Annotated in this window: 100 protein-coding genes, 5 pseudogenes and 1 riboswitch (2 of these 106 only partly in view); of the genes and pseudogenes, 60 read left to right on the plus strand and 45 right to left on the minus strand. The window is 71.5% G+C overall.

Features of this window, described 5'->3' with window-relative positions:
- The 5 genes from SA2016_RS16645 to SA2016_RS16665 all read right to left on the minus strand — a co-directional run.
- Positions 1-418, minus strand: the 5' portion of a protein-coding gene (locus tag SA2016_RS16645; protein WP_066500233.1) for a YceI family protein. 176 nt of this gene lie to the left of the window's left edge; only the first 418 of its 594 coding nucleotides appear in the window; it begins with the start codon at positions 416-418; its stop codon lies off the left edge, out of view.
- 80 nt (positions 419-498) lie between these two features.
- Positions 499-897 (minus strand): YccF domain-containing protein, encoded by a 399-nt coding sequence (locus tag SA2016_RS16650; RefSeq protein WP_066500235.1) that lies wholly within the window; start codon positions 895-897, stop codon positions 499-501.
- Between the two features lie 123 nt (positions 898-1,020).
- Positions 1,021-1,500: a pyridoxamine 5'-phosphate oxidase family protein gene (locus SA2016_RS16655; protein ID WP_066500239.1), complete on the minus strand. Its 480-nt coding sequence runs from the start codon at positions 1,498-1,500 to the stop codon at positions 1,021-1,023.
- A gap of 89 nt (positions 1,501-1,589) precedes the next feature.
- Entirely contained in the window at positions 1,590-3,278 is a 1,689-nt protein-coding gene (locus SA2016_RS16660) for a DEAD/DEAH box helicase (RefSeq protein WP_066500241.1), read from the minus strand.
- Between the two features lie 210 nt (positions 3,279-3,488).
- Entirely contained in the window at positions 3,489-4,553 is a 1,065-nt protein-coding gene (locus SA2016_RS16665) for an Lrp/AsnC family transcriptional regulator (RefSeq protein ID WP_066500244.1), read from the minus strand.
- Between the two features lie 90 nt (positions 4,554-4,643).
- Between SA2016_RS16665 and SA2016_RS16670 the strand changes: the two genes are divergently transcribed.
- The 3 genes from SA2016_RS16670 (at position 4,644) to trmB (ending at position 8,143) form a co-directional block, all read left to right on the plus strand.
- Complete coding sequence (locus SA2016_RS16670) at positions 4,644-5,867, plus strand: M20 metallopeptidase family protein (protein WP_066500246.1); 1,224 nt, start codon at positions 4,644-4,646, stop codon at positions 5,865-5,867.
- A 31-nt stretch (positions 5,868-5,898) separates the two neighbouring features.
- Positions 5,899-7,200, plus strand: coding sequence for an MFS transporter (locus tag SA2016_RS16675; RefSeq protein WP_066500247.1), 1,302 nt, complete (start codon positions 5,899-5,901; stop codon positions 7,198-7,200).
- A 79-nt stretch (positions 7,201-7,279) separates the two neighbouring features.
- Positions 7,280-8,143, plus strand: coding sequence for a tRNA (guanosine(46)-N7)-methyltransferase TrmB (gene trmB, locus SA2016_RS16680; protein ID WP_066500248.1), 864 nt, complete (start codon positions 7,280-7,282; stop codon positions 8,141-8,143).
- A 28-nt stretch (positions 8,144-8,171) separates the two neighbouring features.
- Here the strand turns inward: trmB and SA2016_RS16685 are convergent, their stop codons facing one another.
- Positions 8,172-8,888 (minus strand): anti-sigma factor family protein, encoded by a 717-nt coding sequence (locus SA2016_RS16685; RefSeq protein ID WP_084249603.1) that lies wholly within the window; start codon positions 8,886-8,888, stop codon positions 8,172-8,174.
- Entirely contained in the window at positions 8,885-9,394 is a 510-nt protein-coding gene (locus SA2016_RS16690; RefSeq protein WP_066500249.1) for a sigma-70 family RNA polymerase sigma factor, read from the minus strand. Before SA2016_RS16690 ends, SA2016_RS16685 begins: the two co-directional genes overlap by 4 nt.
- 156 nt (positions 9,395-9,550) lie before the next feature.
- On the opposite strand from SA2016_RS16690, the gene SA2016_RS21835 reads away from it, so the two are divergent.
- Positions 9,551-9,718, plus strand: coding sequence for a hypothetical protein (locus SA2016_RS21835; RefSeq protein ID WP_169803083.1), 168 nt, complete (start codon positions 9,551-9,553; stop codon positions 9,716-9,718).
- Between the two features lie 56 nt (positions 9,719-9,774).
- Here the strand turns inward: SA2016_RS21835 and SA2016_RS16695 are convergent, their stop codons facing one another.
- The 6 genes from SA2016_RS16695 to dnaK all read right to left on the minus strand — a co-directional run bounded on the left by SA2016_RS16695 (position 9,775) and on the right by dnaK (position 16,288).
- Positions 9,775-11,073 (minus strand): alpha/beta hydrolase, encoded by a 1,299-nt coding sequence (locus SA2016_RS16695; RefSeq protein ID WP_066500251.1) that lies wholly within the window; start codon positions 11,071-11,073, stop codon positions 9,775-9,777.
- 49 nt (positions 11,074-11,122) lie between these two features.
- On the minus strand, positions 11,123-12,046 hold the full coding sequence (locus SA2016_RS16700; RefSeq protein ID WP_229710995.1) for a DMP19 family protein: 924 nt from the start codon (positions 12,044-12,046) through the stop codon (positions 11,123-11,125).
- A gap of 125 nt (positions 12,047-12,171) precedes the next feature.
- On the minus strand, positions 12,172-12,591 hold the full coding sequence (locus SA2016_RS16705) for a heat shock protein transcriptional repressor HspR (protein ID WP_066500258.1): 420 nt from the start codon (positions 12,589-12,591) through the stop codon (positions 12,172-12,174).
- Positions 12,592-12,594: 3 nt separating this feature from the next.
- Entirely contained in the window at positions 12,595-13,575 is a 981-nt protein-coding gene (locus SA2016_RS16710) for a DnaJ C-terminal domain-containing protein (protein ID WP_066500261.1), read from the minus strand.
- 155 nt (positions 13,576-13,730) lie between these two features.
- Positions 13,731-14,402, minus strand: a complete 672-nt coding sequence (locus tag SA2016_RS16715; RefSeq protein ID WP_066500263.1) for a nucleotide exchange factor GrpE — start codon at positions 14,400-14,402, stop codon at positions 13,731-13,733.
- 2 nt (positions 14,403-14,404) lie between these two features.
- Positions 14,405-16,288: a molecular chaperone DnaK gene (gene dnaK, locus SA2016_RS16720; RefSeq protein WP_066500265.1), complete on the minus strand. Its 1,884-nt coding sequence runs from the start codon at positions 16,286-16,288 to the stop codon at positions 14,405-14,407.
- A 184-nt stretch (positions 16,289-16,472) separates the two neighbouring features.
- Between dnaK and SA2016_RS16725 the strand changes: the two genes are divergently transcribed.
- The gene (locus tag SA2016_RS16725) at positions 16,473-17,366 is read left to right on the plus strand and encodes a fumarylacetoacetate hydrolase family protein (protein ID WP_066500267.1); all 894 of its coding nucleotides are present in this window, start codon (positions 16,473-16,475) and stop codon (positions 17,364-17,366) included.
- Here the strand turns inward: SA2016_RS16725 and SA2016_RS16730 are convergent.
- Positions 17,347-18,753 (minus strand): MFS transporter, encoded by a 1,407-nt coding sequence (locus SA2016_RS16730; RefSeq protein ID WP_066500269.1) that lies wholly within the window; start codon positions 18,751-18,753, stop codon positions 17,347-17,349. The two genes, SA2016_RS16725 and SA2016_RS16730, sit on opposite strands and share 20 nt — an antisense overlap.
- An 89-nt stretch (positions 18,754-18,842) precedes the next feature.
- Positions 18,843-19,250: a hypothetical protein gene (locus SA2016_RS21545; RefSeq protein ID WP_066500271.1), complete on the minus strand. Its 408-nt coding sequence runs from the start codon at positions 19,248-19,250 to the stop codon at positions 18,843-18,845.
- A gap of 155 nt (positions 19,251-19,405) precedes the next feature.
- Between SA2016_RS21545 and SA2016_RS16740 the strand changes: the two genes are divergently transcribed.
- The 5 genes from SA2016_RS16740 to SA2016_RS22340 all read left to right on the plus strand — a co-directional run bounded on the left by SA2016_RS16740 (position 19,406) and on the right by SA2016_RS22340 (position 23,658).
- Entirely contained in the window at positions 19,406-20,236 is an 831-nt protein-coding gene (locus SA2016_RS16740; RefSeq protein WP_066500274.1) for a methyltransferase domain-containing protein, read from the plus strand.
- Between the two features lie 41 nt (positions 20,237-20,277).
- Positions 20,278-20,898, plus strand: a complete 621-nt coding sequence (locus SA2016_RS16745) for a LysE family transporter (protein WP_066500275.1) — start codon at positions 20,278-20,280, stop codon at positions 20,896-20,898.
- Between the two features lie 87 nt (positions 20,899-20,985).
- Positions 20,986-21,516: a low molecular weight protein-tyrosine-phosphatase gene (locus tag SA2016_RS16750; RefSeq protein ID WP_066500276.1), complete on the plus strand. Its 531-nt coding sequence runs from the start codon at positions 20,986-20,988 to the stop codon at positions 21,514-21,516.
- 4 nt (positions 21,517-21,520) lie between these two features.
- A complete protein-coding gene (locus tag SA2016_RS22335; RefSeq protein ID WP_257125789.1) occupies positions 21,521-22,546 on the plus strand; it encodes a nucleoside/nucleotide kinase family protein in 1,026 nt (341 codons plus the stop codon).
- Positions 22,486-23,658 carry an anthranilate synthase component I family protein gene (locus SA2016_RS22340; RefSeq protein ID WP_257125870.1) on the plus strand — a complete coding sequence of 391 codons (1,173 nt, stop codon included), beginning with the start codon at positions 22,486-22,488 and terminating at the stop codon, positions 23,656-23,658. The genes SA2016_RS22335 and SA2016_RS22340 overlap by 61 nt, the downstream gene beginning before the upstream one ends.
- A gap of 31 nt (positions 23,659-23,689) precedes the next feature.
- Here the strand turns inward: SA2016_RS22340 and cls are convergent, their stop codons facing one another.
- Positions 23,690-25,147, minus strand: a complete 1,458-nt coding sequence (gene cls / locus SA2016_RS16760) for a cardiolipin synthase (protein WP_066500278.1) — start codon at positions 25,145-25,147, stop codon at positions 23,690-23,692.
- Positions 25,148-25,169: 22 nt separating this feature from the next.
- On the opposite strand from cls, the gene SA2016_RS16765 reads away from it, so the two are divergent.
- The 5 genes from SA2016_RS16765 to SA2016_RS16785 all read left to right on the plus strand — a co-directional run bounded on the left by SA2016_RS16765 (position 25,170) and on the right by SA2016_RS16785 (position 30,376).
- Positions 25,170-26,084, plus strand: a complete 915-nt coding sequence (locus SA2016_RS16765; protein ID WP_066500280.1) for an aminodeoxychorismate lyase — start codon at positions 25,170-25,172, stop codon at positions 26,082-26,084.
- Positions 26,085-26,244: 160 nt separating this feature from the next.
- Entirely contained in the window at positions 26,245-27,747 is a 1,503-nt protein-coding gene (locus SA2016_RS16770) for a CoA-acylating methylmalonate-semialdehyde dehydrogenase (protein WP_066500282.1), read from the plus strand.
- Complete coding sequence (locus SA2016_RS16775) at positions 27,748-28,839, plus strand: enoyl-CoA hydratase/isomerase family protein (RefSeq protein ID WP_066500284.1); 1,092 nt, start codon at positions 27,748-27,750, stop codon at positions 28,837-28,839.
- Positions 28,840-28,870: 31 nt separating this feature from the next.
- Complete coding sequence (gene mmsB, locus SA2016_RS16780) at positions 28,871-29,794, plus strand: 3-hydroxyisobutyrate dehydrogenase (RefSeq protein ID WP_066500286.1); 924 nt, start codon at positions 28,871-28,873, stop codon at positions 29,792-29,794.
- Between the two features lie 123 nt (positions 29,795-29,917).
- Positions 29,918-30,376 carry a hypothetical protein gene (locus SA2016_RS16785; RefSeq protein ID WP_066500288.1) on the plus strand — a complete coding sequence of 153 codons (459 nt, stop codon included), beginning with the start codon at positions 29,918-29,920 and terminating at the stop codon, positions 30,374-30,376.
- Between the two features lie 76 nt (positions 30,377-30,452).
- Here the strand turns inward: SA2016_RS16785 and SA2016_RS16790 are convergent, their stop codons facing one another.
- Both SA2016_RS16790 and SA2016_RS16795 read right to left on the minus strand, forming a co-directional pair.
- On the minus strand, positions 30,453-30,959 hold the full coding sequence (locus SA2016_RS16790) for a MarR family winged helix-turn-helix transcriptional regulator (RefSeq protein ID WP_066500290.1): 507 nt from the start codon (positions 30,957-30,959) through the stop codon (positions 30,453-30,455).
- A gap of 30 nt (positions 30,960-30,989) precedes the next feature.
- Positions 30,990-32,726 carry an AMP-binding protein gene (locus tag SA2016_RS16795; protein ID WP_066500292.1) on the minus strand — a complete coding sequence of 579 codons (1,737 nt, stop codon included), beginning with the start codon at positions 32,724-32,726 and terminating at the stop codon, positions 30,990-30,992.
- Between the two features lie 91 nt (positions 32,727-32,817).
- Here SA2016_RS16795 and SA2016_RS16800 point away from each other — a divergent pair, with 91 nt between their 5' ends.
- The 9 genes from SA2016_RS16800 to SA2016_RS16840 all read left to right on the plus strand — a co-directional run bounded on the left by SA2016_RS16800 (position 32,818) and on the right by SA2016_RS16840 (position 41,914).
- Positions 32,818-34,020 (plus strand): acyl-CoA dehydrogenase family protein, encoded by a 1,203-nt coding sequence (locus SA2016_RS16800; protein WP_066500294.1) that lies wholly within the window; start codon positions 32,818-32,820, stop codon positions 34,018-34,020.
- Positions 34,021-34,086: 66 nt separating this feature from the next.
- Positions 34,087-36,546: a molybdopterin oxidoreductase family protein gene (locus SA2016_RS16805; RefSeq protein ID WP_066500297.1), complete on the plus strand. Its 2,460-nt coding sequence runs from the start codon at positions 34,087-34,089 to the stop codon at positions 36,544-36,546.
- Positions 36,543-37,025, plus strand: a complete 483-nt coding sequence (locus tag SA2016_RS16810) for a hypothetical protein (protein ID WP_066500301.1) — start codon at positions 36,543-36,545, stop codon at positions 37,023-37,025. Before SA2016_RS16805 ends, SA2016_RS16810 begins: the two co-directional genes overlap by 4 nt.
- A gap of 78 nt (positions 37,026-37,103) precedes the next feature.
- Positions 37,104-37,412 carry a hypothetical protein gene (locus SA2016_RS16815; RefSeq protein WP_141305636.1) on the plus strand — a complete coding sequence of 103 codons (309 nt, stop codon included), beginning with the start codon at positions 37,104-37,106 and terminating at the stop codon, positions 37,410-37,412.
- A gap of 76 nt (positions 37,413-37,488) precedes the next feature.
- Entirely contained in the window at positions 37,489-38,700 is a 1,212-nt protein-coding gene (locus tag SA2016_RS16820) for a cobalamin-independent methionine synthase II family protein (protein ID WP_066500306.1), read from the plus strand.
- Positions 38,701-38,778: 78 nt separating this feature from the next.
- The gene (locus tag SA2016_RS16825) at positions 38,779-39,720 is read left to right on the plus strand and encodes an acyl-CoA thioesterase (RefSeq protein WP_066502750.1); all 942 of its coding nucleotides are present in this window, start codon (positions 38,779-38,781) and stop codon (positions 39,718-39,720) included.
- Between the two features lie 106 nt (positions 39,721-39,826).
- Entirely contained in the window at positions 39,827-40,192 is a 366-nt protein-coding gene (locus tag SA2016_RS16830) for an ArsR/SmtB family transcription factor (RefSeq protein WP_066500312.1), read from the plus strand.
- A gap of 32 nt (positions 40,193-40,224) precedes the next feature.
- Positions 40,225-40,743, plus strand: a complete 519-nt coding sequence (locus SA2016_RS16835; RefSeq protein ID WP_066500313.1) for an SRPBCC family protein — start codon at positions 40,225-40,227, stop codon at positions 40,741-40,743.
- A gap of 112 nt (positions 40,744-40,855) precedes the next feature.
- On the plus strand, positions 40,856-41,914 hold the full coding sequence (locus tag SA2016_RS16840; protein ID WP_066500317.1) for an LGFP repeat-containing protein: 1,059 nt from the start codon (positions 40,856-40,858) through the stop codon (positions 41,912-41,914).
- A 109-nt stretch (positions 41,915-42,023) separates the two neighbouring features.
- Here the strand turns inward: SA2016_RS16840 and SA2016_RS16845 are convergent, their stop codons facing one another.
- Entirely contained in the window at positions 42,024-43,286 is a 1,263-nt protein-coding gene (locus SA2016_RS16845; RefSeq protein ID WP_066502753.1) for an NAD(P)/FAD-dependent oxidoreductase, read from the minus strand.
- 197 nt (positions 43,287-43,483) lie between these two features.
- Here SA2016_RS16845 and SA2016_RS16850 point away from each other — a divergent pair, with 197 nt between their 5' ends.
- From SA2016_RS16850 to SA2016_RS16905, 13 genes and pseudogenes are all read left to right on the plus strand, one after another.
- Positions 43,484-45,088, plus strand: coding sequence for a PucR family transcriptional regulator (locus SA2016_RS16850; protein ID WP_066500318.1), 1,605 nt, complete (start codon positions 43,484-43,486; stop codon positions 45,086-45,088).
- On the plus strand, positions 45,088-46,044 hold the full coding sequence (locus SA2016_RS16855; RefSeq protein ID WP_066500322.1) for a glutaminase: 957 nt from the start codon (positions 45,088-45,090) through the stop codon (positions 46,042-46,044). The genes SA2016_RS16850 and SA2016_RS16855 overlap by 1 nt, the downstream gene beginning before the upstream one ends.
- A gap of 62 nt (positions 46,045-46,106) precedes the next feature.
- Complete coding sequence (locus SA2016_RS16860) at positions 46,107-47,621, plus strand: amino acid permease (protein ID WP_066500325.1); 1,515 nt, start codon at positions 46,107-46,109, stop codon at positions 47,619-47,621.
- A gap of 117 nt (positions 47,622-47,738) precedes the next feature.
- Positions 47,739-47,848: riboswitch (SAM riboswitch) on the plus strand.
- A 9-nt stretch (positions 47,849-47,857) separates the two neighbouring features.
- Complete coding sequence (locus SA2016_RS16865; RefSeq protein WP_066500327.1) at positions 47,858-48,178, plus strand: DUF1737 domain-containing protein; 321 nt, start codon at positions 47,858-47,860, stop codon at positions 48,176-48,178.
- Positions 48,175-48,588, plus strand: a complete 414-nt coding sequence (locus SA2016_RS16870; protein WP_066500328.1) for a rhodanese-like domain-containing protein — start codon at positions 48,175-48,177, stop codon at positions 48,586-48,588. The genes SA2016_RS16865 and SA2016_RS16870 overlap by 4 nt, the downstream gene beginning before the upstream one ends.
- An 8-nt stretch (positions 48,589-48,596) precedes the next feature.
- A pseudogene (locus tag SA2016_RS16875) lies at positions 48,597-49,804 on the plus strand (O-succinylhomoserine sulfhydrylase).
- Between the two features lie 329 nt (positions 49,805-50,133).
- The gene (locus tag SA2016_RS21550; protein ID WP_157089142.1) at positions 50,134-50,307 is read left to right on the plus strand and encodes a hypothetical protein; all 174 of its coding nucleotides are present in this window, start codon (positions 50,134-50,136) and stop codon (positions 50,305-50,307) included.
- 58 nt (positions 50,308-50,365) lie between these two features.
- Complete coding sequence (gene arfB / locus SA2016_RS16880; protein WP_066500331.1) at positions 50,366-50,821, plus strand: alternative ribosome rescue aminoacyl-tRNA hydrolase ArfB; 456 nt, start codon at positions 50,366-50,368, stop codon at positions 50,819-50,821.
- Positions 50,822-50,900: 79 nt separating this feature from the next.
- Complete coding sequence (locus tag SA2016_RS16885) at positions 50,901-52,319, plus strand: MFS transporter (protein ID WP_084249607.1); 1,419 nt, start codon at positions 50,901-50,903, stop codon at positions 52,317-52,319.
- Between the two features lie 86 nt (positions 52,320-52,405).
- Positions 52,406-54,136 carry a dihydroxyacetone kinase family protein gene (locus SA2016_RS16890; RefSeq protein ID WP_066500333.1) on the plus strand — a complete coding sequence of 577 codons (1,731 nt, stop codon included), beginning with the start codon at positions 52,406-52,408 and terminating at the stop codon, positions 54,134-54,136.
- 57 nt (positions 54,137-54,193) lie between these two features.
- Complete coding sequence (locus SA2016_RS16895; RefSeq protein WP_066500335.1) at positions 54,194-54,652, plus strand: ribose-5-phosphate isomerase; 459 nt, start codon at positions 54,194-54,196, stop codon at positions 54,650-54,652.
- Positions 54,653-54,654: 2 nt separating this feature from the next.
- The gene (locus tag SA2016_RS16900) at positions 54,655-55,473 is read left to right on the plus strand and encodes a triose-phosphate isomerase family protein (RefSeq protein ID WP_066500338.1); all 819 of its coding nucleotides are present in this window, start codon (positions 54,655-54,657) and stop codon (positions 55,471-55,473) included.
- Entirely contained in the window at positions 55,466-56,188 is a 723-nt protein-coding gene (locus SA2016_RS16905; RefSeq protein ID WP_066500341.1) for a GntR family transcriptional regulator, read from the plus strand. The genes SA2016_RS16900 and SA2016_RS16905 overlap by 8 nt, the downstream gene beginning before the upstream one ends.
- A 147-nt stretch (positions 56,189-56,335) precedes the next feature.
- Here the strand turns inward: SA2016_RS16905 and SA2016_RS16910 are convergent, their stop codons facing one another.
- The 5 genes from SA2016_RS16910 to SA2016_RS16930 all read right to left on the minus strand — a co-directional run bounded on the left by SA2016_RS16910 (position 56,336) and on the right by SA2016_RS16930 (position 62,026).
- Positions 56,336-57,706, minus strand: coding sequence for an MFS transporter (locus SA2016_RS16910; RefSeq protein WP_066502756.1), 1,371 nt, complete (start codon positions 57,704-57,706; stop codon positions 56,336-56,338).
- Between the two features lie 187 nt (positions 57,707-57,893).
- The gene (locus tag SA2016_RS16915) at positions 57,894-58,661 is read right to left on the minus strand and encodes an SDR family NAD(P)-dependent oxidoreductase (protein WP_066500344.1); all 768 of its coding nucleotides are present in this window, start codon (positions 58,659-58,661) and stop codon (positions 57,894-57,896) included.
- 17 nt (positions 58,662-58,678) lie between these two features.
- Complete coding sequence (locus tag SA2016_RS16920) at positions 58,679-59,656, minus strand: 3-hydroxyacyl-CoA dehydrogenase family protein (RefSeq protein ID WP_066500347.1); 978 nt, start codon at positions 59,654-59,656, stop codon at positions 58,679-58,681.
- Between the two features lie 8 nt (positions 59,657-59,664).
- Positions 59,665-60,603 (minus strand): sugar phosphate isomerase/epimerase family protein, encoded by a 939-nt coding sequence (locus SA2016_RS16925; RefSeq protein ID WP_066500349.1) that lies wholly within the window; start codon positions 60,601-60,603, stop codon positions 59,665-59,667.
- A gap of 322 nt (positions 60,604-60,925) precedes the next feature.
- Positions 60,926-62,026, minus strand: a complete 1,101-nt coding sequence (locus SA2016_RS16930) for a carboxylate-amine ligase (RefSeq protein WP_066500356.1) — start codon at positions 62,024-62,026, stop codon at positions 60,926-60,928.
- A 91-nt stretch (positions 62,027-62,117) separates the two neighbouring features.
- Here SA2016_RS16930 and SA2016_RS16935 point away from each other — a divergent pair, with 91 nt between their 5' ends.
- Positions 62,118-62,771 (plus strand): trimeric intracellular cation channel family protein, encoded by a 654-nt coding sequence (locus SA2016_RS16935; protein WP_066500358.1) that lies wholly within the window; start codon positions 62,118-62,120, stop codon positions 62,769-62,771.
- An 87-nt stretch (positions 62,772-62,858) separates the two neighbouring features.
- A complete protein-coding gene (locus tag SA2016_RS16940; protein WP_066500362.1) occupies positions 62,859-63,857 on the plus strand; it encodes an aldo/keto reductase in 999 nt (332 codons plus the stop codon).
- Between the two features lie 181 nt (positions 63,858-64,038).
- On the opposite strand, the gene SA2016_RS16945 is transcribed toward SA2016_RS16940, so the two are convergent.
- From SA2016_RS16945 to SA2016_RS16955, 3 genes are all read right to left on the minus strand, one after another.
- On the minus strand, positions 64,039-65,151 hold the full coding sequence (locus SA2016_RS16945; protein ID WP_218918321.1) for an ABC transporter substrate-binding protein: 1,113 nt from the start codon (positions 65,149-65,151) through the stop codon (positions 64,039-64,041).
- Positions 65,152-65,212: 61 nt separating this feature from the next.
- A complete protein-coding gene (locus SA2016_RS16950; protein WP_141305602.1) occupies positions 65,213-66,097 on the minus strand; it encodes an ABC transporter permease in 885 nt (294 codons plus the stop codon).
- Positions 66,094-66,942, minus strand: coding sequence for an ABC transporter ATP-binding protein (locus tag SA2016_RS16955; RefSeq protein ID WP_066500368.1), 849 nt, complete (start codon positions 66,940-66,942; stop codon positions 66,094-66,096). The genes SA2016_RS16950 and SA2016_RS16955 overlap by 4 nt, the downstream gene beginning before the upstream one ends.
- 217 nt (positions 66,943-67,159) lie before the next feature.
- Between SA2016_RS16955 and SA2016_RS16960 the strand changes: the two genes are divergently transcribed.
- Together SA2016_RS16960 and SA2016_RS16965 are read left to right on the plus strand one after the other, a co-directional pair.
- Complete coding sequence (locus SA2016_RS16960) at positions 67,160-68,773, plus strand: ATP-binding protein (RefSeq protein ID WP_066500369.1); 1,614 nt, start codon at positions 67,160-67,162, stop codon at positions 68,771-68,773.
- Complete coding sequence (locus tag SA2016_RS16965) at positions 68,770-69,462, plus strand: response regulator (RefSeq protein ID WP_066502762.1); 693 nt, start codon at positions 68,770-68,772, stop codon at positions 69,460-69,462. Before SA2016_RS16960 ends, SA2016_RS16965 begins: the two co-directional genes overlap by 4 nt.
- Positions 69,463-69,567: 105 nt before the next feature.
- Here SA2016_RS16965 and SA2016_RS16970 read toward each other — a convergent pair whose 3' ends face one another.
- Positions 69,568-70,812: an MFS transporter gene (locus SA2016_RS16970; protein WP_141305603.1), complete on the minus strand. Its 1,245-nt coding sequence runs from the start codon at positions 70,810-70,812 to the stop codon at positions 69,568-69,570.
- A gap of 93 nt (positions 70,813-70,905) precedes the next feature.
- Here SA2016_RS16970 and SA2016_RS16975 point away from each other — a divergent pair, with 93 nt between their 5' ends.
- From SA2016_RS16975 to SA2016_RS16995, 5 genes are all read left to right on the plus strand, one after another.
- Positions 70,906-71,694: an SDR family oxidoreductase gene (locus SA2016_RS16975; RefSeq protein ID WP_066500370.1), complete on the plus strand. Its 789-nt coding sequence runs from the start codon at positions 70,906-70,908 to the stop codon at positions 71,692-71,694.
- Between the two features lie 82 nt (positions 71,695-71,776).
- Complete coding sequence (locus tag SA2016_RS16980; RefSeq protein WP_066500371.1) at positions 71,777-72,271, plus strand: PaaI family thioesterase; 495 nt, start codon at positions 71,777-71,779, stop codon at positions 72,269-72,271.
- Positions 72,272-72,374: 103 nt separating this feature from the next.
- Entirely contained in the window at positions 72,375-75,563 is a 3,189-nt protein-coding gene (locus tag SA2016_RS16985) for a beta-phosphoglucomutase family hydrolase (protein WP_066500373.1), read from the plus strand.
- 9 nt (positions 75,564-75,572) lie between these two features.
- On the plus strand, positions 75,573-76,349 hold the full coding sequence (locus SA2016_RS16990; protein ID WP_066500376.1) for an IclR family transcriptional regulator: 777 nt from the start codon (positions 75,573-75,575) through the stop codon (positions 76,347-76,349).
- Between the two features lie 142 nt (positions 76,350-76,491).
- Positions 76,492-78,420, plus strand: coding sequence for an FAD-binding monooxygenase (locus SA2016_RS16995; RefSeq protein WP_066500379.1), 1,929 nt, complete (start codon positions 76,492-76,494; stop codon positions 78,418-78,420).
- A gap of 254 nt (positions 78,421-78,674) precedes the next feature.
- On the opposite strand, the gene SA2016_RS17000 is transcribed toward SA2016_RS16995, so the two are convergent.
- Positions 78,675-79,547 carry a phosphotransferase gene (locus SA2016_RS17000; RefSeq protein WP_084249608.1) on the minus strand — a complete coding sequence of 291 codons (873 nt, stop codon included), beginning with the start codon at positions 79,545-79,547 and terminating at the stop codon, positions 78,675-78,677.
- Positions 79,474-79,770, minus strand: a complete 297-nt coding sequence (locus tag SA2016_RS21045) for a hypothetical protein (protein WP_084249609.1) — start codon at positions 79,768-79,770, stop codon at positions 79,474-79,476. Before SA2016_RS21045 ends, SA2016_RS17000 begins: the two co-directional genes overlap by 74 nt.
- A 530-nt stretch (positions 79,771-80,300) precedes the next feature.
- On the opposite strand from SA2016_RS21045, the gene SA2016_RS17010 reads away from it, so the two are divergent.
- The gene (locus SA2016_RS17010; protein ID WP_066500385.1) at positions 80,301-81,656 is read left to right on the plus strand and encodes an MFS transporter; all 1,356 of its coding nucleotides are present in this window, start codon (positions 80,301-80,303) and stop codon (positions 81,654-81,656) included.
- On the opposite strand, the gene SA2016_RS21555 is transcribed toward SA2016_RS17010, so the two are convergent.
- Positions 81,539-82,609: a hypothetical protein gene (locus SA2016_RS21555; RefSeq protein WP_157089144.1), complete on the minus strand. Its 1,071-nt coding sequence runs from the start codon at positions 82,607-82,609 to the stop codon at positions 81,539-81,541. The genes SA2016_RS17010 and SA2016_RS21555 overlap by 118 nt on opposite strands.
- Before the next feature lie 281 nt (positions 82,610-82,890).
- Between SA2016_RS21555 and SA2016_RS17015 the strand changes: the two genes are divergently transcribed.
- The 3 genes from SA2016_RS17015 to SA2016_RS17025 all read left to right on the plus strand — a co-directional run bounded on the left by SA2016_RS17015 (position 82,891) and on the right by SA2016_RS17025 (position 85,871).
- The gene (locus SA2016_RS17015) at positions 82,891-84,042 is read left to right on the plus strand and encodes a globin domain-containing protein (RefSeq protein ID WP_218030608.1); all 1,152 of its coding nucleotides are present in this window, start codon (positions 82,891-82,893) and stop codon (positions 84,040-84,042) included.
- Positions 84,039-84,572 carry a DivIVA domain-containing protein gene (locus SA2016_RS17020; RefSeq protein ID WP_066500388.1) on the plus strand — a complete coding sequence of 178 codons (534 nt, stop codon included), beginning with the start codon at positions 84,039-84,041 and terminating at the stop codon, positions 84,570-84,572. Before SA2016_RS17015 ends, SA2016_RS17020 begins: the two co-directional genes overlap by 4 nt.
- A gap of 96 nt (positions 84,573-84,668) precedes the next feature.
- Positions 84,669-85,871: a globin domain-containing protein gene (locus tag SA2016_RS17025; RefSeq protein WP_066500389.1), complete on the plus strand. Its 1,203-nt coding sequence runs from the start codon at positions 84,669-84,671 to the stop codon at positions 85,869-85,871.
- 96 nt (positions 85,872-85,967) lie between these two features.
- Here SA2016_RS17025 and SA2016_RS17030 read toward each other — a convergent pair whose 3' ends face one another.
- Both SA2016_RS17030 and SA2016_RS17035 read right to left on the minus strand, forming a co-directional pair.
- Positions 85,968-89,126, minus strand: coding sequence for a DEAD/DEAH box helicase (locus tag SA2016_RS17030; protein ID WP_174835402.1), 3,159 nt, complete (start codon positions 89,124-89,126; stop codon positions 85,968-85,970).
- 62 nt (positions 89,127-89,188) lie between these two features.
- Positions 89,189-89,392, minus strand: a complete 204-nt coding sequence (locus tag SA2016_RS17035; protein ID WP_141305605.1) for a hypothetical protein — start codon at positions 89,390-89,392, stop codon at positions 89,189-89,191.
- Positions 89,393-89,480: 88 nt separating this feature from the next.
- Between SA2016_RS17035 and SA2016_RS17040 the strand changes: the two genes are divergently transcribed.
- From SA2016_RS17040 to SA2016_RS17065, 6 genes are all read left to right on the plus strand, one after another.
- On the plus strand, positions 89,481-90,326 hold the full coding sequence (locus tag SA2016_RS17040; protein ID WP_066500392.1) for an SDR family oxidoreductase: 846 nt from the start codon (positions 89,481-89,483) through the stop codon (positions 90,324-90,326).
- A 69-nt stretch (positions 90,327-90,395) separates the two neighbouring features.
- Positions 90,396-90,698: a YciI family protein gene (locus tag SA2016_RS17045; RefSeq protein WP_066500394.1), complete on the plus strand. Its 303-nt coding sequence runs from the start codon at positions 90,396-90,398 to the stop codon at positions 90,696-90,698.
- A 48-nt stretch (positions 90,699-90,746) separates the two neighbouring features.
- Positions 90,747-91,049 (plus strand): hypothetical protein, encoded by a 303-nt coding sequence (locus tag SA2016_RS17050; RefSeq protein WP_066500398.1) that lies wholly within the window; start codon positions 90,747-90,749, stop codon positions 91,047-91,049.
- Between the two features lie 78 nt (positions 91,050-91,127).
- On the plus strand, positions 91,128-91,457 hold the full coding sequence (locus SA2016_RS17055) for a hypothetical protein (RefSeq protein WP_066500411.1): 330 nt from the start codon (positions 91,128-91,130) through the stop codon (positions 91,455-91,457).
- 80 nt (positions 91,458-91,537) lie between these two features.
- Positions 91,538-93,118, plus strand: coding sequence for a succinic semialdehyde dehydrogenase (locus SA2016_RS17060; protein ID WP_084249610.1), 1,581 nt, complete (start codon positions 91,538-91,540; stop codon positions 93,116-93,118).
- A gap of 36 nt (positions 93,119-93,154) precedes the next feature.
- Complete coding sequence (locus SA2016_RS17065; RefSeq protein ID WP_066500414.1) at positions 93,155-93,799, plus strand: GntR family transcriptional regulator; 645 nt, start codon at positions 93,155-93,157, stop codon at positions 93,797-93,799.
- Between the two features lie 88 nt (positions 93,800-93,887).
- On the opposite strand, the gene SA2016_RS17070 is transcribed toward SA2016_RS17065, so the two are convergent.
- From SA2016_RS17070 to hxlB, 5 genes are all read right to left on the minus strand, one after another.
- Complete coding sequence (locus tag SA2016_RS17070) at positions 93,888-96,407, minus strand: GcvT family protein (RefSeq protein WP_066500417.1); 2,520 nt, start codon at positions 96,405-96,407, stop codon at positions 93,888-93,890.
- Between the two features lie 35 nt (positions 96,408-96,442).
- On the minus strand, positions 96,443-97,354 hold the full coding sequence (gene purU / locus SA2016_RS17075) for a formyltetrahydrofolate deformylase (RefSeq protein WP_084249611.1): 912 nt from the start codon (positions 97,352-97,354) through the stop codon (positions 96,443-96,445).
- A gap of 148 nt (positions 97,355-97,502) precedes the next feature.
- Positions 97,503-99,800 (minus strand): FdhF/YdeP family oxidoreductase, encoded by a 2,298-nt coding sequence (locus SA2016_RS17080; RefSeq protein WP_066500419.1) that lies wholly within the window; start codon positions 99,798-99,800, stop codon positions 97,503-97,505.
- A gap of 65 nt (positions 99,801-99,865) precedes the next feature.
- On the minus strand, positions 99,866-100,489 hold the full coding sequence (gene hxlA, locus SA2016_RS17085; protein WP_066500421.1) for a 3-hexulose-6-phosphate synthase: 624 nt from the start codon (positions 100,487-100,489) through the stop codon (positions 99,866-99,868).
- A gap of 44 nt (positions 100,490-100,533) precedes the next feature.
- The gene (gene hxlB / locus SA2016_RS17090; protein ID WP_371326634.1) at positions 100,534-101,130 is read right to left on the minus strand and encodes a 6-phospho-3-hexuloisomerase; all 597 of its coding nucleotides are present in this window, start codon (positions 101,128-101,130) and stop codon (positions 100,534-100,536) included.
- A gap of 138 nt (positions 101,131-101,268) precedes the next feature.
- Here hxlB and SA2016_RS17095 point away from each other — a divergent pair, with 138 nt between their 5' ends.
- The 4 genes and pseudogenes from SA2016_RS17095 (at position 101,269) to SA2016_RS17110 (ending at position 105,341) form a co-directional block, all read left to right on the plus strand.
- Positions 101,269-102,597: a LuxR C-terminal-related transcriptional regulator gene (locus SA2016_RS17095; protein WP_066500422.1), complete on the plus strand. Its 1,329-nt coding sequence runs from the start codon at positions 101,269-101,271 to the stop codon at positions 102,595-102,597.
- A gap of 89 nt (positions 102,598-102,686) precedes the next feature.
- Positions 102,687-103,796 (plus strand): annotated as a pseudogene (locus tag SA2016_RS17100) (S-(hydroxymethyl)mycothiol dehydrogenase).
- Positions 103,796-104,436 (plus strand): annotated as a pseudogene (locus tag SA2016_RS17105) (MBL fold metallo-hydrolase). Before SA2016_RS17100 ends, SA2016_RS17105 begins: the two co-directional pseudogenes overlap by 1 nt.
- A gap of 77 nt (positions 104,437-104,513) precedes the next feature.
- Positions 104,514-105,341, plus strand: coding sequence for an IclR family transcriptional regulator (locus SA2016_RS17110; RefSeq protein ID WP_066500424.1), 828 nt, complete (start codon positions 104,514-104,516; stop codon positions 105,339-105,341).
- 7 nt (positions 105,342-105,348) lie between these two features.
- Here the strand turns inward: SA2016_RS17110 and SA2016_RS17115 are convergent, their stop codons facing one another.
- The 7 genes and pseudogenes from SA2016_RS17115 to SA2016_RS17140 form a co-directional block, all read right to left on the minus strand.
- Entirely contained in the window at positions 105,349-106,923 is a 1,575-nt protein-coding gene (locus SA2016_RS17115) for an aldehyde dehydrogenase family protein (RefSeq protein ID WP_218030610.1), read from the minus strand.
- A complete protein-coding gene (locus SA2016_RS17120) occupies positions 106,911-107,888 on the minus strand; it encodes an ABC transporter substrate-binding protein (RefSeq protein ID WP_066500427.1) in 978 nt (325 codons plus the stop codon). Before SA2016_RS17120 ends, SA2016_RS17115 begins: the two co-directional genes overlap by 13 nt.
- 13 nt (positions 107,889-107,901) lie before the next feature.
- Positions 107,902-109,971: an ABC transporter permease gene (locus SA2016_RS17125; RefSeq protein WP_066500428.1), complete on the minus strand. Its 2,070-nt coding sequence runs from the start codon at positions 109,969-109,971 to the stop codon at positions 107,902-107,904.
- Positions 109,968-111,080 carry a quaternary amine ABC transporter ATP-binding protein gene (locus tag SA2016_RS17130; protein ID WP_066500430.1) on the minus strand — a complete coding sequence of 371 codons (1,113 nt, stop codon included), beginning with the start codon at positions 111,078-111,080 and terminating at the stop codon, positions 109,968-109,970. The genes SA2016_RS17125 and SA2016_RS17130 overlap by 4 nt, the downstream gene beginning before the upstream one ends.
- A complete protein-coding gene (gene betA / locus SA2016_RS17135) occupies positions 111,077-112,756 on the minus strand; it encodes a choline dehydrogenase (RefSeq protein ID WP_066502778.1) in 1,680 nt (559 codons plus the stop codon). Before betA ends, SA2016_RS17130 begins: the two co-directional genes overlap by 4 nt.
- A 396-nt stretch (positions 112,757-113,152) precedes the next feature.
- Positions 113,153-113,323, minus strand: a pseudogene (locus SA2016_RS22345) (MFS transporter); the annotation flags it as partial.
- 106 nt (positions 113,324-113,429) lie between these two features.
- A pseudogene (locus SA2016_RS17140) lies at positions 113,430-113,578 on the minus strand (bifunctional 3-phenylpropionate/cinnamic acid dioxygenase ferredoxin subunit); its annotated part runs 109 nt beyond the window's last position; the annotation flags it as partial.

Consider the following 113,578-nt stretch of genomic DNA (forward strand, 5'->3'; position numbering starts at 1 on the left):
CAGCCCGCATGTTCCCGAAGGGGTCGGTCTCGATGCCGATGAACTCGATGGGGACGGCGATCTCCTTGGTGACCCCGCGGATCGTGAGATCGCCGTTGACGATGAAGCTGTTCTCCTCGACCTGGTCGATGCGCTTGGAGACGAAGGTGATCTCCGGGTAGTGCGGGGCATCGAAGAAGTCGTTGGTCCGCAGGTGCTCGTCCCGCTGGGCGTTGCGCGTGTCGATGCTCGCCACCTTGATGGTGACGCTCACGGAGGAGTTGGTCGGCTCATCGACATCGACGTTGATGACGCCGTCGACGTCGTTGAACGCGCCGCGCACCTTGGTGACCATCGCATGGCGGGTCGAGAACCCCAGGCGGGTGTGGGCGGGGTCGATACGCCACTCGCCGGCGAGGGAACTGTCGAGTTCGGGCATGGGTGCCTCCTTGTCGGATACAACTTATAGTGCGCTCCCCCCAGGATCCAGACGAGAATACCCCGCCCGGACGCCCCCGCTCAGCGCGTGTAGCTCGCGAGGAGCCGCCTGCTCGGGACGATCTCCTTGCCCAGCGGCATGAGCGAGACCGGGATGAGCTTGAGGTTCGCGATCGCCAGCGGGATCCCGACGATGGTGGCGGCCATCGCCAGGGCGGTGGCCACGTGCCCGATCGCGATCCAGATCCCCGCGACGAGGAGCCAGATGATGTTGCCGAGCGCCGACGCGGCGCCTCCGCGCCCGGTGTCCACGACCGTGCACCCGAACGGCCACAGCGCGTAGGAGGCGATGCGGAAGGAGGCGATCCCCCAGGGGATCGTGACGATCAGCGCACAGCAGACCACGCCCGCGAGGAAGTAGCCCAGGGCGAGGGCGAAGCCGCCGAAGATGAACCAGATGAGATTCAGGATGGTCTTCATGGACACCAGTCTGCCCCGCGGGGCCGCGGGCCTGTAGCTGCCACGCATCCGCGGTTCCGCCTCGCGTGGCGCGGTGCCGAGCGGGGCCACGATTCGTGTGGTCCTCCCGCTTGGCGGCCGGGGCTACTCGGACTGGGCCCGGCGCACGCCGGTGAACTGGGAGACCCAGTGCGAGGGGTCCGCGACCGGGAACTGGCGGCCGGTGATCTGGGACGGCACGATCCGGACGAAGAAGGCCTTCTCGCCCGACTGCCAGGGGAAGAGGGGCAGGGAGACGGCCTCGACGATCTCCGCGGTGTCGAGCACGGGCTCGAGGGCCCCGTGGACCACCACGGACCACGCCTCGTTGAGCTCCGGTTCATAGCCGTCCACCTCGAAGACGACCTGGAGGCGGCCCAGCGATGCCGCGAGCTTGGTGCCCGGCGCGGTCCGGAACAGCACGGTCCCGCGGTCCACGAGGTAGTTGATCGGGAACAGCTCGAGGCGCTCGTCGGAGCTGAACGCGATCCGCCCGACCACCATGGTGCGTGCCCGCTCCCACGCGTCCTCCGGGGAGAGGCTGCGGACGCCCTCGGACGGGGCAGAGGTCTCGTGGCTGCTCATGCAGACAGTGTACGCACGCGGCCGCCGCGGGGATCAGTGCCCAACGGCCCCGTGCCGCGGGGCGCCCGGTGCGCCCCGCGGCGTGCGGTTCAGCGGCTGTTGGAGGCGGGGGCGCTGGCGCGGCGCGGGCCGCGCCGTCCCCGGCCCTGGCCGCCCTGGGCTCCGCCGCGCTGGCCGGAGGCGCCGGCGCCGCCGCCGTAGCTTCCGCCGGACGTGCCGCCCGTGGTCGAGCTCCACACGGGGGCGCTGCCCCCGTTCGGCTGCTCGGCGCGCTTCTGTCCGCGGGGCTGCTGGCTGCGGCCCCGCCCCGTGCCCTCGGCCGGGCCGCGCGAGCGCTGGCCGCGCCCGGACTGGCTCCCGCCGGACTGGCCCCCACCGCTCTGGCCCTGGGCGGCCGGAACGTCATTGCGGTGACCGGCGCCGCCGGTTCCGCGGCCGCCGCGGCGGGCGACGTCGTCGTGCGCGGCGGACGGCGCGGCCGAGCCCTGGCCCGAGCCGCGGCGCGAGCGCTTGCGCTGCGCGTTCGAGCCGGTGGACCGGCCGCCGCCCTGCTGCGGCATCTTCGCGGCCACGGCGGCGGCGCGCTCGGCCGGGTCGACGTACTCGGCGCGCTCGCCGACGAGCGCGAGCACCTCCGGGGAGGAGGACGTCACCGGGGTCACCTCGACCTTGACGCCCGCGTCCTTGAGGAGCTTGCGGACGTCCTGCTTCTGCTCGGGCAGGACGATGGTCACCACGGTGCCCTCGGAGCCTGCGCGGGCCGTGCGGCCCGAGCGGTGCAGGTAGGCCTTGTGCTCGGCGGGCGGGTCCACGTGGACCACGAGCTCGACGTCATCCACGTGGACGCCGCGCGCGGCGACGTCCGTCGCGACCAGCACGCTGACCTCGCCCGAGGAGAAGTCCGCGAGGTTGCGGTCGCGGGCGTTCTGGGACAGGTTGCCGTGGAGGTCCACGGCAGGGATCCCGGACTTCGTCAGCTGCTGCGCGAGCCGCTTGGCGTGGTGCTTGGTGCGCATGAACAGCACGCGGCGGCCCTTGCCCGAGGCGAGGACCTCGATGAGGTTCTTCTTGCTCGCGGCGTCGGCCGTGAGCAGGACGTGGTGCTCCATCGTGCTCACCGCGGCCTGGGGCGCGTCCACGGAGTGCGTGAGCGGGTTCTGGAGGTAGCGCTTGACGAGCTTGTCCACGCCGTTGTCCAGGGTCGCCGAGAAGAGGAGGCGCTGGCCGCCCTGGGGGGTCTGGTCGAGCAGGCGCTTGACCACCGGCAGGAAGCCGAGGTCCGCCATGTGGTCCGCCTCGTCGAGGACGGTCACGTCCACGTCCGCGAGGGAGACGAGGCCCTGGCGGCCGAGGTCCTCGAGACGGCCGGGGCAGGCGATGACGATGTCGACGCCGGCCTTGAGCGCGCGCTCCTGGCGCGCCTGGGAGACGCCGCCGTAGATCACGGTCGTGTTCAGCCCGGCGGCCTGGGCCAGGGGCTCGACGGTCGCGTTGATCTGGGTCGCGAGCTCCCTCGTCGGTGCGAGGACGAGCCCGCGCGGGCGGCCCGGGGTGCGGCGGGCGCCGCCCACGGTGTCCGCGAGGCGCGCCACGAGCGGCAGCGCGAAGGCGATGGTCTTGCCCGAGCCGGTGCGGCCGCGGCCGAGGACGTCCCGGCCCGCGAGCGTGTCGGGGAGGGTCTTGGTCTGGATGGGGAACGGCGTCTCGATGCCCTGCTCCGCGAGGACGCGGGTCAGGGCGGTGGGCACGCCGAGGGAAACGAAGGTGGTGTCAGCCATAGCTGTGAAGAACACTCCAGCGTCGGATCGGCCCCACGCGCCAAGCCGGCACGAGGGGGTCGCCGAGGAAAGGGAGCCTGGCCTCACCGCGGGTCCGGGCGGCGCCCTATCCGGGGCGCTCGCGTCCGGGCGCGGGGCCTGTCAACGCGTTCATCGACGCAGGTGCGACGGGCGCACCGATCTTCCAGTCTACACTGTCGCCGGCTCCGCTCAGTCGAGCCCCGCGGGCATGGCCTCCCGCGGCATGGCCACGCGCCCCTCGGCGCGCCCGTCGGCACCGAGCAGGACGCCCATCCTCTTGGTCACGCGGAGGAGCACGAGGCTCTCGAGGAGTTCGATCCCGGGAACCTTCTCCTGCAGGGCGAGTTCCGCCGTCATGACGTCGGCGACGGAGCGGAGCCACATCGTCACGAGGAAGTTGGCCTGGCCGGTGATCGAGGCCGCGAGGCGCACCGAGCGCAGCGACCGGACGGCCGCCGCGGCGGCGGCGTGCTGCCCGGGCGGAACCCGCGCGTACCACGTGCACGTCACCGGGAAGCCGACGGCGTTCTGCGCGACGTCGCACCGGAACGCGATGAGGCCCGAGCCGAGGACGCGCGCGAGCTGGCGCTGCACGGTGGACGGGGTGCGCCCGAGCGCCTTGGCCATCTGGGCCGCCGTCGCCCGGCCGTCCCGCGCGAGGAGGGGCAGGAGGTCGCGGGCTGCCGGGGAGAGCGGCCCCTCGGCCGCCCCGCGCGCGGCGAGCTCTGCGAACGCCGCCGACTTCTTCGGGCCGAGCGCGGCGATCCGCCACGAGTGGCCGGCCTGGTGCAGCCTGCTCCCGAGCGAGGTCTGCACCCGCTCCACGCCGGGAATGGCGAGGATCGCCGGGGCGACGCGCTGGGCGTAGTCGGCCAGCGTCGCGGTGAAGACGGTGAGGACGCAGTCGTGGTGGCCGGCCGGCAGCTCCACCGTCTGGACCTCCGGGATCGCGTTGAGGGCTTCGGCGACGGCGGGGGTGCTGCCCGGAGCACAGTCGACGTCGACGAAGGCGAGGGTCATCTCCGTGGGGTCGCCGACTCCGTAGCAGGTGATCCACGCCAGGCCCTGGGACTCGATGCGCTCCCACCGCGCCGCCAGCGTGGCCGGGCGCACCCCCAGGATCCGGCCGGCGTCCTGCCACGTGACCCGGGGCGCGATCTGCAGGGCGTTGATGAGCTCGAGGTCGGCCTCCGAGAGCTGGTCCGTTGCCCGGAGCCCTGCATATTTCTGACTGTCTCGGGGAGAGTTCTGCATGATGCTGCCGAATCTAGCCCCCTGTGGCGCCCAGAGCGACACACTGGTCAGCATCGACCGCCACGTGGCGCACGTCACAGGAAAGGAACCATGGACCTCATCGCTGATGCCCGCAGCCTCCAGGACACGCTGACCGAGTGGCGGCATGCCCTCCACGAGGAGCCCGAGATCGGGCTCGACCTCCCGCGCACGCAGGAGAAGGTCCTCTCCGTGCTCGACGGCCTCGGCCTGGAGGTCTCGACCGGCACGGACACGACGTCGGTCACCGCCGTCCTGCGCGGCGGGCCGCACGAGTCCGCCCAGGCGGCTCCCACCGTGCTGCTGCGGGCGGACATGGACGCCCTTCCGGTCCAGGAGCGCACGGGCGCTGCCTTCACCTCGAGGATCGACGGCGCGATGCACGCGTGCGGCCACGACCTGCACACCTCGATGCTGCTCGGCGCGGCGACGCTGCTCGCCGATGCCCGCCACCGGCTCGCCGGGGACGTCGTCTTCATGTTCCAGCCCGGCGAGGAGGGCTTCGACGGGGCCGGGGTGATGCTCCGCGAGGGGGTGCTCGACGCCGCCGGCCGCCGCCCCGACGCCGCGTTCGGGATGCACGTCTTCTCCTCGATGGCCCCGCACGGGACGTTCGTCACCCGTCCGGGCGTCATGATGAGCGCCTCGGACGGCCTGTTCGTCCGGGTCCTGGGTGCGGGCGGCCACGGATCGGCCCCGCACTCGGCCAAGGACCCCGTGACGGTGGCCGCGGAGATGGTCCTCGCGCTCCAGACGATGGTCACCCGCCAGTTCGACATGTTCGATCCGACGGTCGTCACGGTCGGGCGGCTCGCGGCCGGGACCAAGCGCAACATCATCCCGGACACCGCCGAGTTCGACGCCACGATCCGCACCTTCTCAGACGCCCACCGCGAGCGCATGCAGACGGCCATCCCCCGCCTGCTGACCGGGATCGCCCACGCCCACGGCCTCGACGTCGAGGTCCGCTACGAGGCCGAGTACCCGCTCACCATCACGGACACCGCGGAAACCGAGTTCGCGGAGGCCGCCGTGGCCGAGCTCTTCGGCGGCGCGGCCGGCCGGCACGCCCGCCTCGCGCAGCCGCTGAGCGGGTCCGAGGACTTCTCGCGGGTCCTGGCCGAGATCCCCGGCACCTTCATCGGGCTCAGCGCCGTCCCCGCCGGCGTGGACCCGGGCACCGCCGCGTTCAACCACTCCCCGTACGCGACCTTCGACGACGCCGTCCTCGCCGACGGCGCCGCCCTCTACGCGCACCTCGCCTTCTCCAAGACCGCCCAGCTCGCTGGCCGCTGACCACCCCCCCCCCCCACCCGGAGGCCCATCCATGTCCACCAACGCCGCCGTCGCCGGACGCGTCCGCAAGGCACCCTCGACCCGGCAGACCCTCGTGAGCACGGGGGTCGGCAACGCCGTCGAATGGTTCGACTGGAACGTCTACGCGACCTTCGCGCCGTTCTTCTCGAAGCAGCTGTTCAACGGCGCAGATCCCACCTCCGCGATCCTGGCGACCCTCGCGGTCTTCGCTGTCGGCTTCCTCGCCCGGCCCTTCGGCGGGCTGGTGTTCGGCTGGATCGGGGACCGGATCGGCCGCCGGACCTCGATGACGCTCGCCGTGGCCCTCGCGGCCTTCGGCAGCCTGCTCATCGCCCTGGCCCCCACGTTCAGCTCGGTGGGCGTCCTCGCGTCCCTCGTGCTCCTCGTGGCCCGGCTCATCCAGGGCCTCGCCCACGGCGGCGAGCTGCCCTCGTCCCAGACCTACCTCTCTGAGGTGGCGCCGCGGGAGAAGCGCGGGCTCTGGTCCTCGCTCATCTACGTCTCCGGCACCATGGGCGTCCTGTTCGGCACCTTCCTCGGGGTGGTCCTCACGAGCGTGCTCAGCAAGGCCCAGATGGACTCCTTCGGCTGGCGCATCCCGTTCTTCCTCGGCGCCGTGCTCGGCCTGTACGGGCTCATCATGCGGGCCCGGATGCCCGAGACGGAGGCGTTCGAGGGCCTCACGGACGGGGCGAAGAAGCCGAAGCACCCGCTGTGGCGCTCCATCGTCGAGCACCGGAAGCAGGCCCTGCAGGTCATCGGCATGACCGTCGGGCTGACCATCATCTACTACGTGTGGGGCGTGGTGGCCCCGGCCTTCGCCATCTCGAGCCTGCACATCAACCCCACCCAGGCGCTCTGGGCGGGCGTGGGCGCCAACGTCGTCTTCCTCATCGCCCTGCCGCTGTGGGGCAGGGTCAGCGACCGGATCGGCCGCAAGAAGGTCCTGATCATCGGCGGCGCCGGGGTCGCGGTCCTGCACTTCCCGATGACCTGGCTCCTGCACGACGCCGCGTGGCAGCTGTTCGTCTCGATGTCCGTCATGCTCGTCTTCATCGCGTGCTCCGCGGCGATCGTCCCGGCGGCGTACGCGGAGATGTTCCCCGCGCACATCCGCACGGTCGGCGTCGGCGTGCCGTACTCGATCTGCGTCGCGCTGTTCGGCGGGACGGCGCCCTACCTCCAGCAGCTGTTCTCCGACGTGTTCCACCAGTCGTGGATGTTCAACGTCTACGCCGTGCTCATGGTCCTCGTCTCGATCCTGACCGTCCTCGGCCTGCCCGAGACGAAGGGCAAGGACCTGCGCCACTGACCCGGCTGCCACGGACGGCGCCCCGCCAGCGCAAGCCGGCGGGGCGCCGTCGTGCGTGCCCCGGTACCCTTGGAGGGCAATGAGCGAGCACCCCGAATCCCCCGCGACCACCCCCGGCAACCCCGTCACCCCGGGCAGCCGGGCCTCCTTCGGCACGTACCGCCGCCAGCCCCTCAGCTTCGTGCGGCGCGGCACGCGGCTCCAGGGGCGCCGGCAGGCCGCGTGGGACGAGCACGCGGACGCCTACGTGGTGGACGTCCCGCGGCACGTTGCGGACACCTCCGTGCACCCCGACTATGTCTTCGACGCCGCCGCGGAGTTCGGGCGGGTGGCGCCCCTCGTCGTGGAGATCGGCTCGGGCCTCGGAGAGGCGGTCGTCGCCGCGGCGGAGGCCTCGCCGGAGCGGAACTTCCTCGCCGTGGAGGTCTACCGGCCGGGCCTGGCGAACACGCTCCTGCGGATCGGCCAGCGCGGCCTCACGAACGTGCGCGTGGTCCAGGCCAACGCCCCCGAAGTGCTCGGCTCGATGCTGCCTGCCGGCTCGGTGGACGAGCTCTGGGTCTTCTTCCCGGACCCCTGGCACAAGACGCGCCACCACAAGCGGCGCATGGTGAAGGACACCTTCGCCGCGCTCGCCGCCCGCGTCCTCGCCCCCGGCGGCCTCTGGCGGCTCGCCACGGACTGGTCCGGGTACGCGCAGCAGATGCGGGACGTCGTGGCCGCCTCGCCGGACTTCCGCAACGCGCACGACGGCGAGCTGGCCGGCCCTGCGAGCCCGCTCACCGCGGCCTGGGCCTCCGGGGTGGACTGCGAGCCCACCGGGGAGGCGGACACCGTGGGCGGGTGGGCCCCGAGGTTCGAGGGGCGGACCCTGACGAGCTTCGAGAACAAGGCCCTCAAGGCCGGCCGCGTCATCTTCGACCTCACCGCCGTGAGGGTCTGAGCCCCCTCACGTCGGGCCGCCCAGCTGGTCAGCCCAGCGACGTCCTCGCCACGGTCTGCTGGGCGGCGTCCCGGATCTCCACCGCGCGGATGGCCGGGAGCTCGAAGGAGGTGGCGCCGGTCAGGACGGCCCGGCCCGAGTACCCGGTCGAGCTCCACGCGCCGGCCTGCTGCGCCGTGCCCCCGGCCGAGACGACCCAGACCGTGTAGGCCCCGCCGTTCGGCATGCCCCGGCAGGTGAGGTCGAGCTCGGTCCCCCAGGCCCTGGCCACGAGCGCGAGGTCGATGCGCGCGCCGTCGCCCGAAGCGAGCGTCACGGTGGTCGCCCCAGCCGTGGCCGAAGCGCTCGGCGGCGGCGGCGCCGCCTGCCCCGGGCGGGCGCCCAGCGTGGGGCCGAGTGCGATCCCGGCGGCGAAGAACCCCGCCGCCGCGGCCGCGAGGGAAGCGGTCCACGCCGCCGCACGCGCACGACGGCGCCGGGTCACCCGGGCGAGCAGCTCGCGCGATGCGGTGCCCGGCTCGGGTGCGCGGCCGGCGTCGTCCGCGATCTGCGCGGCGCGCTCCGACGGCACCGCGTCCAGGAGCGCCGGCAGCGTCTCGAGCCCGGCGAGCTCGGCGCGGCACTGGGCGCACTGGGCGAGGTGGTCCTCGACGGCCTGCCGCTCCTGCCCGCTGAGGGCGCCGAGCACGTAGGCGCCGAGGTCCATCCGCTGCTCGTGGCCCTGCCGGAACTCTCCTGTGGTCATCGGTCCACCCCCATCTCGTCGAGCGCGGCGCGGAGGGCCCGGAGCGCGTAGAAGCAGCGGGACTTCACCGTGCCCGCCGGCACGCCGAGCTCCACGGCCGCCTCGGCGACCGTGAGCCGCCGGTAGTGGACCGCGACGAGCGCCTGGCGGTGCTCCGGGGTGAGCCGGGCGAGCGCCTCCTCCATGACCACGCGGTCCAGGAGCTCGTCGATGCGCTCGGCGTCCACGGCCACGGCGAAGCGGTCGCCGGCCTCGTCCACCGACGCCACCGTGCGCGGACGGCGCGAGGCGAGGCGGTGCTGGTCGACGATGAGGTTCCGCACGGTGCGGTAGAGGTAGGGGCGCAGGCCCTGGGTCCCGGGCGGGGCGTGCCGCCAGACCCTGATGATCGCCTCCTGCACGATGTCCTCCGCCTTCTCGCGGTCCACGGCGCCACGGGCGAAGCGGCGCAGGGCGGCGCCGTGCTCGCGGTACAGCGCCGCGACCGCTTCCTCGTCCATGGGCATGGGGACCTCCTTGCCCCTACACACGTCCTCCACGCCGCCGCGGTTCACGTACGGCGCGCCCCCGATCATTCTGCGGCGCTGCGCCCGGACAGCGGCACCTCTGGAAGAGCCTCCCGGCCGCGGGTAGTGTGGGGAGCCCGAGGTGGAGGAGGAACCATGTCAGACTTCCGCACCTACACGGAAGAGGAGAAGCACAGTTTCGTCGCGCCGTCGTGCGAGCTCTGCGGGCAGCACCGGCACATCGTGTGGCAGCAGGACGGGGACAAGTGGGTCCCCCGGGACAAGGGCTGCTCCAACGAGGCCTGTCCGCAGTACAACGGCTGACGGCCTGCGCGGCCACCCGCACGCGCGCCCCTGACGGGCGGCGCTGGGCGGGTGGCCTACTTCTGTCCGCCCAGGCCGAGGACCGGGAAGAGGACCTCGAAGGCTTCGCGGAACCCGCCTCCGATCGCTCCGTGGACGTGGCCCGCGCCGGGGACGGTGCGGAAGGACGCGGCCATGCCGGCCGCCTTGGCCGCCTGCTCGGCCCGCCGGACCCCGGGCGTGAACGTGGGATCGCCCGAGCCGACCGTGAAGACCGCCGTGATGTGCGAGTACGCGCCGCGGTGCCGGGCGAGGATGGCGGCGGGCTTGGCGGCGTCGAAGGCCTTCACGTCGCCGTGGAAGACGTCGGTGATGACGGCCTGCGGCGACTCGGCGCCGGGGTACTCCTCCCCCGACGCAGAGAACATGGCCCCGAACAGCGCGGGCCGTTCGGCAGCGAGCTTGAAGGCGCACGCCCCGCCGTTCGAGTACCCGCCGATCGCGGTGTGGGCCGCGTCCCCGAGGACGTTGAAGGTGCGCCTGGCCCAGGGGATGACGTCGTCCAGGATGTAGCTCTCCGCCGGGCCGTAGGTTGTCGAGTCGGCGCAGGCCGGATCGCCCTTGGTGCCGATCTGGTCCGCGACGACCACGATCGGCGCCAGGCCCCGGTGGGTGGCGGCGAAGGCGTCGAGCACGTTGGCGACGGCGCCGGGGTCCGGGGTGCCCGGGTCGCCCATCATCAGGATGACGAGCGGCAGCCGGACCGGGTGGGCGGTCAGGGCCGCGGGCGGGAGGTAGACGCCGGCGCGGCGCGCGGGGAAGCCGTTCGAGGGGATCTGCACGGTACCCCGGCGTCCCACGGCGGGCATTCCGGCGGGCGGGGTCCATCCTGACAGGAGCTTTCCCGCCGAGGCGCCCCTGGCGGGCCCGACGTCCTTGGCCAGCGCGCCGAGGTCGATCGGCGCGCCGGTCGACACCCCGACGAGGGCTCCCAGCGTCCGGTCGTAGCCGAAGTAGGCGTTGATGGCAGTCCCGCCGGAGACGGCGACGACGAGGACGCCCGCCGCAGCCAGTGCCCTGCGCCAGGCCGGCCGGTCCCACAGGCAGGCCAGGGCGACTCCGCCCGCCGCGCAGGTCGCCATGAGAAGGCGGCCGACGTCCTCCGGGAGGTAGAGGCCGAGGAAGTCCGCGGCATCCCACACGATATAAAACGTGAGCCCCACGAGGGTCCCGGCCGCCGCGGCGAGGAGGAGCCGCTGGGCCCGCCAGCGGTCCGACCGGGCCGCGATGAGCACCACGAGGACCGCGACGCCGGCGGCGACCACGCCGCCCACGAAGGCCCCGTCGAGGATGTCGAGGCTGTAGAGCCAGTCCATGCCGCCTCCCGGCCCACGTCAGGGCGTACGGCCGGCGCCGGCCGGCGGCTCAGGGGGCCGTCTGCGCTGCGCGTCCGTCCTCGGGGCCGCCCCGCCGGGAGGCCTCGACCGCACCATACCCATCGGCATCATCATCGGCCGTCCAGTCGTCCTCGTCCAGCTCCACGAACTCGACGGTGGCGAGGACCGTCCCGTCCTCGGCGTCGACCATCGCGGCCTCGTCGCCCTCCTCCACCATCACGTACTCCCCCAGGTCGGTGGTGAAGCGCCACGCGAGGGCCTCGGCACCGCGGTGCACGTAGGCCGCGTCGGCGGCCGTGACGGCCACGAGCTCGTGGCCGGCGGCGTCGCACAGCTCGCGGATCACGAGCTCGTGGTCGGGCATGTCGCCCAGCCCGCTCCGGTCCTCTGCAGCCCGGCGCTCCTCGAGGTCGTCGATGAGCCCCACGCGGCGCGCGATCTCGTCCTCGATGCCGTCCTCGTCGAGGGCGAGCAGGCCCTCCTGGCCCCTGAGCCAGGCAGCGTTGAGCGCCAGGAGGTCTTCCTGCTCGAGGAGTGCCTCGAACCTGTCGTCGAGGGCCTCGGCCCGGGCCACGGCGACGGAGCCGTCCGCGTCCCCCTCGAGGTACGCCTCGGTGTCCTCCACGGTCAGGGCCGCGACCGCGGCAGCGAGCTCATCGAAGAGGGCCAGGTGCCCGGCCGCGCCCATCTCGCGCAGGCCCTCGCGGACGAGGCGGTCGACCTGCGCCCGCTCGTGCGCCGCGAGGGCGTACTGTGCGAAGCCGCCGTCGAGCATCTGCGCGAGGTAGAAGTCCACGTAGTAGCTGCGCAGCGCGTTCGGGGCGATCTCGCGCTCGTCGAGCAGTTCCTCGTACATGGCGTTGACGATGTCGATGTTGGCGTCCACGACGGCTTCGTCGCCGGCCGTGAGGGCCTCGGCCGGGAGGACGACGGGATGCTGGGCGGTGCTCATGCGGGGCTCCTCGCTCGTGCGGTCACTCACGCATCGAACGTACGACGCCGCCGGCACCGCGCGCGGGGCACCCCGGCCGCCGCCCGGTGAACGTTGGGCGAACCTTGGGGGTCCCGTGCCGGCCGTCAGCGCTGCGGGCGCCAGACCACGAGGGCCTGGGACCGCGGTTCGGGCCGCTGCCCGCGCGCGAGGCTCACGACGTCCCCGGCGATTCCGGCGGCGAACACGCGCCGGGCCTCGCTGGCGCGCTGCGTGTTGGCGAGCTCGGCCTGGAGCTCGGTCACGCGCGCACGCAGGGCCGCGACCTGGTTCTCGAGCTCGAGGATGCGGCGGATCCCCTCGAGGGACACGCCGTCCTTCGAGAGCCGCTGCACCTCCCGCAGCATCTCGACGTCGCGCTGGGAGTAGCGGCGCTGGCGGCCGCCCTGGCGGGACGGCGAGACGATCCCCAGACGGTCGTACTGGCGCAGCGTCTGGGGGTGCATCTCGGCCAGCTCTGCCGCCACGGAGATCACGAAGATCGGAGCGTACGGGTCGATGGCCATGGCCTAGAGCCTCGCTTTCTCCGCAAGGTGTGCGCGCGGGTCCGACTGGCCGTTCTTGGAGACGGCCTCCGCGAAGGTGCGGATGGCCTGCTCGGCCTCCTTCGAGAGGTTCTTGGGGACGACGACGTCGACGGTGACGAGGAGGTCGCCCGAGCCCTTGGAGGTCTTCACGCCGCGGCCCTTCACCCGCAGCGTCCGGCCGGAGCTCGTCCCGGCCGGGACCTTCATCTTCACGCTCGGGCCGTCCGCGGTGGGGACCTCGATCTGGGCGCCGAGGGCGGCCTCGTCGAACGTCACGGGCACGTGGATGCGGAGGTTGTCGCCCTCGCGCGTGAAGAAGTCGTGCGGTCGGACGTGGACGGTGACCATGAGGTCGCCCGGCCCGGCCGATCCGGGGCCGCCCTTGCCGCGGACGCGGACCTTCTGCCCGTCCCGGATGCCCGCGGGGATGCGGACCTCGATGACCTCGCCGTCGCGCTCGCGCAGGCCCACCGTGGTGCCGCGGATGGACCCGGCGAAGGAGATCGTGGTGCTGGCCTGGCGGTCCGCACCGCGCTGGGGCGGGGGCTGGAAGCCCGCGCCGCCGAATCCGCCGCCGCCGAAGAGGTCGGCGAACTCGGGCGGGAGGTTGCCGGTGTTGAACCCGCGCGAGTGGCGGCCGGGGCCGCCGCCGAACAGCCCGCCGAAGAGGTCCTCGAAGCCGGCCGCGCCGGCCCCGCCGCCGGGGCCGCCCGCGGAGAAGCGCGCGCCCCCCATGGCGCGGATCGCGTCGTACTGCTGGCGCTGCTCGGGGTCGGACAGGACGGAGTTGGCCTCCGTGATGTCCTTGAACTTCTTCTCGGCCTCGGCGTCACCCGGGTTCTGGTCCGGGTGGTACTTGCGGGCGAGCTTGCGGTAGGCCTTCTTGATGTCGGCCTCGGAGGCGTCCTTGGACACGCCCAGAATGGCGTAGAAGTCCTTCTCCACCCAGTCCTGACTGGCCACGAACGCTCCTTAGATCAACTGCTGCTTCAAGTGTGCACGGTTTCGGGTACAGATCTCGTCACGGATATGCCGTTTCGGGTACGCGGGCGAGGGCGCCCGCGTACCCGAAACGCCCAGAGGGCGACGAGATGCGTACCCGAAACGGGAGGGGTGGGTCAGCCCTGCGGCGTCGCCACGATCACCTGGGCCGCGCGCAGCACGCGCGCCGAGGTCCGGTAGCCCGTGCGGAGCACCTGCTGGACCGTGTCCACCTCGATGCCCTCCCCCGGCTGCTGGATGAGGGCCTCGTGGATGTTCGGGTCGAACTCGACGCCCGCCTGGTCGATCCGCTCCAGCCCCTGGCCGGCGACGATCGACTCGAGCTTGCCGGCGATCGAGGCGAACGGGCCGCCCTCCAGGTCGCCGTGGGCCCGGGCCGCGTCGATGTCGTCCAGTACCGGCAGCAGCGAGCTCAGCACACCCAACGTGGCGACCTCCCCCGCGACCGCGCGGTCGCGGTCGACCCGGCGGCGGTAGTTCACGTACTCCGCCTGGAGGCGCAGCAGGTCGTTGCGCAGCTCGGCCACCACGGCCGCCTGCCCCTCCTGCTCGCCGGCCTCGGCCTCATTGAGGATCTGCTCGGCCTGGGCCAGCGCGTCCCCCGAGTCGTGGGCCTCGTCCACGGGCTGCATCTCCTCGTGGCCGTCGTGCGGGGCGGCCTCGGAGGCCTCCGCGCCCTCCGGGTGCCGGGCCTGGCCGGTGACCGGGTCCACCTTGCGGTTGTCCCGGATCACCGGCTCGGGGCGCTCGGACCCGTGCTCGTTCTCGTTTCCGTGGTGAGGGGCCATGGTTACTTCTTCTCGTCCTCGTCAACGATCTCGGCGTCGACGATGTCCTCGTCGGCGTTCGCCGACGCGCCGGCGTGGGCACCCGCGTCGTGCGTCCCGGCCTGCGCGCCGTCGCCCGCGGCGGCACCCGCCTGCGACTGGGCGTAGATCGCCTCGCCGAGCTTGGTCTGGGACTGCTGGAGCTTCTCGAACGCGGCCTTCACCTCGTCGTCGTTGTCCGTGCCCTCGAGCGCCTTCTTGAGGGCGTCGACGTCGGCCTGCACCTCGGCGCGGACCTCCTCGGGCAGCTTGTCCTTGTTGTCGGCGATGAGCTTGTCCACAGAGTAGGCGAGCTGCTCGGCGGAGTTGCGGCGGTCTGCGGCCTCGCGGCGCTGCTTGTCCTCGGCGGCGTGGGCCTCGGCCTCGGCGACCATGCGGTCGATGTCGTCCTTGGACAGCGCGGTGCCGCCCGTGATCGTCATCGACTGCTCCTTGCCGGTGCCCTTGTCCTTCGCGGAGACGTGCACGATGCCGTTGGCGTCGATGTCGAAGGTGACCTCGATCTGCGGGATGCCGCGCGGGGCCGGCGCGATGCCGGTCAGCTCGAAGGTGCCGAGCGGCTTGTTGTCGCGGGTGAACTCGCGCTCGCCCTGGAACACCTGGATCGACACCGAGGGCTGGTTGTCGTCAGCGGTCGTGAAGGTCTCGGAGCGCTTGGTCGGGATGGCCGTGTTGCGCTCGATGAGCTTGGTCATCACGCCGCCCTTGGTCTCGATGCCGAGGGAGAGCGGGGTGACGTCGATGAGGAGGACGTCCTTGCGCTCGCCCTTGAGGACACCGGCCTGGAGCGCGGCGCCGACGGCCACGACCTCGTCCGGGTTCACGCCCTTGTTCGGCTCCTTGCCGCCGGTGAGCTCCTTGACGAGCTCGGACACGGCCGGCATGCGGGTCGAGCCGCCGACGAGGACCACGTGGTCGATGTCCGCGACCTTGATGCCGGCCTCGGAGATGACGTCGTGGAACGGCTTCTTGGTGCGCTCGAGCAGGTCCTTGGTGAGGTCCTGGAACTTGGCGCGCGAGAGGGACTCGTCGAGGTGCACCGGGCCGTCGGGGGTGACGGAGAGGTACTGGAGGGAGATGTTGGTGCTCGTCGAGGACGAGAGCTCCTTCTTGGCCTGCTCGGCGGCCTCGCGGAGGCGCTGGAGGGCGATCTTGTCCTTGGACAGGTCGATGCCCTTGACCTTGAGCTGGCCGAGGAGGTACTCGACGACGCGCTGGTCCCAGTCGTCGCCGCCGAGGCGGTTGTCGCCGGCGGTCGCGCGGACCTGGATGGTCGAGAAGCCGTCCTCGTCCTTGCCGACCTCGAGGAGGGAGACGTCGAAGGTGCCGCCGCCGAGGTCGAAGACGAGGATGAGCTCGTCCTCCTTGCCCTTGTCGAGGCCGTAGGCGAGCGCGGCCGCGGTGGGCTCGTTGATGATGCGCAGGACGTTCATGCCCGCGATCTCGCCGGCCTCCTTGGTGGCCTGGCGCTCGGCGTCGTTGAAGTACGCCGGGACCGTGATCACGGCATCGGTGACCTTCTCGCCCAGGTACGACTCGGCGTCGTTCTTGAGCTTCATGAGGATGCGCGCGGAGATCTCCTGCGGCGTGTACTTCTTGTCATCGATGTTGACCGTCCAGTCGGTGCCCATGTGGCGCTTGACGGACGCGATGGTGCGCTCGATGTTGTTCACCGCCTGGCGCTTCGCGATCTCGCCGACCAGCACCTCGCCGGTCTTGGAGAAGGCGACGACCGACGGCGTGGTGCGGCCGCCCTCGGCATTCGCGATGACGGTCGGCTCGCCGCCCTCCAGGACGGAGACGACGGAGTTGGTGGTGCCCAGGTCGATGCCGACTGCACGGGACATAGGTTCCTCCTGCTGGTTTCTGGTCTGGACCAAGTTGAGCGGTCTGCACTCAACTCTACGCAGCCCGAGCTGGATGTCAAATGAAGTTGAGTGAGGTCGACTCAAGTTCATCACCTGACCGGTCCGGGCGGAGGGCGCTAGGCTTCCTTTCATCGGAATGAAGTTTCCACATGATGGAGGAAGAATGAAGTTCCTGAGACTCGGCGACGCCGGCACGGAGCAGCCCGCCGTCCTCGCGGCCGGCACCGACGGCACCGACGGCACCGAGCGGGCCTACAGCCTGCTCCCGCTCACCCGGGACATCGACGGAGCCTTCCTCGCGCACGACGGCGCAGCCCGGGTCCGCGCGGCCCTCGCCGCCGGGGAACTCCCGGCCCTCGACCCGGCCGGCCTGAGGATCGGTCCGCCGGTGGCGCGCCCGCGGTCCGTGATCGCGATCGGCCTGAACTATGCCGACCACGCGGCCGAGGCCGGCGCCGACGTCCCGACCGTCCCGGTCGTCTTCCTCAAGCCCACGAGCACCATCGCGGGCCCCTTCGACCCGGCCCCCTACCCGGCCGCGGCCGGGAAGTACGACTGGGAGGCGGAGCTTGCCATCGTGGTGGGCCGCGACGCCCACCTGCTGCCCACCGTGGCGGCCGCCGCGGAGTGCATCGCCGGCTACGCCTGCGCCAACGACCTCTCCGAGCGGGACTGGCAGATGGGCGCGGCCGGGCAGTGGACCAAGGGCAAGTCCTCCCCCGGCTCCACCCCGCTCGGCCCCTGGCTCGTCCCGGCCGACGAGACCGATCCGGCGGACCTGCGCGTGCGCAGCTGGGTCAACGGCGAGCCGCGCCAGGACTCCCGGACCGCGGACCTCGTCTTCTCCCCGGCCGAGCTCGTCCACCACGTGAGCCAGTACATGCTGCTCGAGGCCGGCGACGTGATCCTCACCGGGACCCCGGCCGGCGTGGCCCTCTCCGGCCGCTTCCCCTACCTCGCCCCCGGCGACACGGTCGAGGTCGAGGTCGAGGGCCTCGGGCGCCAGCGCTGCGTGCTCACCGCCGAGCACGTCGGGGTCACCTCCGGCGCCCGCTGACCTCGGTCCCCGCGTGCCGCGGCAGCAGCGCGCTGTCCGCGACCGAGGCGAGCATGAGCACCGCGATCGCGGCGAAGGCGAACCGGTAGGGCAGGGCCGCGGCGTGCCCGGCCGCCTCAGGCAGCCACGCCGCCCCTGCCCGGATGAGGAGGGCGCCGACGGCGACCCCGAGGGCCGCGGCCAGCTGGACGAGGGTGTTGGCGATCGCGTTCGCGCTCGGCAGCTGCTCGGCCGAGACGTCGGCGTACTGGACGTTCATGTAGGCGGAGAAGCCGATGGAGCGGAACGCCCCCGAGGCCACGAGCAGGAGCGCGATCAGTGCCTCGGAGGTCTCGGGGGCGAGCAGCGCGCACGCGGCGAACGTCGCCGCGGACGCCGCCGCGGCGGTCACGAGCACCGGTTTGAACCCGAAGCGGCGGATGAGCGGCGTCGTCGCCGGCTTGACGCCGATGTTGCCCACGAACACGGCCGCCACCAGCAGCCCCGAATGCACCGGGTCCCAGCCGAAGCCGTCCTGGAAGAGCAGCGGCAGCAGGAACGGCACGGCCTGGATGGTGAGGCGGTAGACGAAGCCTCCCGTCTGGGTCGCACGGAACGTTCGCACGCGCAGCACCGAGAAGTCGAAGAGCGGCCGGGGCGCGCGGCGCATCCAGGCCACGGCGGCGGCCAGGCCGGCGAGTCCCAGCGCGAGGGTGGCCGCCGCCCAGCCGGCCGGGCGGCCCTCGCTGAGGAGCTCGAGGCCCACCACTACGGCCGCGACCCCGAGGGTCGTGAGCCCGAGCCCCGGCCAGTCGAGCCGGCGGCCGGCATCAGCGCCGCCCGCGGGCACGAGCCGCAGCGCGGCCACGAGCGCGGCGGCGCCCAGAGGGAGGTTGACCAGGAAGATCCAGTGCCAGGAGAGGTACTGGGTGAGCGCCCCGCCCACGAGCGGGGCGAGGACTGGGGCGAGCAGGCCGGGCCAGACGAGGAACGCCGTGGCCTTCAGGAGCTCGCCCTTGGGCGTGCCGCGCAGCACCACGAGCGAGCCGACCGGGACCATCATCGCCCCGCCGAAGCCCTGCACGGCCCGGAAGGCCGTGAGCGCCGCGAGGCCGGGACTCAGCGCGCACGCGAGCGAGGCGAGGGTGAAGACCAGGATCGCCGAGGTGAAGACGGGACGCGGCCCGAAGCGCTCGGCGAGCCAGGAGCTGAACGGGATGCCCATCGCGACGGCGACGAGGTAGGCGGTCATGGCCACATTGACGTCGGCCGGTGGCACCCCGAAGTCGGCGCCGATAGCCGGCAGGGCCGTCGCCAGGGCCGTGCCGTCGAGGAACTCCATGAAGTACGTCGCGGCGACGAGCAGCGCGAGACGGGGGTTCCAGGCAGCCGGGGCGGGTGAGGTCACCGGCTCAGGGTAGCGAGGGCGCGGCGCGCGCGGGAGGAGGGTCTCGCCAGGCGGGCCGGCACGCGGAGGCGGCCGGCCGGCGTCGCGCGTCAGTAGGCGGGGTACGTGAGGGCGCTGTTGACCATCTCGGCGTTGCCCGAGGCCGTCACCGCCCAGATCACGCCCACCGCGAGGACCGCGCTGATGAGCAGCCACACGAGGCTGAACCTGATGAGGGTGCGGGCGTCGGAGCGGCTGACCGAGGCGGTGTCGGTGCGGACCGCGTGGAGCTGCGCGCCAAGGCGGGCCATCGGCGAGGGGGCCGAGGCGAGGACCGAGTTCGAGGCGCAGTCGATGCTGCCGTCGCGCAGGGTCGCGACCATGCGGTTGGCGCGGCGGTCCAGGCGCAGGCTCGCGATGTTGTCGCCGTGGCGGGCGAGGAGGATGTCCTCGCCGAGGCGCATGCGGCCGTGCCGGCGGATTCCGTGGGCGCTGTTCGAGCTGTGGGTCAGGGACATCTGTGCTCCTCTCGGGATGAGGGGCACCATTGCCCGTCAGGTCGTATATGATTCGCCCTCAACTTTACGGGCCGAGGCGGGGCGACCGGCCCGAAACCGTGCTATAAGTAGCCAACTTCACACGCTGGTGTGACCCGATCCCCTAACGTGGTGTCATGGAAGCGCCGGACAGCACCGCGAAGACCCCCGACGACGTCTACACCCATGGCCACCACGAGAGCGTGGTGCGGGCCCACGCGGCACGGACCGCCGAGAATTCCGCCGCGTTCCTCCTCCCCCACCTCGCCCCCGGGCTGACGGTGCTCGACGTCGGGTGCGGGCCTGGGAGCATCACGTGCGACTTCGCCAGACTCGTCGACCCGGGCCGCGTGACCGGCCTGGACCGTTCCGAGGACGTCGTGGCCCAGGCGCGGGCGCTCGCCGAGGAGCGCGGGGTGGCCAACGCGTCCTTCATGGCGGGCAACGTGTACGACCTCGAGCTCGACGACGAGACGTTCGACGTGGTCCACGCCCATCAGGTCCTGCAGCACCTCACCGACCCCGTCGCGGCGCTGCGGGAGATGCGGCGCGTGGCGAAGCCGGGCGGGCTGGTGGCAGTGCGGGACGCGGACTTCCACGGGATGAGCTGGTACCCGGAGCTGGACGAGCTCGATGAATGGATGGACCTCTACCAGCGCATCGCGCGGCACAACGGCGCCGAGCCGGACGCCGGGCGTCGGCTCGTGGGCTGGATGCAGGAGGCGGGATTCACCGATGTCTCCCCCAGCAGCAGCAACTGGCTGTACGCGACGCCGCAGCAGCGGGCCTGGCAGGCACGCGTGTGGAGCGAACGCGTGCTGCACTCCGCGTTCGCCGAGCAGGCCCTCGAGTACGGCTTCGCCGAACAGGCGGGCCTCGAGCGGATCGCGGCGGGCTGGCACCGCTGGGGATCCTCCGCCGACGGCTGGTTCCTCATCCCCAACGGCGAGGTGATCGGCCGAGCCTAGGGGTGGCGGGCCCGCGCGCGCCGCGGCCCTACGCTGGTGGGGTGCCACTTTCCCTCTGGGGCGCCCTCGTGGGCGCCTGCCTGCTCATCAGCTTCACCCCGGGCGCCGGTGCCATCAACACCATGAGCAACTCGCTCACCTCGGGGTTCCGCCGCGCCATCTGGGGCGTGCTCGGGCAGCAGGCGGCCCTCGTGGTGCACCTTGCCGTGGTCGCCGCCGGGCTCGGGGTGCTCGTGGCCGGCTCGCCACTGGCCTTCAACGTGATCCGCTACCTGGGCGCCCTCTACCTGGCCTACCTCGGCGTGCGGCAGTTCTTCAGCAGGCCGGACACCTCCGCCGAGACGGCGGCGGCCCTCGCCAATGAGCCCTCCTGGTCCATGTTCCAGCGCGGGCTCTGGGTCAACCTCCTCAACCCCAAGGCCATCGTCTTCTTCCTGGCCTTCATCCCCGGATTCGTGCGCCCGGAGTCCCCGCTGTGGAGCCAGTACCTCATCATCGGCGCGACGATCGTGACGGTGGACATCCTGGTGATGTGGTTCTTCTTCGCGCTCGCGGCCAAGAGCTTCCAGCGGTTCACGCGCAGCGAGCGGGGGCAGCGCAGGCTCAACCGCATCTTCGGGGTGCTGTTCGTCGGCGTGGGCGTGCTCCTCGCCGTTGTCTGAGGAGCCCGTCGAAGGGCCCCGTCATGGACCGGCGGCAGGGTGCCCCCGATGCGGGACGCCGCAGCCGCGGACTTTATGCTTGGTCGCATGAACTCGACGGCGAGCCCCTACCGGATCATCACGGTCTGCACCGGGAACATCTGCCGTTCCCCCATGGCCGAGTTCATGCTCGCCGACTCCCTGCGCGCGGCCGGCCTCGCCGAGCACGTCCTCGTCGATTCGGCGGGCACCACCAGCTACGAGGTCGGGCGGCCGATCGACCCTCGCGCCGCCCGCGTCCTCGCGGCCCACGGGCTGCGCGCCCGCACCCACGTCGCACGCCAGTTCGAGGCCGCCTGGTACGGCGAGCGCGAGCTGATCCTCGCCCTCGACGTGGACCACTACGGGCACCTGCGCGAGCAGGCACCGCTGGGGGCCGCCGAGAAGGTGCGGCTGCTGCGCGAGTTCGACCCCGCCGTCGCGCACCTGGACCACCTCGATCAGGGGATCGAGGATCCGTGGTTCGGCGACCAGAGCGACTTCGAGACGACGTGGCGCCTCATCGCCGCGTCGGTGCCCGGCATCATCGCCCACGTGCGCCGCGAGCTCGCCACGCTCGGCCTGGCCGTCGACGCCTGAGCACGTGGCGCCCACCTTCCCGGCGCGCGCGCCGTCCGTGATCCTGCTCGACGGGAGGTCGGGGGCGGGGAAGACGTCCCTCGCCATCGAGCTCGCGGCCGCCCTGCGCGAGCACCGCACCGTCACCCTGATCCACCTCGAGGACGTCTACCCGGGGTGGGACGGCCTCGCCGAGGGCATCGCCCGGTGCGCGGACCACGTGCTCGGCCCCCTGCGCCGGGGCGAGGTGGCCCGCTGGCGCCCGTGGGACTGGGAGCGCGGCGCCGGCGGCCCCGAGCGCGTGAGCGAGCCCGCCGACGTGGTGCTCCTCGAGGGCGTCGGCGCGGGCGCCGCACCCCTGCGGGCCCTCGCGGACGCGGTGGTGTGGGTGGACGCGGCCGCCGACGAGCGCCGTCGCCGCGCCCTCGCCCGCGACGGAGACCTCTACGCGCCGCACTGGGGGCGCTGGGCCGCGCAGGAGGAGGCGTGGCTCGCGCACGACGACGTGCCCGCGGCCGCCGCCGTCACCGTCGCCTCCCCCGCGGGCACCGACCGGCCCGAGGGACTCGCGGACCGGGTGCTGGCCGCCCTCGCCGGGCTCCCCTCGCTGCGTGGGCTCCTCGCCCCCGAGCGCTCGGCACGCGAGTCCGCGGCCGTCGTCGTGCGTCGCCTCGGCGCGGCGCCGGACCCGGAGCGGCTCTTCCGCGGGCTCTTCGGTGCGTCCACGGCGGCGGTCTGGCTCGACTCCTCCGACGCCGAGGCCACCCCCCGAACGCCGAGGCCACGCCCCGGGACGGCGAGGTCACCCCGCGGAACCGTTTCAGCGTCATGGCGGACGACGGCGGCCTGCTCGGGCGGCGCATGGCCCACCGGCGGGGGCGCACCGACGTGGTGCACGGTCCGGCAACCGATGTGCCGGTTTCAGCCCACTCCGACACCCCGTTCTTCCGCTGGCTCGACGCCGAATGGGGCCACGGGCAGGCACCCGCGGTGCCGGGGCTCGAGTGCGGGTTCGCCCTCGGGTGGCTGGGGTACCTCGGCTACGAGCTGAAGCGCGAGTGCGGCGGATCCGACGTCGACCCCGGGCTCCCCGATGCCCAGCTCGTCTTCGCGGCCCGGGCCGTGGTCCTCGACCACGTGACCGGCCAGGCGTGGCTGCTGGCCCTCGACGCCGCGGACGCCGTGCCGTGGCTCGACCGCGCTGCCGCCGCCATCCGGGAGTGCGATGCTTCAGGCGGGCCGGCCGCGGCGACACCCGAAGCGGTGACCTCGGCGCCGGCCTTCACCGCACGCGACACCGCCGCCGCGTACCAGGACAAGGTGCGCGCAGCCCAGGCGGAGATCGCCGAGGGGAACACGTACGAGGCCTGCCTCACCACCACGCTCGAGGCGACCGTCCCCGCACGGGGCGACCGGCCCGGCGTCGTGCCTCTCGAGGCCTACGGAGCGCTCCGCCGCCGCAGCCCCGCGCCGTTCGCGGCGTTCGCCCGCTTCGGCAGCCTCGCGGTCGCGAGCACCTCGCCCGAGCGCTTCCTGTCGCTCGCGGCCGACGGCGGGCTGCGAGCCGAGCCGATCAAGGGCACCCGCCGCCGCTCCCCCGGCCCGTCGCCGGAGGACCCCGGGGCGGACGAGCGGGTGCGCGCCGAGCTCGCCGCGAACCCGAAGGACCGGGCCGAGAACCTCATGATCGTGGACCTCCTGCGCAACGACCTGAGCCACCACGCGGTCCCCGGGTCCGTGCGGGTGTCGCGGCTGTTCGCCGTCGAGACCTACGCGACCGTCCACCAGCTCGTGAGCACCGTCGACGCGCGCCTGCGCCCCGGCGCCTCCCGCGCGGAGGCCGTCGCGGCAGCGTTCCCGCCCGGGTCCATGACGGGGGCGCCGAAGATCAGCACCATGGCGATCCTGGACCGGCTCGAAGCCGGCCCGCGCGCTGTCTACTCCGGCGTGATCGGCTACTTCTCCCGCACCGGGGCCGCCGACCTCTCGGTGGTGATCCGCACCCTCGTCATGGAGACGGCGGACGACGGCGCCACGCGCCTCACGCTCGGAGTGGGCGGCGCCGTCGTGGCCGACTCGGACCCCGCGGACGAGCACGACGAGATCCGGGCCAAGGCGTTCGCCGTGCTCAGCACGCTCGGCTCGGAGTTCCCCCGGGACTGAGGCGGGCCCTTCAGGCTCCCCCCGCCGCCGGCTACTGGAGCGTGGCGGTGAGCCGGGCGACGTTGTCCACGTAGCGGCGCAGCATCGGCCGGCTGCGCCATTCCTGCAGGTCGAGGCGCTTGCTGACCTCGCGGTACATGTCCTCGACCCGACGCATCTGGTCCACGATCTCGCCGCCCGGGAGCATGAGCGAGACCTCCATGTTGAGCGAGAAGGACCGCATGTCCATGTTGGACGAGCCGAGGACGGCCACTTCGTGGTCCACGGTGAAGTGCTTGGCGTGCAGGACGTATGGCTTGGGGTAGCGGTAGATCTTCACGCCCGCGGTGAGCAGCTGCTCGTAGTAGGACTGCTGGGCATGGTGGACGAGGAACTGGTCGCCCTGCTCGGAGACGAACAGCTCGACGTCAACGCCGCGCTGGGCCGCCGTGGTGACGGCGTAGAGGAGCGAGTCATCCGGGACGAAGTACGGGCTGCAGATCGAGAGCCGGTGCTGGGCGGAGTAGATGAGGGTGTTGAAGAGCCGCAGGTTGTTCTCGTTGGCGAAGGCGGGGCCGCTGGGGACCACCTGGGCGGCCACGTCGCCGACGTGCCCCGCGGCCTCGAGCTGGTCCTCGAGCAGCACGTCCGTCTCCGAGAGCCAGTCAGTGGCGAAGACGATGTTGAGGGTCGTGACCACCGGGCCCTCGAGCCGGGCCATGAGCTCCACCCACTTGCGCTGGGCCCGCCGGTGGTAGGCGCGTTCGATCAGGTTCAGCGAGCCGGTGAAGGCGACCTCGCCGTCCACGACGAGGATCTTGCGATGGTTGCGCAGGTCCACGCGGCGCCACTGGCCGTGGACGGGCATGACGGGAAGCATCCGCCGCCACTGGACCTTGGTCGCCTTGAGCCGCTTGAGGAACGTGCGGTAGCCCTTGATGCGCAGGGTGCCGATGTGGTCGAACAGGAAGCGGACCTCGACGCCGCGCTCGGCGGCCTCGGTGAGGGCCGTGAAGAAGTCCTCGGTGACCTCGTCCCAGCTGACGATGTAGAACTCGGCATTGACGAACCGCTTCGCCCTGCGCACGGCCTCCGTCATCTCGGCGATCGCGTCCTCGTAGCCGGGGATCAGCCGGACCTTGTTGCCGTTGACCATCGGCAGGGAGCCGAGCCCGCGGTTGAGCGCGGCGGCGGAGTGCAGCCACTCGGGGCCCGGGAAGGTGGTGTCGACGTCGTGCGACTCCGCGAGCGCCGCCCGGACGCGCGCGTTGACCTCCTGCTGCTGGTCGCGCCGGCGGCCGGAGAAGCGGAAGTTGCCGAACAGGAGGAACACCAGCAGCCCGAGGGTGGGGATGAAGAAGATGGCCAGGAGCCACGCCATCGCCGTGGTGGGCCTGCGGTTGCCGGGGATGATGCCGAGCACGGCGACCCTGATGACCAGGTCGACGACGCCGAGCGCGAAGGTGAGCCAATCGGGCAGGAGGCCGATCAGCGGCAACTGCAGGAGCATGGGCACAGCCTAAGCTGTCCCCATGACTCACACCGTCCTGACGTTCCTCGACCGCGCGTTCCCCGACGGCCGGATCGAGGACGCCACCAAGCCGCAGCTGTTCGCCACCGATCTCGGGGCCACGCGCGGCGACGGGGTGTTCGAGACGCTCCTCGTCCTGGACGGGCACGTGCGCAAGCTCCCGGCCCACCTGGCCCGGATGAGCAAGAGCGCGGCGCTGCTGGAGCTCGAGGTGCCCGACCACGAGGCGTGGGAGCGGGCCATCGTGACCGCGCTGGACGAGTACCAGCGCGTGGTGGGCCCCCTCACCGAGGTGGTCGTGAAGCTCGTGGCGACCCGCGGGGTCGAGGGCGCGCACGAGGCGACCTGCTGGGTCGCCGCGTCCGCGCCGGCGCCCGCGGCGAAGCGGCAGCGCGAGGAGGGCATCGACGTCCTGCTCCTGGACCGCGGCTACGACTCGGACCTCGCCGAGCGCGCCCCGTGGCTCCTCCTCGGCGCGAAGACGCTCTCCTACGCGGTGAACATGGCCGCGCTGCGCTACGCGCACGCTCACGGGGCGGACGACGTCATCTTCACCTCCGCCGACGGCAAGGTCCTCGAGGGCCCCACCTCCACCGTGCTCATCGCGCACGCCGAGAAGGACGACGCCGGCCGCCTCACCCTCAAGAGGCTCGTCACCCCCCAGCTCGACTCCGGCATCCTCCCCGGCACGTCGCAGGGCGCGCTGTTCGCGGCGGCCAAGGACGCCGGCTGGGAGCTGGGGTACGGCCCACTCGAGCCGGAGGACCTGTTCGACGCGGACGCGGTGTGGCTCATCTCCTCGGTGCGCCTGCTCACCCCGGTGAACCACGTGGACGGCACGGCGATCGGGACGGACCCCGAGCTCGCCCGCGCCCTGACGGCCGAGCTCGCCGGGCTGTTCGACAAGATCGCCTGAGCCCCCTTCTTCCCTTCCCCCGCTCCCTCCCTTCCCCCTCCTTCCGCCGGCGTCACCCCGCCGCGCCCCAGCGGGACCGAAAGCCTCTGGCAATTACTTGGAAGTCCGAGTATCTTCTGTCCCAGATGACCTGGATCACACACGAGCGAAGGAGCTTTCCATGGTCCACGACCTGTACCACTACATCGGCGGCGCGCGCGTCGACGGGACCTCCGGCCGCTTCGGCGATGTCTACAACCCCTGCACCGGCGAGGTCCAGGCCCGGCTCCCGCTCGCCAGCCGCGACGAGGTCCGCGAGGCCATCGCCAACGCCGAGAAGGGCCAGGCCGAGTGGGCCGCGATGAACCCGCAGCGCCGCGGACGGATCCTGCTCAAGTTCGTGGACCTCGCCAACGAGCACATGGACGAGCTCGCCGAGCTCCTCTCCTCCGAGCACGGCAAGACGTTCGCCGACTCGAAGGGCGACGTCCAGCGCGGCCTCGAGGTCGTCGAGTTCTCCGCCGGCGCGGCCCCGCACCTGCTCAAGGGCGAGTTCTCCGACAGCGTGGGCACGGGCATCGACGTTCACTCGCTGCGCAAGCCCCTCGGCGTAGTCGCCGGCATCAGCCCGTTCAACTTCCCGGCCATGATCCCGCTGTGGCAGGCGGGCCCGGCCCTTGCCGCGGGCAACGCGTTCATCTGCAAGCCGAGCGAGCGCGACCCCTCGGTCCCGCTCCGCCTCGCCGAGCTCCTCACCGAGGCGGGCCTGCCGGACGGCGTGTTCAATGTGGTCAACGGCGACAAGGAGGCCGTGGACGCCCTCATCGAGGACCCGCGGGTCAAGGCCATCGGGTTCGTCGGGAGCACGCCGATCGCCCAGGCGATCTACGCCGGCGCCGCAGCCCACGGCAAGCGCGCCCAGTGCTTCGGCGGCGCCAAGAACCACATGGTCATCCTCGCCGACGCTGACCTGGACATGGCGGCTGACGCCCTCATCGGGGCCGGCTACGGCTCCGCCGGCGAGCGCTGCATGGCCATCTCCGTGGCCGTCCCGGTGGGCGAGGAGACGGCAGACGCGCTCGTGGCCAAGCTCCAGGAGCGCATCAAGGGCCTGCGCGTCGGCGCGAGCATGGACAAGGACGTGGACTTCGGGCCGGTGGTCGCGGCGTCGGCCAAGGAGCGGATCGAGGGCTACATCGCCAAGGGCGCCGAGGAGGGCGCCGAGCTGCTCGTGGACGGCCGCGGCCACACGGTGGACGGCTACGAGGGCGGCTTCTGGGTCGGGCCCACCCTCTTCGACCGGGTCACCCAGGAGATGTCGATCTACCGCGAGGAGATCTTCGGCCCCGTGCTCAGCGTGGTCCGGGCCGCGGACTACGACGAGGCCCTGCGCCTGTGCAGCGAGCACGAGTTCGGCAACGGCGTCGCGATCTTCACCCGCGACGGCGACGCCGCCCGCGACTTCGCCAGCCGCGTCGAGGTGGGCATGGTCGGCGTCAACGTGCCGATCCCCGTGCCGATCGCCTACTACACGTTCGGCGGCTGGAAGGCCTCGGGCTTCGGGGACCTCAACCAGCACGGCCCGGACGCGTTCCGCTTCTTCACCAAGACCAAGACCGTCACCTCCCGCTGGCCCTCCGGGGTGCGCCAGGGCGCGAGCTTCGTCATGCCGGCGGGCAGCTGAATGACCGCACCCAGCGAGGCGGCCTCCGCCGCCGACGAGGTCCTCTTCGAGCGGCGGGGGCGGCTCGCCGTCGTCGTGCTCAACCGGCCCCGCACGGTCAACGCGCTCACCGCGGGGATGGCGGAGGCCATGCTCGCCCGGCTCACCGAGTGGGCGGCGGACGACGCCGTCGAGACCGTCCTCGTGCGCGGCGCCGGCGAGCGAGGCCTGTGCGCGGGCGGGGACATCGTGGCGATCTACCGGGACATGCAGGGCGGCGGCCGCGCCACCGAGGACTTCTGGGCCACCGAGTACCGGCTCAACTCCCTCATCAGCCGCTACCCGAAGCCCTACGTGGCGTTCATGGACGGGCTCGTGCTCGGCGGCGGGGTGGGGGTCTCGGTGCACGGCTCGCACCGGGTCGTGACGGAACGGACGCGGATGGGCATGCCGGAGACCACGATCGGGTTCGTCCCGGACGTGGGCGGCACGCTCCTGCTCGCCAACGCCCCCGGCGAGTCCGGCACGCACGCTGCGCTGACCGGCGCGCACCTCGACGGCGCGGACGCGCTGCACCTCGGCCTCGCGGACTTCTTCGTCCCGTCCGCCCGGCTGTGCGAGCTCGCCAAGGCGCTCGAGACGGAGCCGGCGGACGACGCCGTGGCGCGCCTCGCCGTCGAGCCTCCCCTCTCGGAACTCGCGGAACAGCGGGGCTGGATCGACGAGGCGTACGCGTCGGAGGACGCCGAGGAGATCGTGCGCCGGCTGAAGGCGAGCCCCGTCGCGGCGGCGTGGGAGACGGCGGCGACGATCGAGGCGAAGTCACCGCTGGCGGTGAAGGTCACGCTCGCCGCGCTGCGCCGCGCCCGGGCGCGCGGCCCCGTCCCCGGAGCGCTCGAGGCGGCGCTCGACACGGAGTACCGCATCGGCCTCCGCCTGCTCGCCGGGCACGACTTCCGCGAGGGGATTCGGGCCCAGGTCATCGACAAGGACCGCAGCCCCCGCTGGAGCCCGCCGACCCTCGCCGAGGTGGGGCAGGAGGACGTCGAGGCGTGCTTCGCCCCGCTCGAGGAGGACGAGCTGGGCCTCGCCGCACGGGTGGCGGCCCTGTGACCCGCCAGCACGAGACCGAAGGAGACAGACCATGAGTGAGCCGTCCGCATCCGGAACCATCGCCTTCCTCGGCCTCGGCCATATGGGCGCCCCCATGGCGGTGAACCTCCTCAAGGCCGGCTACACGGTGGTGGGCTACGACCCCGTCCCCGCGGCCGCGGACGCCGCACGGTCCCATGGCATCCCCCTCGCGGAGACGGCCGCCGAGGCCGTGGCCGGGGCGGCGATCGTCCTGACCATGCTCCCGAGCGGGCGCCACGTGCTCGATGCCTACCGCGGCAGCGAGGGCCAGCCCGGCCTCCTGGCCGTGGCCGCGCCGAACACGCTCTTCCTCGACTGCTCCACGATCAACGTCACCGAGGCGCAGGAGGCCGCCGAGGCGGCGGTCGCCGCCGGACACCGCTCGGTGGACGCCCCGGTCTCCGGCGGGGTGGTCGGCGCCGAGGCGGCCACGCTGACGTTCATGGTCGGGGGCGAGGACGACGACGTCGCGGTGGTCCGGCCGATCCTCGAGACGATGGGCAAGCGGGTGGTCCACTGCGGAGCGCACGGCCTGGGCCAGGCGGCGAAGGTGTGCAACAACATGATCCTGGGCGTGTCCATGATCGCGGTGAGCGAGGCGTTCGTGCTCGGCGAGAAGCTCGGGCTCACGCACGAGGCCCTCTTCGACGTCGCCGCTCACGCCTCCGGGCAGTGCTGGGCGCTGACCACCAACTGCCCCGTCCCGGGGCCCGTGCCGACGAGCCCCGCCAACCGCGGCTACCAGCCCGGATTCGCCGGGGCACTCATGGCCAAGGACCTCCGTCTGGCCGTCAACGCGCTCGAGCACACCGGCGTGGCGGCGGAGATGGGCCAGCTCGCGTCCCGGATCTACGACTCCTTCGTGGAGCACGGCGGCGCAGGCACCGACTTCTCGGGCATCATCACCACGATCCGCGAGCAGTCCGAGGCCTGACCCCTCCCCGCTGGCCGCGGTGACCAAATGCCCTGTCCGCCCCGCCGCCCCGGGAGGACCGTGGACGCAAGGGCTGCGGGCGGACTGGGGCGGGCCGCCTGTACTGCGCAGGAGGAGCCGGACGTGACCAAGGGAATCATCACCAGGACGTGGATCTGGGGCATCATCGGCATGGGGATCGGCCTCGTGGTCGGCGGGGTGGCCACGGCCATCATGCTCGCCTACGGCGGGACGTACGTGAATGCGCGCAGCGGCAGCGGCTACGACTTCGTGCCGACGCCCGGCGGGACCTTCTGGTCCACGGTGGTGTTCATCTGCGTGGGCGGGCTCATTGCGCTCGGCGGCATCATCGCCCAGTTCGTGGCCTGGGTCGGAGCCCTGGTGAACTCCTACCAGCTGCCGGACAAGATGTGGTTCCTGCTGACCCTGCTCCTGGGACTGACCGGCTTCGGGCTCGTCGTCATGATCGTGTACCTCATCGCAGCGCCCGAGGGCTACCCGGGGAAGGCCCGGACCGAGGCTGGCGGTGCAGGCGCAGCGTACCCCGCCCCGCCCGAGGATCCGTACCCCCGCACCGCCTGAAGCTGACCTCCAGAAGCTGACCTCCAGAAGCTGACCTCCAGGAGCTGACCTCCAGAAGGGACGGCGGCCGCCGGGGTCACTCGGTGAAGTCGCCGGCCTCGCGGCGGAAGTCGCCGAGGATGCGCAGGAGCGCCTCCACGTCCTCGCCCGTGAACCCGGACCGGCCGAACACCTCGGCGTTGAGCGCCACCGTGGCCTTCTCCGCGAGCGCCCGGCCGCTGTCGGTGAGCTCGATGAGTGTGGTGCGCCCGTCGGTGGGGTGCGGGGTGCGCGTGACGTACCCCGCGCCCTCGAGCCGGTCCACCGCGTTGGTCACGGAGGTGGGGTGCACCTGCAGGAGCGCACTGGCCTTGCTCATGGGCAGCGCACCGGTGCGGGCGAAGCTGAGCAGCGCGAGCATCTCGTACCGCGCGAACGTGAGTCCGAGGGGTTTGAGCACGTCCTCGATGCGGCCGATGAGGATCTGCTGGGTCCGCATGATCGCGGTGATGGCGGCCATGGGCGCCGCGACGTCCGCCCATCCGTTCCGTTCCCAGTTGCGCCGGGCGTCGGCGATCGGGTCGCGGGGAAGCGGGGCGCCCATGGTCCTCCTGTCACAGCCTGGATCTGCTGGCTAGTCTCTCAGAGACGGGAAGTCGGCCTCGGCGTACTCGATGCCGTACCCGCCGGCCCCCGTCGCCTCGGCCCCGGAGTGCCGCACCTGCTCGGTGTGGCGCAGCTCGACCCGACGGATCTTGCCCGAGATGGTCTTGGGCAGCTCACTGAACTCGATTCGGCGGATCCGCTTGAACGGGGCCAGCTGCGTGCGGCAGTAGCGCAGGATCTCCTCGGCGATTTCGGGCCCGGGCTCATAGCCGCCGGCGAGCACCACGAACGCCTTCGGCACCGAGAGCCGCACCTCGTCGGGGGACGGCACCACGGCGGCCTCGGCGACGGCCGGATGCTCGATGAGCACGCTCTCGAGCTCGAACGGGGAGAGCCGGTAGTCGGAGGACTTGAACACGTCGTCGCCCCGGCCCACGTAGGTGATCACGCCGTCCGCGTCCCGCGCGGCCATGTCGCCCGTGTGGTAGTAGCCGCCGCGGAAGGCGTCGGCGGTCTTCTCGGGATCGCCGTAGTAGCCCTTCATGAGCCCCACGGGGCGGGGATCGAGGCGGAGGCAGAGCTCGCCGTCGTCGATCTCCTCGCCGGTGGCGGGGTCCACGAGGACGACGTCGTAGCCCGGCAGCGGGCGTCCCATCGCGCCGACGGTGACGGGCTGGCCGGGGGTGTTGGCGACCTGAACGGTGGTCTCGGTCTGGCCGAAGCCGTCGCGGATGGTCACGCCCCAGGCCTTGCGCACCTGGCCGATGACCTCGGCGTTGAGCGGCTCGCCGGCCGAAACCACCTTCCGCGGAGGGGTCTGCAGCTGGGCCAGGTCGGACTGGATGAGCATGCGCCACACGGTGGGCGGGGCGCAGAAGCTCGTGACGCCCTCGCGGCCCATCTGCTCCATGAGGGCGGAGGCGTCGAAGCGGTCGTAGTTGTAGATGAACACGGTCGCCTCGGCGATCCACGGCGCGAAGACGTTGGACCATGCGTGCTTGGCCCAGCCGGGCGAGGCGACGTTGAGGTGGACGTCGCCTGGCTCGAGGCCGATCCAGTACATCGTCGAGAGGTGCCCCACGGGATAGGAGACGTGGGTGTGCTCCACGAGCTTGGCCCGGGAGGTGGTGCCGGAGGTGAAGTACAGCAGGAGCGTCTCGTCGGCCGCGGTCGGCACGTCCGGGGTGAAGTCGGCGCCGGCCCCGGCCGAGTCCGCATAGTCGAGGGCGTCGCGCTCGGGGGCCGCAGCCGCGCCAGTGTCCCCGATGACGATCAGGCGGTAGGCGCCGGGGACGTCGTCGAACTTGCGCGCGTTGGCCCCGCCGACGGCAACCCAGTGGGCCCCGCCCCGCTCCACGCGGTCCTCGAGGTCCCGGCGGCCCATGAGCGTGGTGGTGGGGATCATCACGACGCCGAGCTTGATCCCGGCGAGCATCAGCTCCCAGAGCTCCACCTGGTTGCCGAGCATGATGATCATGCGGTCGCCGCGGCACACCCCCTGGCCGCGGAGCCAGGCGGCCACCTGGGACGACCGGGCCGAGAGCTCGGCGAACGTGCGCCGGGTCGAGCTGCCGTCCTGTTCGACGATCACGAGGGCGGGCTGGCTCCCGCGCACCGGATCGGAGCCCAGGGCGTCGAACCAGTCGAGGGCGAAATTGAACTCCGTGAAGCGGGGCCAGGCGAAGTCCGCGTGGGCCCGGGCGTAGTCCTCGCGGAGCTCGAGCAGCCTGTCGCGCGCAGCCCTGAAGTCGTCGGTGACAGTCATCGCCTCGCCTTTCCGTCCTAGTGATCTCCGTCACGGTGAAATATAGTTGGACTTCCTAGGGTTTGAACAGCGCCGCGATGAAGAGGTCCCCATGCTCCACGCACCAGCAACGCTCCGCCCGGCCCCCGCGCCCGAGGTCCCCTTCCCGGACGCGGACCTCATGCATGTGACGGACCTGCTCTCCCCAGCGGAGCGGGAGCGGTTCGCCGAGCTGCGGGAGGTCCTCCAGCGTGAGGTCCGGCCCCTGACGGCCCCCTTCTGGAACCGCGAGGAGTTCCCGTTCGAACTCCTCCCGAAGCTCGCGTCCCTGGGCCTCGGCCAGCTGCAGACGGACGGCTCCTCGCGCCTGTTCCAAGGGCTCGCGTACATGGAGGCCGCGCGCGCCGACGTCTCCCTGTCCGCGCTCGTGGGGATCCACAACGAGCTCGTGGTGGGCATGGTCCACGACCTCGGCTCCGAGGAGCAGAAGCGGCGCTGGCTGCCGGGCCTCGAGTCGTTCACCTCCCTCGGCGCCTTCGCGCTCACCGAGCCGGAGCACGGCTCGGACATCGCCGGCGGCCTCGCCACGACCGCGACGCGCGACGGCGACGGCTGGCTCCTGCACGGGGCGAAGCGGTGGATCGGGGCCGGCACCATCGCCGACTTCGTCCTCGTCTGGGCGCGCGACACGGCCGACGGCGCGGTCAAGGCGTTCCTCGTCGAGACCGACCGGCCCGGCTTCACCGCCACGAAGATCGCGAACAAGATCGGGCTGCGCATCATGCAGAACGCGGACCTGGTGCTGGACGGGGTCCGGGTGCCTGAGGCGAACCTGCTGCCGGGCGCCACGGCGTTCGACCGCGCCAACGACCTCCTGCGGGACTCCCGCGCCTGGGTGGGCTGGCAGGCCGCGGGGATCCAGCTCGCCGCGTTCGACATCGCCCGGGCGTACGCGCTCGAGCGGATGCAGTTCGGCAGGCCGCTCGCCGGCTTCCAGCTCGTCCAGCAGCAGCTCTCCGAGATCCTCGGCAACGCCCAGGCCTCCCTGTCCCTCATGGTCGAGCTCGCCCGCATCCAGGAGGCCGGGCGCCTCGAGATGGCGCAGTCCGCGATGGCGAAGGCGACCACCACCCGGCTCGCCCGCTCCTCGGTGGCCATGGGACGCTCGCTCCTGGGCGGCAACGGCATCACGACGGACTACGAGATGGCGAAGCTGTTCGGCGACGCCGAGGTCCTCTACACGTACGAGGGCACCTACGAGATCAACTCGCTCATCGTGGGCCGGGCCGTGACGGGGGCCTCCGCGTTCGTCTGACGATTGCTCCGGGCCGGAGCGGGTATGCCGAAGGCATCCGAACCGCCACCGATCCCGGAGGAAGCCATGACGCGTGTGGACCGTATCGCCGAGCCCTGGGGAACCCGGACGCCCTACGGACCGGGCGAGCCGTGGCCCGCACGGGTCGACACGCACCTCGACGGAGGCCTCAGCTCCGACGACGTGGACCGATGGGTCCAGACCGCATCCCTCCTGCATTCCAACGGCGACGCGATGGACATCGCGGTGAAGGACGAGCGGATCGTGGGCGTGCGCGGCCGGCAGGGCGACCGGGTGAACCACGGCCGCCTCGGGGTCAAGGACCTCTACGGCTGGCAGGCCAACTCCTCCCCCGACCGCCTGACCAGGCCCCTGGTCCGCGAGGGCGGCCGCCTCGTCGAGACTGACTGGGACACCGCGATGGGCAGGATCGTAGAGCGGACCCAGCAGCTCCTCGCCGAGCAGGGCCCGAGCGCGGTGGGCTTCTACACGACCGGGCAGCTCTTCGCCGAGGAGTACTACACGCTCGGCGTCCTCGCCCACGGCGGGATCGGGACGAACCACGTAGACGGCAACACCCGCCTCTGCACCGCCACCGCCGCAGCGGCGCTCAAGGAGTCCTTCGCGAGCGACGGCCAGCCCGGCTCGTACACCGACGTCGACCACGCGGACGTGATCGCGCTCTACGGGCACAACGTCGCCGAGACGCAGAGCGTGCTGTGGATGCGGATGCTGGACCGGCTCGCCGGCCCGAACCCGCCCCAGGTCATCTGCGTCGACCCGCGCCCCACGGAGGTGGCCCGCCACGCGACGGTTCACCTCGCGCCGCTGCCCGGCACCAACGTGGCCCTCATGAACGGGCTGCTGCACGAGATCATCGCCAACGACTGGGTGGACCACGACTACATCGAGGCCCACACGGTCGGCTTCGACGAGCTCGTGAAGCAGGTCCAGGACTGCACGCCGGAGGCCGCCGCGCAGATCTGCGACGTGCCCGCCGAGCAGATCCGGGAGGCCGCCGCGATCCTGGGCCGCGCGGAGCGGCTCCTCTCCACCGTCCTGCAGGGCTTCTACCAGTCGAACCAGGCCACCGCCGCCTCGGTCCAGGTGAACAACATCAACATCATCCGTGGGATGCTCGGGCGGCCTGGCTGCGGGATCCTGCAGATGAACGGCCAGCCGACGGCCCAGAACACCCGCGAATGCGGGGGCGACGGCGATCTGCCCGCCTTCCGCAACTGGTCCAACGACGAGCACGTGAAGGACCTCGCGAAGGTCTGGAACGTGGACCCGATGGAGATCCCGCACTACTCGCCGCCCACCCACGTGATGCAGATGATGCGATACGCCGAGGACGGCTCGATCCGGATGCTGTGGGTCAGCGGGACGAACCCTGCGGTCTCCCTGCCCGAGCTGCCCCGGGTCCGCTCGATCCTGTCGCAGGAGCGGCTGTTCCTCGTGGTCCAGGACATCTTCCTGTCCGAGACGGCCCAGCTCGCCGACGTCGTCCTCCCCGCCGCAACGTGGGGCGAGAAGACGGGGACATTCACCAACGTGGACCGCACGGTCCACCTGTCCGAGAAGGCCGTGGACCCGCCGGGTGAGGCCAGGCCCGATCTGGACATCTTCATTGACTACGCGCACCGGCTCGGCCTGAAGGACAAGGACGGCGCCCCGCTGGTGAAGTGGCACGACGCCGAGTCGGCGTTCGAGGCCTGGAAGGAGTGCAGCCGGGGCCGTCCCTGCGACTACAGCGGGATGACGTACGAGCTGCTCCGCGGCCGCTCGGGCATCCAGTGGCCGTGCACGGAGGAGCACCCCGACGGGACGGAGCGCCTGTACGAGGACGGGAAGTTCTTCAGCACCCCGGACTACTGCGAGAGCTACGGACGCGACCTCGTCACGGGTGCCCCGGTGGAGGCGACCGAGTACAGGGCGCTCAACCCGACGGGGAAGGCCATCCTCAGGGCCGCCGAGTACGTCCCCCCGCACGAGATTCCGAGCGAGGACTTCCCGTTCATCCTCATCACCGGCCGCACGCTCTACCACTTCCACACCAGGACCAAGACCGGCAGGGCACCCGAGCTCCAGGCCGCCGCCCCGGACGTCTGGGTCGAGCTGTCCGAGGCGGACGCCTCCGCCTTCGGCATCGGCGAGGGCGACCTCGTGACCGTCAGCAGCCCGAGGGGCTCGGTTCGGGCCGCGGCCCGCATCACGGGCATCCGCCGCGGCGTGGTCTTCCTACCGTTCCACTATGGCTACTGGGACACCGAGGGCGGCCACGCGCCGGACGGTGCGGGCCGGGCCGCGAACGAGCTGACCATCACCGACTGGGACGCCTGCTCCAAGCAGCCCATCTTCAAGACGGCCGCCGCGCGGATCGAGCGCACGGCGGCCGGGCAGGAACCGGCCCCCGCGCCGACGACGACCGCCTCGGCCCCTGTCCGTCCCGCCGGTGCCCCGACGCGGGGACCGAGCGATGTGGACGAGGAACTCTCGGACCGGGCACCGGAGGTGGCGCTGTGAAGATCGGACTGGCGCTGAAGGAGCTCCACCGCTCGGAGGCGGAGCTCGCCCGCGAGCTGCTCAAGGTCTCGGACCGGCACAAGGTGGACCACGAGGTCTTCCACCTGGGCCGGGACCTCGCCCGGTGGTCCCAGGAGCACGTGGCCCTGATCGCCGAGATCGCCCACGGCTACGGCCAGGACCTCGACCCCGACGCCGGGGGCCCGCTCGGACCCCTCGAGCGGGCGGTGGAGAAGGGCAGCGAGCTCGCCGGGCGGACGAGCTCGCCCAGCCTCCTCATGCTGCGCGACCTCCGCGAGGTCTACATCAAGTCCGCCGGGGTGTCGGTGGACTGGGAGCTCCTCGCCCAGGCCGCGCAGGGGATCAAGCACCGCGAGCTGCTCGCCCTCGCCCAGCGCTGCCACCCGGAGACCCTTCGGCAGATGCGGTGGGCGAACGGCAAGCTCAAGGAGAGCGCCACCCAGATCCTCGTCAGCTGAGGGGCTGCGGCCGGCCACGGCGCGACGCATGGCGGACGGCTCTGGCGCGCAGCGGCGTCGTATGCCTACGGTTCGGGGATGGAACAGGACGATCGCGTGCCGCCGCCCCCCGGCCTTGCGGCATACGACCACGACGCACCGCTCGACGACGGCTACAGCCAGAGCGAGAACTACGGCCACAACCAGGAGTCCCTCCAGCTGCACGACCTCCGCCGGTACGCCGACACCCCGCCCGGGGAGCCGCGCGTCGAGCGCCCCGCCCCGACGGAGCCCGCGAAGCCGAAGCGCCGTCCCCACACTGCCGGTCTGGGCACCTCCGGCGCGGCCGGCATCCCCGACGCCGCCGGCGCCGTGCACACCGGGTTCGGCGACACCGACCGCGACTGAGGCGCGGAACCTACCGGCGGGTTCACACACGCGCACACACTCGCGGACGGCCGCCCGGATCGGCAAGACTGGCCCCATGCACAACACCGACTTCATCCAGGTCTCGCACGCCGGATCGCTCCCCCGCACGCCCGAGCTGCTCGCGGCGAACGCCGCGCAGGCCGAGAACCCGGGCGATACGGCGGCGTTCGAGGACCTCCTCGCCGGCTCGGTCAAGGACATCGTCGCGAAGCAGCGCGAGGCCGGCGTCACCCTCCCCAACGACGGCGAGTACGGCCACACCATGTCCAACTCGGTGGACTACGGCGCATGGTGGAACTACTCCTTCGCCCGCCTCGGCGGCCTCTCCCAAGGCGGCGTGGACCGCTGGCAGATGACCGAGGAGATCCGCTCCGAGCCGGGCCACATCCGCCTCACCACCATGCGGGACCGGCGCGACCGAGTCCGGTTCAACGAGGCCTACAACGACCCCAACTCGTTCATCCTCACCGGCCGCAAGCCCGTGGCCCAGCCCACCGTCACCGGGCCCATCACGTACATCGGGCAGGAGGCCGTGCAGCGCGACGTCGTGAACCTCAAGGCCGCCCTCGCCGCCAACGGCTACGAGACCGGCTTCCTCCCCGCCCTCTCTCCCGGCTCGGCGAGCCGCCTGCTCAACGAGTACTACCAGGACGAGGAGGAGCTGGTCTTCGCGTGCGCCGACGCCATGCGCGAGGAGTACAAGGCGATCATCGACGCCGGCCTCACGGTCCAGATCGACGATCCGTCCATCGCCGAGAACTGGGACATGATCAACCCGGAGCCCAGCCTCGAGGACTACCTGAAGTTCACGCAGGTCCGCGTCGAGGCCCTCAACCACGCCATCCGCGGGCTGCCGCAGGAGCAGATCCGCTTCCACCTGTGCTGGGGCTCCTGGCACGGCCCGCACACCACGGACATCCCGTTCAAGGACATCGCCCAGACGATGCTCTCGATCAACGCCGGCTCCTACTCCTTCGAGGCCGGCAACGTCCGCCACGAGCACGAGTGGAAGGTCTGGCGCGAGCTGGACCTGCCCGAGGAGAAGACCATCGCCCCGGGCGTCGTCTCGCACGCGACCAACGTGGTGGAGCACCCGGAGCTCGTCGCGGACCGCATCGAGAACTTCGCGTCGATCGTGGGCCGGGAGCGCGTCATCGCCTCGACCGACTGCGGGCTCGGCGGCCGCGTCCACCCGCAGATCGCCTGGGCGAAGCTCGAGGCGCTCTCCGAGGGTGCCCGGCTCGCGACCCAGCGGCTCTGGGCCTAGGGCGTGGCGCACGACGCCGGCGGCCCGCCTTTCGCGGCCGGGTCGCCGGCCGTTGCGGGCGCCCAGCAGTCCAATGAGGTGACCCTCCGCTTCCTCGCGGCCCCGACGGACAAGGGCCATTCGGGCTCGGTCGACGCCGGGACGGTCCTCGAGTGGGTCGACAAGGCCGCGTACGCGGCGGCCGTGGGCTGGGCGAAGACGTACTGCGTGACGGCGTACGTGGGCAACATCCACTTCGCCGACCCGGTCAACGTCGGGGACATGGTCGAGGTCACGGCCACGATCGTGTACACCGGGCGCAGCTCGATGCACATCCGCACCGTGGTGTCCTCGGGCGACCCCAAGGGCGGCACGCCCACGATGCGCAGCGACTGCCTCGTCATCTTCGTGGCCGTCGGCGAGGACGGGCGCCCGGTCGAGGTGCCGGCCTGGGTCCCCCGGACCGAGGGCGAGCGCGAGGCGGAGGCGCACGCGAAGGCCCGCATCGCGGTGCGGGACGAGATCGTCGCGTCGATGAAGCGCCAGGAGTACACGGACGCCGGCACGGCCGAGCGCGTGGTCCTGCGGTTCCTCGCCGCCCCGACGGATGTGAACTGGGGCGGGAAGGTCCACGGCGGCACCGTCATGAAGTGGATCGACGAGGCCGCGTACGTGTGTGCCTCCCGCTACTGCGGGCGGGACGCCGTGGCGGTGTTCTCCGGCGGGGTGCGGTTCTACCGGCCGCTGCTCATCGGGGACGTGGTCGAGGTCGAGGCCCGGCTCGTCTACACGGGGACCAAGGGCATGCACATCGCGGTCCACGTCCGCTCGGGCTCGCCCCGCGGCCACGAGCTGAACCTCACCACGTACTGCCTCACCGTCATGGTGGCCCGGGACGAGACCGGGACCGCGGTGCCCGTGCCCCGCTGGGAGCCGGTCTCGGACGAGGACCGGCGCCTGTGGGAGCACGCCCGCGAGCTGCTGGAGATCCGCGGCAAGGCCCCCGGCGGCCGCCTGCCGAACCACCTGCTCGGGGCCTGAGGCGCGGCGGCGGCGCACGACGGCGTGACGTCGCCGCCCGCCGCAGGCAGCCCGCTCGTCTGCGACCCCTTGCCCTCAGGCCGCCCGGGGGCTAACGTACAACCAAATGGTTGTAGATCAGCAGGCACGGGAACTCACTGACGACGAGATCGATCGGATCTTCGGCGCCCTCGCCGACGCGACGCGCAGGGACATCCTGCGCCTGGCGATGGTGGGCGAGCAGTCGGTCTCCGCGCTCGCCGGGAACTACACCATGAGCTTCGCGGCCGTGCAGAAGCACGTCGCGGTGCTCGAGCGGGCCTTGCTCGTCACGAAGGAACGCCGCGGGAGGGAGCAGATCGTGCACTCGAATCCCGCGGCGATCCGCAGGGCGGCGCGCCTCCTCGATGCCTACGAGGAGCTGTGGCGCGACCGCATCGCCCGGATCGGAGACATCCTGTCCGAGCCCACTGCGCCCGACCAGGGCGACTGACCACAGCGGAACGCACGAAGGAGCGCGCACCCATGACGTTCGTCTCCAGCACCAAGGACACCGACAGCCTCACCCTCACGCTCGTGACCGAGTTCGCCGCCGCCCCGGCACGCGTGTGGCAGGTTTGGGAGGACCCGCGCCAGCTCGAGCGCTGGTGGGGGCCGCCCACGTGGCCGGCCACGTTCGCCACGCACGACTTCACGCCGGGGGGACTCTGCCACTACTTCATGACGGGTCCGGGGGGCGAGAGGGCCCACGGCTGGTGGCGGTTCGTCGCCATCGACGAGCCACGCCGGCTCGAGATCGAGGACGGCTTCGCCAACGAGGACGGCTCCCCGATGGACCCGGAGGACACGACGCGCTTCGTCGTCACGCTCGACGCCGTGGACGGCGGGACGCGCATGACCACGGTCTCCCGCTTCCGCAGCCTCGAACAGCTCGAGCGGATGGCCGAGATGGGCATGGAAGAGGGCATGAAGCAGGCCTCGGGGCAGATCGACGCGATCCTTGCCGAGTCCACCGAGGGCTCGGCGCCGGGCTCGCCGCGCTAGCGCCTCCCCTCGCGCCGCCACCTCGGCTCCGCCGCGACTTCCGCGTAGGGAACAGGCCGGATACGCTTCGGCTGTGCCACTTCGGGGGTGGCCTTCTCGGGGAGGAACTGACGTGCGCGTCACCACGGTCAGGGGGCACCGCAGCGCCCTCAGAATCCTGTCTGCCTGCGCCCTGGGCGCACTCCTGTGGGGCGGGGTGAGCGGCCCGGCGAGTGCGACGACGACGCCCAGCCCCACGCCGTCGGCCCTCGCCACCGCGACCGATACGGCCACTGCGAGCCCCACCGCGACTGCAACGGCCACCGACACCGCGACCGCCGCGCCGACGGACACGACACCGCCGGCGCCCGAGTACGTGGTGCGCGGCGCGATCGGGGCCAAGTACGTCGCGGACGGCGGGGCCTCCGCGCTCGGGACGCCCCTCGGCAACGAGGTGTGCACCGGCCCCCGGGGCGGCTGCTACCAGTGGTTCACCGAGGGGCTCATCTGGTGGTCCTCCACCACCGGCGCCCACACGGTGCGCAACGATGGCTTCCGCTTCCGGTACGAGCTGGAGGACTGGGCGTGGGGGCCGCTGGGCTACCCGCTCTGGGACATCGAGTGCTCGGCCCCGGGCGGCGGCTGCTACCAGCGCTTCGAGGGCGGCATCCTCTGGAAGGATCCCGCCGGCGACCCGGCCACGTGGCCGCACGGCGGCATCGGCGCGAGGTACGCGGCCTTGAACTGGGCGTGGGGGCCGCTGGGCTACCCCGCGGGCGACGAGCAGTGCTACCCCGGCAGCACCACCTGCTGGGAGCCCTTCGCCGGCGGCAGCATCTGGTGGAGCCCATCCACCGGCGCCCACATGGTCCGCGGCGCCATCGGCTCGGCGTGGACCGCCGACGGCTGGGACCTCGGGCTGCCCCTGCAGGACGAGCAGTGCACCGCGCCGCGCGGCGGCTGCTACCAGTGGTTCCAGAACGCCGTCTACTGGTGGTCCTCCGGGTCCGGGACGCACTATGTCAAGGGCGGCATCAAGGCCGCCTACGAGAGGGTCAACTGGGCGTGGGGCGGCCTCGGCTACCCGCTCACCAACGAGTACACCGTCAGCACGGGCAAGCGGCAGGACTTCCAGGGCGGCAGCATCCTGTGGGACTGGCACAGCGGCGCGACGACGGTGCTCTGGGGCTGATCCGCGGCACCGGCCCGACCGTGCGCGGCACCGGCCCGACGGACGACGTCGGCGGGCCGCCTCGCCCGAGGCGGCCCGCCGACGTCGTGCTCCGGCGACGCGCGGCGACTCAGCTGTGCGCCCTGTCCGGCCGGCTGAGGACCACGAACGAGCGGCGGTGGCTGATGTAGTCGCTGGGCCAGGTGGCCAGCGCGCGGATCTTCTGCATGCTCCCGGACAGCAGCACCACGTGCACGCCGAGCCACGCGAGGAAGGCCAGCGGCCCCGAGAGCAGCTTGCGGTTCGGGCCCGGCCCCACCTCGGCCACGGCCGATCCGCGCCCCACCATCGCCATGTAGCCCTTGTCGGAGTAGTGGAAGGGCTCGCGGGGGCGGCCCTCGATGTCGGCAAGGATGTTCTTCGCCGCCCACCCGCCGGCCTGCAGCGCGCAGGAGCCGAGCTGGGGGAGCTTGTTGCCCTTGTCATCGGTCATGTTCGCCGCATCGCCGAGGACGTAGACGCCCTCCGCACCGGGGGCCGTCAGATCCGGGTTGACGTCGATCCGGCCTCCGCGGCCCTGGGCCAGCCCCGAGCCCGCGACCACGGGACCGGCCTTGAGCCCACCGGCCCACACCACGAGGGTGGCCGGGATCTCGCTGCCGTCCTTGAAGACCACCTTGTCCGGCGCGATCTCGCTGACCGGGACCCCGAGGTGGAGCTCGACGCCCATGCCCTCCAGGCGGCGGGCCGCGTACTGCTTGGACTGGTCCGAGAAGGCGTTGAGCACATTGGGGATCATGTCCACCAGGTGCACCCGGCATCGGCTGGCGAGCCGCGGGGAGAAGTAGTCGCCGAGGACGTACTTGACCGTCTCGGCCATCGCCCCCGCTGTCTCGACCCCGGTGGGTCCGCCGCCGATCACCACGAAGTTCAGCTCCGTGCCGTCATCCGCCCGGTCTGCCGCCTCCAGGGCGTTCGAGAGGGCCCCGCCGAGGCTCACGGCGTCGTCCACCGAGTAGAGCGGGAAGGTGCGCTCCTCGGCCCCAGGGGTGTCGAAGAAGTTCGCCTCGGCGCCGGAGGCGAGCACGAGGAACCGGCCCTCGTACACCTTGCCGTCCGAGGTGGTGACCCGCTTGGCGGCCGGATCCACGGAGGTGACCTCCGCGACCAGCACGCGCACGTTGGGCTGGCCGCGGAAGATGTCGCGCAGGGAGCGCGCCACCTCCGAGACGCCCAGCTGCACCGTGGCCACCTGGTACAGGAGCGGCTGGAACTGGTGGTAGGGATTCTTGTCGATCAGGAGGACCCGGACGCCCTTGCGCCCGAGCGTCCGGGCGGCTGCGACGCCCGCGAACCCTCCGCCGACCACGATGACTTCGTAGTTCTCGTCCACAGGCGCGACACTACCGAGTCGGCGGCTGGCTGTGAACCGCCCGCGCAGCCGGACGCGGACACGGGCCTTGGTGCCGCGCACAAGATGCGGCACGCAATCCTGTGCCCCCATCCACAAAGGGGCCCCGGCGGGGCGCCTAGCATGGTGCGGGTCATCAAGCCCCTGCCGGGGGCCGGGCACGCTTCAAGGAAGAGGCAGTGGGCGCAACGATCAACGACATCCTCGCGGAACTCCCAGCGGGATGGGCACGACTCAGGCTCGAAGCAGCGGGGACCGATCCCGCCGTCGGGCGCATCCTCATGCTGGACGCGGAGGACACCGATGCGCAGCCCGAGGTGGGCGGGGCCCTGGTGTGCCTCGTCGGGGCCCGGGGCCGGGCCGCCCTGCCCGCCGTGGGGCGCCTCGTCGACGCGGGGCCCACGGCGCTCGCGGTCAAGGCTTCGGGGGCGCAGGCCCCGGAGATCGAGGAGCTGTGCAGGGCCGGCGGCGTCGGCCTGCTGCTCATCGCCCCGGACGCGCCGTGGGACCAGCTCCTCTCGGTCGCCACGTCCCGCCTCGACGACGCCGAGCCGCAGCCTGCGGCGATGGCGCTGCTCGAGGAGGACCTCTTCGCTCTCGCCCAGACCACGGCGAAGGTCACGTCGAGCCACGTCGTGATCGAGGATGCCGCCAACCGGGTCCTCGCGTACTCGACGCTGTCCAACAACATCGACGAGCTCCGCAAGGCCTCCATCCTCACGCGGCGGGGGCCCCGAGAGTACGAGCTCATGCTCAAGGACCTCGGCGCGTACCGGGAGATGCACCGCACCCGCGGCGTCGTGCGCGTGCCCGCGCGCCCCGACCAGCAGCTGCGCGAGCGGGCGGCGATCGCCATCTTCGCCGGGGACCGGATCATGGGCTACATCTGGCTCCAGGAGACCGGCTCCGGCTTCGGCGACGATGTGGTCTACGCCCTCAAGGGCGCGGCCCGGCGTGCGGCGTCGGAGCTGATCCGGTACCGGAACCAGCAGTCGGTCACCATGCACGAGGACCGGATCGGCCGCCTGCTCTCCGGACCGGCAGAGGCCGCCGCGTGCGCCAGGACCCTCGGGGTGGCGGTCGACGCGCCGTCGTGCCTGCTCCTGGTCGGCGTCTCCCGCGCGGACGCCGTCACGGAGGACGCCGAGCTCGTCCACGGGCAGCTCGCCGACCTCGTCGCGCTGCATGCCGCGGCGTTCAAGGGATCCTCGATCGTGGGGCAGTACGAGGGGCACACCGCCGTGGTGGTACCCAGCCTCGCCTCCCGCACCGCCGCCGCGGCCCTGCGCTCGCTCGCGGGCCTGATCGTCGCGGATGCGCGCAGGCACCTGGGGGCCGTGGCGTTCGTCGCCATCGGCAGGATCGTGCCGGGCGTGACGGCGCTGCACGGCTCGCAGGCGGAGGCAGCGGCCGTGATGGACTGCCTCGTGCGCAACGGTGACGCGCAGGTCGCGACGATCGAGGACGTCGAGGCCGATGTCCTCCTCCACGAGGCCATCGCCCGGTTCGGCACCTCCGGGTTCAGGCACCGCGCGCTGACGGAGCTGCTGCTGACCGAGCCTGAGCTCGCCGAGACGCTCGAGAACTACTTCAGGGCCTCGATGGACGTCTCCGCGTGCGCCCACGCCATGCAGATCCACCGGAACACCGTGTACTACCGCGTCGGCAAGGCAGAGCGCCTCACGGGGCTGGACCTCGGGCGCCCTGCCCACGCGACCATCGTGCAGCTCCACCTCGGCCTGTGGCAGCGCGGGGACCTCGACGGCGCCAGGAGCGGACGCTGATGCGGGGCACGGCCCTGCTGCGCGCCGAGCGCGGCGTCGGGCTCGAGGGCGACGCCCTCGGAGGGCTCCTCGACGACCTCGTCCGCGAGTTCCGCCCCGCACGGATGGCGGGCTCCGTCCCCGGCCACATCCCGCACCTCGCGTCAGCCGACTTCACAAGCTTCGGGATCGCCGTGGCCATGGTCTCGGGGGAAGTCTTCACGGCAGGAGACGCCGGGGACCCGTTCCTGATCCAGAGCATCTCGAAGGTATTCTCCCTGGCGCTGGCCCTCGGCCGCGAGGACGGCCCCGACCTGTGGTCCAGGGTCCTCCGCGAGCCCTCGGGCACCGCGTTCAACTCCCTCGTCCAGCTCGAGGCCGAGCGGGGCATCCCGCGCAACCCGTTCATCAACGCGGGCGCGCTCGTGGTGACCGACCACCTCCTCGATGCCTTCGGCAACGCCAGCGAGGAGGTGCTCGGACTGCTCTCCTCCCCCACCGGGCGCAGCGCCGTCAACGTGGAGGCCTTCGAATCCGAGCTGGCCAGGAGCGAGCGCAACTTCGCCCTCGCCCACTTCCTCGCCGACCTCGGCAATCTGCGCAATCCCCCCGCGGAGGTCGTCCGCCACTATGTCCGCCAGTGCTCGATCGAGATGTCCTGCGCCGACGTCGCCCGCGCGGGCCTCTTCCTGGCGAACAACGGGGTGGGCCCCTCCGGGCGGGTGGTCTCCGCCTCGGCCGCCAAGCGGATCGGCGCCGTCATGCTCACGTGCGGGATGTACGACGCGGCCGGCGAGTTCGCCTACCGCGTCGGGCTGCCGAGCAAGAGCGGCGTGGGCGGCGGCATCCTCACCGTCGTGCCCGGCATCTGCTCCATCTGCGTGTGGAGTCCGCGCCTCGATGCCCACGGCAACTCCCTCGCGGGCGCCTCAGCGCTCGCGGAACTGGCAGAGCGCACCGGCTGGTCCATCTTCTGAGCCCGAGCGCTCTCCCCCTCCCCCTCACCCTTCCCTCTCCGCCCCCTGCGAAAGGATCCGCCATGCCCGAAACCGAGCCCACCACGGAAGTCGCCGATCATCGTGAGGACCACGGTCATGCCCATGCGGCCGACCATGTGATCCATGCCGAGGACGCCGGCTACCACAAGGGCCTGAAGGCCCGGCAGATCCAGATGATCGCGATCGGCGGCGCGATCGGCACCGGCCTGTTCCTGGGCGCCGGCGGGCGCCTGGCCGCGGCCGGGCCCTCGCTCGTGTTCGCCTACGCGATCTGCGGCGCGTTCGTCTTCCTCATCCTCCGCGCCCTCGGCGAGCTCGTCCTCCACCGGCCCTCCTCCGGCTCCTTCGTCTCCTACGCCCGGGAGTTCTTCGGCGAGAAGGCCGCCTACATCTCCGGCTGGTTCTACTGGATCAACTGGGCCATGACCACCATCGTGGACACCACCGCCGCCGCCCTCTACATGCACTTCTTCGGCAAGTACGTCCCCTGGATCGCCGCCGTGCCCCAGTGGGCCTGGGCCCTGATCGCCCTCGTGCTCGTCCTGGCCCTGAACCTGGTCTCCGTGAAGGTCTTCGGCGAGATGGAATTCTGGTTCGCCCTGATCAAGGTCGCCGCCCTGCTGGCCTTCCTCGCCCTGGGCATCTACTTCGTCCTCTTCGGCACCCCCACCGGCGCCACCACCGGCCTGACCCTCATCTCCGACCACGGCGGCCTCTTCCCCATGGGCCTGGCCCCCATGATCATGCTCATGCAGGGCGTCGTCTTCGCCTACGCCTCCGTCGAGCTCGTCGGCACCGCCGCCGGCGAGACCGAGAACCCCGAGAAGATCATGCCCCGCGCCATCAACTCCGTCGTGGCCCGCATCGCCGTCTTCTACGTCGGCTCCGTCATCCTCCTCTCCCTCCTGCTGCCCTACACCGCCTACCAGAAGGGCGTCAGCCCCTTCGTGACCTTCTTCGGCTCCATCGGCGTCGGCGGCGTGGACGTGATCATGAACCTCGTCGTCCTCACCGCCGCCCTGTCCTCCCTCAACGCCGGCCTCTACTCCACCGGACGCATCCTGCGCTCCATGGCCGCCGCCGGCTCCGCCCCCACGTTCGCCCTGCGCATGAACAAGGCCGGCGTCCCCTACGGCGGCATCGCCATCACCGCCGTCGTCTCCCTCCTGGGCGTGCCGCTGAACTACCTCGTCCCCGCCGACGCCTTCGAGATCGTCCTCAACGTCGCCTCCGTCGGCATCATCTCCACCTGGGCCACCATCGTCATCTGCCAGATCCAGCTGCACCGCTGGGCCAAGAAGGGCTGGACCACCCGCCCCGCCTTCCGCATGCCCGGCGCCCCCTACACCGGCTACATCACCCTGGCCTTCCTCGTCGCCGTCTTCATCATGGTCCTCATCGACTCCCCCTGGACCCTCCTGGCCACCGCCGTCGCCTGCATCCTCATGGTCATCGGCTGGTACGCCTCCCGCGAACGCATCCACGAGATCGCCGCCGCCCGCGACGGCTACACCGGCGCAGCCCCCGTCGTCGCCAACCGCACCCGACACGACTGACCCACCCCGCGGCCCGGCCGCCGGGGGTCCGGCCGGGCCGCGCCCCATCCGCATATTGCCAATCGTTACCGCAGCCCCATGGTCGGCCCCAGTGCCCCGTGCTACGTTCAATCGAAGAGTAATGAGCGCCAGTGCCAAGCCCTGACTTAGCTGGCCGGCAACCCTCCAAGCGGCGGGGTGCCTCAGGTGAGTACTCGGCATTCGTCTTCGATACGCAAGCCCGAAGGAGCCCCGTCATGCCCGACACAGCAACCGAGCAGACCGCGGCGGCAGCCGCGACCACCCCGCTCAACGACCCGGCGGCCCCGGGCAGCCCCGCCGAGGAGAAGCTGGCCTACCGGCTCCTGACCGGCCCGGACACCCGCGAATTCTGCGCCCGCATCTCGCAGGCCCTCGCCGACGGGTACGTGCTCCACGGCAGCCCGGCCGCCACCTTCAACGGCACCGACGTCATCGTGGCCCAGGCCGTGGTCCTCCCCCACACGGTGGCCAGGGCGGACGCCGCGGTGGCCTCCGCCGTCGACTCCCTCGAGTACGAGGGCGAGGGCCACGCGTGAGCTACGCGGGCGACCTCACCCCGGAGGAGGCCTGGTCCAAGCTCGCGAGCGGCGAGGCCGTGCTCGTGGACGTGCGCACCGAGGAGGAGTGGGCGCACGTGGGCATTCCCGATACCAAGGGCACCGAGAACGATCCGCTCTTCATCCCCTGGGTGTTCGAGGGCGGCATCCCCAATCCGGACTTCGTGATGGAGCTCGAACTCCAGGGGCCCGACGACAGGACGACCCCCCTGCTGTTCCTCTGCCGCTCCGGCCACCGCTCCGCGGCCGCGGCCGCCGTGGCCACAAACCTCGGCTTCACCGCGTACAGCGTCCTCGAGGGCTTCGAGGGCGTGCCCGGGCCGGACGGCCAGCGGACGGTCAACGGGTGGAAGAACCGCGGACTGCCGACCAATCTTGGACAGGACTGAAGACTTACGTGAGCTTTGACATCAACGCCGCCAGCTGGAGCGAGGACACGCAGGCGGTGCGGGGCGGACTCCTGCGCACCGACTTCCAGGAGACGTCCGAGGCGCTCTTCCTCACCTCCGGATTCGTCTACTCCTCCGCCGAGGCCGCCGAGCGGGCGTTCACCGGCGAGGAAGAGCGCTTCGTCTACTCGCGCTACGGCAACCCCTCCGTCGCCACCTTCCAGGAGCGGCTCCGGCTGCTCGAGGGGACCGAGGCCTGCTTCGCGACCGCATCCGGCATGTCCGCGGTGTTCACCGCGCTGGCGGCCCTGCTGGGAGCCGGGGACCGGGTCGTCGCGGCGCGCAGCCTGTTCGGCTCGTGCTTCGTGATCCTCAACGAGATCCTGCCCCGCTGGGGCGTTGAGACGGTGTTCGTGGACGGCCCCGACCTGGACCAGTGGCGCGAGGCGCTCTCCCGGCCCACCACCGCCGTGTTCTTCGAGTCCCCATCGAACCCGATGCAGGAGCTCGTGGACATCCAGGCCGTCGCGGACCTTGCGCATGCCGCGGGCGCGAAGGTCGTCGTCGACAACGTCTTCGCCACCCCCCTGCTCCAGCGCAGCCTGGACTTCGGTGCCGACGTCATCGTGTACTCCGGCACCAAGCACATCGACGGCCAGGGCCGCGTGCTCGGCGGCGCCGTGCTCGGCACGAAGGAGTTCATCGACGGGCCGGTGAAGAACCTCATGCGCCACACGGGCCCGGCGCTCTCGGCCTTCAACGCCTGGGTGCTCTCCAAGGGCCTGGAGACGATGGGGCTGCGCGTGCGGCACTCCTCGGCGAGTGCCCTCGCGATCGCCGAATGGCTCGAGGCGCGGCCCGAGGTCCGCTGGGTCAAGTACCCGCATCTCGCCTCGCACCCGCAGTACGAGCTCGCGAAGAAGCAGATGAGCGCCGGCGGAACCGTCATCACCTTCGAGCTGGATGCCCCGAGGGCCAGGGCAAGGAGGCGGCCTTCCGCCTGCTCAACGGGCTTCAGGTCATCGACATCTCCAACAACCTCGGCGACTCGAAGTCCCTCATCACCCACCCCGCCACGACGACCCACCGGGCCATGGGCCCCGAGGGGCGCGCGGCGATCGGGCTCGGCGACGGCGTGCTGCGGCTCTCGGTGGGACTCGAGGACGTCGGGGACCTGATCGGGGACCTCGAGCGGGCGCTCACCCACGGCGGCTGAGGGGAGCCACGTGGCCGAGGGAAGCGCGGCGACGGCCGCACCGGGGACACTGTGACCATGCGGCACTTCGACATCGTCATCACCACACCGCTCCCGCCCCGCCAGGCGTGGACACGGGTGCTCGACCTGCGCGGGCATGACCGGTTCATCCCGTTCACGCGCATCACCCGGGGACTGGCCACGGCCGACGAGCTCCATGCCGGGCACCTCTTCACCGGGCGCACCGCCGTGGGCCCTGTCGGCTTCGACGACACCATGACCATCGAGTCGATCACCCCGCCCACCGACTCGGCGCCCGGCCGGGCCCGGATCGTCAAGGGGGCCCGCTCGTGCTGGGCGCGGTGGACCTCACCGTCTCCGCGCACGACGGCGGCTCGACCGTTCGCTGGTCGCAGGACCTGGGGCTGGCCCGCCTCGGGCGGGTCGGGAGCTGGGCGGCCGGCGCCGTCGCCCCGCTGCTCTACCGGCCGCTGCTCAAGCGCCTCCTGCGCCACGGCGGCTGAGCGGAGCCACGCAGCCCAGCGGAGCCGGCCCACTCCGCCCGTGCCGGACAATGGGCCCATGGACACGCCCGGCCGAGACCTCCGAGTACCGCCGCAGCCCGGCGCGCGGCACGGGGTCACCATCCCGGCCTCCGAACTCGTGGAGCGGTTCAGCCGCTCGAGCGGTCCGGGCGGCCAGGGCGTCAACACGACCGACAGCCGGGTGGAGCTCCTCTTCGACCCCGGCGCGAGCACGGCCTTCTCGGACACCCAGCGCGAGCGCGTCCTCGCCCGGCTGGCCGGCCGGCTCGTGGGCCGGCGGCTGAGCGTCGTCGCGTCCGGCGAACGCTCCCAGCTGCGCAACCGCGAGGCGGCGCGGGCCAGGCTCGCGGCGCTGCTGTCCGAGGCCCTCATGCCGCCGGGCCCCCTCCGCCGTGCCACCCGCCCGACCCGGGGCTCGCAGGTCCGCCGCCTCGAGTCCAAGAAGCGCCGCGGCGAGACCAAGGCAGCCCGGCGCCGGCTCCCTCCGCCGTAGGGACGGACCCCTTGACAGTGATCCACACCACGCCTAGCGTAAAAAAGGGGGTATATCCTATAGGAAAGAGGAGGCTATCGTGGCCGAAGCTGTCCACGGCGCCGTCGGCAGAAAGCGCTGGACGCGCCTGATCCCGGTGGCAATCATCGTCTACATCATCTCGTTCATGGACCGGACCAACATCGGGTTCGCCCTGAACGGGCTCCACAAGGACCTCGGCATCGACGCTGCACAGCAGGGTCTGGCCGCGGGGATCTTCTTCATCGGCTACCTGACGCTCCAGATTCCCGGCGGCCATCTGGCCGAACGCTGGAGCGCCAAGAAGTTCGTCGGCATCATGATCCTCGTCTGGGGCGTCCTGGCGGTCCTCGGCGGCTTCATCCAGAACTTCGGGGAACTGCTCGTTGTCCGCTTCTTCCTCGGCGTGGCGGAGGCCGGCATCTGGCCCGCGATCCTGGTGCTCATCAGCCACTGGTTCCCCGCGGCCGAACGCGCCCGCGCCTACGCCTTCTGGATGATGAACATCGCGATCGCCTCGATCATCACCGCACCCCTGTCGGGGTGGATCCTCTCCTTCTCGGACTGGCGCTGGCTGTTCATCATCGAGGGCATCTTCCCGTTCGTGATCGCCGCCCCCATCTGGTGGCTGATGATCGCCGACCGCCCGCGCGACGCCAAGTGGTGCTCGCCCGAAGAGCGCGCCTACATCGAAGAGGGCCTCGCCGCAGACGAGGCCGCCTCCCCGCAGCTCGGGCACGTGAGCATCAAGCACGTGTTCGCCAACAGCGCGGTGTGGCGGCTGACGATCGTCTACTTCCTGATCCAGATCGGCTTCTACGGCCTGAACATCTGGCTCCCGAAGGTCGTCAAGACGATCACCTCCGGCTCCTCGATCGAGGTCGGATTCGTCACCGCGATCCCGTACGTGCTGGCCATGTTCGCCCTCTGGTACAACGCCAAGGCCGCGGACCGCTCCGGCCGCTACTCCACGCACGTGCTGCTCTCCATGGCCGTCGGCGCCGTGGCCCTCGTCATCTCGGTGGCAACGGGCAGCGCCATGCCGATCCTCGCGGTCACGTTCATCAGCATCGCGATGGCCGGAGCGCTGGCCTACGACGGACCGTTCTGGGCCTCGGCCTCCCGCGCCATGCCGGTCGTGGTGGCCGGAAGCGCCATGGGCCTGATCAATGCCGTCGGAAACCTCGGCGGCTTCGTGGGCCCCTACGTCGGCGGCTTCCTGCAGGACGTCACCCATGGGAGCTTCATGGCCACGTCGGTGTTCCTGGCCGCCTGCCTGCTCGCCGCAGGCCTGGTGATGCTGACCCTCCGCAAGGGCGGCGACCGGCCGACGGCGGAGGGCGCCCCCGCGCGGCAGTCTCGCCCTCCGACCGGCGGGGCTGAGGCGCACCGGAAGGACCGGAGAGCGTCCGCGCCCCCGCAGGGCCCGTCGTCGACGGGAACTGCGGGGGCGTCGGCATTGACGGTACGACACACTTGACGCGGGTGACCTGCTGTCAAATATCCTATAGGAAAGAGGCCCGAAGGTTTGGGCGTCGCAGGTGACTCAATGTCGAGGAGAAGCACATGACCCGGCTGTGGAATGATCCGGCCTCGTTCGCGGATGACATGGTGGACGGATTCGTGCGCGCCAACACCCGCTGGGTGCGCAGGGTGGCCGGCGGGGTGTCCCGCTCGACCCGCTCCCCCGAGCCCGAGGTCGCGCTCGTGATCGGGGGCGGCTCCGGCCACTACCCGGCGTTCGGCGGACTGGTGGGCGCCGGCCTCGCCCACGGCGCCGCGATGGGCAACCTCTTCGCCTCCCCGTCCGCCCACCAGGTCGAGGGCGTGATCCGGGCGAGCGAACAGGGCCGCGGCGCGCTCCTGAGCTTCGGCAACTACGCCGGCGACGTGCTGCACTTCGGCGCCGCCCAGGAGGCCGTGCGCGCCGACGGCATCGACTGCCGCACGGTCACGGTCACCGACGACATCTTCAGCGCCCCGCCCGCCGAGGCCGGCCGCCGCCGCGGCATCGCCGGCGACCTCACCGTCTTCAAGGCCGCCGGCGCGGCGGCGGCCCAGGGCTACGGGATCGACGACGTCGAGCGCGTGGCCATCGCCGCCAACGCCCGCACGCGCTCCATGGGCGTGGCGTTCACCGGCTGCACCCTCCCGGGTGCCGAGGAGCCGCTGTTCACGGTGCCCGAGGGCAAGATGTCCGTGGGGCTGGGCATCCACGGCGAGCCCGGGATCGACATCACCGACATCCCGAGCGCGGACGGCCTCGCCGAGCTCTTCGTGCAGCATCTCCTCGACCCGGCCGAGGTCCCCGAGGGCGCCTCCGTCCGGGGCGGCCGCGTGGTGCCCATCCTCAACGGCCTCGGGTCGGTGAAGAACGAAGAGCTCTTCGTGGTGTTCGCGCGCATCGCGGACCTCCTCGAGGAGGCAGGGCTCACGCTCGTGGACCCGCAGGTCGGCGAGTTCTGCACGAGCTTCGACATGGCCGGCGCCTCGCTCACGCTCTTCTGGGTCGACGACGAGCTCGAGCGGCTCTGGCTCGCGCCCGCCGACACCCCCGCCTTCCGCACCGGCTCGATGGACACCTCAGCGCTCGAGGCCGTCACCGCGGACGGCGAGGACGAGGCGGAGGCCGAGCTGCCGCCGTCGTCCGAGGAATCCCGCCAGGCCGCGCGGCTCATCAGCGGCGCGCTCGCCGCCGTGCGGGAGCTGATCGGCGAGCAGGCGGCCGAGCTGGGCCGCATCGACGCGATCGCGGGAGACGGCGACCACGGCATCGGCATGCAGCGCGGCACCGTCGCCGCCGCGGAGGCCGCCGCCGCGCTGGCGCAGGCGGGCGCGGGCGCCGAGAGCCTCCTCGTCCGCTGCGGCGACGCCTGGTCCGACCGCGCCGGCGGCACCTCCGGGGCGCTCTGGGGACTGATCCTCAGGACCGTCGGCACCCACCTCGGGGACACCGAAGCGCCGACGGCGCCCGCCGTCGCCGCCGGGGTCTCGGCGGCCCGGGACGCGGTCATGGACTACGGCAAGGCCAAGGTGGGCGACAAGACGATGGTCGACGCCCTCGTGCCCTTCGCAGACACCCTCGCCGAGCAGGTGGAGGCGGGCGAGGGCCTCGCGACGGCGTGGCAGCGCGCGGCCTCCGCCGCCGCCCGGGCCGCCGAGGCGACGGCGGACCTCATGCCCGGCATGGGCCGCGCCCGCTCGCACGGCGCCAAGTCCCTCGGCACCCCGGACCCCGGCGCTGTCTCCCTGGCCCTCATCGCCGAGCGCGTGCACGCCGTCCTCGCGGCCCGCTGACCCGGGCTCCGGGCCCGCAACCAGACCAGAACAAGAACCCACGACGAAGGAGCACGCATGCCCGCCTGGCGCATCGTGGTCGGCTCGGATGACGCCGGCTTCGACTACAAGGAAGTCATCAAGAAGGACCTCGAGGCCAACGGCCTGGTCGCCTCCGTGGCGGACGTGGGGGTGGACGCCGACGGGCACACCAACTACCCCACCATCGCCACGACCGCCGCCGAGATGGTGGCCCGCGGAGAGGCCGACCGCGCCATCCTCGTGTGCGGCACCGGCCTCGGCGTCGCGGTCGCGGCGAACAAGGTCAAGGGCATCCGGGCCGTGACCGCGCACGACAGCTTCTCCGTGGAGCGCAGCGTCCTGTCCAACAACGCCCAGGTGCTGTGCATGGGCCAGCGCGTCATCGGGATCGAGCAGGCACGCCGGAACGTGCGCGAGTGGCTCACGTACGTCTTCGACGAGGCGAGCGCCTCCAACGACAAGGTGCGCGAGATCTGCAGCTACGAAGGGATCTGAGGGTGACGGCGTTTCCGCCCGTCCTCCTCGGCACGAGCACCAAGATGTACTTCACCCACGGGCGCACGCTCGCGTGGTGCCGGGCGGTGGCGGAGATCGCCCGCCGGCACCCCGCGACCGTCGGCGGGAGCGCAGGACTGTTCATGGTCCCGGGCTACCTCTCCGTGCCCGGGGCGCTGGAGGCGCTCGAGGGCACCGCGATGGTCGGAGCGCAGGACCTCGCTGCCGAGGACTTCGGCCCCTTCACCGGTGAGGTCAGCGGCGCCCAGCTCGCCGAGCTCGGCTGCTCCCTCGCAGAGGTCGGGCACGCCGAGCGGCGGCGCCTGTTCGGCGAGGACGACGCCGTGGTGCGCGCCAAGACCGCCGCGGCCCTGCGCAACGGACTCGTCCCGCTCGTGTGTGTGGGCGAGCCCGACCGGCTCGCCCCCGACGCGGCCGCTCAGGAGTGCATCCGGCAGCTCGACGACGCCCTGGCCGCCGCCGGGGCGTCCGGCCTGTCCGGGCCCGTGATCGCCGCCTACGAGCCGCAGTGGGCCATCGGGGCGCCGGAGCCCGCCGAGCCGGACTACATCCGGTCGGTCTGCGCGCCCCTGCGGGAGCACGTGCGGTCGCTGCCGGGCCACGAGGGCTCGGCCGTCATCTACGGCGGCAGCGCCGGCCCGGGCCTCCTGACCCTGATCGCGGACGCCGTGGACGGCCTGTTCCTGGGCCGGTTCGCCCACGATCCCGCGGCCGTCGAGGACATCCTCGACGAGGTATCGGCCCTCCTCGGCCCAGATGGGACTGGTACTATCAGTGGCGCAGGAGGAGCCCATGTCTGAGACCGTCTACCCCCTCGCCGGAGCGGCAGCCCTCGAGCGCAGGGGGCTGCGCGACCGTGTCTACGACCTCGTCCTGGACATGCTCATGACGGCGGACCTCGCCCCGGGGACCCGCCTGTCCATCGACGCGATCGCCCGGGACCTCAAGGTCTCCCCCACGCCCGTCCGCGAGGCCCTCGTCCAGCTCGAGCGCACCGGCCTCGTGACCCGCGAGGCGCTCAAGGGCTACCGCGTCGCCCCGCCGCTCGCCGAGGAGCACCTCGAGGCGCTCTTCGACGCCCGCCTCGTGCTCGAGGGCGGCGCCACGGAGCTCGCGGCCCGGCACGCGGAGACGCTCGTGCCCCGCCTGGAGCAGGCCCTCGCCGAGCACATCGAGATCTCGCGCGTCGTCGACGAGGCCGTGGCGCACGGCGAGAAGCTCACGCTGGCCCTCATGCGCGATTACTACGCGGTCGACTGGAACTTCCACCACCTCATCTTCGAGGGCACGCAGAATCCCTTCCTGATCGACATGTCGGAAGCCATTTCGACCCGCGTCCACCGCATGCGCCAGACCGTCAAGTCCGGCGTGAGCGACGCGGACGAGGCCGTGGTCGAGCACGGGGCCATCCTCGAGGCCTTCCGCTCCGGGACGGGCGCCGCCGCAGGCGCCGCCATGCGCGACCACATCCAGCGGGTCCGCGAACGCGCCCGCCGGGACGTCGCCTCCAGCTGACAGCCCCAGGACGCACGACGTCGGCCGGTCACCTCCGCGAGGTGACCGGCCGACGTCGTACTCCGTTGCGGTGTCCCCGCCCGGCGGCCGGCGCCGGCGCCCCCGGTCCTCTGCGGAGGACCGGGGGCGCCGTGTGCCAGTACCGGGTCAGTGGACCGGGGTGAGCTCCTCGGCCTCGAGCAGCTCATCCGACTTGGCGCCCTTGAAGAACTTGGTCGCGAAGACCATCGCGGCGGCGAGGAAGGCGAAGACGCCCAGGGACACCACGCCCCATTCGCCGCTCTTGGTGGGCAGCGCGTCGTTGAACGCGGTCCGCATGAGCGGGGCCACGAAGCCGCCGAGGTTGCCGAGGGAGTTGATGAGGCCGATGCCCGCCGCGGCGGCAGCGCCCGTGAGGAAGGCCGTGGGGTAGGCCCACGTGATCGGTCCGACCGTGAGGAAGCTGGCCACGGCGAGCGTGATGAAGACGATGCCGAGCAGCGGCTGGTTGTTCGCGCCCGCCCAGGCAGAACCGAGGATGAACACGCCGGTCCCGATGTAGAGCAGGCTGCCCCAGTTGCGCCGGCGCGCCACCGTGTGCGCCGCCTTGCCCAGGTAGTAGCACGCGAACAGGCCAACGAGCCACGGGATGGCGGAGACGAGGCCGACCTCCCACCCGACCTTCTTGCCGAGCAGGCCCGCGACCTCCTGGGGGAGGTAGAACGTAGTGCCGTAGACGGCGATCTGCAGCGCGAAGTAGATGACCGTGAAGTACCAGACCTTCCAGTTCGCCATGGCGCGCCAGATGCCGCTCGGGCCGTCCTCGGTGCGAGCCCGGTCCTCGACCGCCATCGCGTTCGAGAGGGCGAGCTTCTCCTCATCGCTGAGGAACTTGGCCTTGGCCGGGCTGTTCGTGAGGAGGAACAGCGCCGCGATGCCCGCGATGACGGCGAGCAGGCCCTCGCCGAAGAACATCACCTGCCAGCCCCGGGCGAAGCCGAGGGAGTCGCCGAAGCTGATGAGGCCGCCGGAGAGCGGGGCGCCGATCATCTGCGAGAAGGGCTGGGCGAGGTAGAAGATCGCGAACATCTGCACGCGGACCTTGTTCGGGAACCACTCGGACAGGAACATGATGACGCCCGGGAACAGGCCTGCCTCGGTGACGCCGAGGAGGAAGCGCAGCACGTTGAACATGACGTCGTCCGTGGTGAACGCGAACGCGGCCGCGACGATGCCCCACGTGATGGAGATGCGCGCGAGCCAGAAGCGTGCGCCGAAGCGCTTGAGGAGGAGGTTGCTCGGCACCTCGAAGAGGGCGTAGCCGATGAAGAAGATGCCGGCGCCGAGGGCGAACGCGGCGTCGCCGACGCCCCGGTCCGCCTTGAGGGCCGCCTGGGCGAAGCCCACGTTGGTGCGGTCGAGGAAGGCGACGAAATAGAGGATCACGAGCATCGGCATCAGGTGCCGTGCGGCCTTCGAGATGGCGGATTTCAGCGCAATGTCATGCGCCGAGGGCGCGACCGTCCGCGGAGCGGGGATGGACACGTCAGCTCTCCTTTGAGATGAACCCGTGCAGGGGTTGGGTGCCTTGATGGAACGGAAGAGGTACTGCTAGTGGGCCTGCAGGATCGAGACGACGCCGATGGCGACGAACACGATCCCGATGGCCAGGAAGGCGAGGCGGGACTTCGACCAGGGGCCGAGGACAGACTTCACGGTGGCCACCTCAGTGCATGTAGAGGCCGCCGTCGACGTTCAGGGTCTGGCCCGTCACGAAGCCGGCGTCCTCGCTGATGAGGTAGGCGATGGCCGCGGCGATGTCCCGCGGGGTGCCGATGCGCGGCAGCACGCCGTCGGCCGCCATCTTCTCCTTGCGCTCGTCCGTGAGCGTGCCGCCCATGATGTCCGTGTCGATCGGACCGGGCGAGATGGCGTTGGCGGTGATGCCCTGGTGCCCGAGCTCGCGGGCGATGCTGCGGGTGAATCCGATGACGCCGGCCTTGGCCGCGGAGTACACGGTCTTGCTGTAGGTTCCGCCGCCGCGCTGGGCGGAGACCGAGGACAGGCTGACCACGCGGCCCACGCCGTGCTTGACCATGGACTCGACGGCGCGGCGGGTCGCGTAGTGGACGCCGTTCATGTTGATGCCCATGACGCGGTTCCACTCGTCCGCCGTGACCTCGAGGTACGGCACGGGCGAGGAGACGCCGGCGAGGTTCACGAGGGCCACGATTTGGGGCAGCTCCCCCTCGAGCTCGTCGAAGGCGGCGCGGACCTGGGCCTCGTCCGAGACGTCGGCGCCGGCGCCGGCGGCCTGGACACCGTGCTCGAGCGCGATCTCCTCGGCCACGCGCTTGGCGGCCTCGGCCTCGACGTCGATGATGCCGATGTTCCAGCCGCGCTCGGCCAGGTAGTGGGCGGAGGCCCGGCCGATGCCGCGCGGGGAGGCCGCGCCGGTCAGGATCACGGTGCGGGAAGCGGGAAAGTCAGTCATGCGGTTTCTCCTGGTCCTCAGTGGGCAGCCGCGGCGGGCGCGGGCTGGATGGGGGCGGGGCCGAGCTCGTCCATGAGCTTCTTGATGGCCACGTAGGCCTTGTTGCGGTAGGCGACGAGCTCGGGAGTGCGCTCAGCGGGGACGTCGAGGTAGCCGGCCCCGGACTTGGTGCCGAACTTCCCGGCGTCCACGAGCTCCTTGAGGGACTCCGGCGTGGCGAAGCGCTCGGGCCAGCGGGTCTGCAGCGAGGCGTAGCAGAACGCGTACACGTCCAGCCCCGCCATGTCCGCGATCGCGAACGGGCCGAAGACGGGCAGGCGGAAGCCGAAGGTGGTGCGCACGATCGTGTCGATGTCCTCCGGGGTCGCGATGCCCTCCTCGACGATCTGGGTCGCCTCGTGGAACAGCGCGTACTGGAGCCGGTTGAGCACGAACCCGGTCGCGTCCTTCACCCGCGCGGTCTCCTTGCCCGTGGAGGCCACGAGCTCCTCGACCATCGGGATCACGGACTCGTCCGTGCCGGGGTGCGGGATGAGCTCGACCCCGGGGATGAACGGAGCCGGGTTGGAGAAGTGGACGCCGAGGAACCGCTCCGGGTTCGTGACGGCCTCCGCGAGCGAGGCGATGAGGATGGTCGAGGTGTTGGAGCCGATGACCGCGTCCGGCCGGGCCGCGGCGCTGATACGGCGGAGGGTCTCGTGCTTGATCTCGATCTTCTCGGGCACGGCCTCCTCGATGAAGTCCGCGTCGGCCACCGCCTCCTCGATCGAAGCGGCCGGCGAGAGGTGCGCCTCGAGGCGCGCGACGGCGTCGTCCGGGAAGAGCCCGTCGGCGACGAACTGGCGGGCCTCGTCGAGGAGCCGGCCGTAGTTGCGGACGGCGATCTCCTCGGAGATGTCGGCGATCTTCACGGTGGCGCCGGCGAGCGCAAGGACCTGGGCGATCCCGCCGCCCATGTACCCGGAGCCGACGACGGCAACGGTGAGTTCAGTCATGGTGGTTCCTAGCCCTTGGGGAGCAGAGTGCGGATGTACTTCTGGTTGGTGGCGCAGACGCCGAGGCTGTCCCCGCCGTACTGCTCGGTGAGGATGATCCCGTCGAAGCCGACCGCGATGGCGTCGCGGAACACCTGGCGGTAGTTGATGAGGCCCGTCTCCATGGTCGAGGGCACCGAGGTGGCCCAGCTGCCGTCCGCGGCCTCGTCCCGCGTGTAGTTCTTCACGTGCCAGTAGTTGGCGTACGGGAGGGTCTTGTCGAAGAGGTAGCGCCAGTCCTCGACGGGCCGGTGCAGGCGGATGAGGTTGGCGACGTCCGGGTTGAGGCCCACGTTGTCCAGGCCCACCTCCTCGATGAAGCGCACGGCGCTGTCCGCCGTGCCGACGTACGTGTCCTCGTACATCTCGAGCGACATGCGGAGGCCGAGATCCGCGGCGTGCTTGCCGAGCTCGCGGATGCGGCCGACGGCGGTGTCCCAGACCTCGCGGTCGTCGGGGTCCTTGGGGCCCTCGGCCGTCCAGAACCACAGGGCCTTGCGCTGGGCCTCGCTGAAGGGCTGGTGCAGGCCGGTCGAGAAGACCTGCATGCCCCACTCGGCGGCGGCGTCGATGGTCCGGTGGGCGTAGGCGAGGTTGCGCTCCTCGTGGCCGGGCATGATCACGCTCTGGCGCTGGAGGTGGACCGACGGGATCCCCACACCGTGGGACTCCGCGATCGCGAGGAACTCGTGCCGGCGTGCGGGCTCGAGGTCGGCGGGGCGGACGTGGCTGTCCGCGAGCTCGGCGAGGGTGAAGCCGACGTCGGCGATCTGGGCGAACATGTCGTCCCAGACCTCGGGCGATGCATCATGCATCGCCACTCCCGTGCGGCGGTCCACGGCCTGGAAACCGTGGAGGCAGGTGGCGATGGGCCATGACTCTGCGGTGAACGCTGGTTCGTTCGACATGGTGCTCCGTTGCAGCTGTGGATGAAGAACGCTGCCGTGAGGCAGCTCACGAAAAAGATCCTATAGGAAATATGCTTGCTGTCAACGGGGTCCTGAACGCTTGTGGAGTCACCTCCGCACCGTTGAGGGGTCACCTCCGCACTGTTGAGGGGTCACCTCCGCAGGCACCCCGCAGCGGCCCCGGACGTGGCTCTTCAACGCGGCGGGGCTGACTTCTCAACGTGGGGACATGACCCCGCAACACCGCGTACGTGACTTCTCAACGCCGCGTACGTGACTTCTCAACGGGGCGGGGGCGGGGACGGACGTGGCTCCTCGGGGGCTAGGGGATGTCCCACCCGCCGTCGCGCTGCTGGGTCGCCTCCACGGCGGCGTGCACGACGGCGGCCAGCCCCTCGCCGTCGGACGCGGCCTCGCGCTGGGCCCGCTCCCCCGAGCCGCGGGCGAGCACGCCCCGGAGGGCCCGCTCGGCCCCGGTGAGCTCGCCGGTCTCGCGGAGCACGGGCCCCACATGCTCGAGCAGGGAGGCGAGGGCGTCCTCGGCCGGGACCGGCCGGCCGCCGAGCGGGTCCACGAGGTCGCCGTTGAGCCCCGAGCGGCTGGCGCGCCAGGCGGCCAGGCGCAGCACCGCGCCGGGGGTCCCGAGCGGCGGCCGACCCTCGGCGGCCTCGCGTGCGGCGGTCTCGACGAGGCCCCGGACGAGGACCGCGACGAGGGCGGAGTCGGCGGCGTTGAGGCACACGTCGGAGGCGCGGACCTCTACGGTCGGGTGGCGGCGCGAGAGGCGGGCGTCGAAGTACACCATGCCCGCATCGAGGATGCCGCCGGTGCCCACCATGGACGCCACGAGCCGGTTGTAGGCCTCGGCCGAGCCGAACGGCTCCTGAGGGCCGGAGGTGGGCCAGCGGTTCCACACCTGGGTGCGGAAGCTCGCGTAGCCGGTGTTCGCCCCGTGCCAGAACGGCGAGTTCGCGCTCAGCGCCGCGAGCAGGGGCAGCCATTCGCGGATCCGGTCGAGGATCCCCACGCCCTCCTCGGCGGAGGCGATGGACACGTGCACGTGGAGCCCGCACGTGAGCTGCTCGAGGGCGGTCAGGCGGTAGTCCTCGGCCATCGCGGCGAACCGCTCCCCCTCGCTGAGGTGGGTCGCGGAGCTCAGCGGCGAGGTCCCGAGCGCCGCGATGCGGGCGCCGACCTGCCGCGCCGCACGGTCCAGGGCCCGGCGGCCGTGGTACAGCTGCCCGAGCAGCTCCTCGTGGGTCAGACAGGGCTCCGTCTGGACCTCGACCTGCTCGAGCTTGAACTCGCGCTCCACGTCCCGCGGACGGCCCATGACCGCCAGCACCCGGTCCACGAGCGGCTGGGGGGCGCCCGTGTCCGGGTCCACGATCAGCAGCTCTTCCTCCGCCCCAAAGCTCCGCATACCGGCCATTCTGCCAACCCCTGCCGCCCCGCGGACAACCCCCGGCGCCCGGCGCGGCGGCCGGAGCAGCGGCCGGCCCTACTCTGGGTGCATGGATGCCCGCACCTGGTCCCTCGTGTTCGACCTCCTCGGGGTGTTCTTCTTCGCCGTCTCAGGCTGCCTCCTGGCCGTGCAGAAGAACTTCGACATCGTGGGCTCGCTGATGCTGGGCTCCCTCACCGGGCTCGGCGGCGGCGTGATCCGGGACCTCGTGCTGGGGCGCTTCCCCAACTCGTTCGCCGAGCCCGTCTACCTCGCCCCGCCCGTCCTGGCCGCGGCGGTGGTGTACTTCCTCATGCCCGCGGTGCAGAAGGCGCGCCGGACGCTCCTGACGTTCGACGCCGCGGGGCTGGCGCTGTTCTGCATCACCGGCACCGTGACGGCCCTGAGCTACGGGGTGAACCCGGTCTCGGCGGCGCTGCTGGGGACCGTGACCGCGATCGGCGGCGGCCTCATGCGGGACACGGTGGCCAACGTCCGGCCAGGGCTCTTCGACCGGCACGACCTCTACGCCATCCCGGCGATGGTGGGCGCCGGGGCGGTGGCCGCCCTGTGGCCCCTCGGGCTCTACTCGACGGCCGCGGGCGTGGTCGTGGCGGTGGTCGTCTTCGCGTTCCGCATCCTCGCCCTGCGCCTGCGCTGGCGGGTCCCGCTCGCGGCCTCCAGCCGGCACCGCAGCGGCGGGGAGGCCCCCGCGCGGGAGTGAGCCGCGCGCCGTCGTCCGCCCCGTTCCGGACGGTGTTCGGCGCGGGGGCCTTGACGCGCTCCCCACCCGAGGGAGTTGGCTAGGACCATGACCCAGACACGAACCCTCGGCACCGCCTCCCCGCTCACCGTCTCCGCCCTCGGCCTCGGCTGCATGGGCATGTCCGAGTTCTACGGGACCCCCGACGAGGCCGCGGGCCTCGCCACCATCCACCGGGCGCTCGAGCTCGGGATCACGTTCCTGGACACCGCGGACATGTACGGGCCGTTCACGAACGAGCTGCTCGTGGGCCGGGCGATCGCGGGGCGCCGCGACGAGGTCCAGCTGGCCACGAAGTTCGGCAACGTCCGCGGACCGAACGGCGAGCGCCTCGGCATCAGCGGCACCCCGGAGTACGTGCGCGAGGCGTGCGACGCGTCCCTGCAGCGCCTCGGCGTGGACCACATCGACCTCTACTACCAGCACCGGGTGGACCCCAAGGTCCCGATCGAGGACACCGTCGGCGCGATGGCCGAGCTGGTCCAGGCGGGCAAGGTCCGCCACCTCGGCCTCTCGGAGGCCTCCGCGGCGACGATCCGGCGCGCGCACGCCGTGCATCCGATCACGGCCCTCGAGACCGAGTACTCGCTGTTCACCCGCGACCTCGAGGACGAGATCCTCCCCACCCTCCGGGAGCTCGGGATCGGCCTCGTGCCCTATTCCCCGCTGGGACGGGGCATCCTCACGGGCCGGATCACCGCCGAGTCCCTCGCGAAGGCGGGCGACTCCCGCAGCAGCCGCTACTTCCCGCGCTTCCAGGGCGAGGCCCTCGACGCGAACCTCAGGCTCGTGGAGCAGGTCAAGGAGATCGCCGCCGCGAAGGGGGTCACGCCGGGGCAGATCGCGCTGGCCTGGGTCCTCGCGCAGGGCGAGGACGTGGTCCCGATCCCGGGCACCAAGCGCGTGGAGTACCTCGAGGAGAACGCCGCGGCGCTGGACGTGGAGCTGAGCCGGGACGACCTCGAGGCCCTCGAGCGCGCGGTGCCGCGGGACGCGGTCGTCGGCTCCCGCTACGGGGACATGAGCAGCATCGACACGAGCCGCTAGCCCGGCCCCCGGCCCCCGGCCCCGCGAAATGGTGGGTTGAGCACCGTGCAGACCTGCAGGACCGTGCTCAACCCACCATTTGCGGACGCGGGAGCGCACGACGGCGGGCCCGCACCTTCTCGGTGCGGGGCCGCCGGTGTGAGTGGTCCCGTTCAGGCACCCGTGCGGCGACCGGGAGGCCTCAGCCGTCCTCCCCCGCCGGCGTGGAGGCCGCGGTGTAGCCCTCGAGCTTGAGCGCCGCCTGGGCGTACTTCTGCGTGAAGGTGTCCGTCATCTTGATCTTCGAGGTGTCCACCCCGATGGTCTTCTCCTCCTCGAAGATCGTCTTGGGGCCGCCCGCGGGCATGATCCCGTCCGGCAGGAACTGCGCCTTGTCCTGGTCCAGCGCCTTGACGTACTGGTCCTTGGTGATGGTGGCGTTCTGGACGTAGGACTGCGGCAGCTTGTCCGCGATGTCCGCCGCCGAGTGCGTGCTGATCCAGTGCATCGTGTCCACGAGCGCGTCGACGACCTTCTGCGCCGCGTCCTCGTGGGACTTCACCCAGTCCGCCTGGGCCAGCAGGCCCGCCGAGGGGAGCGTGCCGCCGAGCGCCGCCTTGGCGCCGTCCGCCGTCGCGAGGTCGATCGCCGGGACGGCGAGGTTCTTCGCCTCCAGCGCCCCGACCGTGGGCTGGGTGGTCATGACGCAGTCGGCGGAGCCGCGCTGGATGGCCGCGATCGCGGTGGCACCGGCGCCCACCGCGATCGTGTGGTAGTCGTTCTTGGACAGGCCGGCCTTGGACACGATGAACTGGGTGAGCTCGTCGGTGCCGGAGCCGAGGTCGGTCACGCCGACGGTCTTGCCCTTGAGGTCCGCTCCCGAGTGGACGTTGGCCTTCGGCGTGCACATGATGCGCTCGCCCGGGGCGCCGGAGAGCTGGACCAGGTTGACGACGTTCTTGCCCTTGGACTGGAAGTCGACCGTGTGGATGTACCAGGCGCCGGCCATGTCGACCTGGCCCGAGGCCATCGCGTCCTCGGCGCCGACGCCGCCCTGCTGCTCCGTGGAGAGCTCCACCTTGACGCCGTACTTCTGGTAGAAGCCCAGCTGCTGCGCGAGCTGGTACGGCAGGTAGATCTGCTTGTCGATGCCGCCCACCATGAGCTTGACGGTGGGCATGCTCGCGCTGTCCGCGCTCTGGCCGCTGCTCGCGGTGCTCCCGCTCGAGGCGGCGCTGCCCCCGCCGCAGGCGGACAGGGTGAGCGCCACGGCTCCGGCGGCGGCTGCGGCGTAGATGCTGCGCTTCATCTTCATTGTTTTACGCATCCTCTGTGTTATTCCTGCTGGAAATTCCGGGTGAAAAGGGAAAGAAATGCTAGATGGCCTGCGCCTCGGAGCGGTTCGGCGGCCGCCATTTGAGGAGGGACTTCTCCAGCAGGCTGATCAGGAATTCGGCGCCGAGGGTGATCACCGCGATGATGACCATGCAGGCGAACACCGTATTGGGATCGAAAGTGCCCTGGGCCTGGCTGATGATCAGCCCGACGCCCTGCTGGGCGCCGAGCACCTCGGCGACGAGCGCGCCGATGATCGCGAACCCGAAGGCGGTGTGGAGGCTCGCGATGATCCAGGTCATCGCCGACGGGATGGTCACGTGCAGGGCCACCTGGAACGGGGAGGCACCGAGCACCCGCACATTGGCGACAAGGTTCTGGTCGACCTCCCGCACGCCCTGGAACGCGTTGAAGAAGACCACGAAGAACACGAGCACCGCCGCGAGGAGGATCTTCGGGAAGACGCCGAGGCCGAACGCGACGATGAAGATCGACCCGAGCACGATCCTGGGGATCGAATTCACGATCCGGATGTAGGGGCCGATCACGGCGGAGAGGTACTTGTTGGACCCCAGCAGGATCCCCAGCACCACGCCGACGAGCGTGCCGAGCAGGAACCCGAGGAACGCCTCCTGGACCGTGACCCACAGGTTCTCCCAGATGGTGCCGAACGCGGTGCCCTCGGTGAACAGCCGCACGAGGCTGTTCCAGATCTCCGACGGCTGGCCGAAGAAGAACTTGTCCACCCAGCCCTCCTCGGTGAACCACTGCCAGCCGCCCACCACGGCCACCGCCAGGGCGATGCGCCCGGCCCAGATCAGCGTCCGGCGCCTGCGGAAGGATGCCCGCGCGGCCTCCTGGAGCTCGGCCCCTTGGTCCTTGCGCCCCTCGGCGGCGCGCACCTTCTCCTCTGCCATGGCCGTCATGCTCCAACCCCTGCCGTGCGCGCGTAGGCCCGCGTGACTTCGTCTTTGAGCGAGTCCCAGATGTGCCCCTGGAGCTCGAGGAACCGCTCCTCGTGCCGGATCTCCTGGACGTTCCCGCGGGGCCTGGGCAGGTCGATGTCGAAGACGTCCTTCACCGAGCCGGGGCTGCTGGTCATGATGACCACCCGGTCGGAGAGGGCCACGGCCTCGTCGAGGTCGTGGGTGATGAACAGGACCGAGGGCCGCAGCTCCTCCCACAGCTTGAGGAGCTCGTTCTGCATGATCGCCTTGGTCTGCACGTCGAGGGCGCCGAACGGCTCGTCCATGAGCAGGATGCGCGGGTTGTTGATCAGGGCCGCGGCCATGGCGACGCGCTTGCGCATGCCGCCGGAGAGCTGGTGCGGGTAGCGGTCCTCGAACCCGGCCAGGCCCACACGCCGCAGCCAGTCCCGGGCGAGCTCGGTGGCCTCCCGCTTCGGGGTGCCCAGGAGGACCGGGCCCATCATGACGTTCGCGAGGACGCTCTTCCACGGGAACAGGGCATCCGCCTGGAACATGTAGCTCACGCCGTTCGTGACGCCCTCGACCCGCCGCCCGCCCACGTGCACCGAGCCCTCGCTGGGCCGCTCGAGCCCGGAGACCTGGGCCAGGGTGGTGGACTTGCCGCAGCCGGTGGGGCCGACGATCGAGCAGAACTGTCCCGGCTCGACCGTGACCGTGACGTCGCGGATGGCGGTGAACGTCTCGCCCTTCGGGGTCAGGTAGCGCTTGGTCAGTCCGGAGATCTCGATCCCCGCATCCTCGGCGCCGATGGCCGGCGGCCGGATGGGATGAATTACTCCCATGGTCAAAAGACCTCTCTGTCTTTGTACGCCCACAGAATTTGCAGGGACGCCATTGTCTGGTGGATCCTTAATCCATGCCCCGTGAAATGGATCACATCGGCTGCACTGACAGTAGGAAAATGTCACCTCCCGCAGCCAGCCTTGCGCGTCTTGCGAGGGTTATCAGCGTTAAAACGTATTTCGAGCCTTTTGCTCATTCGGGGCAGGGCGTGCCGCAATGAGGCGTGCGCGGGACTGGTGGGCCGACCGTCCGCTTGCCTCGCAGATCCTCGTATGGACCCTCGTGCTGATCGTGCTCACCGTGGCCCTCGGCGGCTTCGTCGCGGACCGCATCACGGGCCAGATCCTCGACAACCAGTTCCAGCTGCGCGCCCTCGGGGTCGCGGAGTCCGTGGCCCAGATGCCCGAGGTCACCGCGGACCTGGCTTCCCGCGATCCCGGCCACCAGATCCAGGCCCTCGCCGAGCAGGTCAGGGTCCGGGCCAAGACGGACTACGTCGTGGTCACGGACCGGGAGGGGATCCGGTTCTCGCACCCCACGCCCTCGCTCATCGGGCAGCGGCTCGAGGAGCCGGTCGCGGTGCTCGACGGGCAGAGCCACCTGGGCACGAACCATGGCAGCCTCGGGGACTCGGCGAACGCGAAGGCCCCAATCCTCGATGCCGGCGGCCACGTCGTGGGGCAGGTCTCGGTGGGCATCCTCGAGACCGCGGTCAGCACCGAGTTCACGCAGGACGCCGGGACCGTCGCGGCGTACTCCGCGCTCATCCTGCTCCTCGGCGGGGCCGGCTCGTTCCTGCTCGCCCGGACCATCAAGCGGGCCACGTTCGGGCTCGAGCCGGCGGCGATCGCCTCGCTCCTGCAGGACCGGGAGGCCCTCCTGCACGGAATCCGCGAGGGCATGGTGGGGCTCGACGACGACGGCCGCGTCACCGTGATCAACAACGAGGCGCGGCGGCTCCTGCACCTCGGGGACACCGCGCTGGGCCAGCCCGTCTCGGAGCTCATCCCGCCCGGCCGGCTCCGCGACATCCTCACGGGCGATGCGCCGGGCGAGGACCAGTCGGTCATCACCGAGGATGCACTTCTCGTGGCCAACCGCAGGCCCGTGAGCGTGGGCGGGCGCAGCGTGGGCGCGGTCGTGACCCTCCGCGACCGCACCGAGGTCGAGGCCCTCGTCCGCGACCTCCGCTCGCTCGAGGGGCTCATGGACGCGCTGCGGGCGCAGGAGCACGAGTACGCCAACCGCCTGCACACCGTGGGGGGCCTCCTGGACCTCGGCGAGCCCGAACAGGCCCGGACGTTCATCTCCGGCATCTCGGACTCGTCCCGCTCCCTCGGCGAGGGGCTGCGGGCGCGGATCGAGCCGCCCGAGCTCGCCGCGCTCATCCACGCCAAGATCACCATCGCCGCCGAGCAGGACGTGCGCCTGGCCGTCTCCGAGGACTCGCACCTGCGCGAGCCCGGCCTCGGAACGCAGGACCTGCTCACGATCGTGGGGAACCTCCTCGACAACGCGGTCGACGCCGTCTCCGGGCTCCCGGGGCCCCGGGAGGTCACGCTCACCCTCGACGACTCGTCCGGGGTCTTCGTCTCGGTGACCGACAACGGCCCGGGGGTGCCCGCGGAGGCGGTGGACGACGTCGTGCGCGACGGGTACACGACCAAGCCCGGGAGGGCGGGGAAGCCAGACCTGCGGCGCGGGATCGGGCTCGCTCTCGTGACGCGGATCGTGCGGCGTGCCGGTGGCACGATGGACGTGTTCGCCGGGCCCGGCGGGCGGTTCGAGGTGTGGATTCCGAGGGGCGAGGGCGGGGAGGCGCGGCCGTGATCAGGGTTCTCGTGGTCGACGACGACTTCCGCGTGGCGCGGCTGCACGCGGCCCAGGTGGCCCGCGTGCCGGGGTACGAGTGCGTGGGCGAGGCGCACACCGCGGCGGAGGCGCGCGAGGCCATCGCCCGCGAGCGCCCCGACCTCGTGCTGCTCGACGTGTACCTGCCCGACGAGGACGGCATCGCCCTGCTGGCTTCCCTGCGCGAGGCCGGGCACGATGTGGACGTCATCATCATCACCGCCGCGCGGGACATCGCGACCGTGCGCGCCGCGATGCGCGGCGGAGCCGTGCACTACCTCGTGAAGCCGTTCGGGTTCGAGCAGCTCGCGGCCCAGCTCGGGGCGTACCGGCGGTGGCGGGCGGACGCGGAGTCCCGGAGCCGGACGGGGATCACCGGCCAGAACGACGTCGACGCGCTCTTCGCGTCCCAGCGCGCCTCGACGGCCGCTGCGGGCCCCGGCCCGGGCTCCGCGCGGCGCCTGCCGCCGACCATGCAGAAGGTGCTCGACGCCGTCCTGGGTGCCGGCCGTCCGCTCGGCGCCCAGGACGTCTCCGACCTCATCGGGATCTCCCGCCCCACGGCCCAGCGCTATCTGAGCGAGCTCGAGCGGAAGGGCCGGCTCACCCTGCACCTCGAGTACGGGGCAACGGGGCGACCGGTCAACACGTACGTCCCGGGCGGCTGACCCGCTGGCCCTGCGGTGCTCGGGCCGCGCAATTGGTGACTTGAGCACGGTGCCGAGTCCTCGCACCGTGCTCAAGTCACCAATTGCGGACGGGGCGCAGGTGGCTCAGGCGGCGTCGTCGACGTTGCGCCGCCGGCCGGCGAGGTACCCGAACACCGAGGCGCCGACGCCGATGGCCAGGAACGCCCAGCCCGCGAGGGCGAAGCTGCCGGTCGCCTGGTGGATCTGCGCCACCAAGAGCGTGCCCACGGACCCGACCCCGTAGCCGATGCCCTGCATCATCCCGGAGAGGTTCACGGCGGTGTGGCCGTGCCGCGTGCGGAGCATGATCAGGGTCAGCGCGGCCGCGGTGAGGGCGCCCTGGCCGAGGCCCAGGAGCGCGATCCAGACCCAGATGAGCTGAAGCGGCCCGAGGACGCTGAGGGCGAACCCGACGGACGTCATCACGGCGAGGGTGACGTTCAGCGCGCGCTGGTCCCACAGGCGCGCGGCCAGGCTCGGCGCGAACAGGGAGCCGAGCATCTGGAGCACGATCGAGGCCGAGACCATGAGCCCGGCGGTGGCGCCGTCGATCCCGCGCTCGCGCAGGATCGGGGACAGCCAGGCGAACACGCTGAAGGACGTCATGGCCTGGAAGAGCATGTACAGGGTCACGTGCCACGCGGTGGACGAGCGCCACACGCCCGGTCCGGCCTCGGCGGGATGCCCGGCCGGGGTCCCGCGGTGGCGCGCGCGCACGGCCACGGGAACGAACAGCACCGCCACGGCCAGCGCCGGGAACGCCCAGAAGAGCAGGGCCGAGCTCCACGATCCGGTCGCCTGGAACACGGGGTACGTGAAGCCCGCCCCCAGGGCGGCGGAGGCGACGATCGCCGCGGTGTACAGGCCGCCCATGAGTCCGAGCCGGTGCGGGAAGTCCTGCTTGACCTCGCTGGGGAGGATCACGTTGCACAGCGCGATCGCCGCCCCGCATAGCGCGGTCCCGAGGATGAGCCCCGGCAGGTGCCCGGCCGGCCCCCACTCCGACGGCCGCACGAGCAGCCCCGCGGTCAGCACGGCCATGGCCCCGAGGAGCACGCGCTTGGAGCCGAGCCTCCGCGAGAGCACCGGCGCGAGGGGAGCGAAGACGCCCAGCAGCGTCACGGGCGCGGTGGTGAGCAGGGAGATGCCCCACTCCGGCACCGAGCCGCTGGCCCGGACCTCCGTGAGCACGGCCCCGAAGCTGGAGAACGCGGTGCGCAGGTTCAGCCCGATGAGCACGAGGCACAGCCCGAGGAACGCGAGCCGGGCCCGGCTGGGAGGTGCGGCGGCCCGGGGGCGTGCTTCGGGTGCATGGATCACTCGTGCCATGCGTCAGAGCGTAGCGGTCAGACCACAGAGGCTTCGACTCCGCCCGCCCAACGAGACGCCCCCGGCCGCCACCCTGGCGCTTAGGCTGGCCCCATGAGGATCGCCGTGGTGGGTGGAACGGGGACGGCCGGGTCGCGGGTCGCGGCGCTGGCGGACGAGCAGGGCCACGACGTGGTGGTGATGACCCGCAGCGCCGGGGTCAACCTCGTCACGGGCGAGGGGCTCGTCGAGGCGCTCGACGGCGCCGACGTGGCGATCGATGCCTCGAGCCCCACCCCGCCAGACGCGAGCATGAGCCGCTTCGACGCCGTCGTGCGGTCGGGGCGGAACCTCGTGGATGCGTGCGTCGAGGCGGAGGTGCGGCGCCTCGTCCTGCTCTCCATCGCCAACATCGAGAAGCCGGACTTCGACACCTTCAGCTACTACGTCGCCAAGCGCGACCAGGAGGAGGCCGTGCGGGACAGCGGGCTCGAGGTCTCCGTGGTCCGCTCGGCCCAGTGGTTCGAGTTCGCGGAGCACTCGAGCGCCGTCGACTACGCCGAGGACCGCGTCACGGTGCAGGACTGGTACGTCCAGCCCATCGCGGTCGCCTCCGTGGCCGAGGTCCTGGTCCGCGAGGCCACGCGCCGCAGGGCCCGGGACACGACGATCGCCGGCCCGGAGGCCGTGCGGCTGCCCGAGCTCGTGCGCCGCCTGCTGCTCGCCCGGCAGGACCCGCGCCCGGTGGTGGCGGTGGACGCCCCGTTGCCGGGATTCGCCAACGGGGCGCTCCTGGCTCCTGCCGGTGCCGAGATCCTGGGCCCCGGGGTCGCGGGGTGGATCGCTGGCCGCGCCAACGCCGGCGCCCCTCAGAGCGGCGCCCCTCAGGGCGGCGCCGAGTAACCTGCCGGGCCCCGGGGACGGTGGCACCAGCGGGCCGCTCCCGGAGCCACCAGGGACGCCCGCCTGAGCGAAAGGACCCCGCATGCCCGTGCCCACCAGCCTCGAGGAGTTCGTGATCCGATGGGACGCATTCCGCGCCGGCATCGGCTTCGAGGAGATCACGGACACCCTGGCCATCGAGCCGCACGCGTGCGACGGCGCGTCCCTCGCCATGCGCATGCCCCTCGCCGCGCGCCTGCGGCAGGCCGGCGGGATGTTCGCCGCCACGGCGCTGTTCGGTGCGGCGGACGTGACCGGGACGTTCCTGGCGATGCAGGTCGTGGAGCCTGGCCACTTTCCGCTCGCCGCACAGTCCAGCCTGAACTTCATCGACAACTCGCGCGTGGGTCCGGCGATCGCCACGGCGCGGATCGTGCGCGCGGGGCGCACCATCGTGGTGGCCTCCGTGGACGTGGCGGACGCCGGCGGGAAGGTCCTCGCCACCTCGACCTTCACCTACGTCCCCATGCCGTCCGCGGGACGGGACCGCGAAGGGGAAGGGCGCGCGCAGGAGACAGCTCCGGGCACGCAGGCCTAGCCGGATCGCCGGACTGGGGGATTTCGGGGCGGACCGGGTGACGCCGACGCGCCAATCCGCGCGGGCTGTTGAGGTGGCCGCGCCGCGCTGGTAGGCATGGGCCATGCGGTCCCCCACGGTGGAAGCGATCCAGCCGCCGTTCAACGCGGTCATCTTCGACCTCGACGGCGTCGTCACGGACACGGCCGCCGCGCACGAGGCCGCCTGGCGGGAGCTCTTCGACGCGGTCCTGCGGGACCCGCGCGTGGGCGCCGGCGCCGACACCGGCCCGTTCCGGCATGAGGACTACTTCGAGTACGTGGACGGGCGCCCCCGCGAGGAGGGGGTCTCCGCCTTCCTGGCCGCGCGCGGCATCACCCTGCCCGCCGGGGACGAACGGGACGCACCCGGGGCGTGGACTGTGCACGGGCTCGCGGCCCGCAAGAACGAGCTCTTCGCGCGGCGCCTCGCGGCGTCCGGGGTGGAGGTCTTCCCCGAGTCCGCCGACCTCGTGGCCAGGCTGCGCGCCGGGCGCATCCCCGTGGCGCTGGCGACCTCGAGCCGCAACGCCCGTCCGGTGCTCGAGGCGGCCCACCTCCAGGATGCGTTCAGCCTCGTCCTGGACGGGAACGAGGCGGCAGAGCTCGGGCTCCCGGGCAAGCCGGATCCGGCCCTCTTCCTCGAGGCCGCCCGTCGGCTGGGGGTGGATCCGCCCCGGGCGGTGGTCATCGAGGACGCCGTGGCCGGGGTGCAGGCCGGCCGGCGGGGCGGGTTCGGGCTCGTCGTGGGGATCGACCGGGGCGGGCGGCGGGCCGAGCTCGAGGACGCGGGCGCCGACCTCGTGCTCCGCGACGTCGGCGAGCTGGACTTGGGCCTCGTGCTCGCGGATCCCTGGACGCTCGTCTACGAGGGCTTCGACGCCGGGCACGAGGGCCACCGGGAGGCCCTGACCACCCTCGGCAACGGGTACATCGGCGTGCGCGGGGCCGCCCCGGAGTCGATCCGTGGCGGCACGGGGTACCCGGGGACGTACCTCAGCGGTGTGTACAACCGGGTGGTGAATCTGGTCCAGGACCAGGAGACCGAGGACGAGCACCTGGTCAACGCCCCCAACTGGCTCCCCGTGGACCTGCGGGTCGCCGGGGGCGAGTGGTGGTCGCGGGGCGGCCTCACGGTCCGCCGCGAGCGCCGCGTGCTGGACCTCGGTGCCGCGCTGCTGCGCCGCGAGGTGGACCTCGAGGACGACGCCGGGCGGCGGCTCCGCGTCCAGCAGCGGCGGTTCGTCTCGATGGCGGAGCAGCAGCTCATGGCCCTCGAGACCACGGTCACCGCCCAAGGCTGGAGCGGGCAGGCGGAGGTCCGCAGCGGGGTGGACGTGGACGTGGCGAACGAGAACGTGCTCGAGGACGCCCTCCTGGCCCGCCGGCACCTGCGCGACGCGACCCCCGCGGGCGGCGACAGTGAGGCGGAGGCGGAGGCCGGCGTCGTGATCGAGGCCGAGACGCTGCAGAGCGGGGTCCGGATCGCCGTGGCCCTGCGCCACACGGTGGACGGGCGCGTGCCCGCGGGATCGACCGGCGGCCAGGTGGGCGGCCTGCACTACCGCCAGTTCGCCCTCGCGCTCCACGACGGGGTGCCCGTGCGCGTTGTCAAGACGGCCGCCTATGCGACCTCGCGGGACCGCGCCGTCTCCTCGCCCCGGACGGGGGCCGCCGCGGTGCTCGACCGGTGCCGGGGCGGGTTCGACGAGCTGCTCGCAGCCCACGGCCTGGTGTGGGAACGCGTGCGGCGGCTGTTCACGGTGGCGATCGACGCGGCCCCGGACGTCCAGCCAGTGGTCAACCTGCATGTGTTCCACCTGCTCCAGACCCTCTCGCCCTTCGTCACCGAGCTGGACGTGGGCGTGCCCGCCCGCGGCCTGCACGGCGAGGGCTACCGCGGGCACGTGTTCTGGGACGAGCTGTTCGTGCTGCCGCTGATCACGTCCCGGATCCCGGCTGTGTCCCGCTCGCTCATCGCCTACCGGTGGCGGCGGCTGCCGGCAGCGAGGCTCGCGGCGGCCACGGCTGGGCTCAAGGGCGCGCTGTTCCCGTGGCAGAGCGGGAGCGACGGGCGGGAGGAGACGCCGCGATGGCTGTTCAACCGCCGCTCGGGGCACTGGATCCCGGACGTCTCGCGGCTGCAGCGGCACGTGGGGCTGGCCGTCGCATTCAGCGCCTGGCAGTACTTCGAGGCGACCCAGGACCGCTTCTGGCTGCTGCGGCACGGCGCGGAGCTCGTGGTCGAGGTGGCCAGGCTGTTCGCCTCGCTCGCGGAGCAGGAGGCCGCCGAGGACCGCTTCCACGTGCGCGGCGTCATGGGACCGGACGAGTACCACACCGGCTACCCGGACCGGGACACGCCCGGGCTCGACGACAACGCCTACACGAACGTCATGGCCGCATGGACCTGCCAGCAGGCCTGCCGGATCCTCGATATCGTCGCGGGCCACGACCGGGAAGACCTCGTGGCGCGGCTCGCGATCGACCCGGAGGAGGTCCGGCGCTGGGAGCACCTCAGCAGGCGCATGTCGGTGCCGTTCCACGACGGCGGGATCATCAGCCAGTTCGCCGGCTACGAGGACCTCGAGGAGCTGGACTGGGAGGCGTACCGGGAGAAATACCACAACATCGAGCGGCTCGACCTGATCCTCGAGGCCGAGGGGGACACCACCAACCGCTACCGGCTCGCCAAGCAGGCCGACACCCTCATGCTGCTCTACCTCCTCGGCGAGGAGGAGCTGCTCGCCGTACTGGCACGCCTGGGCTACACCGTCACGGCGGAGCAGCTGGACCGGGCCGTGGACTACTACCTCGCCCGTACCGCGCACGGCTCGACCCTCAGCCGCGTGGCACACGCCTCGGTGCTGGCCCGCAGGGACCCCGAGCGGGCGTGGGAGACGTTCCGCGAGGTCCTCGATGCCGACCTCGACGACACCCAGGGCGGCACGACCCAGACGGGCATCCACTTGGGCGCCATGGCGGGCTCGATCGACGTGGTCCAGCGCAGCTTCGCGGGCCTTCGCCTGACGGGCAACGACCTCGTCTTCGCCCCGCGGCTGCCGCGGGAAGTCCGCTCGGTCTCCTTCCGGGTGCGCTACCGGGACCAGCTCCTGGATGTCAGCCTCACCCACGAGGCCCTCGAGGTGGTATCGGCACCCGGCGACGCCGCACCTGTCCGCGTCCGGGTGGGCGCCGACGAGGCCCTGCTCCACCCGGGCGCCGCGCACCGGTTCAGGCTTGTGCCTCTCGCCGAGGGGGCGCCCACCCTCTAGCCTTCTGCTATGCAGAATACGCGGATCGTGAAGCGGCCGGAGTACGCGGTCGATTCGGTGGACAACGCGCTGCGGATCCTCCTGCTGCTGCAGGAGCGCGAGTGGCTGCGGATCGCCGAGGCGGCACGCGAGCTCGGGGTGGCCCCCTCGACCGCCCACCGGCTCATGTCCACCCTCGTGTTCCGCGGCTTCGCCCTCCAGGACGACCAGCGCCGCTACACCGCCGGCCCCAGCCTCGCCGCCGGGCCCGCGCAGCGCCACGTGCGCGGCCTCGTCGCGACGGCCCGCCCCCACCTCGAGGCCCTCGCGGTTCAGAGCCGGGAGACCGTGAACCTCGTGGAGCGCGTGGGCGCCTCCGTGCGCTTCCTCTTCTCGGCCGAGGGCCCGCAGCTCCTGCGCGTCGGGGACCGCACGGGCACGGTGCTCCCGGCCCTGACCTCCTCGGGCGGCCTCGCGGCCCTGGCGGCCCTGCCCGATGCGGTGGTGGAACAGCTGTACACGGGCCGGGGTGCGCAGCTGGGCGGCCACGCCCTCACCCCTGCAGAGCTCGCGGACCTCCGCCGCGAGCTCGCCGAGACCCGGGCGCGGGGGTACTCGCGCAACCTGGGCCGGACCGAGCCGGAGATCGCCGCGGTGGGCGTGGCGCTCGCGCTGCCGGAACGGCCCGGCACGCTCGCCGTGACGCTCAGCGCCCCGATCTCCCGGGCCGCCGCCCTCGAGCGGCCCGAGACGGTCGCGCCGCTGCGGGCCGCGTGCGCAGCGCTCCAGCGCGACTTCGCAATCTAAGCCGTCTCAGGCGCATCGATTCTGCACAACAGAATGGACAGGGTCCTTCCGTGATACCTGTCACTACCCTCGAAGCAGGGCCCCGCGGGCAGTGCCGCCCGCGGGGCCGACCAGAACCGCTAGCGAGCAACGAGGAGCGTCTGTGCAGTTCTACCTTGACGGCTACCGTCCCGGAGACCCCGAAGACCGCCCCGCGGCCCCCCGCGTCGAGCCCGCTGCGGGGAGCGGCGCACTGCCTGAGGAGGTGGACGTCCTCGTGGTCGGCACGGGCCCCGCCGGCGTGTTCCTCGCCGCCCAGCTCGCCGAGTTCCCCGGCATCACCACCCGCGTCGTGGAGCGCCGCGGCGGCCCGCTCGAGCTCGGCCAGGCCGATGGGGTCGCGTGCCGCACCGTGGAGATGTTCACCGCGTTCGGCCTCTCCGAGAAGCTCCTCCGTGAGGCCTACTGGGTCAACGAGACCGCCTTCTGGGGGCCGGCGGGCAGCGGGATTGCCCGCACCGGCCGCATCCGGGACGTGGCGGAGGGCCTGTCCGAGTACCCGCACGTGATCGTCAACCAGGCCCGCATGCAGGACTACCTCCTCGAGAAGATGCGCACCTCCCCCTCACGGCTCGTGCCGGACTACGGGCTCGAGGCCACCGACGTCGAGATCCTGCCCGGGGGCGGCGACCACCCCGTGAAGGTGACACTGCGGCGCGAGGGCGGGGACACCGCCGTCGTGCGCGCGAAGTATGTGGTGGGATGCGACGGCGCCCGGTCGGCAGTGCGGAAGTCGCTCGGGATCGAACTGCGCGGCGATGCGCGCAACCACGCGTGGGGCGTCATGGACGTGCTCGCGGTGACGGACTTCCCGGACATCCGGCTCAAGTCCGTGATCCAGGGACCCTCCGGCGGCAATATCCTCATCATCCCCCGTGAGGGCGGCTACCTGGTCCGCTTCTACGTGGACCTCGGCGACCTCGAGCCGGGCGACCGCGAGGCCAGGAAGCGGTTCACCCGCGAGTCGATCGTCGAGGCGGCGCAGAAGGTCCTGCACCCGTACACCCTCGAGGTCAAGGACACCGCGTGGTGGTCCGTGTACGAGGTGGGGCAGCGGATCGCGGACCGGTTCGACGACGTGCCCGACGCCGAGCGCGGCTCGCGCACCCCGCGCGTGTTCATCGCCGGGGACGCCTGCCACACCCACAGCGCCAAGGCGGGCCAGGGGATGAATGTCTCGATGCAGGACGGCTTCAACTTGGGCTGGAAGCTCGCGGCGGTGCTCGAGGGGCGCAGCCCGGAGTCGCTCCTGGACACATACGCCGGGGAGCGGCGCGCGATCGCGCAGGAGCTGATCGACTTCGACCTGCGCTTCTCCACCATGATGGCGGCCAGGCCCAAGGACCCCGACCGTCCCGAGGCCGGCGGGGTGGACGCCGCGGAGAAGCAGCGCATCTTCACCGAGGCGGGCCGCTTCACGGCCGGCTTCGCGACCGAGTACGCGCCCGGGGCCCTGACGGGCTCGGGCGAGCACCAGTCGGCCGCGGCGGGCTTCCCGGTCGGGCAGCGGTTCTACTCGGCGCCGGTGGTCCGGGTGGCGGACGCGAAGGAGATCGGGCTCGGGCAGGTGGCCCGCGCGGACGGGCGGTGGCGGATCTATGCGTTCGCCGGCGCCGGCGACCCGCATTCCGCCGAGTCCGGCATTGCCCGGTTCTGCCGCTTCCTCGCCGAGTCCCCCGAGTCGCCGGTGCTGCACTTGACGCCGAACGGCGCCGATCCGGACGCGGTGTTCGATGTGCGCGCGGTGTTCCAGCAGGGCCACCGGGACCTCGCGGTGGAGAAGCTGCCTGAGTTCCTCAAGCCGCGCAAGGGCCGGTTCGGGCTGGTGGACTACGAGAAGATGTTCGCCCCGGACCTCAAGGCCGGCCGGGACATCTTCGACGAGCGCGGGATCGACCGCGAGCGCGGCGCGATCGTGGTGGTCCGCCCTGACCAGTACGTGGCCCAGGTCCTCCCGCTCGACGCCCACGCCGAGCTCGCGGGGTTCTTCGACGGGATCCTGCTGCCGGCGCCGCAGCCCGCGCGGGTCTGAGTGCCCACCCTCGAGGAGTCACCTCCGCGCCCTTGAGGGGTCACCTCCGCGGCGTTGGGGAGTCACCTCCGCGGCGTTGGGGAGTCATCTCCGCGTCCTCAAGGAGTCAAGGTCCTGACAATGGCCCCGCAAGGCGCCGGACGTGACCCCTCAAGGTGCAGGACGTGACCCCGCAATGGGGCTGCCACAGACCCCTCAAGGTCGGAGGGCAGGGGCGAGGGGAGCAGGGCGGTGGCTACAGCGCGGATCGATGGCTAGAGCGCCGCGCTGATCCGCTCCCCCTCGGCCTCGAGCCAGGCAAGCCGGCGCTGGATCTTCTCCCCCACCCCGTCGTCCCACATCCGCGCCCAGCCGCCCCCGAGCGTCTGGGCGCGGTGGCGCATGAGGTGCCAGGACCGCTCGGTCCGCCGCACGGCCGTGGGGACGAGACGGGCGCGGCCGGCGCCGTCGAGCCCGTAGGCGTCCGCCACGAGGCGGGTGCGCACGACGGCGTCGACTCGCCTGAGTGCGTCGCTGCGGTCCCGCTCGGGAGCCAGGGGCGCCCAATGGAGGCACAGGTTCACGACCTCGTCGACGCGGGTGGCCGGGCGGACCAGGTCGAAGTCGATGAGGGCCACGGCCTCGCCGCCGCGGAACACCACGTTCTCGGGCGTGATGTCCAGGTGCCCGATCAGCTCCGGGGCCGCATCCGGCTCCGGCGGCATGCCGGGCAGCTCCGGCGGGGCGACCGGCTCGAGGAGGTGCGCCGGGGGCGCGAAGCCGGCCACGGCGTCGTCGTACGCCCGCAGGAGGCGCGCCACCGAGGCGAGCCGGGAATCGTCGGCGAGCCATGGAGGGTGCGGGCGCCCGGCAACCTCGCCCTCGATGAAGGTGAGCACCTCCCGGCCGCGCCCGTCGAGGCCCCGGAACCGCGGGGAGCCCGCGAACCCCACGGCCTCGAGGTGCGCCAGGACGGCGTGGACGAGCGGCGAATGCGGCCCGAGGGGCCGGCGCACCGTGTCCCCCACGCGCACGATCCCCTCGGTGACGTCCCCGCCGGCGAGCGGGACCTCCTCAGTGCTCGTCGTAGTGGTGCTCGTGCTCGGCGTGCTTGTGGCCGTCGTGGACGTAGTCGACGTGGTCGCCATGCTGGATCTCCTCGTGGCCGCAGCCGGGCCCGTGCCGGTGGTCCTGGGCGCTGTGCTCGGCGACGTGCTCATGCTCGTCGTAGTGGTCTCCGTGGAGGAAGTGGCGGTGGTCGTCGTGCACGTAGTCGACGTGGCCGCCGTGCTCCACCGCCTCGTGGCCGCAGCCGTCTCCGTGCTCGTGGTCGGAGATCCGGTGTGACTCATGGACGTGCGTCTTGGTCATCTGTGCCAGCCCCTTCGCCGTGCGTGGGTGGCATCCCGGCGGCTCGCCGGGCGCCTGGGGCCAAGCCTACGGACGGCGCAGCGCGGGAGGCCAGAGGCCGTGTGATGACCGGCAAATATTTCCACCTTGTGAAATCCAAATTTCTTCTTGCGAAATCCTAAGTGAGGGTCCTACTCTGGGTATACCAATCCGGACCGTGAGGCAGCTCACTCGGCGGCCCCACCGACACAGAAATGGCAATCCGATGAATCCCTCTGCTGGCGCCGCGCTGAAGGCGAGTTCGGTGCGCGCCGGGAAGCGCCGGCAACGTCGCCGCCTTCCCCAGACTCTGATCGTCCGTGGACGTCCGAGACCGATAGGCCGTCCGCGGCCGCCCATCGGTCTCGCCTGACGCCACGTTCGACGCAGAGCACTCCACCGCAGCTGACCATCGGCGGCACCGCCACGGCGGGCCTGCCGCGCACGGGCCGGAGCGCACCACGCCCGGCTTCGTGCAGTGAGTCCCCCTCTTCATTGCCCAGGAGCTTCCTTTGCTGTCTCAAGCATCCAAGAACACCCACCACGAGCCTGCGGTCAAGGCGGTGCGCCCGCGTGGCAAGGCCCGCTGGAGCATCGCGCTGCTGATGGGCTTCGGCATCCTCATCAACTACGTGGACCGCCTCTCGATCTCGGTCACGCAGGGCCCCCTCACCAAGGAGTTCGGCCTCACCGCGATCGAGTTCGGAGTCCTCTCCTCGGCCTTCCTGTGGTCCTACGCGATCATGCAGATCCCCTCCGGCATGCTGCTGGACCGCTTCGGCGTCAAGAAGGTCTGGGGTGCCAGCGCCGTGCTGTGGACCGTGGCCTCGGTCCTGACGGCGATCGCCTCCGGCGCCTGGGTGATCGTCCTCGCCCGCGTCTTCCTCGGCGTCGCGGAGGCCCCCGCCTTCCCCGGCGCGATGAAGGCCACCGGGCTCTGGTTCCCGCGGCACGAGCGGGGCCTGTGCACCGCGATCTTCGACAGCGGGACGCGTCTGGCCAACGTCCTCGGCCTGCCGCTCATCGCCTTCACCGTCGCCACCTGGGGCTGGCGCGAGGCCTTCTGGCTCCAGGCCGTCCTCTCCCTCGTGTTCCTGGGCGCCTTCCTCTGGCGCTACACCGGACCGAAGCACAAGCTGTCCAAGGGCTCGCTCTCGGCCGAGGAGTACCGCTACATCATCGACGGCGGCGCGACGAGCGAGGACGTGCGCCCCGCGAGCGACTGGTCGACCATCGCCTACCTCCTGCGCCAGCGCAAGGTCTGGGGGCTGTCGCTGGGCCTGGCCGGCGCCGGCTACGTGCTGTGGATGCTGCTGACCTGGCTGCCGGGCTACATGCAGACGAGCATGAACCAGAGCGTGCTGCAGAGCGGCATCTACGCCGCCGTCCCGGCCCTGGCCATGTTCGTCTCCGAGCTGACGATCGGCGGCTGGTGGGTGGACCGCGTGATCGGCCGCGGGGCGAATGCGGACAAGGTCCGCAAGGGTGTGCTCGTCGCCGGGATGATCGTGGCCCTCTTCACGGTGGGCGCCGCGTTCAGCAACTCCCCGATCGTGGCGATCACGTGGATCGCCATCGGCAGCGCCGGGATCGCGCTCGTGTACGTGACGAGCAACTCGCTGCCGGCCCTGATCGCACCGGAGGGCAGCGCCGGCTCCCTGGCCGCGATCGTCAACTGCGTGAACCTGCTCGCGGGCGTCGCCGCGCCGATCGTCACCGGCTTCATCGTCGACGCCACCGGCCACTTCGTCTACGCGTTCATCATCGGCGGCGTCGCCCTCGTGGGCGGCCTGGCCTCGTATCTGCTCCTCATGGGCAGGATCGAGCCGATCCCCGCCCCTGCCGTGACGGTCGCCGCCGAGGACTGACCGGCGCACCCTCCGACGCACGACGGCGGCCCCGCACCTTTTGGGTGCGGGGCCGCCACTGCGTCACGCCGCCTGCAGGGCCTCCTCGACGCGCCCCATGACGGTCTCGAACCGCCGCAGCAGGACCTCCTGCCTGCTCGCGGGCCAGTGCGAGTAGACCAGGCCGATGCTGACCACCCCGCGGGGGGCACCTCGAAGTGGGCGTACAGCTCGCCGTCCGGGGACCGGCCCAGTTCCGTGCCCTCCCCCGCCTCGACCTCCTCGACCGAGTCCGGCACGAGGAACACCGCGGCGCTGATCTGGCCCAGCAGGAACTCCTGCGCGCCCTTCCCGAGCCGCTCCACGGGCAGGAGGCCGGCGGTCTCCGCGGAGAGCAGGCCGTCGCTGAGGACGAAGACGAAGCCGCCCGGCGTGCTCACGAGCGCGCCGTTGAGCTCGACCGAGTCGGCGTTGCCCTGCGGGACGATCATGAATCCGGGCAGCAGGACCGACTCGTCCATGTACAGCTCGCGGTTGAAGTGCGGATCCGACGCCGCGGCGAGCTCGAGCGCTGCGCGCATCATCAGCGGCTCGGCCTTGGCCTCCACGGACAGCAGCGGGTCGTCCCAGGCCGCCTCCTCGGATTCCTGCGCCATCTCCTCGAGCGCCTGCTCGGCGGCGGGCATGTGCCGCAGCACGAGGCGTGCGGACTCCTCCGCCCCGAACAGCACCGCGCCGGCGCCGAGCAGCGCGACCACGGCATCCCGGGTCGTCACCTGCGGACCCAGCTGCCCCTCGAGCAGCTCGACCACGCGGAGCGCCCCGGCCTGGTCCAGGACGCAGCCGGCGGCCTCGCCGGTGCGGCGGCCGGGCGGAACGGCGCAGGCCTCGGCGAGCACGGCGGCGAGCCCGTCGGGGACGCCCTCGCCGACGAGCCGCAGTGCCAGGGTCAGGCCCGGTGGAGTGGTAGGCATCCATCAATCCTCCCGGGGCACGCGGGGCAGGGTCAACCAAGGAGGCGCCGGATGACGGCGTGGTGGGTCGGGCAAAACACCCAGCCTCCCACGTCCCGCTCACGATGTGCCACTGGAATCGCCCGGCCGTCCCCCCGACTGGAATTGGGTATCCAAGGCGTGTAGTTTTCTGCGGTGGCGGCCCTTGGCTGCATGGGGGGCTTGGCTCGAAGGGGCCATTTCGACCGATGCAGGCACCGCGCGCACAGCGCAGAAGGGACGGCTACGTGGATTCGGGGGCCTTGAAGCGGACGTGGTCGATCGCGGCCGGCCTGGGGGACGACGTCCCGCTGTACTTCTACTCGCACCTCTTCGCGCACCACCCCGAACTCCGGGAGATGTTCCCCGTGGCGATGGGCGCCCAGCGGGACAAGCTGTTCGCGGCCCTGGGCCACATCATCAGCCATGTCGACCGGATCGACGACGTGGGCGAGTTCGTGCGCCAGCTCGGCCGGGACCACCGGCGCTTCTCGGTCATCCCCGAGCACTACTCGATGGTCGGGTCCTCGTTCCTGGCCACGCTTCAGCGCTTCGTCGGCGCCGAATGGACCGACGCGGTCGCCAAGGACTGGGCTCAGGCCTATGGCATCATCGCCAAGGTCATGGTGATCGCCGCCGAGGACGCCTCGGACGAGACGCCGCCGTGGTGGGAAGGCGAGGTGACCGCCGTCGACCGCCGCAGCCTCGACGTCGCCGTCCTGCAGGTGCGCCTTCCCCAGGACTTCACCTATGTCCCGGGCCAGTCCGTCGCTGTGGAGGTCCCTGCACTGCCCCGTACGTGGCGCTACCTGAGCCCGGCGAACGCGCCCCGGCCCGACGGCACCGTCGAGTTCCACGTCCAGCTCGTCCCCGGCGGCCTCTTCAGCACGGCGGCCGTGCGCAAGACTTCCCCCGGCGACGTGATCCGGGTCGGCGCGCCAGTGGGCGAACAGCTCACTGCCGACGGCGGCCGCGACCTCCTGCTGGTGGCCGGCGGCACCGGCCTCGCACCGCTCTCTGCCGTCCTCGACGGCGTTGCGGCCAGGTGGCGCCAGGACGGCTCCGGGCCCCGCGTGGACCTCTTCCACGGCGCCCGTGTGCCCTGGAACCTCTACGACGAGGCGCGGCTCGCGGACCTTGCCGCCCGCGAGCCGTGGTTCTCCTTCCACCCGGTCGTCTCGGACGACGCGACCTTTCCCGGCTACCGCGGCTGGGTCGGCGCCGCCGCAGCCTCGCACCCGTCCGCCGCGGGGCGCCTGGCGCTGGTGTGCGGCTCGGGCGCCATGGTCTCCCACACCGTCGGCGAACTCGTCGGAGCGGGAGTGCCCCGCGGCGACATCCGGTACGAGGACTACACCGGCGTCGAGGACAATTCCTCACCCACCGGAGAAGAGCAGCTAGAAGGGACACGATGAGCACCACCACGAACGGAACCCGGATCAGCCCGTCCGACGTCCGCACCGCCACCTTCCACCAGGTGGAGTACGGCTACGACCCCCAGGCGGTGCGCCGCTTCCTCCAGGCCGTCTCGGACCAGCTGGACGCCGACCGCGTCCAGCTCGAGGCCCGGGAGACGGCCGGCAAGGAGGAGATGGTCAGGATCATCAGCCAGGCCCAGGTCCTGGCCGAGAAGTTCGTCGCGGAAGCCGAACAGTACTCCAAGGACCTCGTGGCCAGCGCCCGCACGCAGTACAGCGAGATCCTCCGGCGCGCCGAGCAGGCCGCCGGGAACCAGGCACCGGCCGCCGCGCCCGCCGCGCCTGCCGGGGGTCCCGAGTACCACACCCCGATCGACGAGATCGAGTACGTCCGCACCTACACCAAGGTCGCCCAGGTCCAGCTCCGCGCGGTCATCGATGCCCTCGCAGCCCAGGTCGACCGGCTCGGTGACGTCCCGGGCGCGCAGCGGGCGCTCGGCAGCTCCCAGGACCAGAATCCCCGCTGACCTTCCCTCTTCTCCCGTCGACCCGCCGACCCCAGCCGCCCACCTCCGTTCCGCCCGAGGGCGCCCCTCCGTGGTGCCCGTGAGGAGTAACCCAGCATGCTCTCTGAAACGTCCGCGCCCATCATCAAGGCGACCCTCCCCGCCGTCGGGGAGAACATCCAGACGATCGCCCAGCGCTTCTACGACCACCTCTTCCAGGCCCACCCGGAGCTGTTCAACGGCGTGTTCAACCGCGGGAACCAGGCGGACGGCCAGCAGCAGCAGGCCCTCGCCGGTTCCGTTGCCGCCTATGCCTCCATGCTGCTGGAGCGCCCGGGCGAGGTGCCCGAGGCCCTGCTCTCCCGCATCAGCCACAAGCACGCCGCCCTCGCCGTGACCCCCAAGCAGTACGAGGTGGTCCACGAGCACCTCTTCTGGGCCATCGCGGATGTGCTCGGCGAGGCCGTCACGCCCGAGGTGGCCGCCGCCTGGGACGAGGTGTACTGGCTGATGGCCAACACCCTGATCAACCTCGAGCGGGGGCTGTACGCGGACTTCGGCGGCCAGCCCGAGAACATCTGGCGCACGTGGCGTGTGGTGGAGAAGCGGCCCGAGACGGACGACGTCGTCTCGATCGTGGTCGAGCGGACCGACGAGCGCGACGTCTACCCGTCCCGGCCGGGCCAGTACGTCACGGTCCAGATGCCCACGGAGGACCAGCTCCACCAGCCCCGCCAGTACAGCCTCACCCGGGCCGACGACGGCCACCACCGCACCTTCGCCGTCAAGCGGGTCCACGACGCCGGACGTCCGGCAGGCGAGGTCTCGACCCTCATCCACGACTCCCTCGAGGTGGGCGACGAGATCATCCTCTCCGCACCGTTCGGGGACGTGGTCCTCGCCGAGGGAGACGGCCCCGTGGTGTTCGCCAGCGCTGGCATCGGCGTCACCCCGTTCGCCGGCATGCTCAGCCACCTCGCGGCCCAGGGCTCCCAGCGCGAGGTGCTGTTCCTGCACGCCGGCACCTCGCCGGAGAGCTTCCCGCTGCGCGACCAGGTCTCCCGGGACCTCGGGTCCCTGCCGAACGCAAGCCTGGAGGCGTGGTACGAGCAGCCCGGGCGGGAGCTCGCGGCCGGCGAGCACGAGGGCTTCATGGACCTCAGTGCAGTCGGGCTCCCCGCGGATGCGACCTACTACCTGTGCGGCCCGCTGCCCTTCATGAAGGCCGTGCGCAGCCAGCTGATCGGCCGGGGCACCCCCGCCAAGAAGATCCAGTACGAGGTGTTCGGCCCCGACCTCTGGCAGGCAGACACCGAGTAGCAGCGCACCCCGACGCACGACGGCGGCCCGCACCTTTCCGGTGCGGGCCGCCGTGCCGTACGGGGACAGTCAGCGGCCAGCGTGGGAGCTGAGGTTCTAGACCGCCACGGCGTTCGCGACGGCGAACACGTCGGCCGGCATCGGGCGGTGGAGCTTCCAGGTAATGGCGATCGGCTTCTCGCCGGAATGGCTGACGTAGCGAGCCGTTCCGAGGCACGTGTACTGCTGGGTCATGCCCCGTTCGTCTTCGGCGGCTTGGCGGGCAAAGAGCACGACGTGCGATTCCCCTGACAGGTAGCGCCGCCCGACGGGCGACGCAGACGTCGTCGAGCTCTGCGATTCCCAATGGAACAATTCTGGACTCACGGCGTAGTCCTTGTAGAGCGTTGTCGGTGAATGGTCCCGCTCATCCTTCTCGAGCGTGACCAGGAAGGCATCGACCCCGCTCTCCGGACACCAGGCCACGCCTTCACGGTGATTGGCAATCCGGTTCCCAGCAAGCTGGAATGCCGCCAGCAGTTCCTGGCGCGAGTACGTGGCATGGGACTGGATCGGAAGGTGAGCGAGTTCCAGCCCGAGCGCCCTGGGGGTGTGCCTCGCAGCATCGGCGGCGATGGCCACGATCTGCTCGATCTCGGCGCGTGCCCAGCGGAAGCTGCGAACGAAATCGAGTCCCGCATCGATGGCGGAGTCCTCCGTACCGAATTGCCCCTGCAATTCGAGGTTGAAGTAGAGCATCCGGGCGAAGAGCCGCTCTCGCACTCCCAGGTCCTCGAGGCGCGGGGCGTCCGGCTGGAGAAGCGATGTGTAGGCCTTCGCGCGTTCCAGGTCGTCTACGTGGAGGAACCGGGAGACCTTCCGCAGAATCTGCTGCTCGGCTTCACTCGCACTGCTGACGAGCTTCGTTGCGATGCGTTGCTCGAGGACGGAATCGGGACTGATGAGTTGTGCCGTCCGCAGGTATCCGGTCCACGAGTCGCGGGTTCCCCTGTACAGCTCACGCAAATCGGTCCCGGATTCGCGAAGGTAGACGGCAAGGTCTGTCGTCCCATGGGAGCGGATGTCTTCCATGACGGCCCGCCGGGTGAGGCGCAGCTGGGACCTGATGTTGTCGAGGACGATGCCTTGGGCCACGCGGTCGAGCTGGAGTTGGCAGCCGGAGGGAAGCGTCGGGAACTCCTGCTCGACCTCTAGAGCCAAGCGCTTGCGTCCGGTGCCGCCGAGCAGCGCACGGTACTTGGCATCGAATCTGAAGGCCCGGTGTTGCTGGCCGATGAAATCGAGCACCGTGAGAACTGCTTTTCCTTCGGCCCGGCGTAGCCCTCGGCCCAGCTGCTGAAGGAAGACCGTCGCGCTCTGCGTCGGTCTCAGCAGCAGAATGGTGTCGATCTCCGGCACGTCGAGGCCCTCATTGAAGAGGTCGACGGCGAAGAGGCAGTTGACCTCGCGATCGCGCAGCTTCCGGAGGGCTTCCGCGCGCTCCTCGTCCGGGGTCGAGCCGGAGACCGCAAGGGAGTCGATCCCGGCCCGAGTGAACACCCGGGCCATGTACTGCGCGTGCTGCACCGAGACACAGAAGCCGATGGCCCTCATGTCCGCAGTGCTGAGGACCTTGTCGCGCAGCGCTTCGATGACCTTGGCTGCCCGGGCGTCGTTCCCGGTGTACAGCGCATCCAGCTGGTTCAGGTCATAGCTTCCGCGCCGCCATTCGACCCGCGACAGGTCCACGTCGTCTGCAATGCCGAAGTAGTGGAAGGGAACGAGGAGATCCTCGCCGAGCGCGTCCCACAGCCTCATTTCGCTTGCAGTCCGGCCGCCGAAATACTCGTGGGCAACGCTGATGCCGTCACCGCGCTCGGGAGTCGCCGTGAGACCGAGGAGCTCGCTCGGTTCCAACTGCTCAAGGAGGCGGCGGTAGGTGGGCGCCGCGGCATGGTGGAACTCGTCAATCACGACGATCTCGAAGGCCACGGGTCCGAGGGACTGGAGAAGGTCTGAATCGAGAGACTGCACGGAAGCGAAGACGTGGCGCCACTCGCGGGGCTTCTCCCGTCCGACGAGGAGTTCGCCGAAGCTTCCGTCATTGAGCACGCGACGGTAGGTGGCGAGAGACTGCTCGAGAATTTCCCTGCGGTGGGCGACGAAGAGCAGGGTCGGCTTCTCGGGACGCCCCTGGGCGAGCCGTTTGTAGTCGAGGGCCGCCACTACGGTCTTGCCGGTGCCGGTTGCCGCCACGAGCAGGTTCCGGTGGTACCCCTTGGACCGTTCGGACTCGAGGTCGTCCAGCATTTCCTGCTGGTGGAGGTAGGGAACAACGTCAAGCCCTGTCGGCCCGAGGTCCCGCCGCCGTTCCTTGCTGCCTGAACGGCGGAGGGCTTCATCGAGGCGCGCGCCATCACGGTCGGGATCGTACGGAACGAATCGCCTGTCCTCCCAGTACGAGTCGAACGTTATCTGGAACTTCTGCAGGAGGCGGGGCGTGCCGATTCCGGAAAGTCGCACGTTCCATTCGAGACCGTCCAGAAGTGCAGGCTGGCTGAGGTTGGAACTGCCGACGTAGGCCGTGTCGAATCCGGTCACGCGGCGGAACAGCCACGCCTTGGCGTGGAGCCTCGTGGCATTCGTCTCGTAATTGATCCGCACTTCGGCGCCGTAGCGACGCACCAGCTCGTCAATGGCCTGGCGTTCGGTGGCGCCCATGTACGTCGTCGTGATCACACGGAATCGGGTTCCGCGGTCCTTGAGCTCGCGCAATTCAGACTCGAGGAGCCTCAGCCCGCGCCATTTGATGAAGGCACAGATCAGGTCCACTGAACTTGCGGACTCGATTTCGCGGCGCAGTTCGTGGGCGAGATTCGGGTCTTCGTGGCTTGCCGTCAGAAGGGCGGCATCGCTGAAAGGAGTGCTCGGACGGCGCAGCTCCCGGCGCCGCACATCGGTCGAGTCGTAGACGGCATGAAGGAGCGTCGGTCCCTCGAGGACGATGTCCGCCGCTTCGGGGCCCGATATCGAGGCGAGCAGCCGATTGGCGGTGGCAATCCGGTCTTCGGCTCGCTCAGAGGCGAGCCGTTCGCGAACCACATTCCCGATATGCCGTGCGAGGACCTCGGGCACATCGGTTTCGGGGATTCCCTCGAATGTCGTCGTCCGCCCTGGCCGCAAGGCCACAACGCGCCTTTGGAGCGCTTCGGTCCGCAGTGTTTCATACAGACCGTCCGGCAGACCGCCGTCGTCGATTCCCCCACTATCGCTCACGCCCTCAGCCTATTGGCTGAGTCCGACATTCTTGGGTGAGCTCACCCGCAGTGCAGAGCGCGCTACCCCTGCCCTGCGGCCTTCTTCTTCCGCTCCGCCTCCTCGCGGTGCCGGCGGATCTGCTCGTGGATGAGCTGCTCCTCCTCGGTGAAGCGGAGGGCGTTGGCGTCATCGCCGGAGTCCCGGGGGCCGTCGGCCTCCTGGCGTGAAGGGTACTCGACCTCGTCCTCCGCCGGCTCTTCGCCGGTGTCGCGCTGCTCAGTCATGGCGACACTGTAGACCCGCTGTGCGCCCTTGGGGAGATGGCGCTCCTCGTCGTCGCCCACGGCCGCCTCCCGGGCTACGCTCGGAGCCATGGACGGCTCCCCCACCCTCGGCATCACCGGCGTCACCGGCGCGATCGGCGGCCACGTGGCCCGCCTCCTCTCCGAGCGCGGCGAGCCCCTGGTGCTGCTCCCCCGGGACCCGGCGAAGGCACCCGAGCTGCCCCGCGCCGTCGTGCGTCCCGCCGACTACGCCGACGGGAACCTCTGCGAGCGCTCGCTCGAGGGCGTCGAGACGCTGCTCATGGTCTCCGGCCGGGAGAGCGAGAGGCGCCTCGACGAGCACCGCAGCTTCATCGACGCCGCCGCGGCTGCCGGGGTGCGGCACCTGGTCTACACCTCGTTCATGGGCGCCGCCCCGGACGCGACGTTCACCCTCGCCCGGGACCACTTCGCCACGGAGGAGCACATCAAGGCCGCGGGCCTCGCCTACACCTTCCTGCGCGACTGCCTCTACGCCGACTTCCTCGAGGCCATGGTGGGGGACGACGGCGTGCTCCGCGGCCCGGCCGGCAACGGCGCCGCCGCGGTGGTCGCCCAGGCCGACGTGGCCCGCTGCGCCGCCGCCGTGCTCCTCGACCCGGCGGCCCATGCCGGGGTCACCTACACGCTCACCGGCCCGGAGGCCCTCACCATGGCCCAGATCGCGCACGTGATCTCCGCCGTCCGCGGCCGCCCCGTCACCTTCCACAACGAGACGGTCGCCGAGGCCTACGAGTCCCGCAGGAAGTGGCCGGCCCCGGACTGGCAGTACGAGGCCTGGGTCTCGACCTACACCGCGATCGCCGCCGGGGAGATGGAGCACGTCAGCGACGACGTCGAGACCATCACCGGACGCCGGCCGATGAGCCTCAAAGAGGTGCTCCTGGCGCGGTAGGCGAATGTGCCCTTCTGGCGGCTCCGCGCCAGCGGTACCGTTACGGCAGGAGCGGCGGAAGGACCGGCCATGACTCGCTTCCTCATCACCTACCACGGCATGCCCTACCCCGAGCGCGAGGTCATCGAGCCCCTGCGGCGCGCGCTGCGCGAATGGACGGAGAAGTCCCTCGGGAGCGCCCTCGTGGACTTCGGTACGCCCCTGCTGCTCGGCGGCCAGCTCTCGGACGGCCAGGCCACGGACGCCGTGCAGATCGACGGCTACACGATCATCGAGGCCCGCGACCTCGCGGATGCGCGGGCGCTGCTCGCAGACCACCCCTACCTCGCCCGCGGCGGGACCATCCAGATCAACGAGTGCGTCGAGCTCTGACCCGGGCCGGGCCGGCGCCGAGCAGCCGAGCAGCGGAAGGAGCCTCCCATGACGCGCTTCCTCATCACGTACCACGACCTGCCCTACCCCGAGATGGACGAGGTGGCCGGGGAGCGGCGCGACTTCCGGGCGTGGGCGGAGAAGGCTCTCGGGGCAGCGGTGGTGGACTTCGGCGCGCCGCTGTTCGTGGTGGGCCAGCTCGCCAGGGGCGAACCCGGCACCCAGATGGAGGTGGACGGATACTCGATCATCGAGGCCCGCTCGGCTTCCGAGGTACGGACGCTCCTGAAAGACCACCCGTTCCTCGCCCTCGGCGCCACCATCCAGATCAACGAGTGCCTCGAGGTCTGAGCGCCCGCCCGGGCGGGTAAGCTCTATCGGTCCGCCTCCACCGCGCGGACCCGGCGTCCATGAAGGAGGCTCGAGACCGTGACGCGGCGATTCCACGGCTGGCGGCCCACGACGCGCCGCGGACGGAATGCCCTCTTCTCCCTCGGCCTGATCGTGGCCTCCCCCATCCTCGGCTTCGTGGCCGCAGAGGCGGCCGTCAGCGTGCTCGGCGTTCCCGCCTCGGACGCCGGCAGCTACCTCCTGTTCGCCATTGCCCTCACCACCGCCTTCATCGCGGGAGCCCACTGGGTGGCCGTCCTCCTCGGGGAGCGCTCGGAACTGGTGCTCATGCTCGCGGTGGCCCTGACGGCGGCGGCCATCGCAGCCTTCGTCTACATCCCGATCGCCGACTGGGGACCCCTCTTCTAGACCCGCGGCGTCGAAGCCCGCGGAACCGTTAGTTACCGACCAGTAGCATCCGCGGGGCCCGCGGCGTTACCCTCGTGTGCATGACCTCCCGGACGACGACGCCCGCCCCCTCCGCGCACCTCTCGCCTTCCTCCGGGGCCGCCGCCGCGGCCCTCGCCAGCCTCGCCGCCCTGGCCACCGGCACCGGCCCGGAGCACGAGGTGATCGCCCCCAGCGACGGCCGGCCACTCGGCGTCGTGCGCCAGGCCTCCGCAGCCGAGATCGCGGCGGCCGTGACCCGGGCCCGCGCCGCCCAGAAGGCCTGGGCGAGGACGCCGGCGACGGCGCGGGCCGCCGTCGCCCGCCGCTTCGCCTCGCTCGTGCTGGACCGGCGCGATGAGATCCTCGACGTCATCGAGGCCGAGACCGGCAAGGCCCGGCTCGCCGCGCTCGAGGAGGTCATGGACGTCTCCCGCACCGCCGCGTACTACGCCCACACCGCCCCCGGGCTGCTGCGGCCGCGCCGGCGCGGCGGGGCGTTCCCCGTGTTCACCCAGACCACCGAGCGCCGCCACCCCAAGGGCGCGGTCGGCGTCATCACCCCGTGGAACTACCCGTTCACGCTCCCGGCGAGCGACTCCGTGCCCGCCCTCCTCGCCGGCAACGCCGTGGTGATCAAGCCGGACGAGAAGACGCCGTTCAGCGCGCTGCTCACCCTCTCCCTCCTGCGCGAGGCCGGCCTGCCCGACGGGCTGGCCCAGGTCGTGGTCGGCCCGCGGGACGAGGCCGGCCCCGCACTGGTGGAGGCCGCGGACTACATCATGTTCACCGGCTCCAGTGCGACCGGGCGGAAGGTCGCGGCTCGCTGCGGTGAGCGGCTCATCGGCTTCTCGGCGGAGCTGGGCGGGAAGAACCCCCTCATCGTCCTCGCCGACGCGGACATCCCGGCCGCCGCGGCCGGCGCCGCGCGGGCGTGCTTCGCCAACGCCGGGCAGCTGTGCATCGGCCCCGAGCGGATCTACGTGCACGAGGCCGTCAGGACGCAGTTCACCGAGGCGTTCCTGGGCGAGGTGGGGCGCATGCGCGTGGCCGCCGGAGCGGGCTGGGACGCGGAGATGGGCTCGCTGATCTCCGAGGCCCAGCTGGAGAAGGTCCGGGCCCACCTCGAGGACGCGGTGGCCCGCGGTGCCCGGATCCTGGCCGGCGGCACGGCCCGGCCCGAGCTGGGCCCGTACTTCTTCGACCCCACCGTGCTCTCCGACGTGCCCGAGAGCGCTGCCCTGTGCCGGGAGGAGACCTTCGGCCCGGTCGTGGCGGTCTACCCGGTGGCCTCCGACGAGGAGGCGATCGCGCGGGCCAACGACAGCGCGCTGGGGCTCAACGCAAGCCTGTGGACCCGGCCCGCCCGCGGCGCGGAGCTCGGGGCGCGCCTCGAGGCCGGCACGGTCAACGTCAACGAGGGCTACGCAGCGTCCTGGGGGTCCCATGCCGCGCCCATGGGCGGGTGGAAGGGCTCGGGGGTGGGGCGGCGGCACGGGGCCGAGGGCCTGCTGAAGTACACCGAGGCGCAGACCGTCGCCGTGCAGCGGCTGCTGCGCTTCGCCCCTCTGCCGGGGATGTCCAACGAGCGGTACGCGGACCTCCTCACCGCCGCCGTGCGCGTGCTGAACCGCTTCCGCTGACGCGTGGCCGCGCCCTGTATCTGATATATCTGTGGTATGGGAAGCAAGAGCGCCGGCCGCACACTCGCCGAGCATGCGTACGCTGAGCTGCGCGAGCGGATCATCGACATGCGCCTGCCGCCGGGGTCGGCCGTGGACGAGGAGTCGCTCATGCGGGAGCTCGGCGTGGGCCGGACCCCGATGCGCGAGGCGGTCAAGCGGCTCGAGTCCGACCGGCTGCTGACGGTCTACCCGCGCCGGGGCACCATCATCTCCGAGGTGAACATCAAGGACCTGCGCGCCATCTCGGACGCGCGCCGGGTGCTCGAGGCCTTCGCCGCGCGCCGGGCCGCCGAGCACGTGACGGACGACGACCGGGTAGTCCTCCGGGGGTGCCTGGAGGAGCTCTCCCACGACGGCGTGAGGTCCAACCAGGATGCGATGGCCCTCGACGAGCGCATCCACCGGGCCATCTACGCGACCATGCGCAATACGTACGTCGAGGCCACGCTCATCCAGTACTTCAGCCTCTCCCAGCGGATGTGGAACTTCGTGCTGGCGGGCCTCGCGCCGATCACCGGCAACGTGCACGAGCACGCCGAGCTCGTGAATGCCATCATCGACGGCGATCCCGAGCGCGCGGCCAAGCTCGCCGAGGAGCACGTGACGCACTTCGAGGACCTGGTCCGCGCCGCCCTCTGACGCCCTTTCTTCAGCGCACGACGGCGGGCCCCGCCTCGCCCGGTCAGGTTCCGGGTGGGGCGGGGCCCGCTTCTCGTGCTGGGACGGGTCAGGCGCGGATCTTCGCCATCTCCGGGTCGACGAGCGGCTCGGCCTGGACGGTGGCGGGGATCCTGGTGCCGAAGTAGTCGATCTCGACCGAGTCGCCGACCGCGACCTCGCCGGGCAGCCAGGCGTAGGCCACGGGCTTGCGGACGGTGTGGCCGAAGGCCGCGCTCGTCACGTAGCCCACGGGGGCGCCGTCGATGAAGACCGGCTCCTTGCCCAGGACGAGGGAAGTGCCGTCGTCGACCGTGAGGCAGCGCAGGCGGCGCGCGGGGGCCGCCCCGGAGGCGGCCTCGAAGGCGGCCTTGCCCACGAAGTCGCCCTTGGCGGGGCGCACGGCGAACTCGAGCCCGGCCTGGACCGGGTCATGCTCGGTGGTCATGTCCGAGCCCCACGAGCGGTAGCCCTTCTCCAGGCGCAGGCTGTTGAAGGCGCTGCGCCCGGCGGCGATGACGCCGAACGGCTGGCCCGCGCCCCAGAGTGCGTCCCAGAGCCGCTGGCCGTACTCGGCCGAGGTGTAGATCTCCCAGCCGAGCTCGCCCACGTAGGACAGTCGCATCACGCGGACCGGGATGCCCGCGATGGTGGTGGAGACGGCGCGGAAGTACTTCAGGCCCTCGTTGGTCAGGTCCGCGGGGGTGAGCGGCTGGACGAGGTCCCGGGCGCGCGGGCCCCACACGCCGACGCAGCAGGTGCCGCCGGTGGTGTCCCGGACCTGGACCCACTCGGCCGGGGAGGCGGCGGTCTGGTCCGCGGCCTCGCGGGTGAGGTAGTCGAGGTCCTGGCCGCCGTTCGCGCCGACCTGGAAGAGGTCCTCGCTGATGCGGGCCACGGTCAGGTCGCTGCGGATGCCGCCGGCCTCGGTGAGCATGAGGGTGTAGGTCACCGAGCCGATGCTCTTGTCGATCTGCCCCGTCGTGAGGCGCTGCAGGAGGCGCAGGGCGCCGGGGCCGGAGACCTCGAGGCGCTTGAGCGCGGTCATGTCGTACATGGCCACGTTCGTGCGGGTCGCGTGGGCCTCGGCAGCGGCGATGGGCGAGTCGAACTGGGCCGACCAGTCGTCGCGGGCCGGGGCCTGCCACTCGGCCGGGAGGGTGTCGAGGAGGCTGCGGTTGGCCTCGTACCACTGCGGGCGCTCCCAGCCGGCGGCCTCGAGGAAGAAGCCGCCGAGTTCGCGCTGGCGGGCGCGGAACGGCGAGACGCGCAGCCCGCGCGGGGACTGGCGGGGCTCGAGCGGGTGCTTGATGTCGTAGACCTCGACGAAGCTCTGCTTCGAGGTCTCCAGTACATACTCGTCCGTCAGCTGGATCTCCTCGAACCGGGCCACGTCCAGCTCGTGCAGGTCGGTGGCCGACTGTCCGTCGACGAGGAGCTCGGCGACCGCCTTGGCGACGCCGGCGGAGTGGGTGACCCACACGGCCTCGGCGATGAAGAAGCCCCGCACCTCGGGGGACTCGCCCACGAGGGAGCCGCCGTCCGGGGTGAAGGAGAAGATCCCGTTGAAGGCGTCGGCGATGCCGACCCCCTCGAGGCCCGGCAGGAGCTGCTTGGTGGCCTTGAAGGCCCGCTCGAAGTCCTCGGGGGTGAAGTCGAGCCGCGAGGGCATCGAGTGCTCGCCCATCTGGCTCCCGTCCACGGCGGGGAGCTCGTCGTAGCCCACCGCGATGGGGCGGTGGTCGTAGGAGCCGATGCCGAGGGACTCCCCGTGCTGGCGGAAGTACAGGCCCGCGTCCTGGTGGCGCAGGATCGGCAGCATCGCGCTGTTGCCGGTGCCGAGGACATGGCTGCCGCCGAGGGCGACGCCGTCGGCCTGCTCGGCGAGCTCGCGCACCGGGGTGGTCCTGACGTACTGGTGCGCCATCGGCACGAGCGGCACGCGCATGCCCACGAGCTCGCCGAGCGCGGGGCCCCAGAACCCGGCGGCGGAGATGACGATGTCCGCCGGCACCACGTCCTCGCCCGTCCGGACGCCGGTGACCCGGCCGCCCGCGCGCTCGATGCCCGTGACCTGCACGCCGCCGACGAACGTGGCGCCGCGCTCCTGGGCCCGCTCGCGCAGGAGCTCGACGGCGAGCACGGACGAGGCGAGCCCGTCGCCGGGCAGGTGGAGGCCGCCCAGGACGATGTCCTCGTCGATGAGCGGGTGGAGGGCCTTGGCCTCGGCCGGGTCCACGAGCCGTGCCTCGACCCCCCACGCGGTGGCCCACCCGTGCCGGCGCTTGAGCTCGGCGAGCCGCCGCTCGCTCGTGGCGATCTCGAGGCCGCCCACCTGGTTGAACGCCGCGAAGCCCGGGCGCTTCAGGGCTGCGAGCTTGCGCCCGGTGTAGGCGGCGAACTCGGTCATGGTCTTGGAGGAGTTGGTCTGGAAGACCAGGCCCGGCGCGTGCGAGGTCGAGCCGCCCGTCAGCGGGATCGGGCCCTTGTCGAGCACGGTGATGTCCGTCCAGCCGCGGGCGGTGAGCTCGTCGGCGAGGTTGGCGCCGACGATCCCGGCTCCGATGATGACAACGCGTGGTGAAGGCATGAGGGGCTCCCTTGGAGGTCGTGGAAAGTCGGGGGTCAGGGGAAGACGATGGTGCGGTGGCCGCTGAGGAGGACGCGGTTCTCGGCGTGCCAGCGCACGGCCCGGGCCAGGGCCAGCGTCTCGGCGTCGCGGCCCACCGTCGCGAGTTCCTGCGGGGACAGGCGGTGGTCCACGCGGATCACCTCCTGCTCGATGATCGGGCCCTCGTCCAGATCCGCGGTGACGTAATGGGCGGTCGCGCCGATGTGCTTGACGCCGCGGGCGTGGGCCTGGTGGTAGGGCTTGGCGCCCTTGAAGCCCGGCAGGAACGAGTGGTGGATGTTGATGGCTCGTCCCGCGAGCTGCCGGCACAGTCCGTCCGAGAGGACCTGCATATAGCGGGCCAGGACCACGAGGTCCGCCTCGTACTCCGCCACGACCTCGAGCAGCTCGGCCTCCGCCTGCGGCTTCGTCTCCGCCGTGACCGGGATGTGGATGAACGGCAGCCCTGCCGACTCGGCCATCGGGCGCAGGTCCGGGTGGTTGGAGACGACCGCCACGAGCTCGGCAGCGAGGCTGCCGGCCTTCCAGCGGTAGATCAGGTCGTGCAGGCAGTGGTCCAGCTTCGAGACCATGACGAGCACCCGCGGCGGGGCCGCCGGGTGGAACGCGAAGTCCATGCCGAACTGCTCGGCGATGTCGGCGAACTCCCCCGCGAGGGACTCGGCCTCGACCGGAGCCGCCGAGCCGAAGGCCGTGCGCAGGTAGAGGGTCCCTTCCTCGCGGTCGTCAAACTGCTGGTGCTCCGTGATGTCGAAGCCCCGCTCGACCAGGAACCGCGAGACCGCATGGACGATCCCGCTGCGCTGCGGACATGAGAGCGTGAGGACCGCGGCGGGGCCGCCGCCGGCCGGGGTGCGCGCACCTGCGCCGGACTCGCTCGGACGGAGGAGGGCTTCTGCAGTCATGGGTTTCCTTCCGGGGGTCCGGGCGGTCGTGGGGGTCTGCCGAGGTGGCGGCGGGGATGCAACCCCCTGCTCATACAACTGATATATAACAAACTAGTGGGGCCGCTCACACGAGGTCAAGAGGTTTTCGCCCTGTCCGGAGCAAGACCTACTGGCGCCGCTCGAAGCGGACGGTGAGGGCCTTGTAGCCGGGAGTGTTGGACTCGCGGGCCACGAGGTCCTTGTGGACGAGGACGTTGGCCTCGGGGTAGTAGGCGGCCGCGCAGCCCCTGGCGGTCGGATACCCGACGAGGCGGAAGGCCTCGGCGCGGCGCTCGTCGCCGTTGAACACCGAGATGACGTCGACGAGCTCGCGGTCGGCGAAGCCGAGGGCCGCGAGGTCCTCAGGGTTCGCGAGCACCACCTTGCGGGCCTTGGAGATGCCGCGGTAGCGGTCGTCGAGGCCGTAGATCGTGGTGTTGTACTGGTCGTGGGAGCGCAGGGTCTGGAGGATCAGGTGGCCGGCCGGGGGCGTGAGGTACTCCAGCGGGGACACGGTGAAGCGGGCCTTCCCGATGTCGGTCGCGAAGGTGCGGGTGTCCCGGGGCGGGGAGGGCAGCACGAAGCCGTCCCTCGTGCGCACGCGCCGGTTGTAGTCCTCGAACCCGGGGATGACGCGGGCGATGTGGTCGCGGATCAGGTCGTAGTCCTCGGCCATCGCGCGCCAGTCGACCGGGTGGTCCTCCCCGAGGGCCGCCTCCGCCATCCGGGCGACGATCACGGGCTCGGCGAGGAGGTGCTCGGAGACGGGCCGCAGCCGGCCCTGGCTGCGGTGCACGACCGACATGGAGTCCTCGATGGTGACGAACTGCCGCCCGCCCGCGTGCTTGTCGTCCACGTCCGTCCGTCCCAGCGTGGGCAGGATGAGGGAGGTGCGCCCGTGGGCGACGTGCGAGAGATTCGGCTTCGTGGACACATGGACGGTCAGCCCCGTGCGCTTCAGCCCGGCCCTCGTGTGCTCGGTGTCCGAGGCCGCGGAGAGGAAGTTCCCGCCCATCGAGACGAACACGTCCACCTCCCCGGCCTCCAGGGCGTGCTGGGTCTCCACGGACTCGTAGCCGTGCTCCCGGGGGAACGGGATGCCGAACTCGGCCTCGAGGGCGGCGATGAAGGCCTCGGTGGGCTTCTCCCAGATCCCCATGGTCCGGTCGCCCTGGACGTTGGAGTGCCCGCGCACCGGGCAGGCGCCGGCACCCGGCCTGCCGAAGTTCCCCTGGACCAGGAGCAGGTTGACGATCTCCTTGAGCGTGTCCACCGAGTGCCGCTGCTGCGTCAGCCCCAGGGCCCAGCACACGATCGTGGCCTTGGAGGCGACCATCATCTCCGCGACCGTCTCCATCTGGGCGCGGGAGAGCCCCGTGGCGCGCTCCGTCTCGGCCCAGTCCAGGGCGCGGCGCGCCTCGCGGTACTCCGCGAACCCGGCCGTCTGCGCCTCGACGAAGTGACGGTCGACGACGGAGCCCGGCTCGCGCTCCTCCCTCGCCAGCAGCAGGTGGCCCAGAGCCTGGAAGAGGGCCAGGTCGCCGCCGACCTTGATCTGGAGGAACTCGTCCGCGACCTTCTCGCCCCCGCCCGCGATGCCCCCGAGCGCCTGCGGGTCCTTGAAGGCCATGAGGCCTGCCTCGGGCAGGGGGTTGACCGCGACGACCTTGCCGCCGTTCTTCCGGCATTCCACCAGGGCCGAGAGCATCCGCGGGTGGTTCGTCCCCGGGTTCTGGCCCACCACGAGCACCAGCTCCGAGCGATGGATGTCCTCCAGGGAGACCGTGCCCTTCCCCACCCCGATCGTGGGATTCAGGGCGAACCCCGAGGACTCGTGGCACATGTTCGAGCAGTCGGGCAGGTTGTTCGTCCCCAGGGACCTGGCGAAGAGCTGGTACAGGAACGCGGTCTCGTTCGCCGTGCGCCCCGAGGTGTAGAACACACAGCGCTCCGGCGTCGTCGCGCGCAGGTGCTCTCCGATCAGCTCGAACGCCTCGCCCCAGGAGATCGGCGAGTAGTGCGTCTCCCCGGGCCGGACCACCACGGGCTCGGTGATCCGGCCCCGGGACCCGAGCCAGAACTCGCTCCTGCCTTCGAGCTCGGCGATGGGGTGCGCGGCCCAGAACTCCGGCGTGACCGTCCGCACGGTGGACTCCTCGGCGATGGCCTTCGCGCCGTTCTCGCAGAACTCCGCCGGCTTCCGCTTCCCGGTGATCGATTCCGGCCACGCGCACCCCGGGCAGTCGAACCCGTCCCGCTGGTTGATCCGCAGCATCCCCCGCACCGTCCGTGCGACCCCGGCCTGCGCCATGCCCCGCTCGAGCGCCACGGCGACCGCCTTCACTCCCGCCGCGGCCGTCTTCGGCGCATGCACCTCGAGGGCGCCCTCGTCGATGTCGTGCGGGTCAGGAGTGGTGGTGAACAAGGAGAGGGCCTTTCGGAGATGGCGGTCGTGCCGTCGGTGACGGCGCTGAGCGGGGCTGGGCCGCCTCAGATGATGGCGGCCCTGAGCTCGCGTGCTGCCTTGGCGGGGTCCGCTGCGCCGTAGATCGAGCCGCCGGCCACCGCCACGTCGGCGCCCGCGCGCTGGACCGAGGCGATGGTTGCCGCGTTGACCCCGCCGGCCACCGAGAACGGCACGCGGGCCCTCTCCCCGGCGGTCAGGAGCACACTGAGGTCGTAGCCGGGCTTGGCCTGCTCATCGAGGCCCGCGTGGAACTCGACATACTTGGCCCCGAGCTGGCGCGCCTCCTGGGCGCGGGTGACCTTGTCCTGGACGCCGATGAGGTCCACGACCACGCCCTTGTTGTGGGCGCGGGCCGCCTTGACGGCACCGGCGATCGTCGAGTCGTCCGCGCTGCCGAGCACGGACACAAGGTCCGCCCCGGCCTTGAAGGCCAGCTCGGCCTCGAGCTCGCCGGCATCCATCGTCTTGAGGTCGGCGAAGACGACCTTCGTCGGGTGGGCCTCCTTGACGGCCGTGACGGCCGAGAGTCCGGCGTTCTTCACGAGTGGCGTGCCGAGCTCGATGATGTCCACGTGCTCCGCAACCTGCGCGGCCAGCTCGAGGGCCTCGTCAACGGTGAGCACGTCCATGGCGACCTGCAGCTTCATGATGTGTTCCTTTCGTGGTGGATTGTCCTGGTCGTGGGGGTGGGCTATTCGATGTTCGCGTGGCGGAGCCACAGTTCCTCGGCCGGGGTCCCGTCCACTTCCCAGAGGGTCTGGAAGAGGGCCTCGGTGGCCACGAGCAGCACCTGCTCGAAGAGGCTTCCCGAGTACTGGCGCGAGGCATTGCCGCCGTGGTCGGCCTTCCGCGCGGCCGGGATGATCACGACGGCCTCGGCGCGGGCAGCGAGCGGCGATGCGCCGTCGGTCGTGAACGCCGCGATCCGGGCACCCACAGCCGCCGCCGTGCTCGCGGCCTTCACCACGCCGGACGTCGTGCCCGACCCCGACGCGGCGATGAGCAGGTCGCCCGAGCGGATGGCCGGCGTCGTGGTGTCTCCGGCGACGTGGACGTCCAGGCCGAGGTGCATGAGGCGCATGGCGGCCATGCGGAGCACCAGGCCGCTGCGGCCCGCGCCGGCGAGGAAGATCCGGGGCGCGTCCGAGATCAGCTCGGCAACGGCGGCCAGCTCTCCGCGGTGCAGTTCGCCCGTCGCCATGATGACCTCCCCGTGGATGAGGCCAAGGCTGCGGTGGACGCCGTCCGAAGTGACCCGGCGCTGCCGTGGAAGGGTCTCGATGCTCACAGATGCTCCTTTGCTGTCGGTGCCGCGCGGGCTGGGGAGGGGCTGCCTCCAGCATCTCCGCCGTCCGGAGGGGCGGGAACTGCCTTCTCGGGCGGTCCTGCCCACCCGTTCGGGTAGGGCACCCTTTAGACTGCTGCGATGTCCTCCACCATCGCGGCCGCCTTCGCGCGCGATCCCGCGCAGGAGACCCTGGCCCTCCTGGACTCCGCTGCCGCTCTCGCCGAGGCGCCCCTGCCGCGCATCGCCGAGATTCTCCGTACAGCCCTCGCCCCGTATGTGCGGTGTTCGGCGCTCGTGATCTTCACGGAGGACTGCACCGGACGGCCGCAGAAGAAGGCCGGGGCTGAAGCCGTCATCAGTCGCGTCACGCTCGACGAACTGGACCTGATCCGGTCCTCCCTGCCCGACCTCGCTCCGCGGTGGAGCGATGAGAGGATCGCCGGCGCGTCCCGTCCCGTCCTCGCCGCGCGGTCGGCAACGAACGCGCTCCTCGTCCTGACGGATCCCCTCGCCGTGGCGGACCCACCGGGGGCCAGCGGGGCCCTGGACCCCGATACCGGGGCGGTGCTCGCCCGCCTCTGGCACCTCGCGGCGGTGCGGATCCGCGACAAGGTGGCCGAGGCGACGCCGTCGTACCTGAGGGAGTCCCGCGCGGTGTCCGCCGAGCGTTCGCGGCTCACAGCAGAGCTCACCGACGCGCACTCGACCACGCTCGAAACCGTCCTCGCCGCCCTCCGGTCCGCGCGCCAGTCCGATGGGGCGGCACGACGAGCGGCCATCGACATCGCAGCGGCCGCACTGGTGAGGCTCAGGGCGTCCGCTGACAGGACGGCCTCGCTCCTGGAGGAACCCGTGGTCACGGCGTTCGAGCGCCTGCGGGCTGATCTGCGCCCTCTCGAGCGGTTCAGCGGGATCTCCCTCCAGTTCGTCGAGCCGCCCGTCGACGGCCGGGCCCTCCCGGGGGAGGTCGCCCACGCCGCGCGCGCGATCGTGCGCGCGCTCGTGCTGGCCATGGTCGAGCAGGACGAGGTGCACCGCATCCGCATCCAGTGGGGCTGCGACGGCACGAACCTGCTCGTGGACATCCGGGACGACGGCCAGGGCCGCCTCTCGCTCGCCGAGGACGGCCTCCGGCGCATCGAGCAGCGGGTCCAGGCCCTCGACGGGCGGCTGCGCCTCGAGGTGCTGGAGGGCTGGGGGGCAGACGTGTTCGTCTCACTGCCCTTGGATCCGCCGTCATCCCGGGCGCCCAAGGGGCCGGGCGCGGAGTGGGAGCTGGGCGAACGCGAGGAGGAGGTGCTCCGGCTCCTGGCCGGCGGCCTTCGCAACCGCGCCATCGCTGCCGAGCTGGGCCTGAGTGAGAACACCGTCAAGTTCCACCTGCGGAACCTGTTCCGCAAGCTGGGCGTCTCGTCGCGCGCGGAGGCAGTAGCCCGCGCCGCGCAAGCCCACGCGGGCCAAAGGTGATCTACGTCACAAATATTGGCGGGACCCCCCGCCTGTATGGCCATCATGGCAGCAGTCCCTCACCCCGACCCACTCCTTGGAGGTTCCCCATGACCAGTGCAGCCCACCGCCCCGACGTCCACGAGGTCAAGGCTGTCGTGGTGCGTTCGAAGGGTGCTCCGGCGACGGTGGAGACGATCCTGGTCCCGGACCCGGGCCCGGGCGAGGCGCTCGTGGACGTGCTCACGTGCGGGGTGTGCCACACGGACCTGCACTACAAGCAGGGCGGCATCGGGGAGGACTACCCGTACCTGCTCGGGCACGAGTCCACGGCCGTGGTCTCGGCGGTCGGCCCGGACGTGACCGACCTCAAGCCCGGGGACCGGGTCATCCTGAACTGGCGGGCCGTGTGCGGGCAGTGCCGGGCCTGCGCCAAGGGCCAGCCGCAGTACTGCTTCGCCACCCACAACGCGACCCAGAAGATGACCCTGGCCGACGGCACCCCCCTCTCCCCCGCCCTGGGCATCGGCTCCTTCGCCGAGAAGACCCTCGTCGCGGCCGGGCAGTGCACCAGGATCGACGAGGACGTCGACCCCGCCGCCGTGGGCCTGCTCGGCTGCGGCATCATGGCCGGCATCGGCGCCGCGATCAACACCGGCGAGGTGAAGCGGGGCGAGTCCGTGGCCGTGATCGGCTGCGGCGGGGTCGGGATCGCCGCGATCGCCGGGGCCAGGCTGGCCGGGGCGACGACGATCATCGCCGTCGACCTCGACCCGGCCAAGGTCGAGCTCGCCAAGGGCCTGGGCGCCACCCACGGGATCGTCTCCAGGGACACCGACCCGGTCGAGGCGATCCGTGACCTCACCGGCGGGCACGGCGCGGACGTGGTGATCGACGCCGTCGGCCGCCCCGAGACCTAGCGGCAGGCCTTCTACGCCCGCGACCTCGCCGGCCGCGTGGTCCTCGTCGGCGTCCCCACCCCGCAGATGACCCTCGAGCTGCCCCTGCTGGACGTCTTCGGCCGCGGCGGGTCGCTGAAGTCCTCCTGGTACGGCGACTGCCTCCCGTCCCGGGACTTCCCGATGCTGGTCGAGCAGTTCAAGCTCGGCCGGCTGCCCCTGGACGCCTTCGTCACCGAGCGGATCGGCCTGGGCGAGGTCGAGGCCGCGTTCGAGAAGATGCACCGCGGCGAGGTCCTCCGCTCCGTGGTGGAACTCTGATGGCGGGCCAGGGCCGCGCCCGGATCGACCGCGTCACCACGTCCGGCACGTTCAGCCTCGACGGGGGACCTGGGAGGTGGAGAACAACGTCTGGATCGTCGGCGACGACGCCGAGGCGATCGTCATCGACCCCGCGCACGACGCCGGCGCTGCCGCCGCCGCCGTCGCGGGCCGCACCGTGGCCGCGGTCCTGCTCACCCACGGCCACGACGACCACATCCGCCACGCCCGCGAGTTCGCCGACAAGGTCGGCGCCCCGGTGCTCCTGCACCCGGCCGACCACATCCTCTGGGACGCCGTCTACCCCGGCACCGTCCCGGACGCCCAGATCGCCGACGGCCAGGTCTTCACCGTCGCCGGGACCGAGCTGACCGCCCTGCACACCCCCGGCCACTCCCCCGGCTCGGTCTGCTTCCACGCCCCCGCCCTCGGCACCGTCTTCACCGGCGACACCCTCTTCGCCGGCGGCCCCGGAGCCACCGGCAGGTCCTACTCCGACTTCGGCACCATCATCGACTCCATCCGCACACGCCTGCTCACCCTCCCACCCGAGACCGTGGTGAACACCGGCCACGGCGACCCCACCACCATCGGCACCGAGGCCCCCCACCTGCAGGAATGGATCCACCGCGGCCACTGACCTACGTCCTCGGCGACCGGCACGCTGCCCCTATGACGTGCGGCACATTGAAGCACAAGGTCTGGCAGAATCGGCCCATGGGGAACGCCTTCGTGTCTGATGACCCGGACGAGACGCGATCCGCCAACGGTGTGCAGGCGGTCGAACGCGTTGTCAGGGCCCTCGAGATCCTTGCCCAGGAGGGCAGCGCCGCGGTCGGCGACATGGCCGAGCGCATGGGCGTGCACAAGTCCACGGCCTCCCGCATCCTCGGCGCCCTCGAGACCCATGGCTTCGTGCAGCAGAGCAGCCGGCGCGGAAAGTACCAGCTCGGCGTCGGCCTCCTGCGCATCGCGAGCTCCATCCCGCGCCGCCTGAGCCTGGTCCACGCGGCGCGGCCCGTGCTCGAGGACCTCGCGCAGCAGTACGGCGAGACCGTGAACCTGGCCGTGCGCCGCGACGTCTATGCGGTCAACGTGGACCAGGCGATGGGCTCGGCCAACCTTGCGAGCTTCGACTGGATCGGCAGCCTCACGCCCCTGCATTCGACCTCGAGCGGCAAAGTCTTCCTCGCGTACCTCCACGCGAGTGATCGGGAGGAACTGCTCCGGCGGGCCGAGCTGACGTCCTTCACGCCGCACACGCTCAGTCGGGCGGAGCTCATGAAGGAGCTTCCGGAGATCGTGCGGCGGGGCTATGCCTCCACGCGCGGGGAGCTGGAGGAGGGGCTCAATGCGATCGCGGCGCCCGTGTTCGGGCACATGGGGGATGTGATCGGGGCCGTGAGCCTCTCGGGGCCGGCCTTCCGCTTCGATCCCGCCACGGATCCCGGGATCGTGACGGCGGTCATCAGGGCAGGCGAGGAGATCACCGAGCTCATGGGTGGTCCGGCCTCCCAGGATCGCTCCCAGGAGGCCGGACGCTGAGCTGTGCCTAGCGGCTGGCCCCGTGCTCGGTCTCCGCGCCGGCGGCGGTCCCCGCGGTGCCTGAGCCGAACCATCCGCTCGGAGCGGGGCTGACGTTCTGCCAGATGTGCTTGGCCTCGCGGTACTCGTCCAGGCCCGCACGGCCGAGCTCACGGCCGATGCCGGATTTGCCGAACCCACCCCACTCGGCCTGCGGCACGTAGGGGTGGTAGTCGTTGATCCAGACCGTGCCGTGGCGCAGCGCCCCCGCAACCCTCTGAGCCCGGGAGGCGTCGGAGGTCCAGACCGCGCCGGCCAGCCCGTACTCGGTGTCGTTCGCGATCGCGATCGCCTCGGCCTCGTCGCGGAAGGTTTCCACGGTCAGCACGGGGCCGAAGGACTCCTCCCGGACCACGCTCATGCCGGACCGGCAGCCGCCGAGGACGGTGGGCGGGTAGAAGAAGCCGTCCGCGAGCGGGCCCTCGTCCGGGATGTAGCCGCCGCACAGGAGCTCGGCGCCCTCGGCGATGCCGGCCTGGACGTAGGCATGCACCTGCTCCCGGTGCTTGGCCGAGATGAGCGGCCCCGTCTCGGCGTCGGGGTCGAAGGGGCCGCCCATCCGGATCGCGGTGGCCCGCTGGACGACCTCGGCCACGAAGCGCTCCGCAATAGACTCCTCGACCACGAGCCGGGCGCCCGCGGAACAGACCTGGCCTGAATGCAGGAAGACGGCCGTGAGGGCGTTGTCGACGGCGGCATCCCAGTCCGCGTCGGCGAAGACGACGTTGGGGTTCTTCCCGCCGAGCTCGAAGGCGACCCGCTTGACCGTCTTCGCGGCGGCCGCCATGATCGTCTGCCCGGTGGAGAGGCCGCCCGTCAGCGAGACGAGGTCGACCCTCGGGTCTGCGCTGAGCGGACCGCCCACCGTGGACCCCCTGCCCGTGACGAGGTTCGCGACGCCGGCCGGCACGCCCGCCTCGGCGAGCGTTTCCATGAGCAGGATCGACGTCGACGGCGTGAGCTCGCTCGGCTTGAGGACGAACGAGTTGCCCGCGACCAGCGCCGGAGCAACCTTCCAGGCCGCCTGCAGCAGCGGGTAGTTCCACGGAGCGATCAGGGCGCAGACGCCGAGGGGCTCGTACACGACACGGCTGATCGCGTTAGACCGCCCGGTGTCGATGACCCGGCCGACATCGAGTCCGGCGATCTTCCCGTAATGGCGGAAGCAGGCCGCGATGTCGTCGATGTCGTACTCGGCCTCGACGAGGCGCTTGCCCGTGTCGAGGGCCTCCGCCCGGGCGTAGGCTTCCCTGTCCCGCTCGAGGAGGTCCGCGACGCGGAGCATGACGGCCCCGCGCTCGATCTCCGTCAGGCGACGCCAGGGGCCGCCGTCGAACGCCGCGCGGGCGCTCGCGATGGCCCGCTCGGCGTCCTGCGCACTCGACGAGACGACGACGGCGACCTCGCGCCCGTCGGCGGGGCAGCGCACGGTGGACGTGGCGCCGTCGGCCGCCTGCTCCCAGGCACCGCCGATGTAGAGCCCCTTCACCGGTTCGGGGCTGGCCTGTTCGGCGGGCTCGGACAGGGTTGCTACTTGAGCCATGCCGCCACCTTGTCAGGGTTCGCGTCGATCCACTTCTGGGCAGCCGCGTCGGGGCTCATGTTGTCCTTCGCGATGTACCCGGCGACCGTGTTCTGGTCCTGGTTGGTCCAGTGGAAGTTCTTGACGAGGTTGTACGCCGGGCTGCCGGAGTTGGCGAACTTGGTGGAGACGACCTTGTTGAGGTCATACTTGGGGTAGTCGCACGCGACCTTCGCCGCGTCGGCATCGCACCCGTCGGTGTAGGCCGGGAGGTTGACCTTCACGAGCGGCACCTCGGCCATGAACCACTGGGGCTCGTAGAAGTAGCCGATGAGCGGGGTGTGGTTCTGCTCGGCCTGGCGGAACGCCTGGATGAGGGCCGGCTCGGAGCCGGCGTAGACGACCTTGAAGTTCAGGCCGAGGTTCTTCACGAGCGCCTCGTCGTTGGTGACGTAGGAGGGGTCGCCGTCGAGCAGCTGGCCCTGGCCTCCCGACTCCGAGGTCTTGAACAGGTCAGCGTACTTGTTGAGGTTCTTGGAGTCGGTGATGTCCGGGTACTGCTTGGCCATCCATGGCGGCACGTACCAGCCGATCACCCCGGTGTTGCCGGTAGAGCCGGCGTCCACCGCGGTCTTCTGCTGCTTGATGTACTTGTCGGTCAGATCCGGGTGGCCCCAGTTCTCGAGGACGGCGTCCACCTCGCCGCTGCCGAAGCCCTGCCACGCGACCTCTTCCTTGAGGGTCTTGTAGTTGACGGTGCAGCCGAGCTTCTCCTTGGCGAGGGTGCCGACCACGTAGGCGTCCGCCTCGTAGCCGACCCACGGGTTGACCGCGACGTTGAAGGCGCCGCACTTGGCGCTGCCGCTCGCGGCCGACGAGGCAGCGGAGATGTCCCCGCCGCAGGCGGTGAGCCCGAGGAGGGCGGTGAGCAGGGCGGCGCCGTAGGCTTTCTTCTTCAGCGCTGGGGAAATCCGGGTTTTCTTCATGGCACTTCCTTGATCAGGCGTTGCCCAGGCGGGCAGCGGCGTGCTGGGTGATGCGGTCGAGCATGACTCCGAGTGCGGTGATGGCGATGCCGGCGGCGAGGCCCTTGCCGAAGAGCTGGCTCTGGGAGAAGCCGGAGACGACGAGGTAGCCGAGCCCCCCGCCGCCGACGAGTCCGCCGACCACGACCATGGACAGGACGTAGAGCAGGCCCTGGTTGGCGGCGAGGATGACGGCGGCCCTGGACATGGGCAGCTGGACCTTGGTGACCATCTGCCAGGGCGTGGTGCCCATCGATTCCGAGGCCTCGACGGTGACCGGGGACACGCCGCGGATACCGTCCGCGACGAGCTTGGTGGCGATCGGGACGCCGTAGGCGACGGCGGCGACGATCGCGGTGAACCGGGTGGGACCGAACAGGGCCAGCGCGGGGACGAGGTACACGAACGACGGGATGGTCTGGAACGCGTCCAGCACCGGCCGCACGATCGAGTCGACGAGCTTGCTGCGCCCCATCAGGACGCCCACGATCACGGCCGCGATCACCACGAGGAACGTCGCCACGAGCGTGGTCGCGAGGGTCTTCATGCTCTCGTTCCAGAGCCCGGTGCCGAGGATCACCGCCTCGCAGACGAGGGTCGCGGCGCAGGCGCGCCGGCCGCCCAGGGCGAAGGCGATGCCGAGCAGCACGAGTGCCATGGTCCACCAGGGCGACTGCGCCAGGAGCGACTCGAGCGGGTTGACCAGGAGAGCAGTGACGGCCTCCTTGAGCCACTCGGTGAAGCCGGAGAACGTGTGCACGGTCCAGTCGGTGGCCGCGGAGACGGCCTGGGCGAGCGGTCCGCCGAGGTCCGGCGAGGAGGGGAACTTCGCCAGGGCGAGGTAGCTGTGCGAGAGCCAGATGGCCACGGCAGCGAGGGCGGCTGATGCGATGGCGACTGCGCGCCGCCCCTTCGGTCCGCGCAGGCCCCCGCTGCGCGAGCCCCGCTGGACGCGGGCCTCGATCCCCGAGCGCTCGGAGGCCGCCGTCGTCGTGCGGTCGAGCATGATCGCCATGAGGACGATCGCGAGGCCGGAGACGAACGCCGAGCCGACGTCGAGCGACTGCAGCGACTGCAGGACGGGCTGGCCGAGGCCGGGACCGTTGATGAGGGCGGCGATGGTGGCCATGGACAGGGCCGCCATCGTGCACTGGTTGATGCCGACGACGATCGTGCGCCGCGCCATGGGAAGCTGCACCTTGGTCAGCGTCTGCCACGCTGTTCCGCCCATGGACGTGACGGCCTCGAGCGTGGTCGGCGAGACGTTGCGGATGCCGTGCTCGGTGATGCGCACGAGCGGGGGGAGCGAGTAGATGATCGTCGTGACGATCGCCGAGGCGGGGCCGATCCCGAAGACGAGCGCCAGCGGGGCGAGGTAGGCGAACGAGGGCAGCGTCTGGGCCAGGTCCAGCAGCGGAGAGAGGACTGCGGAGACGCGCCGGCTGCGCGCCATCCAGATCCCCAGCGGGGGCCCTGTCAGGGCGCAGAGGCCGACGGCGACGAAGGTCACGATGAGCGTGTCGATGCTCTGCTGCCAGTAGCCGAAGAAGCCGAACAGCAGCACGCACGCTGCCACGAGGATCATCGAGCGGACGCCCGCGAGCACGAACGCCAGCCAGGCGAGCAGGGCCAGGACGCCGAGCCAGCCGACCTCGGGCACGGGGCGCAGCGCCGAGGGCTGGCTCAGGAGGTGCTGCAGGAACGCCACGGCCCCGTTCAGGCCGTCGGTGATGGGCTGCACGACCGAGGTGAAGAAGGGCGACTGGCTGCGCGCGGTGTCGAAGCTGTCGCGGAGACCGTTGAGCCAGAGGTGGACGTCGGTCTTGTCCGCACCGCCGAGCTCGAGGGTCTGGGTTCCCCGGAAGAGGCCCCACAGCACCAGCCAGCCCACGACGACCGCGGCCAGCAGCACCGGGCGCCAGTGGCGGCGGACGAAGGCGCCCCGGGAGACCGGCGGCCGGGTTGCCGGCTCAGCGCCCCGCTCGCGCGCCTGAGCGGGAGGTCCGCCGGCGGCCTCGGTGCGGTCGGGCGCCACCGTGCTCATGCCGCACCGCCCCGGCCGCCCGCCACGGATTCCTCCTCGGCTACGACCACGCGCAGGATGTCGTCGTCGTCGACCACCCCGAGGAAGCGCTCCCCGTCATAGACGCGCACCGGCAGGGAGGACTGCAGGACCTGCCGCGCGGCGTCGCGCACCACGCAGTCCGCCTGCATCACGGGTCCCTCGAGCGATTCGTCGGAGCCCGGGGCGCGGACGACGTAGCGCAGGGTGAGCACGTGGGAGCGGGGGACGTCGGAGACGAAGTCGCGCACGTAGGCGTCCGCGGGGTGCGCGACGACCTCGGCCGGCGTCCCGATCTGGACGATCTCGCCGTCGCGCATGATGAGGATGCGGTCGCCGAGCTTGAGCGCCTCCTGCAGGTCGTGGGTGATGAAGACCATCGTCTTCCCCACTTCCTCGTGCAGCCGGCACACCTCGTTCTGCATGTCCCGGCGGATCAGCGGGTCGAGGGCCGAGAACGGCTCGTCGAACAGCAGCACCTGCGGGTCCACGGCCAGCGCCCGGGCCAGGCCCACGCGCTGCTGCATGCCGCCCGAGAGCTGGTCCGGGAACGAGTTCTCGTAGCCGGAGAGGCCCACGAGGTCGACCATCTCCTGGGCCCGGGCGAGCCGGGCTGCCTTGCCCTCGCCGCGGACCTCGAGGCCGTAGGCCACGTTGTCGAGCACCTTCCGGTGCGGGAGGAGGCCGAACTGCTGGAACACCATGGCCATGTGGTTGCGCCGCATGGAACGCAGCTTGGCCTTGCTCGCACAGGTGACGTCCTCGCCGTCGATCCTCACGCTTCCCGCGGTCGGCTCGATGAGCCGCGTCAGCAGCCGCACGAGGGTCGACTTGCCCGAGCCCGAAAGCCCCATGACCACGAAGACCTCTCCCGGGGCGACCTCGAAGGAGACGTCCTTGACGGCGGCGAGGCAGCCGGTCTTGCTCTGCAGCTCTTTCCGGGTCAGGTGCTCGTCCGGGGTTCCGATGATCTTGTCGGCCTTCGCGCCGAAGATCTTCCACAGGCCCTCGACCTTCAGGGCCGGCTCGCTGGAGCCTTCGCGGCGCGCCGCACGGCGTGTAGTTTCGGGGTCCAGAGTCGGGGCGCTCATGATGCCTCCTCGAGTTGGCTGAGCGGGGTGTGGCGGTAGAAGGGTTCGGCTTCGGCGGGGAGCTCACGGCCGAGGATGAGGTCCGCGGCCTTCTCCGCGAGCATCATCACGGGGGCGAAGATGTTGCCGTTGGTCACGTAGGGCATGGCGGAGGCGTCCGCGACGCGCAGCCCCTCGGTGCCGTGGACCTTCATCGTGTGGGGGTCGACGACGGCCATCGGGTCCGAGGGGGGGCCCATCTTCGCGGTGCACGAGGGGTGGAGGGCGGTCTCGGCGTCCCGGGCGACCCAGTCGAGGATCTCCTGGTCGGTCGTGACCGACGGGCCGGGAGAGATCTCCCCGCCGTTGAACGGCGCCATTGCCGGCTGGCGGAGGATCTCGCGGGAGACGTTGACGGCCTCGATCCATTCACGGCGATCGTTCTCGGTCGAGAGGTAGTTGAACAGGATCGAGGGGCGCTCCGACGGATCCGCCGAGCGGATCTTCAGGTGACCGCGCACATCCGAGTACATGGGTCCGACGTGCACCTGGAAGCCGTGCTCGACCTCGGCCTTCTTCCCGTCGTAGCGCACTGCTACGGGGAGGAAGTGGTACATCAGGTTCGGGTAGGCGACCTCGTCGTTCGAGCGCACGAAGCCGCCGCCCTCGAAGTGGTTCGTCGCCGCCGGCCCCTTCCGTCCCAGCAGCCACTCGAGTCCGATGAAGGGCATTCTCCAGAGGTCGAGGGAAGGCTGCTGGGAGACGGGCTGCAGGCAGGCGTGCTGGATGTAGACCTCGAGGTGGTCCTGGAGGTTCTCCCCGACGCCGGCGAGGGCGACGCGCGGCGCGACACCGACGGACCGGAGGTGCTGCGGATCGCCGATGCCGGCCAGCTGGAGCAGCTGCGGGGTGTTGAAGGCGCCGCCGCAGAGGATGACCTCTCCCGCGCTCACCGTGTGGCTCTGGCCGCCGCGGCGGTACCTTACCCCCGTGGCCCGCGTCCCCTGGAACTCGATCCCGGTCACCGTCGCGAGCGTCCTCACGGTGACGTTGGACCGCTTCCGAGCGGGGCGCAGGTAGCCGCGCGACGCGGAGTAGCGCTCGCCCTTGTGGACGTTTCGGTCGAACGGTCCGAAGCCTTCCTGGCGGTAGCCGTTCACGTCATCTGTGCGCGGGTAGCCGGCTTGGACGGCGGCGTCGAAGAACGCCTGGAACAGCGGGTTGGTGGCGGGCCCGCGCTCGAGAATGAGCGGACCCTCGTGGCCCCGGAAGGGGTCCTCGGGGGAGGCGGCGAGGGCGTTCTCCATCCGCTTGAAGTAGGGGAGGCAGTGGGCGAAGTCCCAGCTCTCCATGCCGGGGTCCGCCCCCCAGCGCTCATAGTCCAGCGGGTTCCCGCGCTGGAAGATCATCCCGTTGATCGAGCTCGAGCCGCCCAAGACCTTGCCGCGGGCGTGCGCGACCCTGCGCCCGCCCATGAAGGGCTCTGGATCGGACTCGTAGCGCCAGTCGTAGAACGGGTTGCCGCTCGGGAAGGTGAGGGCGGCCGGCATCTGGATGAAGAGGTCCCACGGGTAGTCGCTGCGGCCAGCCTCGAGCACGAGCACCGTTCGGTCCCCGTCTGCGCTGAGCCGGTCGGCGAGGACGGACCCGGCGCTTCCGCCCCCCACGATCACGTAGTCATAGGTCTGCTTCGTCATGATCCCCACCGATCCGGAACGCCGCCCGTCGCGGCGTCGAGCTTCTCCTGTGCGGTCGTCATGTCTGCTCCTGGGGTTAGGCGGGATAGTGCAAAGACTCGGAGAGTTCAAAGGGAGAGGCCTCAAGGCCCCGGGGAATTGCATAAGGTGCAACAGACTTCGATTGGCACAACACTCGGGCACCTCCGAAGGGAGTGTCAAGCATTTTTCGAAGGGTCAGAAGAATGTCACCGGCAGGAAACATCAGGCCTCGGCGGCCCATTGACCACGACCCCGAGGGACCCATAAAGTAGTCAGGTATATCAGTCGTATTCAGAAACATTCACTTCACATCGACCCGGAGTGCGCCCTTGGACTCGGCCTTACACACCCCTTCGGGTGAGGGCCGAGCGCGCGAGGGATTCTCCAGCCGTACTCCCCCGTGGCCGACGCACCGAGCCTGAGCTGGAGTATCGAGACGAGCACGGACCTGGCCGCGAATCCGAGGTAGGAGCCCCTGTCGGGGAAGCTCGCGAAGTAGCCGCGGCGCCGGTCCGCGGCATACTCGCTCACGAATCTCCCGCGCCCCCTCAGACGTGGCCGTCCACCGTGATGCCGGGGGAAGGTTGGGCGCTTCGTCGGACTCCTGGAGGTAGATCTCGCCATCGCGCACTTCCACGGTGTGCACGCGCACCGGCAGCTTCGCCGGCGGAGCGTCCACGGTGCCCGTGCGGAGGCTGAACTTCGAGGCGTGGAGGGGGCACTCGACCTCGCATCCCTCCACGTAGCCGTCCGCGAGCGAGGCATCCTGATGGGTGCAGGTGTCGTCGATCGCGAACAGTT

Origin of the sequence: Sinomonas atrocyanea (assembly GCF_001577305.1) — a bacterium.
Classification (GTDB): Bacteria; Actinomycetota; Actinomycetes; order Actinomycetales; family Micrococcaceae; genus Sinomonas; species Sinomonas atrocyanea.

Coding starts and splice junctions, on each gene's coding strand:
- SA2016_RS16650 (WP_066500235.1), bottom strand. CDS start 897: ATGAAGACCATCCTGAATCTCATCTGGTTCATCTTCGGCGGCTTCGCC.
- SA2016_RS16655 (WP_066500239.1), bottom strand. CDS start 1,500: ATGAGCAGCCACGAGACCTCTGCCCCGTCCGAGGGCGTCCGCAGCCTC.
- SA2016_RS16660 (WP_066500241.1), bottom strand. CDS start 3,278: ATGGCTGACACCACCTTCGTTTCCCTCGGCGTGCCCACCGCCCTGACC.
- SA2016_RS16665 (WP_066500244.1), bottom strand. CDS start 4,553: ATGCAGAACTCTCCCCGAGACAGTCAGAAATATGCAGGGCTCCGGGCA.
- SA2016_RS16670 (WP_066500246.1), top strand. CDS start 4,644: ATGGACCTCATCGCTGATGCCCGCAGCCTCCAGGACACGCTGACCGAG.
- SA2016_RS16675 (WP_066500247.1), top strand. CDS start 5,899: ATGTCCACCAACGCCGCCGTCGCCGGACGCGTCCGCAAGGCACCCTCG.
- trmB (WP_066500248.1), top strand. CDS start 7,280: ATGAGCGAGCACCCCGAATCCCCCGCGACCACCCCCGGCAACCCCGTC.
- SA2016_RS16685 (WP_084249603.1), bottom strand. CDS start 8,888: ATGACCACAGGAGAGTTCCGGCAGGGCCACGAGCAGCGGATGGACCTC.
- SA2016_RS16690 (WP_066500249.1), bottom strand. CDS start 9,394: ATGCCCATGGACGAGGAAGCGGTCGCGGCGCTGTACCGCGAGCACGGC.
- SA2016_RS21835 (WP_169803083.1), top strand. CDS start 9,551: ATGTCAGACTTCCGCACCTACACGGAAGAGGAGAAGCACAGTTTCGTC.
- SA2016_RS16695 (WP_066500251.1), bottom strand. CDS start 11,073: ATGGACTGGCTCTACAGCCTCGACATCCTCGACGGGGCCTTCGTGGGC.
- SA2016_RS16700 (WP_229710995.1), bottom strand. CDS start 12,046: ATGAGCACCGCCCAGCATCCCGTCGTCCTCCCGGCCGAGGCCCTCACG.
- SA2016_RS16705 (WP_066500258.1), bottom strand. CDS start 12,591: ATGGCCATCGACCCGTACGCTCCGATCTTCGTGATCTCCGTGGCGGCA.
- SA2016_RS16715 (WP_066500263.1), bottom strand. CDS start 14,402: ATGGCCCCTCACCACGGAAACGAGAACGAGCACGGGTCCGAGCGCCCC.
- dnaK (WP_066500265.1), bottom strand. CDS start 16,288: ATGTCCCGTGCAGTCGGCATCGACCTGGGCACCACCAACTCCGTCGTC.
- SA2016_RS16725 (WP_066500267.1), top strand. CDS start 16,473: ATGAAGTTCCTGAGACTCGGCGACGCCGGCACGGAGCAGCCCGCCGTC.
- SA2016_RS21545 (WP_066500271.1), bottom strand. CDS start 19,250: ATGTCCCTGACCCACAGCTCGAACAGCGCCCACGGAATCCGCCGGCAC.
- SA2016_RS16740 (WP_066500274.1), top strand. CDS start 19,406: ATGGAAGCGCCGGACAGCACCGCGAAGACCCCCGACGACGTCTACACC.
- SA2016_RS16750 (WP_066500276.1), top strand. CDS start 20,986: ATGAACTCGACGGCGAGCCCCTACCGGATCATCACGGTCTGCACCGGG.
- cls (WP_066500278.1), bottom strand. CDS start 25,147: ATGCTCCTGCAGTTGCCGCTGATCGGCCTCCTGCCCGATTGGCTCACC.
- SA2016_RS16765 (WP_066500280.1), top strand. CDS start 25,170: ATGACTCACACCGTCCTGACGTTCCTCGACCGCGCGTTCCCCGACGGC.
- SA2016_RS16770 (WP_066500282.1), top strand. CDS start 26,245: ATGGTCCACGACCTGTACCACTACATCGGCGGCGCGCGCGTCGACGGG.
- SA2016_RS16775 (WP_066500284.1), top strand. CDS start 27,748: ATGACCGCACCCAGCGAGGCGGCCTCCGCCGCCGACGAGGTCCTCTTC.
- mmsB (WP_066500286.1), top strand. CDS start 28,871: ATGAGTGAGCCGTCCGCATCCGGAACCATCGCCTTCCTCGGCCTCGGC.
- SA2016_RS16790 (WP_066500290.1), bottom strand. CDS start 30,959: ATGGGCGCCCCGCTTCCCCGCGACCCGATCGCCGACGCCCGGCGCAAC.
- SA2016_RS16795 (WP_066500292.1), bottom strand. CDS start 32,726: ATGACTGTCACCGACGACTTCAGGGCTGCGCGCGACAGGCTGCTCGAG.
- SA2016_RS16800 (WP_066500294.1), top strand. CDS start 32,818: ATGCTCCACGCACCAGCAACGCTCCGCCCGGCCCCCGCGCCCGAGGTC.
- SA2016_RS16805 (WP_066500297.1), top strand. CDS start 34,087: ATGACGCGTGTGGACCGTATCGCCGAGCCCTGGGGAACCCGGACGCCC.
- SA2016_RS16815 (WP_141305636.1), top strand. CDS start 37,104: ATGGAACAGGACGATCGCGTGCCGCCGCCCCCCGGCCTTGCGGCATAC.
- SA2016_RS16820 (WP_066500306.1), top strand. CDS start 37,489: ATGCACAACACCGACTTCATCCAGGTCTCGCACGCCGGATCGCTCCCC.
- SA2016_RS16830 (WP_066500312.1), top strand. CDS start 39,827: ATGGTTGTAGATCAGCAGGCACGGGAACTCACTGACGACGAGATCGAT.
- SA2016_RS16835 (WP_066500313.1), top strand. CDS start 40,225: ATGACGTTCGTCTCCAGCACCAAGGACACCGACAGCCTCACCCTCACG.
- SA2016_RS16855 (WP_066500322.1), top strand. CDS start 45,088: ATGCGGGGCACGGCCCTGCTGCGCGCCGAGCGCGGCGTCGGGCTCGAG.
- SA2016_RS16860 (WP_066500325.1), top strand. CDS start 46,107: ATGCCCGAAACCGAGCCCACCACGGAAGTCGCCGATCATCGTGAGGAC.
- SA2016_RS16865 (WP_066500327.1), top strand. CDS start 47,858: ATGCCCGACACAGCAACCGAGCAGACCGCGGCGGCAGCCGCGACCACC.
- arfB (WP_066500331.1), top strand. CDS start 50,366: ATGGACACGCCCGGCCGAGACCTCCGAGTACCGCCGCAGCCCGGCGCG.
- SA2016_RS16890 (WP_066500333.1), top strand. CDS start 52,406: ATGACCCGGCTGTGGAATGATCCGGCCTCGTTCGCGGATGACATGGTG.
- SA2016_RS16895 (WP_066500335.1), top strand. CDS start 54,194: ATGCCCGCCTGGCGCATCGTGGTCGGCTCGGATGACGCCGGCTTCGAC.
- SA2016_RS16905 (WP_066500341.1), top strand. CDS start 55,466: ATGTCTGAGACCGTCTACCCCCTCGCCGGAGCGGCAGCCCTCGAGCGC.
- SA2016_RS16915 (WP_066500344.1), bottom strand. CDS start 58,661: ATGACTGACTTTCCCGCTTCCCGCACCGTGATCCTGACCGGCGCGGCC.
- SA2016_RS16920 (WP_066500347.1), bottom strand. CDS start 59,656: ATGACTGAACTCACCGTTGCCGTCGTCGGCTCCGGGTACATGGGCGGC.
- SA2016_RS16925 (WP_066500349.1), bottom strand. CDS start 60,603: ATGTCGAACGAACCAGCGTTCACCGCAGAGTCATGGCCCATCGCCACC.
- SA2016_RS16930 (WP_066500356.1), bottom strand. CDS start 62,026: ATGCGGAGCTTTGGGGCGGAGGAAGAGCTGCTGATCGTGGACCCGGAC.
- SA2016_RS16935 (WP_066500358.1), top strand. CDS start 62,118: ATGGATGCCCGCACCTGGTCCCTCGTGTTCGACCTCCTCGGGGTGTTC.
- SA2016_RS16940 (WP_066500362.1), top strand. CDS start 62,859: ATGACCCAGACACGAACCCTCGGCACCGCCTCCCCGCTCACCGTCTCC.
- SA2016_RS16945 (WP_218918321.1), bottom strand. CDS start 65,151: ATGAAGATGAAGCGCAGCATCTACGCCGCAGCCGCCGCCGGAGCCGTG.
- SA2016_RS16950 (WP_141305602.1), bottom strand. CDS start 66,097: ATGACGGCCATGGCAGAGGAGAAGGTGCGCGCCGCCGAGGGGCGCAAG.
- SA2016_RS16955 (WP_066500368.1), bottom strand. CDS start 66,942: ATGGGAGTAATTCATCCCATCCGGCCGCCGGCCATCGGCGCCGAGGAT.
- SA2016_RS16960 (WP_066500369.1), top strand. CDS start 67,160: ATGAGGCGTGCGCGGGACTGGTGGGCCGACCGTCCGCTTGCCTCGCAG.
- SA2016_RS16970 (WP_141305603.1), bottom strand. CDS start 70,812: ATGGCACGAGTGATCCATGCACCCGAAGCACGCCCCCGGGCCGCCGCA.
- SA2016_RS16975 (WP_066500370.1), top strand. CDS start 70,906: ATGAGGATCGCCGTGGTGGGTGGAACGGGGACGGCCGGGTCGCGGGTC.
- SA2016_RS16980 (WP_066500371.1), top strand. CDS start 71,777: ATGCCCGTGCCCACCAGCCTCGAGGAGTTCGTGATCCGATGGGACGCA.
- SA2016_RS16985 (WP_066500373.1), top strand. CDS start 72,375: ATGCGGTCCCCCACGGTGGAAGCGATCCAGCCGCCGTTCAACGCGGTC.
- SA2016_RS16990 (WP_066500376.1), top strand. CDS start 75,573: ATGCAGAATACGCGGATCGTGAAGCGGCCGGAGTACGCGGTCGATTCG.
- SA2016_RS17000 (WP_084249608.1), bottom strand. CDS start 79,547: ATGGCGACCACGTCGACTACGTCCACGACGGCCACAAGCACGCCGAGC.
- SA2016_RS21045 (WP_084249609.1), bottom strand. CDS start 79,770: ATGACCAAGACGCACGTCCATGAGTCACACCGGATCTCCGACCACGAG.
- SA2016_RS21555 (WP_157089144.1), bottom strand. CDS start 82,609: ATGCCTACCACTCCACCGGGCCTGACCCTGGCACTGCGGCTCGTCGGC.
- SA2016_RS17020 (WP_066500388.1), top strand. CDS start 84,039: ATGAGCACCACCACGAACGGAACCCGGATCAGCCCGTCCGACGTCCGC.
- SA2016_RS17025 (WP_066500389.1), top strand. CDS start 84,669: ATGCTCTCTGAAACGTCCGCGCCCATCATCAAGGCGACCCTCCCCGCC.
- SA2016_RS17035 (WP_141305605.1), bottom strand. CDS start 89,392: ATGACTGAGCAGCGCGACACCGGCGAAGAGCCGGCGGAGGACGAGGTC.
- SA2016_RS17040 (WP_066500392.1), top strand. CDS start 89,481: ATGGACGGCTCCCCCACCCTCGGCATCACCGGCGTCACCGGCGCGATC.
- SA2016_RS17045 (WP_066500394.1), top strand. CDS start 90,396: ATGACTCGCTTCCTCATCACCTACCACGGCATGCCCTACCCCGAGCGC.
- SA2016_RS17050 (WP_066500398.1), top strand. CDS start 90,747: ATGACGCGCTTCCTCATCACGTACCACGACCTGCCCTACCCCGAGATG.
- SA2016_RS17060 (WP_084249610.1), top strand. CDS start 91,538: ATGACCTCCCGGACGACGACGCCCGCCCCCTCCGCGCACCTCTCGCCT.
- SA2016_RS17065 (WP_066500414.1), top strand. CDS start 93,155: ATGGGAAGCAAGAGCGCCGGCCGCACACTCGCCGAGCATGCGTACGCT.
- SA2016_RS17070 (WP_066500417.1), bottom strand. CDS start 96,407: ATGCCTTCACCACGCGTTGTCATCATCGGAGCCGGGATCGTCGGCGCC.
- purU (WP_084249611.1), bottom strand. CDS start 97,354: ATGACTGCAGAAGCCCTCCTCCGTCCGAGCGAGTCCGGCGCAGGTGCG.
- hxlA (WP_066500421.1), bottom strand. CDS start 100,489: ATGAAGCTGCAGGTCGCCATGGACGTGCTCACCGTTGACGAGGCCCTC.
- SA2016_RS17095 (WP_066500422.1), top strand. CDS start 101,269: ATGTCCTCCACCATCGCGGCCGCCTTCGCGCGCGATCCCGCGCAGGAG.
- SA2016_RS17110 (WP_066500424.1), top strand. CDS start 104,514: ATGGGGAACGCCTTCGTGTCTGATGACCCGGACGAGACGCGATCCGCC.
- SA2016_RS17115 (WP_218030610.1), bottom strand. CDS start 106,923: ATGGCTCAAGTAGCAACCCTGTCCGAGCCCGCCGAACAGGCCAGCCCC.
- SA2016_RS17120 (WP_066500427.1), bottom strand. CDS start 107,888: ATGAAGAAAACCCGGATTTCCCCAGCGCTGAAGAAGAAAGCCTACGGC.
- SA2016_RS17125 (WP_066500428.1), bottom strand. CDS start 109,971: ATGAGCACGGTGGCGCCCGACCGCACCGAGGCCGCCGGCGGACCTCCC.
- SA2016_RS17130 (WP_066500430.1), bottom strand. CDS start 111,080: ATGAGCGCCCCGACTCTGGACCCCGAAACTACACGCCGTGCGGCGCGC.
- betA (WP_066502778.1), bottom strand. CDS start 112,756: ATGACGAAGCAGACCTATGACTACGTGATCGTGGGGGGCGGAAGCGCC.